Consider the following 115,343-nt stretch of genomic DNA (forward strand, 5'->3'; position numbering starts at 1 on the left):
CCAGGCCCAGCAACAGTTCACCGGCGCGAGATTCGGCGGTGTAGCCGTCCATCTCGGCGAATTCGGTTTCCAGTTCGGCCACGGCCATGCCGTCTTCTTCGCTCATTTCCGGCAGCGAGTAGATACGGTCGCGCTCGGCCTTGACCTTCCACAGCTCTTCGTGACCCATGATCACGGTGTCGATCACGGTGAATTCTTCGTAGGCGAACTGATCCTGACGCAACTTGCCCAGGCGCACGTTCGGCTCGAGCATGACCTGACCGCCGGACGGATCGAGATCGCCGCCGAGGATTTTCATGAAGGTCGACTTGCCGCAACCGTTGGCGCCGATCAGGCCATAGCGGTTGCCCGCGCCGAATTTGACCGAAACGTTTTCGAAGAGCGGCTTGGCGCCGAACTGCATCGTGATGTTAGCTGTAGAGATCAAGAGTTATTCCTGCGAAGCATTCTGAGTAGCGAGGGTGCGGCTGGAGCGCTTGGCCCGAGTCAAAGTGCGCTGAGGCGGGGGGTTCCCGTCATCAACCAAGGGGGGCGCGTAAAGTTTGGCGGCGATTGTACTGGTCTGGCTCTTTAAACGATAGGGCGAAGACGCCGCGGGCGCCGATTGGCGCAATCGCGGGACAGTTTTTCACAGATGAGTGTTCACTATCGGTTACAAAGTGTGGCTAAAATGCCATGCATATCACCCAGCGCCTTCAACCGCGCGGGCTCAAGGATGTGCCATTGGTATTCAGACCACTGCATAAGACGCTAGGCCACGAGCCGCCAGGCGCGCAGTTTGTTCACTTCTGACGTGTGACGATTTCCGTGAAACTCATCATTGCTGCTATTTATGTCATTTCCATTGCATACGTTCATCTTCGTGGACGAGTGCGCCACAAACTCGGTCGCCAACTGAGCGATCACTCGACGTTTCTGGCGCCGATCAACTGCTTTCTTTACCTGTTCTCGAAGAAACCGAACAAGCCTTACCTGGACCCGGCGGATTTTCCTGATCTCAGCGTGTTGCAGGCGCATTGGCAGGAGATCCGCGAAGAAGGTCAGAATTTGCTGCGTGCCGGCGAGATCAAACGCTCCAATCAGTATGACGATGTCGGTTTCAACTCGTTCTTCAAAAGCGGCTGGAAGCGCTTTTATCTGAAGTGGTACGGCGACAGCCATCCGTCGGCGATGAAACTCTGCCCTCGCACCACTGAACTGGTGCAGAGCATCGGCTCGATCAAGGCTGCAATGTTCGCGGAATTGCCGCCGGGGTCGAAACTCGTGCGCCATCGTGACCCGTATGCCGGTTCCTACCGTTATCACTTGGGCCTGGACACGCCGAACGATGCCGGTTGCTACATCAACGTTGATGGTGAGAACTACCACTGGCGCGATGGTGAGGCAGTGATGTTTGACGAGACATTCATTCATTACGCGGAAAACACCACTGACAAGAATCGGATCATCCTTTTCTGCGACATTGAGCGCCCGATGAAATATCGCTGGGCGGCGGCGTTCAACGCCTGGTTCAGCAAAACCGTGATGTCGGCGGCGGGTGCGCCGAACGATGCGGGTGACCGGACTGGCGGGATCAACCGTTTGTTCACCAAAATCTACAAAATTCGCCTGCGTGGCAAAGAACTGAAAAAGCGCAATCGCAAGCTGTATTACATGGAGAAATGGGCGATCTTCGGCGGTCTGCTGGCGATCTTCATCCTGATCTGATTCATATCCACCCGCCGCAATACCTACCTGGAGCAACCCTGTGGGAGCTATGTAGGAGCTGTCGAGTAAAACGAGGCTGCGATCTTTTGATTCTGTTTCCAAGATCAAGATCAAGATCAAGATCAAGATCAACAGATCGCAGCGTGCCGCAGCTCCTACATGGAGTGTCAGTGACGCTTGCTTTTAGAGACTCTCTCAAAAGCTACCTGTCAGTTGCCTGACGATTCTTCAGTTGTCATTCCCCCGACGCTTTTTTGGTCTTCTTCGCTGGAGCAGCCTTGGCCTTCGGCTTGGCCGCCGCTTTGCCGCCCAGGCTGCGTTTCAGCAGCTCGGTCAAATCAATCACATCAGCGGTTTTGCGCTCTTCCTCGCCACCCACCGTCTCGACATCCTCGATCTGGCCTTCATGGGCCTTTTTCTCGACCAGCGCCATGATCTTGTCTTCGAACTCGTCGTTGTAATCCTCAGGTTTCCAGTCCGCGCTCATGTCCTGCACCAAGCGTTTGGCCATGTCGAGCTCACCCTTGGCCAGTTGCGGCTTGGTCACTTCGCTGCCCAGCGCTAACTCATCCAGGCTGCGCACCTCTTGTGGCCAACGCAATTTGACCAGAACCAGCGCCGACTCCAGCGGCATCAACGCGGCCAGGTACTGGCGAGTATGTAAAACCACGCGGGCGAGGGCGACTTTATTGGTTTTGCTCAATGTTTCACGCAGCAGCGCGTAGACCTTGCCGCCACGTTTGTCCGGCGCCAGATAGTAGGGCGTGTCGATGTTCTGCAAGGGAATCTGCTCGGCATCGACAAAGGAAAAAATATCGATGGTTTGCGTGGAAACCGGGTGAGCCGAGCGAATTTCCTCCTCGCTGAGCACCACATAGCGACCTTTTTCGTACGCCACGCCTTTGACGATGTTCTCTTTGCTGACTTCTTTGCCAGTGACTTTGTTGACCCGTTTGTAACCCACCGGATCCATGCTGCGGCTGTCGAGCCAATCGAAGTCCACGCCTTGTGACGATGTCGCGGAAACCAGCGCGACGGGGATGTGTACCAGTCCGAAACTGATCGCGCCTTTCCAGATTGCCCGAGCCATGGTGGTGTTCTCCGAGTGATGATCGGATGACCTGTAGCGGCGGACGAAAGTTTCCTGCGATTGAGCTGGTTTGCGGGCGCTTGGTCAACTCGTGTTACATGTTGTTTAACGCCCATGGGTTAACAAATCCGAACCCAGCGCGTAGCGTGGACTCGAAGGCTCTATCCCCTGCGCATCGAGAGGCCGCTCCATGAACCGAATCTTGCTTGGCATTGCTGTCCTCGCCGTGAGTGGCGGTCTGGTTCACGCGGACGTTGTGCCGCCAGCGTCTACGTTACTCCTCGCGCAAAGTCCGACCGGCAACAGCAACAACCCCTACAACAGCCCGATTCGTCGGGCCAATCCCAACAGCATGCAAGGCACTCAGCCCAGCACACCGCCGGTACGTGGGCCCAATACCGTGCCAACGCCGCGACAGCCTACCGTGGAGAACCGTGGTATCGGTAATGGCCAGCCAATTCGCAGCGTGCCCAGCAAGCCACCGACCTTCATTCCCAATCCGCCCTCACGGGGTACCGACAGCAACCGTTGAACGGCAGGACTGAAGTTCTGTCAGCCTTTCAAGTGAACAAAAGGAATCGTACATGTTGCGTAAAACCCTTCTAGCCAGCCTGTGTGCCGGCGCTCTGATCAGCGCACCGGCGTTCGCCGCAGCGCCCCAGGAGCTGCAAAGCGAGCAGGGCACCCTCGAAGTCACGACGATAACCCAGGGGCTTGAACATCCATGGGCGCTGGCTTTTCTGCCCGATCGCCAAGGCATGCTGGTGACCGAGCGGCCAGGCAATCTGCGGGTGGTTACCAGTGATGGCAAGCTGTCGGCGCCGATCGGCGGGGTACCGAAAGTGTGGGCCAAGGGGCAGGGCGGTTTGCTGGATGTAGTGCTGTCGCCAGACTTTAAACAGGATCGTCTGGTTTACCTCTCATATGCCGAAGGTGGTGGTGCCGGAGACAAGGCCGGGACCGCGGTCGGTCGTGGGCGACTGTCGAACGACCTGAAGACGATTGAGGATTTCAAAGTGATCTTCCGTCAGGAGCCGAAACTTTCGGTCGGCAATCACTTCGGTTCACGGCTGGTATTTGATCGAGACGGTTATCTGTTCATCACCTTGGGTGAAAACAACGATCGGCCGACCGCACAGGATCTCGACAAGCTGCAAGGCAAAATCGTGCGGATCTACCCGGACGGCAAGGTGCCTGACGACAATCCCTTTGTCGGCCAGTCCGGCGTGCGCCCGGAAATCTGGGCCTACGGCATTCGCAACCCGCAGGGCGCAGCGCTCAACCCGTGGACGGGTACGCTATGGGAGAACGAGCACGGCCCGCGCGGAGGTGATGAAGTGAATATCGTCGAGCGCGGCATGAACTACGGCTGGCCTTTGGCGACTCACGGTATCAACTATTCGATGCAGCCGATCCCGGAAGCGCAGGGCAAGACCGTCGAAGGCACCGTCACTCCGCACCACGTCTGGGAAAAATCACCGGGTGTTACAGGCATGGCCTTTTACGATGGTGATCGTTTTAAACCGTGGCAACACAACGCGTTTATCGGTGCTTTGGTAACGCAGGAGTTGATTCGCTTGCAGTTCGATGGCGACAAGGTAGTGCATGAGGAGCGTTTGCTCGGTGAACTCAAACAGCGGATTCGCGATGTTCGGCAAGGGCCGGATGGGTATTTGTATGTGCTGACGGATGAGTCGAATGGTTCGTTGTACAAGCTTGGGTTGAAGTAGGGCGCTGACAGCGCTCTATACCTGTGGTGAGGAGATTTATCCCCGATGGATTGTGCAGCTTCTCTAGGAAGAGCGGGGCTGCTTCGCTGCCCATCGGGGATAAATCCCCTCGCCACAGGGGTTGTGGTGGCTAAAGAATTTGGGGGAATAGCACCACTGCAGCGCGTAGTTTTCCTCGGCCGAATCGGCACATTTTTTCAAACTCGCCATGACTGACGGGTACGTGCTGGCAGTCCATCGGCTGTCGGTGTTGGCTGTGGTCAACATCGGGATCATGCAGGTAGACGAAGTCCTCATCGCAATCGGTCACCACAACCCAGTGCGGTGATTTTGAGCGGGTCAGGCGATAGCTGCTGATCAGCACCAAAGGCTGGCCACCGGCGTCGAGCAATCGCGGCAAATCCACTGATGCGCCGATTACACATTCCACATCGGTCTCTGCGAGTTGCGCAGTGAACTCTTCATGCACTAAACGCATGACGTCTTTTTTATGCGTATCGCGTACACCTTCAAGGAACAGCGGCCCCTCCAGGCTAAGCTCCAAACGGACGCGAAAACCCCTGCGCCACGCCGCCAATGCCAGGCCTTGCGGACTGCATCCGCCATGGCCCGAGGTCATGAACACGGTCGTTGCCTCGCGCCAAAGCTGCAATTCTTCCCGGCGCTCCAGTAAACGCTTTGATTGCAACGCGCCCATGGCCATCAACAAACACGCCGGGCCGCAGGTGAAATCAGTGGTTTGCGCGTAATAAGGCACCTTGACGCTGCGCGAGTCACGGTGCTGGAGAATGCGTTTCTCCAGGCGCAAGGCGTCGGCATGGTCTTCGTAGTAATCGTGAATCAGGGCAAAACGCCGGTAACCGTTACGCTCGTACAGCGCAATTGCAGTGGGATTGTCGGTGCGGACTTCCAGGCGCAGATACGCACAATCGTGTTCCAGCGCACAGGCCTCGATCCGTTGCAGCAATTGCATGCCAAGACCCGTGCCGCGAGCCTCACTGGCAATAGCGATGGAGTACAGGCGCGCCAGCGATGTGCCACGATGAAACAGCACCAGGGCGTAGCCAAGCAGTTGGCCTGCGCGCTCGACCACCAGCAACTGGCCGTGCGCGCGGGTGATCATCCACTGGAAGCTGCGGCTGGTCAGCCGATCCGTGGTGAAACATTGCCTTTCCAATGCCAGCAGCGCCGGCAAATCTTCAACTACCGCCAGACGAAAAACAGCACTCATATGACCACCGTAAAAGTTGCGTAACGAAACGGGACTTTCGTAAAACTTCGTGCTTAATAGAAAAGGTCTTGTTCTCCAACGGATCAATCTCTATGTCAGCGGTACAGGGTCATTGGCGCGAAGTATCCGAGCAAAGTTTGCCGGCGGCAACTTATTTAAATTCAGCGGTCAGAGCCTCGAGTCGAGTGCTGATCATTGTCGAGCGCAAGGAAGATTGGGCATCTTATTTTCCCAGTGAAGACATCATCACCGCTCAGGAATATCTCGAACAAACCCGTGAAAGCGAGACGGGCAAGCGTGTCCAGGTGATCAATCTGTGTCGTAGCTACAAGTATCTGGGGCACGGTTATTACTGCTCTCTGCTCGCCGAAGCCCGCGGTCACAAGGTAATTCCGTCCGTGCGCACGATCAGTGAACTGACTAAGAAATCACTGTACGGTCTGGCGCTGGATGACCTCGATAAAACCCTCGAAAAAGCCCTTAGTCATCATCTTTACAGCGATACCGAAGGTTTTACCTTGACACTTTATTTCGGTCGTACGCACATCGAACCGCTGCAGGATCTGGCGCGTCAATTGTTTGAAGTATTTCCCTGTCCGATTCTGTTAGTTGAGTTTCGTCGAACTAACGGTTGGCACATAGAAGGGATAAAGTCCGGCGCCTTGCACAAGTTGCGTGACGACCAGGAGGATCAGTTTGCCAACGCACTGGACGGTTTCAGCCGTAAAGTCTGGCGCACGCCGCGCTCACCACAAGTGGCTCGATACGATCTGGCGATCTTGCACGATCCACAAGAGGCTTTGCCGCCGTCGAATAGCAAGGCATTGGAAAATTTCGTGCGGGTCGGCAAGACCATGGGCATCGATGTCGAGTTGATCGAACGCAAGGACTACGCACGACTTGCCGAGTATGACGGCCTGCTGATCCGCGAAACCACCAGCGTCGACAACCATACCTATCGCTTCGCCAAGAAAGCCGAAAGCGAAGGACTGGTGGTGATGGATGATCCGGCGTCGATTTTGCGCTGCACCAACAAGGTCTATCTGACCGACCTGCTCAACAGTCATCAGTTGGGCATGCCCGCCACGGAAATCCTTTACAAGGAACGACCCGAAGACTTTGAACGCGTTGGCGAGCGCCTCGGTTTTCCCCTGGTACTGAAGATTCCCGACGGTTGTTTCTCTCGCGGTGTCATCAAGGTCGAAAGCCAGCAAGCGTTGCTCGAAGCGACCGCCGAACTGTTTGAACATTCTGTGTTGTTGTTGGCTCAGGAATTTTTCTACACCGAGTACGACTGGCGCATCGGCGTGCTCAACCGCAAACCGATCTTCGCTTGCCAGTACTTCATGTCCAAAGGCCACTGGCAGATCTACAACCACAAAGCCAAGGGCCAGGACGTCAACGGCGAATGCCGGACGCTGGCGATCCACGAAGCACCACGCGCCGTAGTGGAATTGGCGGTGAAGACAGCCAACCTGATCGGCGACGGCCTTTACGGGGTTGACCTGAAGCAGGCGGGCGACAAAGTGGTGGTGATCGAGGTGAACGACAACCCCAATCTTGACGCCGGCATCGAAGACGCCTACTTGCAGGACGATCTGTATTCGCTAGTGCTCGAGGAGTTTGTGCGGCGTCTGGAGCTCAAACGGCGCGGCCAGGCCTGGTGATCACTGATGATCAACAGCTTTGCATTACGCCATGGCGCTTTGCAGCGGATCGAGCGACTGGATGCCGAGGTCATGTTGTTCAGCAACCCCGACGCTGCCGAGCGCGAGCTGTTGCACAGTCATTTCAAAGTCGATGAACATGCGCTGGCCTCGGCACTTGATCCCGATGAGGTGTCTCGGATCGAATTTCACCCGGATCACTTGTTCCTTATCTGGAAACGCCCGGAAACTATTCCGGTGGCGGCAGTCTGGCATTCGAAGTGTCGTCCTGCGGGCTGCTGTTCTCGCCGGGGCAATTACTCGTGATCGCAACCGATGACACGCCTCTGCACGGTCTCGGTACCCGTCAGCCATTGAACACACCGCTGGATGTGCTGCTGGATCTGCTGTTCAACAATATCCATCACTATCTCGGGCATCTTAAGGTCATCAAACTGGTTGCCCGCGAGTTGCAGCAGAAATTCAACGCCTCGATGCAGAACCAGCACCTGGTGCAGATGTTTAACCTCAGCGAGAGCCTGATCTATTACATCAATGCCCTGCACAGCAACGGTGCGGTGCTGACACGGCTGCGCAATCATGCCGAAAAACAGCATTTCAGCAGCGAAGCGATCGGTTTGATCGATGACCTGATCATCGAAAACAACCAGTGTTACAAGCAGGCGGAGATCTATTCCACGGTGTTTTCCGGGCTGATCGACGCGCGTGGCAATCTGATGAACAACAGCATGAACAATTTGCTGCGCAAACTGACGTTGATCAACGTGGTGTTTTTGCCGCTGAACCTGATTGCGAGCATTGGTGGGATGTCGGAGTTCAGCATGATGACCGCCGGGACGCCTTGGTGGGTGTCGTATCCGGCGTTCCTGGCGGTGATGTTGTTGGGGGCAGGGGGGATGTTGTTTGGGCTCAGGCGGTTGGCCAGGTGATGGGTGTTGCCTGATCTGGCGCCGTCGCGAGCAGGCTCAAGGCATCGGGCATTTCAGATCAGCCCGTTGAGGTCGACGCCGCCATTTTCCGATGCTGTTGAATCCCACGCACCACCAGATACAACAACGGCCCAATCGATACAAAAACTGCCGTCAGCAAGAGATACGGCAGCACCGACCAGACAGTCTGGCCACGCGACCTGGCGTCTTTGACCATCCAGATACCGGCCAGTGTCGCCAGCAGGTACAAATCAATCACCACCTGCGCTGTATCCGGGCGCGACATCAGGCTGATGCCGAAGTCGATCAAAGACTGCTCAGCCTGGAGCATTACCGAAACGGTATAACCGGTAAAAGCGAGCAAAGCCGTGAGGGGCAGGGCGACAGACATCATGCTTTCGTTCCTTGAAGTGATGAGCGGAGTCGCCAGACTACAGTCGCGCTATCAAATTGGCCATTGACTTGCCCGCAGCGCCCGAGCTAATTTCGCTTCATGACCACCGTATTGCGCTGCCAGCCAAGCATTATTACCGCCATTCCTCATTTGGCGGGCTAGCTCACGACTGCAGCACCCAACCCGCCCTAGAGGCGGGTTTTCATTTTCTGTCTCCTGGGTTGCCTACACCGTCCATGTAGGAGCTGCCGCAGGCTGCGATCTTTTGATCTTGATCGTAAAAAGCAACATCAAAAGATCGCAGCCTGCGACAGCTCCTACTGACAGCGTGTGAATCCGCTATCAAGGAGATGACTATGAAGTACAGCCTCGACCAGCAAGCTTTGCTTGAGCATTACGTGAAAAAGATTCTGGCTGCGCCGGTGTACGACATTGCGGTACGCACGCCTTTGCAAGCAGCGCCGGCGCTGTCTGAAGCGCTGGGCAACTGCATCCTGCTCAAGCGTGAAGACCTGCAGCCGACGTTTTCCTTCAAGATCCGCGGCGCCTATAACAAACTGGTGCAGTTGAGCGACGAAGAGAAAGCGCGCGGAGTCATCACCGCGTCGGCGGGCAATCATGCGCAAGGCGTGGCGCTGGCGGCGCGGGAATTAGGGATCGCCGCGACCATCGTCATGCCGTCCACGACACCTGAGCTGAAAGTATTGGGTGTGCGAAGTCGGGGCGCCGAAGCGTTGTTGCACGGCGAGAGCTTTCCGTTCGCGTTGGCTCATGCGTTACAACTGGCCGGGCAAACCGGGCGCACCTTCGTATCACCCTTCGATGACCCGGACGTGATCGCCGGGCAAGGCACGGTGGCGATGGAAATCCTCCGTCAGCACCAAGGCGCGCTGGACGCGATCTTCGTCCCGGTGGGTGGCGGCGGATTGATTGCCGGCATTGCGGCGTACATCAAATACCTGCGGCCGGAAGTGCGGATCATCGGCGTTGAATCCGAACATTCGGCGTGCCTGCAAGCCGCCTTGCAAGCAGGCGAGAGGGTCGTACTGCCCAGCGTCGGGGCCTTTGCCGATGGCGTCGCCGTTGCGCAGATCGGCGAATTCGGCTTTGAGGTTTGCCGCTTCTGTGTCGACGAGGTCATCACGGTCAGCAATGATGACCTTTGCGCAGCCATCAAGAATATCTACGACGACACTCGCTCGATCACCGAACCCTCGGGCGCGTTGGCTGTGGCAGGCATCAAGCAATACGTGGCCCGAACCGGCGCCAGAGAGCAAACTTTCGTTGCCATTGATTCCGGCGCGAATATCAATTTCGACAGTTTGCGTCACGTCGCCGAGCGCGCTGCGGCCTGCACCGTCCCGGCGTGATGTCGATCAAGGCAACAACGGGCGCAGAAAACTGCGCTCGTAGCTGAGGATGAACGTCTTCTCGACCAGCGAGGCCACCAGTGCCGTGCTTTCCGAATCGGTCATGGCGATATGCCGATAGCTTTCGTAATCGGCCAGCGAAGGAAAACTGAACAGGCAGTAAGCGATGTTGCTCGCGCCTTCTGACGGCAGGAAGTAGCCGTGGTGGGTGCCGCCCAAGCGTTCGACGATACCGAGCCAGGCCTTGGCGTAGGCTTCGAACTCGGACAACTGATAAGGATCGATGACGTATCTGACGTGGCAAGTAATCACGTAGGGCTTTCCTTGTTCAGGTTATTCCTGAAGGGCGGTTCCGACTTTGTCCGAGGCCGACCAGATGCGGTAGCGGACTTCGACGTCCTTGGGCGCATAAATCACCAACGGCAGCTTGCTGTTGTAACGCAACATGAAGCCATCACCGACAACCGGTACGAAGGCGCGCTTCTTCTGAGTACCAGGTGGGCAGGCCATCAGTGTGCTCATCGGGCCGATGACTTTTTCCAGTCGATAGAACGGGTAGCCCCAGCCTTCAAGGTTTTTCTCGTCCAGCACACCACCCAGCCGCTGGCGGTTGCAGTCCACTTCAAGGGTTTTACCTGCGAGGATTTCGACCTGGAAGTTTTCTTCCTGAGCCTGCTTGGGCAAATGAATGACCTGGCGGCTGAAGCCGGTTTCAGCTTTCGGGTACGGCGCGACATCTTCGAGCTTGGCCGCGTGGGCGAGGGTGGACAGGCTGGCGATGATCAGCCCGGTGGTCGCACAAATGCGTAAAGAACCCATGGAAGCCTCCTTGCAGGTGTAGGGTGGTTGACAGGCATTCTTACTGTCATGGGCGCTGAATGCAAACCCGCAACAGATTGCAAAATGCAACGCGCCGAGGGACGGTTCCGGCATTTTGCAACTGGCCTTATGCTGGCTTTCTCGCTAAGCCCTTGATTTATCAGAGGGTCGAAATGACCCGATGAAAGGCATGCTTTATGCGTCTATTTGGTGCGGCGCACCGGGTCCGGGCGCCTACACTCCAAGAGGCATTTCGCCGTACAACCGTTTGACGCACCCAGGGAATCAGCGGGGACACACCCGTGCAGGGGCGACAAAAGCGGTCAACGTGAAGAGTTGATTGGCAGTTTCATCATTAAGGAGAGGTTCACCATGTTTCTGTCTGCCTTGGAACTACGCAATATCATTGAAAGCAGTTTTCTGCCTAAACGCTGCCAGTGCACGCTGTCGCCGGATCTGTCGATGACCGTCAAGGTATTCGGCGATCACCGGACCGACCAGGTCGATCTGCACGTCAGCGGCATTGATGCCAGCCACCTCAATGGCTGTCGCGAGATCAACGAACTGATCGCTGGCTTGCGCTCGGATCTGGCGCAGCAAGCGACGCCGCATCACTACAGTCCACGATCCAGAGCCGTTTAACCAAGCGTTTCACCCAGTTCGACCGTCACGCGCCGGGCCTGCACAAAACCAAGGCCCAGCGCGAACTCGACCAGCACCGCGAGCAAAATCCCGGGGCCGGCATTGCCGTTGAGCCACTCGCCGAATCCCAGCACCGCCAAACCAAAACAGCCGACGATAAACCCATTGCTCAGCGCGTTACGCGCGACCGATACCGGTGCTTTGCGCACCCAATAAAACATGCAGCCCAAGGCTGCAAACAGTACTGCGCTGCGCCGCGCGACAACCCCGGCACCTTCTGAATACTCGATACTCCAGATGGCCAGCAACATATCTGGTACGAAGCCCCAGACCAGCGCCAGGAAAAAACACAAAGACGAAGTGATGCTCGACAACGAGCGAAACGACAACTGCATGGCTGATCCTTGCTGCAGTGAGGGAGGCCCCGAGCATACCTGCCGAAGCATCCCCACGCCTACCGCAAAACGGCAAATCAGAGCTTTCTGTCAGTTCTGGAAGTTGCACGCGTCAGACAATTTCCGATAGCTGATTTCCTCTGGTTTACCGGTGTTGTCGATGAACTTCATATCGGCGGTAATAACCTTGCACTGTTGAGTGGGCGGCTCGGTCATTGAAACCACCTTCGCCACATTCAGTGGCATGCCGTACTCATAAGGCACGGCTTTGGCGTTGGCGGAGGTGTCATTGGCCTGGGCCAGTCCGGCGAATACAGTGCAGGCGAGGGCGGTTGTAAGCAGGAACGGACGAATGTTCATGGTGGGACTCCCGTACGACGTGAAGAAAGTTCGGCGCGATATCGCCCGAACCTGCCGCACTGGGCGTCAGCAAAGCGCTGAAGGCGTGCGGTTCAGTAGAGTCTTTGACCGCGGCGTTAAGCGATGGTTAACCAAGCTGAACGCCGGCTGTCAGGGAGAGGGCAATTTACCGAGGGAGCGTGGGGAGCAGAACAAGCGAATCAGGCGTCAGGGCTTTAGTTTTGAACGCGTCGGTGTCAGAAATGAGATGACCGCGAAGTAGCGATAGGGTCCTGGATGGCGGTGGAGTTGCAAAAACCGGAGAGCTGATCGCAGCAACTATCAAACCGAGCAGTGATTTTCTCATGTGCAAACGCTCGGAGTCGCTTGATAGCAGGCAGGCACGTCAACTGGCCAAGACCGGCACTCGGCGCAAAAACAGCTGCAAACCCTGCTCATACGAATCCGCATCCATTAAGTCGCTGTGTCTGGGGATATGATAGGCCTTGCCCTGACTGTCCAGTTTGGCGCAGGCAACCGAGTAAAAGTCTGGCGTTACCTTGAGCCGCACAATCTGCCCCCAGGCCAGTGCGCCTGTCGCGCCTTTGCCCTTTGTATTGATCAAAGTAAAACCCTGATCGTCGAACTGCAGGCGATAAATACCCTCAGTCGTCTTGAGTTGGGTTCTTAGCTTGATTTCGATCAAGCGCCGGTTTGCACTGCGAAAAGGCACGCGCGGCTTCGCACGGATATCTGCAATGCGCGCGCGCAAACCACTCAGCAGGCGAGCGGAACAGCACCACCAGCCGACCACAAAAATAAGGGCGAACAGAGCCATGGAGACGACGGTCTGGGGGTTGAATTCGCGCGCGGGGTAATAGATTGCCAACATGCCGCCAACCAGTCCAAGGCAACACAACAGCGGCGCGAGGAGACGATCCTGAAAGCCATTTACATGGTCCAACAACCGTGCCCGCAGTTGATCATCCTTGAGCATCTCTTGCGATAGCAGTGCGCCGATTCTGAGCTGCGTGTGCTCGGCGGTGATGGAGAACCGCAATTCCACGGTATCGAGCCCGACATTATTGAGAGAGGTTTATCTGTGTGAGTTTTGAGTCCCCCTGCAAGCCGGCGCGATCAGACGCCGGCTATGCAGTGCTTTCATCGAGGATCTGTCAGCTCACTTTGGGATTGACCGGCGCGTTTTGCGGCACTTTGCCCGCCTTGTCAGTTGCGGCCAACTTCGGAACCAACGGCGCAAGAATCCCGATGCCGGTACCTACCCCAGGCGCACCACCGGTATTCGCCTTGACCTCAGCGCCGCTGATGGTCACGCCACCGGCATCGACCTTCACAAAACTGCCGCCAGCCTTGGCCGTCAGCTCCATGCCGCCCTCAACCACAACCTTCGCACCCGCGTGGTAGTGAATCTCGGTCCCGGCCTCGACAAACTGCGCCGTACCGACTTTCACATGCTGGGTCACGCCCACGGTCAGGTGATCATCCGCGCGCATTTCACTGACGCGATCCAGATGGGTGATCCGGTGTTCTTCAACCTTGAATTCGCTCAGCGTATTGGCTTCGACGGTGTCGTGCCGTTCGTTGCCGACGCGGATCTTCTGGTCGTGCTCGATGTTCTCGTCCCAATCGCGCTGGGCGTGGATGTAGATCTGCTCGATGCCTTTCTTGTCTTCGATGCGGAACTCGTTATAGCCCTTGCCACCCGGCGAACTGAGGGTTTTGAAGGTGCTGCGGGTCTTGTTCGCTGGCAGGTCGTAAGGGACGACGTTTTCCTTGTGGTACAGGCAGCCGGTGACCAGTGGTTGGTCGGGATCGCCTTCAAGGAAGGTAACCAGCACTTCCATGCCGATACGCGGGATGGCGAGGCCGCCGTAAGCGCTGCCGGCCCAGCCGCTGGCGACGCGCATCCAGCAGGTGGTTTTGTCGTCGGCCTGGCCGTCGCGGTCCCAGTGAAACTGCACCTTGATGCGGCCGTATTGATCGCAGTGGATTTCTTCACCCTGCGGGCCGGTGACGATGGCGGTCTGGCTGCCGAGGACTTTCGGTTTCGGGTGTTCGAGGGCAGGGCGGTAGTGCGCGTCCCATGGGGTGGCGAGGAAGCTGTTGCGGTAGCCCTGGTGGAAATCGCTTTTGTTGTCGGTGACGTCGCTGGTGACGTTCTCACCAAGCACTTGCGGCTGTTTGCCTTCGTGGAGGACTTCGAGCAACAGCCACATGTCGTTCCACTCGGCGCGCGGGTGTTCGGCGAGTGAGAGGAAATGGCCGCTGGTGAGCGTCGGTTCATCGCCTTTGCCTTCGGCGAGTTTGAAGTCGCTGCGATGGCGTTCCAGCGCACGGGTGGAGAGGAATTTACCGCGCTCGCGGGTGGTGAAGCGGCCGGGATAATCGTAATCCTCCAGATCCGGGATGAATTCGGATTTTGCAGCGCCTTCGGGCCGGATCTGTGGTTTTTCGAAGTCATAATCGCGGCGGCTGACGCGGGTGGTGCGGGTTTCCAGGCGCAGGTTGAAGCGTTTGATCACCGGTTTGTCGGCGGCCATGCCGGAGTCTTGCTGGTAGCTCACGGCTTTGAGTTTGCGGAACACGGTCTGGTCGTCGCCGAACACCAGTTTGTGGCCGCTGCTGCTGTGCTGGAAGTGGAAGTGAATGCCTTCTTCCTCGCACAGACGCTGGATGAAATGCAGGTCTGATTCGTCGTACTGCACGCAGTAATCGCGTTCCGGGTATTCGGCACTGAGCTGGAAGCTGTAGGCGTCGGCGAGAATGCCGCGATCTTCGAGCACCTGGGCGATGATCTTCGGCACCGTCAGTTGCTGAAAGATTTGCTGATCGTGGTTGTGGCGCAGGTACGCCAGTTGCGGCACCAGGCTGATGCTGTAACGGGTCAGGGTCTTGCCGGAATCGCCTTGCTCGATGCGGTACACCAGACCATGGATCTTGCCTTCGCCAGTGGCGCCGAAGGTCAGCACACCGGGCTTGTGCAGCAGTTCTTCGAGCTTCAGGTCGGGGCGGGCGCTGACCAGTTCGAGGTCGAAACGGAACGGTTCATTGAGGGCTTCGCGACCAGTGAAGCTGAGGACTTGCAGGTCGGCGTTGGCGCCTTCGAGCGTGAGGGTGATGTGGGTTGCGTTGGCGTCCAGCATGCCTTGAATTCCGTCCGTTGAATAAGCAGGGGGTGGATGGTGCAGGATTAAATCGCCTCATTCAAGGCGCAAATGCCGTAGACGCCGGCTGTCGACGGTATAGGGAAAACCCTTAGGCGGAGGTTTTCGCCCAATGAAACCGGGAAGATTCATGGTCAGGGTCGGTGCTGATGACGCGATAACGTTCGAGCTGAGGTCGAAGAATCGTCAGTCAGTTTCAGACTAAAGTCGCCTGTAGCACGTCAAAGCCATCTGCCATCATTGCCACTCACCCCTGCGTATCCACTTCCTCCCGGCTCAACACTGACCCGGGACGGGAGCTATTTTTCTGGCTTATTGCGCCTCGCGCAAACGCTGTATTGTTGGAGTTTTTCATGCGTTCCCCATTCCCCCTCATCAACCCGCGCCAGTCGTTTGGCTGCGGAGCCTTAGTGTTGTGCGCCGGTTTTACTGCGCAGGCGCAGGCGCAGGCCAGCGGTTTCCTGGAGGACACCACGGCGAAAATCGAATCGCGCACGGTGTATTTCAACCGCGATTTCCGTGATGGGCACACCTCGAACGATCAGGGCGCCTCCAAGCGTGAAGAGTCGGCTCAGGGCTTTGTTCTCAACCTGCAATCGGGTTACACCGAGGGCACGGTCGGTTTCGGTATCGATGCACTGGGCATGCTCGGCTTGCAACTGGATTCCAGTCCCGACCGCAGCAACAGCGGCTTGCTGCCGTCCAGCGGGCAGGATCCGCGCGGCTCAAAGGGTCAGTACGCGAAAATGGGCCTGACCGCCAAGGTGCGTATTTCGGACACAGTATTGAAGTACGGCGCGCTGCTGCCGGATCTGCCACTGCTGAAATACAACGACGGTCGTCTGCTGCCGACGATGTTCAACGGCGCGATACTGACATCGAAAGAAGTCAATGACCTGACCTTCATGGCGGCGCGTCTGGACAAGTACACCGCTCGCGATTCCACGGATTCGCAAGACATCCGCGTGCACTGCAAGAACAAGCGCTATGCGTGCAACACCGCCGCCGATCATTTCGACATGTATGGCTTCGACTACAAGATCAATGAGCGCCTGAGTGCTCAGTATCACTACGCCGAGCTGGAAGACATCTATCGTCAGCATTTCGTGGGTTTGCTGGCCAATCAGCCGTTGGCTGGCGGTCTGTTGAAGGCTGATCTGCGCGTGCTGAAAAGTGCCGACAGCGGTGATGCCAAGGCAGGTTCCATCGATAACCGTGCGTTGAGCGGCATGCTGTCCTATGCCATCAGCGGCCACACGTTCAGTGCCGGTTGGCAGCGCATGAACGGCGATAACTCGATGCCGTACCTCGATGGCAGCAATCCTTATCTGGTCAACTACGTGCAGGTCAACGACTTCGCCGCCGCGCAAGAGCGCTCGTGGCAGTTGCGGTATGACTATGACTTCAAGGCGATCGGCATCAATGGTCTGAGTTTCCTGACCCGTTATGTCAACGGTGATCACATCAAGGTGTTGGGCAGCAATCAAGAGGGCAAAGAGTGGGAGCGTGACAGCGAGTTGAAGTACGTGATTCAGACCGGCACGTTCAAGGATGTGAGTTTGCGTTTGCGCAATTCGACGTATCGCACCAACTACGAGAAGTTTGCTCGAGATGTCGATGAGACGCGGTTGATCGTCAGTTATAACTTTTCGGTGTTGTAAGGCATCGAGTTGTAGCGCCTGATCGATTGCTTTCGCGAGCAGGCTCGCTCCCACAGGGGATCTTCACTAAAAACCAATCCCCTGTAGGAGCTGCCGCAGGCTGCGATCTTTTGACTTTGTTTTTAAAAGCAAGATCAAAAGATCGCAGCCTGCGGCAGCTCCTGCATGGGGGCGTTTATAACCAGTGCCAGAACCGGCTCCAGAACCCCCGATTCAAATCCTCTTTGCAGCCGGCATATTGCTGGGCGTACATGTCCGAGCGATTTTGCACCTTGCGCGCTGTCGGCATCAGCCAGGCTTTGCTGGCGTAAGTCTTGTTGCGAAAGCCACCCCAGCCTTCGTGGTAATTGAGGTACTGGTTGTACGCGTCGTATTTGTACACGCCGTTGATGGTCGTGGTTTTGTCCATGTACCAGCCGACAAAGTCGATGGCGTCATCGAAGTCTTCACGGTCGGCGCCGTGCCTGCCGGTGCTTTTCTGGTAGTCGGACCAGACTTCGTCTTTGGCCTGCGCGTAACCCGAAGCCGTGGTCACCCGACCCCATGGAATGATCCACAACAGGTATTTACGCGGGGTCTTGGCATCGTAGCGATAGCCGGACTCCTGATACATGATTGCGAAGGGCACCTGAATCGGCACCCCCCAGCGCTTTTGCGTGACCTGTGCGGCGTCGTACCAATCGCTTTTTTCCCGGAAGATCTCGCAGATGTTTTCAGGCGAGCGGGGCGGCGAGGTGCCGCAACCGCTCAACAACGTTGCAAGTGTCAGTAGTCCCAGCGTCTGCCCGTATTTCAAAAGCCGTTATCCCGTCGTGCGCAAAAAAGGCGACAGTCTACGCGCTCAGGACAATTGGTGACGATAGGGCAGATCCGGCCCGGTCTTGCTGCAGGTCAGCGCAGCGGCTTGTACGGCGAACTTGAGCATCGCGTCGATCTGCTCGCGAGTGAGTTGCTGCACACCTTCCACCGAATCCAGGCCTTGTTCGGTGAGCCAGGTGATCAGTGCAGCCTGAAAGGTATCGCCAGCGCCGACGGTATCGGCGATTTTTACCGTACACGCCGGTACCGACCAGGAACCATGAGCACGGCTGAACACCGTCGCGCCCTCGCCGCCGCGCGTGAGAAAAACGATCTGGCAGCGATGTTCCAGCCAAGCCTCGATCACCCGCTGCGGATCCTGCTCGGGGTATAGCAGGTTGAGGTCTTCGTCGCTGACTTTGATCAGGTCGGCCAATTGCACCAGCGTGGCAATTCGCTCGCGCCACAGATCGATGTTCGGCTCGGGGTTAAGGCGCACATTGGGGTCGAGGCTGATCAGGCGTGTGCCGCTTTCGCGCTGCACCAGTGTCAACAGGGTGTCGGCAATCGGCTGCACCACCAGCGAAAACGAGCCGATGTGCAACCCGCGTACCTCTGGTCCAAGGACGGGCAGATGCGCCGCGCTCAACTGCCGATCAGCGCAGCCCTCGCCACGAAAGCTGTAATGCGGCGAGCCATTGGCGCCCACCGCGACCATTGCCAGCGTGGTCGGCGCGGCGAAATCCACCAGATAGTCCGGCCGCACACCTTCCTCCTGCAGTACTTGCTGCAAGCGGCGGCCGAGGTAGTCGGTCGACAGGCCGGCGAACAGCGCCGAATCCACGCCCAGCCGACGCAGTCCCACGGCGACGTTAAAGGGCGAGCCGCCGGCAATCGCCTTGAAATTCACTTTCGAGGCCAGACCGCTGGCATCGTCTTCGCTGAAGAAATCAAACAGGGCTTCGCCACACACCAGGTACATAGTTGTTTGCTCTTTATAGGGTTGCGACATGCTGTTGATAGCGTTCATAAGCCTGCTGAAACGCCGCGACATCGGCGGCAACCGGCAGGGTTTCACTGTTCAGATCAAGCTTTACACAGCGCTGACAAAGCTCGGCGAGGGTTTCTTCGTGGCCGTTCGACCAGGATTTGCACCACGCTGCCTGAATCGCAGCACCGAGGGCTGCGGCTTCGCTCTGCTCGGTGCAGATGACCGGGGTGTTCATGATGTCGGCAACGATCTGTCGCCACACCGGGCTTTTCGAGCCACCGCCGATCAGGCAAATGCTGCGGCTTTGTAAACCATTCTGGCGCAGTAAATCCAGCCCATAACGCAAACCGAATGTGGTGCCTTCAACGGCGGCACGGCACAGGTTGGCTTGGGTCAGATTATCCAGCGTCAATCCGTGCAGGCTGCCGGTGGCGTGGGGCAGGGCGGGAACACGTTCGCCGTTGAAGAACGGCAGCATGCTCACGCCTTCCGCACCGATGGGTGCTTGGGCGACGAGTTCGTTGAACCGGTCGAGATCCAGCTCGAACAATTCGCGAATCGCGCCGGTGGCATTGGTCAGGTTCATGGTGCAGATCAGCGGCAACCAGCCGCCGCTGGAGGAGCAGAACGTGGCGACGCTGGCATCCGGGCTGACTTTCGGGGTTTCGGCGTAGGCGTACACCGTGCCGGAGGAGCCGAGGCTCATGGTGATCGCGCCGGGCTGAATATTGCCGGTGCCGATAGCGCCCATCATGTTGTCGCCGCCACCGCTTGCGACCAACGCGTTGGGGTTGATGCCGAGATGTTCGGCGATGGCCGGCAGGATTGCGCCGACGGCCTCGTGCGCATCGATAAGTTCAGGCAGCGCCGCTTGCAGACGTCCACTGGCGTCGATGTCACGCAGCAGCTGCAAATCCCACTGGCGTGTGCGCACGTTGAAATAGCCAGTGCCGGAGGCGTCGCCGTATTCGCTGCAGGCACGACCAGTGAGCCAGAAGTTGAGGTAGTCGTGGGGCAGCAAAATGCGTGCGATGCGTGCGAACACGACCGGGTGTTGCTCCTTGGTCCAAAGCAGTTTCGACACCGTGTAACCGGGCGCGATGACCACACCGAGGCGTTCGAGCGAGCCTTTTTTACCACCCAGATGCGTGAGCAAACGATCGTTCTCGGCACTGGTTTCGGTGTCGCACCAGAGCTTGGCCGGGCGCAGGACTTCGCCTTGATCATCGAGCAGCACCAGACCATGTTGCTGGCCGGAAACGCCGATGCCGAGGATCGACTGGCCATCGACATTCGCCGCCAACAACGCGCGGCGGGTGGCGAGGGCGAAGGCTTCCAGCCACTGGCGGGTGTCTTGCTCGCGACGACCGTTGGCAGCACTGATCATCGAGTGAGCGGCGGCCCCGTGGCCAAGTGCCTCGCCGCTGGCGGCATCGAGGATGATCGCTTTTGTGCCTTGGGTGCCGCAGTCGATGCCGAGGAAGAGTTGTCGGGTTGTCACAGTGAATCCTCAGGGTGTCAGGTGTTACTGGGTATGGCGCCTATTCGCGAGCAGGCTCGCTCCCACAAGGAACGCATTTCAAAATGTGGGAGCGAGCCTGCTCGCGAAGGCGTCAGTTGCACCGCATCACTCAGCCAAGAATCCGTTCCAGAGTCCGGGTCACACCCACGTCTCGCAAGCTGTCGCAGCACCATTCAAACGCCGCGACAAACTCTGCCGATTGTGGAATGGCCGTACCGAAAATCTCCTCGACTGCCAACAACCGCTCAGTGATCAACGCATCATCGGCCACCAATGCCTGACAAAACGTTGCCCGCGGATCCGGTATTGAATAGGTATCACCATTCTCGTCGACACCCTTCAAGTACAGCGCCCAGGCCGCCACGACCAACGCCGCACGCTTCGTCTCGCGCCCATCGGCAATCAGCCGATTGATCGTCGGAATGGTGAACTTGGGAAACTTCGACGACCCGTCCGAGCACACGCGCTCAAGCTGATCGGCAATCGCCTGGTTGGAGAACCGCGCCACCAGCGTGTCTTTGTAATCGCTCAGATCGATCCCCGGCACCGGCGCGAGTTGTGGGGTGACGTCGAGATCCATAAAGGCGCGCATGTAACGCACGAACAACGGATCGTTCATGGTTTGGTGAACGAAGCGATAGCCCTTGAGGAAGCCGAGGTACGTCAGCGCCAAGTGACTGCCGTTGAGCAATTTGATCTTCATCTCTTCGTAAGGCGAGACGTCGTTGGTGAACTGCACACCGACCTTTTCCCACGCTGGCCGTCCGTTGACGAACTTGTCTTCCAGCACCCATTGCACAAACGGCTCGCAGACCACCGGCCAGGCGTCGTCCACCGCATGTTTGTCGGCCAGTTGCAGGCGATGCGCGGTGCTGGTCATTGGTGTGATGCGGTCGACCATGGCGTTGGGAAAACTGACGTTGGCGTCGATCCAGTCGCGCAGTTCAGCGTCGAGTAGCGATGCGAAGGCCAGCAGTGCCTTGCGAGTCACCGCGCCGTTGTGCGGGAGGTTATCGCAGGACATAACGGTGAACGCCGCCGTGCCGGTCGCGCGGCGTTTGGCCAGTGCCGCACAGAGAAATCCGAACACGGTTTTCGGCGCTTGCGGGTGCGCCAGATCATGTTGCACCTGCGGCAGGTGCGCCATGAACTCGCCGTTGCTGTCATCGATGCAATAGCCGCCCTCGGTGATGGTCAGCGAGACAATACGGATGTGCGGGTCGGCGAGTTTATCGATCAGTGCTTGAGCGCCGTCCTCGGCCAGCAGCATGTCGCGGATCGCGCCGATCACACGGACTTCGGTGTCATCGCTGTCGCCGAGTTCGAACAGGGTGAACAGGTAATCCTGCTCTTTGAGGTCGTCGCGGGCGCGGCGGTCTTCGGCGCGCAGGCCGACGCCGCAAATCGCCCAGTCCAGTGCTTCGCCGGTGTTCATCAGTGCGTCGGTGTAATACGCCTGATGTGCGCGATGGAAGCCGCCGACGCCGATGTGGGCGATGCCCTGGCGGGTGTCATTGAGGTTATAGGCCGGCAATTTGACTTCGCTCGCCAGGCTATGGAGATTCTGTTTATTGAGTTTCATCGGGCAAGTCTCTTGAGTATCAGGCTGCCGCGCGCAGCGGACGGGTGAGCGCCACGCCGTCTGCGTCGAACAGGTGGCAGTGGGCGGCGTCCAGGTGCAGGCTCAATTGTTCGCCATAACGACTGGCCAGATCACCGCGCACGCGCATGGTCAGGGCTTCTCCAGCGCTAGTAGTGACATGGCAGAAGGTGTCGCTGCCCAGGCGTTCGCTGACGTCGGCGGTGACTTGCAGAGCGCAGTCGCCCGGTTGCGCCAGCTCCAGATGTTCCGGGCGAATGCCCAAAGTCACGGCGCTGCCGACGCTGAGGTGGGCGACGTTGAATGGCAGGGTGATGCGCGTGCCGGCGTCCAGCGAAACCTCACAGCTCTGGCCATCAATGCGGGCAATCTTGCCTTTGAGGAAACCCATTTTCGGCGTGCCAAGGAACCCGGCGACGAACAGGTTGGCCGGGTTGTGATAGAGATCCAGCGGCGAGCCGACCTGTTCGATCTTGCCGCCATTGAGCACCACGACTTTGTCGGCCATGGTCATCGCTTCCACCTGGTCGTGGGTCACGTAGATCATCGTTGCTTGCAGGTCTTTGTGCAGACGCAGCAGTTCCAGACGCATCTGCACTCGCAGCGCAGCGTCGAGGTTGGACAGCGGTTCATCAAACAGGAAGATTTTCGGGTTGCGCACAATGGCGCGCCCGATGGCGACGCGTTGTCGCTGGCCGCCGGAGAGCTGTTTGGGTTTGCGTTCGAGCATCGGCCCGAGTTCGAGAATGCGCGCGGCTTCGCCGACTTTTTTCTCGACTTCGGCTTTCGGTACACCGGCCAGGTCGAGGGCGAACGACATGTTCTTTTTCACGGTCATGTGCGGGTACAGCGCGTAGGTCTGGAACACCATCGCCAGATCGCGCTTGGCCGGGCTGACCTCGGTGATGTCGCGACCATCCAGCTCGATGGTGCCGCCGCTGACTTCTTCGAGGCCGGCGATCAGGCGCAGCAGGGTGGATTTGCCGCAGCCCGAGGGGCCGACGAAGACCACGAATTCCTTGTCGTTCACTTCAAGGTCGATGCCTTTGATGATGGAGAAGCCTTCGAAGCCTTTTTGCAGATTCTTGATTTTCAGGTTGGCCATGATGATGGGCCTCCGCGTTGTTTTTTTTAAGATCAAAAGATCGCAGCCTGCGGCAGCTCCTACAGGGGGACGGCATGCTTTATGTAGGAGCTGCCGAAGGCTGCGATCTTTCGCTTTTCAAATTTCATTTCACGGCGCCGAAGGAGAGGCCGCGCACCAGCTGCTTCTGGCTGATCCAGCCGAAGATCAGGATCGGCGCACAGGCCAGGGTCGAGACCGCCGACAACTTGGCCCAGAACAGTCCCTCGGGGCTTGAGTAAGAGGCGATCAGCGCGGTCAGCGGCGCAGCTTTTGACGAGGTCAGGTTCAGTGACCAGAAGGCTTCGTTCCAGCACAGGATCAGCGACAGCAGCACGGTCGAGGCGAGGCCACCCTTGGCAATCGGCAGCAACACGCGGACCATTTCCTGCCACAGCGTGGCGCCATCGAGACGTGCCGCTTCGAGGATGTCTTTGGGGATGTCCTTGAAGTAGGTGTAAATCATCCAGACCACGATCGGCAGGTTGATCAGCGTGTAGATCACGATCAGCGCGATGCGCGTGTCGAGCAGGCCGAAACTCTTGGCCAGCAGGTAGATCGGCATCAGCACGCCCACCGGCGGCAGCATCTTGGTCGAGAGCATCCACAGCAGCGTGCCCTTGGTGCGCTGGGTTTCGTAGAACGCCATCGAGTACGCCGCCGGCACCGCGATCAGCAGGCACAGCGCGGTAGCGCTGAACGAAATCACCACCGAGTTCCAGGCGAAACTGAAGTAGTCGCTGCGCTCGTTGATGTGCAGATAGTTCTCCAGCGTCGGCGTGAAGATGAACTGCGGCGGCGTGGCGAAGGCGTCGATTTCGGTTTTGAAACTGGTCAGCACCATCCAGAAGATCGGGAAGAAAATCACGATCGCGATAGCCCAGGCGAGGGTGCCGAGCAGCAGGCTTTGCAGCCGGCGGGATTGTTGAAGAGTCATGGCGGGCCTCAGGCTTTGTCAGTCAGGTTTTTGCCGATCATCCGCACCAGAATGATCGCCGCGATGTTGGCAATGACCACGGCAATCAAGCCGCCCGCCGAAGCCATGCCGACGTCGAACTGCACCAGCGCCTGGTTGTAGATCAGGTAGGCGAGGTTGGTCGAGGCGTAGCCGGGGCCGCCGTTGGTGGTGGTGAAAATCTCGGCGAATACCGACAGCAGGAAGATCGTTTCGATCATCACCACCACGGCAATCGGGCGCGCCAGATGCGGCAGGGTCAAGTGCCAGAAAATAGCGACAGGCCCGGCGCCGTCGAGACGCGCGGCTTCTTTCTGTTCCTGGTCGAGGGACTGCATGGCGGTCATCAGAATCAGGATCGCGAAGGGCAGCCACTGCCAAGAGACAATGATGATGATCGACAGCAGCGGGTAGTGCGCCAGCCAATCCACCGGTTGCGCGCCGAACAGCTTCCAGACGTAGGCGAGGATCCCGGAAACCGGATGGAAAATCAGGTTCTTCCAGATCAGCGCGCCGACCGTGGGCATGATGAAGAACGGCGAAATCAGCATGACCCGCACGATGCCGCGACCGAGAAATTCGCTCGCTTCCAGCAAGGCACTGATGAGCACCCCAAACACCACGCTGATCAGCAACACGCTACCGACCAGCAGCAGGGTGTTGGTGGCACCGGGCAGAAACCCGGAGTCGGTCAGGAAGTAGCTGAAGTTCTCCAGCCCGACGAACTCGTTCTCGCCGGGGTTGAGCAGGTTGTAGCGGATCATCGAAAAGTAAATGGTCATGCCCAGCGGCACGATCATCCACAGCAGCAACAGGGCCACCGAAGGGCTGACCAGAAACCAGCCGGGATTGCGTACGCGAACCTTGCGCTGGGGTTGCGACAGGTTGAGGTGGGCTTTGGTAGTTGAAGTATTCATGGCGATCACAACCGAGTCATACAGACCTATGAAGATCCCTTGTGGGAGCGAGCCTGCTCGCGAAAGCGCTGGATCAGTGCCATGTGTATTGGCTGGCACGATGCTTCGCGAGCAGGCTCGCTCCCATAGGAGGCAGGAGCAAGTCGTTCAGCGTTTACTTGGGGTAACCGGCGCGCTTCATTTCGCGCTCGGTGGTTTGCTGCGCCGCCGTCAAGGCTTGATCGACCGTGGTCTGGCCGATCAGCGCTGCCGAGAACGACTTGCCGACCTGGGTACCAATGCCCTGGAATTCAGGAATGGTCACCAGTTGAATGCCGATGTAAGGCACCGGTTTCAGTGTCGGTTTGCTCGGGTCAGCAGCCTTCAGCGACTCCAGCGTTACCTTGGCGAACGGCGCGGCGCTCATGTAGGCATCGCTGTAGGTCGAGGCGCGGGTGCCAGGCGGCACATTGGCGATGCCGTCGGTCTTGGCCACCAGTTCGCCGTACTCCTTGGATGTCGCCCAGGCACTGAACTCTTTGGCGGCGTCTTTGGCCTTGGAACTGGTCGGAATCGCCAGCGCCCATGAATACAGCCACGCCGAACCTTTGTCGGTGACCTGATGCGGGGCAAACGTGAAGCCGACATGGTCAGCGACTTTGCTCTGGGTCTTGTCAGTGACAAACGACCCGGCAACGCTGGCATCGACCCAGATTGCGCATTTGCCGCTGTTGAACAGGGCAAGGTTTTCATTGAAACCGTTGCTGGAGGCACCCGGTGGGCCGGATTTCTTCATGGTGTCGACGTAGAAGTTCAGCGCGTTTTTCCACTCGGGGCCGGTGAATTCCGGCTGCCACTTCTCATCGAACCAGCGTGCGCCGTAAGCATTGGCAACGGTGGTGATCAGCGCCATGTTCTCGCCCCAGCCAGCCTTGCCGCGCAAGCAGATGCCGTACTGCTCTTTGTCTTTGTTGGTGAGTTTTTCAGCGAAGTCGGCGATCTGTTCCCAGGTTGGACGCTCCGGCATGGTCAGCCCGGCATCCTTGAACAGATCGGTGCGGTAATAGGTGATCGAGCTTTCCGCGTAGAACGGCAAGGCATACAGCGAACCCTTGACCGACAACCCTTCACGCACTGACGGGAATACATCGTCGAGGGCATAGTTGGCCGGCAGGTCCTTCATCGGTTCAAGCCAGCCCTTGGCTCCCCACAGTGCCGCTTCGTACATGCCGATGGTCAACACGTCGAACTGACCACCCTGGGTGGCGATGTCGGTAGTCAGGCGTTGGCGCAGAACGTTTTCTTCCAGTACCACCCAATTGAGCTTGATGTCCGGATGCTCGGTCTCGAAGGTTTTCGAGAGCTTTTGCATGCGGATCATGTCGCTGTTGTTGACGGTGGCGATGGTCAGGGTCTGGGCGCCAAGGCTGACGCTGCTGAGGGTCATGCAGGTGAGGGCAAGCAGAGCTTTTGCAGTGGGTTGCATCGTGCACTCCTTTTCTGCACCCAGCGGGTGGCAGAAGGACAGTTATTGTTTTTGTGTCTTCCGAAGGCAGGAAGAATGTGCACTGATTACAGCCTTCAATTGCCGGACTGACAAATCATCCGTAGCACTTGAACCGATACTTTTTTGCACTGGCCCAAAATCAAAAAATCGCAGCCGTCGGCAGCTCCTGCCGCAACCAGTGCAGGAGGTGCCAACGGCTGCGATCTTTTGATCTTGATTTAAGCGTGGTTCTGCTCGGTAAGCCGCTGTACCGCGAGCCGCCGATAATGCGAAGGCGTCATGCCCTTCAACTGCTGAAAACGCCGATTGAAGTTGGAAATGTTGTTGAACCCCGACTCGAAACACACCTCGGTCACCGGTTTGTCACCGTCGGCCAGCAACTCGCAGGATTTGCTGATGCGCAGTCGGTTGACGAATTCGATGAAATTGCGCCCGGTTGCCTGTTTGAACACGCGGCTGAAATACGTGGGTTTCATGCCCAGATGGTCGGCGACCTCTTCCAGCGTTATTTCCCGAGCGTAATGGCTGAAAATGTAATCGACCGCGCGGTTGGTGCGATCGATGTTGTGTTCATCGGCCAGTTGCGGCGTGGTGGCGCCGGACAGCAACTGAAAGTCATCGCTCGCCGCGAGCAACTCCATCAGGATAAAAAAGTGCCCGAGTCGGGTGACGCCCTTGGAGTCGGCAATCCGCTGCATCAGCGTCATGGCCTGGCGGATGGTGCGTTTGCAGCGAAACTCGATGCCGTATTGCGCGCGTTCCAGCAAGGGCACCAGGGTTTTCAGCTCGGCGAACACCTGATGGCCGGTTTCAAACAAGTCGTCGGTGAAATTGACCAGCATGTCGCGTTTTTCCACGACTTCATCTTCGGCCACCTGGCTGATCCAGTTGTGCGGCAAATTCGGGCCGGTGAGAAACAGCGTCTCCGGGTAGAAGTTGCCGATGTAGTCGCCGATGAACACCTTGCCTGAGCTGGCGACAATCAAGTGCAGTTCGTACTCCTTGTGAAAATGCCAGCGAACCAGCGGGCAAGGAAAACCGTGCTGGCGATAGATGATGGATAACCCGTTGTGGTCATCCATCAACTCGTAGGAAGGATCGGTCACGCGAGCTGTACGGGTCATGTCTGGGCGCTTTTTTTGTTATCGCCGGCCAATCATGCCCCTTTCTCGCTGGCTTCTACCACCCGCATCTTGCGACTCAGCCCCTTGTCAGCAGCGCATCACCGTAAACGGCCTTCATGCTCGTAGCGCTCCAGCACAAGCGGACGATGTCCGATTCCTCGAAAAAGTCGATATTGATGATGCTGCAGCGGGTCACCCAATCGCGCGTGGTATGAAACCAGTCATTGATTTGGTTTTTGATATGTTGCGGGCCTCCCACGAGCGAGTAGCTGGTGGCCGAAAGTGACCACAGAGCCCGTGGATAGGGGGCTCTTTCGAGGATTGTCTTGATGTACGAGTACACGCCGCTGGTATCGTTTAGCCGTTTGCCGCTCCACTTGTGCCAAATGAAAGGCCAGAAGTAATCCTCGTCCAGTTCGCGTTTGGCAGCAGCGGTCGCCACCACCCGACGCTGGGTGCTCAAACGCTTAAGTTCCCCTACGGTCAAGTGCGCCTCCGCTGAGGGTATGAGATACGGGCCCAAACGTTCGATCAGCAAGTCGTTGAAACGTTGATAATCAAACGGCTTCGCGGCATCGCCCAGCTCATGGAAGTCGAGCACGATGAATTCGTCCCGGTTCTGTCCGAGGAAGGCAATGACCGCCGTGATCAGTTCATCAAGCGTGCGCCCGGACTGATAGCCATTGTGGTGAAAATAGAACGACGGATTTTGCGCTGAAGCTGTGTAGCCCAGGCGTATATCGAAGGCTCTGGCGCCATTGGCGAGTTGCCAGGCAAACGAGTCGTTCTGACAGGTTGTCCAATTGCCGCGCAAGGTATCGTAGTCGGGGGCTTTTTTGTCCATGCCACAGTTATGCGTGCCGGGCCAGATGACATCGGTCAGTTTCAGCCGACTGATGTCCAATACGTTACTCATCCAGGTCCGTTTATCCAGTTCGCCTGTAACGATGCTATTCATGACCAGTCCTTTGGTAATCTTCGCGCCCATCCGTGGTGCGAAGTGATTTCATCGAAACGGATATCGCAAGACGCAACACCCGTTGTTCGCCGTTGATCATCGGCTTTCATGTAATAGCGTAGAACTCAATTGCAGGTTCGCCAGTGTTTGACACATCCGCACAAATATAGCGATTTAATAGCATGGTTGTTTGCGGTTTGATCAGCGTGCTTTTAACAGGTTGATGACTCGACAAAAGTCAACAAGCCTTGACTCTTCGATAAAGTCGACATTGATGATGTTGCATTTGCGCGCCCAATCGCTTTTCTGTGGATCGAACATGACGTCGAGTTCGTCGTGTATGTCAGTGGGGCCACCCACACTGCTATAACACGTTGCGGATAAGGTCCAGGTGTTCCATTTGCTGGGCGGGGTTTTCAATACGGTGGTGATAAACGCTTTCAGTTCGTCGATGTTGGTGGTTGAGATGCCGGACCATTTACTCTGTACTTCTTCGTTGAACAGATCAGCGTCCAGGTCGCGGTGCCCAGGGGCGCAAACGAGCACTCTTTGTAGTGGGCTCGACTGTTTGATTTCATTCAGTGTGAAGTATTTTTTATGAGAGGGAATAATGCGGTGGCGCAGAGAACGCAGCATCAATTCCTGGAATAGTTTGAAGTCAAATGGGCCCTGGTTGCTCTTCAGGTTTTTGAAATCGAGAATGATGAACTCATCAGGGTTTTCATAAAGAAATCGATTGAGGTCGGTGAGTAGATTTCCCAGCGTGCGCGAAGAGAGAAATTCGTTATGGTGAAAGCGAAACCGGTCATGCTCCTCTTTAACACTGGCATCGTATAACAAGCGTACGTCCAGCGCCCGCGAGCCATTATTCAGCTGGCTATAGAATGATTGATGCTGACAGGCAAGCCAGTGCTTTCCCGGAACAAGTGCATAGGAAGCCTGCCAGTCACAGCCTGAATTGTGTGTGCCTGGTAACGTTAGTTCATTCAGGGTCAGACGGCCTATGCCCATGGTTTTGGCCATCCAGTTGCTGTTTATATTATCCAGGTTGTTGTTGCTCATTGAAGCGTCCTTGCATCAGCTTTGCAGTTATATAGAGTGGTGTGGTTGAGGGGTGTTGCGTAATAACTGGTTTATAACGCTTGGCGCGTTGCACGCCAAGCGAGGGCTTAATGCAAGTTGTGTAGGTTATTGCTGTTTCAGGTTCTTCGCTTCAATCCATTGCGACATATACTTAGTGCTTTTGTGCTGGTGGTGCCGCAACATGCTGCCAGTGAAGTTATTTGTTCGCAGTGTTGTCAGGTTCTTTCGGCAGTGTTGCAGTTTGGCAATCAGTGCCAAGCCATGTTCGGATTGTTTATATCGATCCATCAACAATGTTTGTCCCTTCGACTGCGCCTGTTGCCAATGCAGTTTGTCGCAGTACAGCCGAACGGCTTCGTCGGCCAGTGCCTGCGCCGAAACGCAGACTGCGCCAGGCCATGGATGGTCACCCTGCATCGCCTCTGCGCCAATCGGCGTAGTAACGCTTGGCGTACCGCATAACATGGCATCGATCAATTTGCCTTTGATCCCGGCGCCGAAACGCAACGGCGCCAGACACACTTTGGCAGCAGACATCACTTGCAGAGCATCTTCAGCCCAGTTCATGACATGAAAACCTTGCGCGGGATTGTGCAGTGCCGTGGCTTTCGGTGGGGTGTAAGCGCCATAAAGGTGAAGCTGTGCCTTTGGCAGTTGTTGGCGGATCAGCGGCCAGACTGTCGACTTCATCCAGAGCACTGCATCCCAGTTAGGCGCGTGGCGGAAGTTGCCAATACTCAGAAAATGTTCACGATCATCGAATGCGCGTGGGGCCGCGGTCGGCGGGTCAATCATTAGCGGGCACCAGTGCAGCAAGTCTGCCGGCAAGCCGAACTGCTCACGCAGCAGTTCGATCTCTACCTCGGAGATCATAAGGTTCAGATCACACCGATAAAGCGCAGCAATTTCACGTTTGGCCAGATCGGTATCCGCCATCAACTCGAACTCTTCGCGCAACGCTCGGGTAAACAATTCGCTGAAGTCGTCCTCATTGGCGTCGGCCTTCAGGCGGTCCTTGAGGCGTTGATGACGTGCATGTCGCAGGCTTTGCAGGTCTGAAGTTTCCAGCACGCGCAGCGCGGTTGGACAATGTTCTTCGACGCGCCAGCCGAACTGTTCTTCCATCATGAACTGGTCGAACAAGACAATGTCCGGCGCCAGCTCGCGAATGAATGTGTCGAAACTGCTGCTGTTGAGTTCGATCGGCACTTCGCGGATGCCCAGTTCCGCCAGATCCGCCTTGTGTTCGCCTGGGCCGGCCGGGCTGCTGAAGGTAATGTCCCAGCCTTGTTGCAGGAATGTTTCGAGGATTTGCATGACGTGCCCGCTCGCCGCTGAGGAGCGCGGCTCTGGCCAGACGTATCCGATGACCAGGACTTTGGTAGCAGCGGGTTGAATCATGGACAACATTCCTTCACGGCGACGAGGGGAAAAAAAGGGCGCAATTAAACCACAGGGGTAAGGTATGCGCCCGATTGTCAGAAATATCCCTCAATACCGCCGCCCGGCATCGTGCATAAAGGGGCGTGCAGTGCTGCCCCTTCTTTATTGTTTGAAGGGGCGCAATAACAGGTTGTATTACTTGATAAGGCTTTTTACTTTGTCGCGTAACTGATCAATCGAAAACGGCTTGCCAATGACGTGCATGTCAGCAGGGACGTCGATGTTTTCGGCATAACCACTGGCAAAAAGAATTGGCAGGGTGGGGCGCAGTTTTCGCGCTTCATTCGCCAGTTCACGACCGTCCATGCCCGGCAGGCCGACATCGGTCATCATCAGATCGATTTGCTGATCCGGATCTTCAAGCTCTTCCAATGCCTGTTCGCTGCCGTCAGCTTCAAGCACCTTGAACTCCAACTCCTCCAGCACATCGACAATCAGCATGCGCACGATGTCGTCGTCTTCTACGACCAGGATGGTGGATGGGTTGGCGGACATATTCAGGCTCTCAAAAGTCAGTTCAGGGTCGCCGGTCGATCAAAAATGCCGGGCTCTTTCATCAGTAAGTGGCGCAGTGCCACAAGTTCCCCGCTCGCAACAAAAAAAGCATAGCTGCAGACGGGGCGGCAAGGATAACTGTTCGGGGCCGCGAACACGCCGGTGAGCGTAGGAATTTGCGGCCAAATGTGTGAGAAAAATGGATCCGCGTCACTGTTTTGGGGCAAACTCTCGGGTTTTCAACAGTTCGACAAGGCTACCTCATGTCCTCTCCGTCTTCGGTTGATGAGCAACGGTTTCGCAAAATTCTCAGTCGCAACATCAGCCTGCCGCTGGGTGTTGGTGTACTCAGTGCCGTCTTCTTCGTATCGCTGATCACGTATCTGCTATCGGTTATCCAATGGGTCGAGCACACCGATCGGGTGATCAATAACGCCAACGAAGCGGTAAAACTGACCGTTGACCTGGAAACCGGCATGCGCGGTTTTCTGCTCAGCGGTGACGAGCATTTCCTTGATCCGTACGAAACGGCCAAGCCGCGGATCAATGTGGCGCTCAATACCTTGCTCGAACTGACGGCCGACAACCCGGTGCAGACCGATCGCCTGCGCCGTCTTCAGGCGTTGCAGACCGAGTGGGCGACATACGCGCAGTCGATGATCGACTTGCAGCGCAGCAGCGGTGACTACCGTGGCGCGGTGAAGGCCGGGCGTGGCAAGCGCCTGACCGACGAAATTCGCAAGCAGTTCGAAGACGTGATCGATATGGAGCAGCAGTTGCGCACCACGCGCAACGAAGAAGTGCGCCGCACCACGATCTGGAGCATTACCCTGTATTTGCTGTTCGTGGCGGGCATCAGCGGTCTGCTGGCGTATATCGGGCGACGCGATCTGGTCAATCTTTCCGCCAGCTATGGCGCCACGCTGGCGGCACAACAGGCCAGCGCGGTGCGTCTCGAACAGCAGGCGTGGCTACGTAACGGCCAGACCGAACTCGCCGAGCAGGTGCTGGGGCAACTCACCCTTAATCTGTTGGGCCGCAATATTCTGCAGTTCTGCGCACAGTACCTCGGCACTGCCGTGGCGGCGATCTATGTGCGTGAAGAGCACGGCGGTCTCAAACGTGTGGCGACCTACGGCTTCTCCCGCGAACAGGAAGAACAGGATCAATCTATCTATAGCGGTGAAGGCATTGTCGGCCAAGTCGCCCAGCAGGCACGGTTGATTCGCCTGGACTCGGTGCCCTCCGATTACTTCAAAGTCAGCTCCGGCCTCGGCGAAGGGCTGCCGCACAGTGTGCTGGTAGTGCCGACGAGTGATGACGAGCGGGTCAACGGTGTGATCGAACTGGGCTTCCTGCGTCCACTCAATGATCGCGATATTGAGTTGCTGGAGCTGATCGCCGGCAACATCGGCACGTCCATCGAAGCGGCGCGCTATCGTCAGCGCTTGCAGGAAGTGCTCGCCGAAACCCAGCAGCTCAACGAAGAGTTGCAGGTGCAGCAGGAAGAACTGAAAACCGCCAACGAAGAGCTGGAAGAACAGTCGCGGATTCTCAAAGAGTCCCAGGCGCATCTGGAAACCCAGCAAGTCGAACTGGAGCAGACCAACGAGCAACTGGCCGAACAGGCACAAACCCTGGCCGAACAGCGCGACGCGATGGACCTGAAAAACACCGAACTCAATCAGGCGCAAGTGCAACTGGAAGAGCGCGCCGAAGAGCTGCAGCGTTCCAGTAAGTACAAGTCCGAGTTCCTCGCCAACATGTCCCACGAACTGCGCACGCCGCTGAACAGTTCGCTGATACTGGCCAAGTTGCTCGCAGAAAACCCGCAGGACAACCTCAGTGCCGAACAGGTCAAGTTTGCCGAGTCGATCTACTCGGCCGGCAACGATCTGCTGAACCTGATCAACGACATTCTCGACATCTCCAAAGTCGAGGCGGGCAAACTTGAAGTGATTCCGGAGAACACCAGCGTCGCCCGTCTTGCCGATGGCCTGCGCGGTGTGTTCGAGCCACTGGCGGCTGATAAAAAGCTGACCTTCAACGTCGACTTGCAGCCGGGTACGCCGGCCACGCTGTTCACCGACCGTCAGCGTCTGGAACAGGTAATCAAAAACCTGCTGTCCAACGCCGTCAAATTCACCGAGAAAGGCACCGTCAGCCTGACCATCGCCGGTCAGCCAAACGAGCAGATTGCATTCATCGTGCGTGACTCGGGCATCGGCATCGCAGCCGATCAGCAGGAAAGCATTTTCGAAGCCTTCCGCCAGGCCGACGGTACGACCAACCGCAAATACGGCGGCACCGGACTCGGTCTGTCGATTTCCCGCGATCTGGCGACTTTGCTCGGCGGCTCGATCAGCGTCAGCAGTACGCCGGGGCAGGGCAGCGTGTTCACCTTGTTGCTGCCGCAGCAATACAGTGAAGATGGCGAAGTCGTGAGCGCACCGTTGACCTTCACGCCGCCAGCGCCAAGCGCTCCGGCACCCGTGGTGCCTGCTGTTTCGCCGATGGCGCCGGTGCACATTCCGCGCTTTGCCGATGACCGCGACAAGGCTCCGTTCGTCACACGCTGCATTCTGGTGGTGGAAGACGAGCCGAATTTCGCCCATATCCTGTATGACCTGGCCCACGAACTGGGTTACCAATGCCTGGTGGCCCACGGTGCCGACGAAGGTTATGACCTCGCTCGCGAATTCCTGCCGGACGCGATCCTGCTGGACATGCGCCTGCCGGATCACTCCGGCCTCACCGTGCTGCAACGTCTGAAGGAGCACGCGGAAACTCGCCACATACCGGTACACGTGATTTCGGTCGAGGACCGGGTCGAAGCGGCGATGCACATGGGTGCCATTGGCTATGCCGTCAAACCGACCACCCGCGAAGAGCTCAAGGATGTATTCGCTCGCCTGGAAGCCAAACTGACGCAGAAGGTCAAACGTGTCCTGCTGGTTGAAGATGACGATCTGCAACGCGAAAGTATCGCGCGCCTGATTGGCGACGAAGACATTGAGATCACCGCTGTTGGCCTCGCCCAGGACGCTTTGGAGCTGCTACGCACGACAATCTACGATTGCATGGTCATCGACCTCAAGTTGCCGGACATGCTCGGCAACGATCTGCTCAAGCGCATGTCCACCGAAGACATCTGCTCGTTCCCGCCGGTCATCGTCTATACCGGGCGTAACCTGACCCGCGATGAGGAAGCCGATCTGCGTAAATATTCGCGCTCGATCATCATCAAAGGTGCACGCTCGCCGGAGCGCTTGCTGGACGAGGTCACACTCTTTCTGCACAAAGTCGAATCGCAGTTGTCCCATGAACGGCAGAAGATGCTCAAGACTGCGCGCAGCCGCGACAAAGTCTTCGAGGGTCGCAAGGTGTTGCTGGTCGACGATGATGTGCGCAACATTTTCGCGCTGACCAGTGCGCTGGAACACAAAGGCGCAGTCGTGGTGATCGGCCGTAATGGTCGTGAGGCGATTGAAAAGTTGAATGAAGTCGAGGACATCGATCTGGTGCTGATGGACGTGATGATGCCGGAAATGGATGGTTTCGAAGCCACCATTGAAATCCGCAAGGATCCGCGCTGGCGCAAATTGCCGATCATCGCGGTGACGGCCAAGGCCATGAAGGACGATCAGGAGCGCTGTCTGCAGGCTGGCGCCAACGATTACCTGGCCAAGCCCATTGACCTGGATCGCCTGTTCTCGCTGATTCGCGTGTGGTTACCGAAGATGGAACGTATTTAGTGGAACGCAGCACTCCAGCGGAACGAAACAGCGAAATCGAATTACGGCTGTTGATCGAGGCTATTTACCTCAAGTACAGCTACGATTTTCGCGACTACTCCGGCGCTTCGATCAAGCGCCGCGTGCAGCACGCGTTGAATCAGTTCGAATGCGCGACTATTTCGGCCCTGCAGGAAAAAGTCCTGCACGACCCGACCGCGTTCATGCAGCTCCTGCAATTGCTGACGATCCCGGTCAGTGAGATGTTTCGCGATCCCTCGCACTTTCTGGCGATACGCAAGGAAGTGGTGCCGTTGTTGCGCACGTACCCGTCGATCAAAATCTGGATCGCCGGTTGCAGCACGGGCGAGGAGGTGTATTCGATGGCCATCCTGCTGCGCGAGGAGGGCCTGCTTGATCGCACGATCATTTACGCGACCGACATCAATCCGCGGTCGCTGGACAAGGCCAAGCAGGGCATTTTCTCGATGGAGAACGTCCGTGCCTACACTGCAAATTACCAGCAGGCGGGTGGCCAGTGTTCCTTTGCCGACTACTACACGGCAGCGTATGGCTATGCGATCTTCGACAAGAGCCTGTGCGACAACGTGACGTTCGCCGATCACAGCCTGGCGACCGATAGCGTGTTCTCCGAAACGCAATTGATTTCCTGCCGCAACGTGTTGATCTATTTCAACAAGAAACTGCAGGATCGGGCGTTCGGGCTGTTCCATGAATCGCTGTGCCATCGCGGTTTCCTGGTACTTGGCAGTAAGGAGACGCTGGACTTTTCCAACTACGCCGGTCAGTTCGAACCCTTGGTTAAACAAGAACGGATCTACCGTAAAAAATGAACGAGGATTTCGATTTGCCTCGCGTCGAGGCGATTGTGGTCGGCGCTTCCGCCGGTGGCGTGGAAGCGTTGCTGACGCTGCTCGCGCCGCTGCGCGCGGGCTTCGTTCTGCCGATCATTGTCGTCCTGCACCTGCCCGAAGAGCGCCGCAGCCAATTGGCTGAAGTGTTCTCCCGGCGTCTGGATATGCCGGTGCATGAGGCCGTCGACAAACAGGACATTGTCGGCGGCACGGTGTATTTCGCCACACCGGGTTATCACCTGTCAGTGGAACACGACCGCAGCCTGTCTTTGAGTCTTGAAGACCGTGTGCATTATTCCCGGCCCTCGATCGATTACTTGTTCGAGTCGGCCGCTGACGCCTACGGCCCGGCGCTGGCTGCTGTGCTGCTGACTGGCGCCAATCATGACGGTGCGCGCGGCCTGGCTGAAGTCAAACGCCGGGGCGGACTGACCATCGTCCAGGACCCGCAAGAGGCGCAAGTCGCCACCATGCCTCAGGCTGCATTGAACATTCAGCAGCCGGATCATGTCCTACCCATTCACGGCATCGGCCGTCTGCTTGTCGAGCTGGAACGAATCGCATGTTGAGTAATATCCAAGCCAAACTGCTGATCGTCGACGATCTGCCGGAAAACCTGCTGGCGCTTGAAGCGCTGATCAAACGCGAAGACCGCACCGTCTACAAGGCGCTGTCGGCGGACGAAGCGTTGTCGCTGCTGCTCCAGCATGAGTTCGCCATGGCCATCCTCGACGTACAGATGCCAGGCATGAACGGCTTTGAACTCGCCGAGTTGATGCGCGGCACCGAGAAAACCAAGAACATCCCGATCATTTTCGTCAGCGCCGCCGGCCGTGAACTGAACTACGCGTTCAAGGGCTACGAGAGCGGGGCGGTGGACTTCCTGCACAAACCGCTGGATATCCACGCGGTGAAGAGCAAGGTCAATGTCTTCGTCGACCTGTACCGCCAGAGCAAGGCCATGAAGCAACAGGTCGAAGCGCTGGAGCAGGCTCGCCGTGAGCAGGAGGCGTTGCTGCAGCAGTTGCAAAGCACGCAACTGGAGTTGGAGCAGGCTGTGCGGATGCGTGACGACTTCATGTCAATCGTCGCTCACGAAGTGCGAACGCCGCTCAATGGCCTGATACTCGAGACCCAGTTGCGCAAGATGCACCTGGCGCGAGACAACGCCGCAGCGTTCACCCTCGACAAGATGCATGCGATGGTCGATCGTGATGAGCGGCAGATCAAAAGCCTGATCCGTCTGATCGAAGACATGCTCGACGTGTCGCGCATTCGCACCGGCAAGCTGTCGATCCGGCCGAACCGTTTCGATCTGGTGCAATTGGTCAGCAATCTGCTGCAGAACTTCGCGCAGCAGATCGAGGCGGCGGAGACTGAAGTGACGTTTACCGCGAGTGATCCGGTAGAAGGCCATTGGGATGAGTTCCGCATCGAACAGGTCGTCTCGAATCTGATTACCAACGCCCTGCGTTATGGCGGTCGCAGCCCGGTCCAGGTGCGTGTCTATCGCCAAGGCAATGAAGCTCGGGTCGAAGTGCAGGATCGAGGCATCGGTATCAGCCCCGAGAACCAGAAGCGTATTTTCCAACAGTTCGAACGGGTTTCCGCCAAGACGGTAGTGGCCGGGCTCGGGCTGGGTCTGTTCATTTCCGAGCAGATCGTCGCCGCCCATGGCGGCTCAATCGTCGTCGAGAGTGAAATCAACGAGGGCGCCCTGTTTCGCGTTTGTCTGCCAATTCAGGAAAACGGCAGATCCGACGCAACCTCTGAGTGACCGCACGGTCGTATCAGCAGCTATTGACCGAACAAAGGCTTCCCATGAGCGTAGATGCACAAGATGTAGTACTCGTCGTCGAGGACGAACCGGTTATCTTGATGATCCTGACCGATTACTTGTCAGGGCAGGGGTATCGCGTGCTGCAGGCCGAAAACGGCGAGCAGGCGTTCGAGATCCTCGCGAGTAAACCGCATCTGGACATGTTGATTACCGACTTTCGCCTGCCTGGCGGCATTTCCGGCGTGCAGATCGCCGAGCCTGCCGTGAAGCTGCGACCAGACCTCAAGGTGATCTTCATCAGCGGTTACCCGCAGGAGATCCGCGAGACCGGTAGCCCGATCACGCGCCGGGCACCGATTCTGGAAAAGCCATTCGACCTGGACGTTCTGCAGGAAAAGATCCAGGAGCTACTAGCCTGAAGGTCTCCTTTGTCTGACGCTTTCACGGCCTCCGCGGTTCTTTCGCAGTTATTTGCCTTGATTTGCGGCGTTAAAGGTAAAGGTCATCTCCGCCGACATGCTGGCTGACAGGGTCACGCGTCGGCTTTCTGTCGGACAGTACGGGTGTCCCTCGCACGCTGATACGTCAGCGTCGCTGACTCCAGCAGTCGATGGGGCAACTGCACTACATGCCGGGGTTGTCGAAAATTGGGTAGAAGATCTGTCCGCTGTTCTGCCCGGACAACATCGACTTCTTATAAGGACCAAGTGTTCTTCAGCGGAGAGTCGAACCTTGATCAGAGCGACTGTATAGCTGTCAAAGTTGACAGCTATCGCACCTAAAAAATCTGCATATGGTTGCGGGCCAAGCGCTTTACATGCAAGCCGCCCGGAATGAGCGGCGGTGTGGCATGTCAACCACGAATCATCTCCCGCACCTTGGCGGTCAACAGGTCAAAGGTGAACGGCTTGGTGATCATCTGCATCCCGGAGTCCAGAAAACCGCCACGCACGGCGGCATGTTCGGCATAACCGGTAATGAACAGCACTTTCAGGCCGGGTCGATACTGGCGTCCGACCTCTGCCAATTGCCGGCCATTCATGCCCGGCAAGCCGACATCGCTGATCAGCAGATCGATACGTTGTGCCGAGTTCAGAATCGGCACGGCACCATCGGCGTCACTGGCCTCCACATACGCGTAACCCAACTCACTGAGCACTGCGCTGACCAGCACACGCACCGCCGGGTCGTCTTCGACGATCAGCACGGTTTCGCCGTCCAGTGCGTCCGGGGCTTGCTGGACATCGGTGTCAGGGCGCTCAAGCTCCTCGCCGCGAAAGCGTGGAAGATACAGTTTGACCGTGGTGCCCTGGTCGATTTCGCTGTCGATCGACACGTGCCCGTGTGATTGCTTGCTGAACCCGTAAATCATCGACAGGCCGAGCCCGGTGCCCTGGCCGATCGGTTTGGTGGTGAAAAACGGATCAAACGCGCGGTTGATCACACTTTCTGGCATGCCGCTGCCGTTGTCCGTGACGCTCAACATCACGTATTCGCCGGGTTTCAGATTGCTGTAGGCCTCGGTGAAATCGTGCTGCAACACCTGATTGCTGGTTTCCACCACCAGTTTGCCGCCGTCAGGCATCGCGTCGCGGGCATTCAGGACGAGGTTGAGCAGGGCACTTTCCAACTGATTGGGATCCGCTTCGGCGACCCAAAGCTTGTCGTCCAAGCGCATGTCCAACTGAATGCTTTCGTTGAGACTGCGTTGCAGCAGTTCGCCCATCGACAGCACCAGGGTGTTCATCTGCACGGCTTTGGAATCGAGTGACTGGCGTCGGGAAAACGCCAACAGACGGTGCGTCAGGCCGGCGGCGCGGTTGGCCGAGGTCACGCCCAGATCGATCAGGCTGTCCAGATCTTCCGTGCGCCCGCGCGCCAGGCGCCGGCGCAACAGCTCAAGACTGCCAATGATGCCGGTGAGCATATTGTTGAAGTCATGGGCGATGCCGCCGGTGAGCTGGCCGACCGCTTCCATTTTCTGCGACTGTCGCAAGGCCTCTTCATTATGTCGCAGCTGCGCGGTGCGCTCCTCGACCTGTTGCTCGAGGGTTTCCAGCGTTGACTGCAGGCGCCGTTCACTTTCACTCAGGTCGATCAGCCGATCGCGGGCGTCGTACTGTCGTCGTCGTCCGCGCAGGGCAGCGGAGACCAGGCTGACCAGCGTCGTTGGGTGAAATGGCCGCTCAAGGAACGTCACGTTACCCAGCAGTTTACTCAGTTGAGAGGAGGGGCCTTGTTCCTGACCGCCATGATGTGTCAACAGCACTATCGGCATATCTGACCATGCGGGCTGTTGCTCCAGATACTGGAGCAGTGCTTCCAGCTCCGGGCCACCCAACGCTTCAGCGGCGATCAGCAGCAAGCCTGCCCCGCGTTCAAGCTCTGAGCACAACGCGCCAAGTCCGGCGGTGACGAGGCCGTTGTAGCCGGCCTCGTTGAGGATCATCAACGCAATCTGACTGTCGCGGCCCAGGGGCGCGAGAATCAGCGCCCTCTCGGCCAGTGGCACGGAAACCGTCACGGTCTGCCTTCCTGAAGCAACGGATTACTTGCCCCCATATAAGTTGGAACACCGCGCAGTACGCCCTGGAAAGCCTCCAGCGGTTCACCGATGGTCATGCCTTGAGCCGAAATACGATATTCACGAATCGTCGACTCGTGGCTGCCGGTGCGTTTTTTGATGATGGAAATCGCCCGGCGGACTTTGCCGAGGGCTTCGAAGTAGCGCAACAGGATCACCGTGTCGGCCAGATAAGTGATGTCCACGGGAGCCTGCATATCGCCGACCAGACCATGTTGGGCAACGGTCATGAACGTCGCTGCGCCTTTGCGGTTGAGGTACAGCAACAATTCGTGCATGTGCAGTACCAGCGCGTTTTCCTCGGGCATCGCTGCCTGATAACCGTTGATGCTGTCGATGACGACGGTTTTGATGTCGCCCTCATCGACGCAGCGGCGCACGCGGTGGGAGAACTCGCCGGGCGACAACTCTGCAGCGTCTACTTGCTCGATCAGCAGGTTGCCGGTGGCCTGCAAGGCCTTGAGGTCGATACCGATGTTTTTCATGCGTTCGAACAGCAGGCCCAATTCCTCATCGAAGATGAACAGCGCGGCTTTTTCACCACGGGCAACCGCTGAAGCCGCGAAAATCATCGAAATCAACGATTTGCCGGTGCCTGCAGGGCCGAGAATCAGCGTGCTCGAACCGGTTTCGATGCCGCCACCGAGCAGTGCATCCATTTCTTTGATGCCACTGGTCAATTGCAGACGTGAATAATCGCCGCGATGCTCTGCGGCCACCAGCCTCGGGAACACGTGCACGCCGTCGCCCATGATGGTGAAGTCATGGAAACCACCGCGGTATTTCTGCCCACGATATTTGACCACCCGCACACGACGTCGCTCGGCACCGTAGTTGGGCGTCAACTCCTCAAGGCGAATGACCCCGTGCGCTACGCTGTGCACGGTTTTATCGAGGGATTCGGTGGTGAGGTCATCGAGTAGCAGTACCGTGGCGTCATAGCGCACAAAGTAGTGCTTGATCGCCAGGATCTGTCGGCGATAACGCAGAGAACTTTGCGCCAGCAGGCGGATTTCGGAGAGGCTATCGAGGACCACGCGTGTGGGTTTGAAACGTTCGACCACTTCGAAGATCTGTTTGGTCGCTTCGCCCAGTTCCAGGTCGGATGAATACAAAAGACTCTGCTGATGCTCGGCGTTGAGCAGGCTCTCTGGTGGGGTCAACTCGAAGATTTCGATGTTGTCACCCAGCTCCCAGCCATGGGAAAGCGCGCCTTGGCGCAATTCACGTTCGGTTTCCGACAGCGTGATGTACAACGAGCGTTCGCCGGCTCGCGCGCCGGCCATCAGAAAATGCAAAGCGACCGTGGTTTTGCCGGTTCCGGGCTCACCCTCCAGCAGAAAAACATGACCGCGAGACAAGCCACCGGCAAGGATGTCGTCCAGACCGACAACACCGGTAGCGGCTTTCGCACTGATCAACTCGTTAGATGTAGACAAAAAATGCCCTCTCATGACTAGGGGAATCGAGGCGGCTGACTGAAACAGACGGCCTGATTACTTGACCTGCGGGCGTGATGGCAGTTCCACATTTTCTTGCGGGATGTGTCGAAGGGACGCACAAAATCAATGTGAGCAGGGTTTCTTGGGGGGGGGATTCGGCGAAACATGCTCCGGCCTCTTATGGGGCCTGCTACGCAGGCCGACGGGGATAAATCCCCTCGCCACAGGTCAGAGGCCTTGTTGCAGGGCCGGGTCGTCTGGATTCATTTGCTCAAGTTGCGCCAACAGGATCTGCACATTCTGCAACTGCCCGCTTTCTTTCCAGTAATTGATCAGCAGCACCCGTGCCTTGCGGTCAGCGGGGTGGCGCTGGACGATTTCCTGTAGTTGTTTCTGCGCTGCTTCCAGTTCTTCGGCGCCATGCAGTGTGGTGGCGAGGTCGTAGCGATAATCCTTGTTGTCCGGCTCCAGTTCGACCGCTTTCGACAATCCGAGCAGCGCGTATTCGCGTTGACCGTGGTGCAACAGCCAAAGGCCCAGGGCGTGTTGCAGATAGGCCGAATCGGGTTGCGCCTTCAGCTGTTGGGCGAGTAATTGGCGGGCGGCATCGCTCTGGCCCAGACGATCGAGCACATCGATCTGCATGACCAGCGCCGACAAGTTACCCGGCGCCAATCGCAGGGTGTTTTCCAGTGCGTCCTGGGCCTGTTTCAGTTCGGCATTGTGCAAATGCAGGCGCGCCAGTTGCGCGTAGGTTTCAGCGCTTGGTGGCTGGCCTTTGAGCACCTGTTCCCAGGCATCGATGCCTTGCTGCAATGGGCCGAAATACAAACCTAACTCATCCGGCGTCAGGCCAAGCAGGGCGTTAATGGCGGCGAAACGTACGGCTTGATCCTCATCATCGAGCAACGGCCCGAGCAACAGACTGCGTTGGCCGCCGGGCACGAGGCCAACCACACTCTTGATCGCCGCCAGACGCACTTCCGGGGCCTCGTTCTGCAGGTCGGCGTCAGCCAGCTTCAGCGCCTGCGGGCTCGGGTAGTTGGGCAACTCGGCATGCAGCCAGACGCGGCGCTTGACCGACAGATCCGGACGCCCCAATTGTTGATACAACTGACGCGCCGCGCCAGGCTGGCCGGCACGAGCGGCAGCCAACGCCTCGCTGTAACCATGCTTGATCGCTTCGGGCACCACAGGAGCGCTGGTGCGCAGCGACAGCCAGGCGACGAGGATGACGAGTATCAGGCCAAGGCTGATAAGCAAGTAGCGGCGGGACTGATGCATGCAGGGTTCCGAAAGCAGGCGTACTTGAGCAGAACGGCAAGCTTCGGTCAGCTCGCGCCTTGAGTCAAACCCATTGCCTGCGAATCGCCCTACAAGTCGCGTCGACTTCGTAACCCGTCAGGCTTGCGATGCAGTGTCTACGCTTGCAGGAGTTGCTTTGACGAGTATGCCCATGCAAGCCCTGTTCATTTATTTCAAAGCGGTGATCCATCCCGGTCAGGCGGTGTTGCTGTTTGCCTTGCGCACCATCGTCGCTGGGTTGTTGACCCTGTATCTGGCGTTTCTGTTTGATCTCGACCAGCCCAAGTGGTCGATCATGGCGGTGGTCATCGTCAGCCAACCGTTGGCCGGCATGGCCCTGGCGCGCAGTTTTGGTCAGGTGATCGGTACCACCCTCGGTGCTGCGGTGGCAGTAGTGATCATGGCGATTTTCCCGCAGGCGCCGTTGCCATTCATCACCACCCTGGCGTTGTGGCTGGCGCTGTGCACGGCGGGCGGGACGTTGCTGCGCTATACCAGCTCACAGGCGTTCGTGCTCAGTGGTTACACCGCTGTGGTGGTAGCGTTGCTGGCGATTCCGGATCAGGACGGCACCTTTCTGCTGGCCGTCACGCGTGTGACCGAAACGTTGCTGGCAGTGGCTTGCGTCTGTGTGGTCAGCCTGCTGACGGCGCGGCCCGAAGCGGTGGCCAAGGGTTACTTTGCCAAGGTCGATCAGGTGATCAAACTGGTCGCCCGTCATGCCGCAGCAGTAATCCGCACGGAAGAGAGCGAGGCCGATTTCCAGCGTCGACAAATGCAATTGCTTGGCGAGATCAGAGCGCTCGAGGGGCTGCGCCGTCATCTGTATTTCGATGCGCCGCGCTTGCGCAGTGCCAATAATCTGGTGCTGCTGTTGGGTAATCAGTTGATGTTACTGACCTCGAGGTTGACCGCATTGCGTCACCAGCGGCAGCTGCTCACCGAGCGTTGGGAGGGCGACTTGCCATTGGAGGTCCAGCAACTGCGCGCTGAAGAGCTGGCATTTCTCGACCAATTGGCAGAGCAGGGCCGTTCTTTGTCTGCCGACACCCGCCACGGCTTTGTCACTCTGCAGCATGAGTTCGAGGCGCTGGCCTACAAGGCCGAACAACTGACTGAAGACATGAGTGCCACGTTGCGCTCCCTGGCCTGGGCGTTGCGTTGGGAACAGGCGAGGTTGTTACAACAACTGGAGCAGATCCTTGAACTGAGCGATGCCATTCAGGAAGGGCGCGAGGCCAGTTGCCTCTACCGTGGTCAGGCCAGTCCTTTGCATCTGGACTTCACTTTGGCATCGATGAACGCGATCCGCGCCTTTACCGCGCTGTTGGTGGCGGGGCTGATCTGGATAGAAACTGCCTGGGACGGCGCGCGCGGCGGGATGATTCTGGTGGGTATCCTCTGTTCGTTGATGGCGACGTTTCCGCGACCGTTAATGGCCGCGCAGAGTTACGCTCGCGGGCTGGGGTTGGCACTGCTGGTGTCGGCGGTTTATCAATTCATGCTGGTACCGGCCGTCAATGATTTCGAATGGCTGGCCTTGCTGCTCGCCCCCTTGCTTTATGTGATTGCAGTCGGTCTGGCGAGCCCGGCGACGGCAGGGATCGGCATGGGCCTTGGTTTGTCGAGCTTTCTGATGCTCGGCCCGCAGAATATCGGTACCGGGCAGAACACTGCGATTCAATGGTTCGAGTTCGCCGGTGCCTATGTCAGCGCAGCGATGCTTGCCCTGATCGTTTATGCGTGGATCTTTCCGTTTCGTCCGGCGTGGCGAATTCGGCGTTTATATAAAGAGGCTCGCGAACAGGTGTATGAGCTGACCAAAACGCCTGCAACCGATGAGCAACAGTTTGCCTTTGAAAGCCGCATGGTGGATCGCCTGACCAGCATGCTGGGCCTGCTGCCCGCAGTGAATGATCGGGCGATGCAGCAACTGTATGAAATCAGTCTCGCCTGTGTCGCGCTGGGTGTGGCGATGCATCAATTGCGGCAGCAGGCACACAACAATCAGTTGCTCACGGATGCGTTCAGTCAACGGTTGTCCAAGGCACTGCGCAAGACCGGACGCTTTGTTGCGGGGCGCCCGGAGGTGCAACTGGCGCCGTTGCTGGACGCCTTGCATGCATTGGGCGATGAACTGGACGCGCTGCATGTCGCCACTCACGAGCATTTATGGTCGGTGTTTCGTATGCGCGTAGCCTTGCTGATTGTCGTGTCATTCCTGGAACGCCACGGCGACGATCTACAACGCGCAACACCACAGGGAGAGCCAGCCCTTGCCCATTGATTTCGAGGTGGGTGGCGTTTATCTGCCGCCGATTGCCCAGGCCTTGTTGCTGGCGATACCGATATTTCTTGTGCTCGACTGGTTGTTGCGGCGGCTGGGTGTGCTGCGGCTGGTCTGGCATGAAGCCCTGTTCGAAGGTGCCTTGTATGCCTGCGTCTGTGCCGCACTGATTTTGCTGATGGGAGCCTGATGCCTTGAAAGTGTTATTCGCTCGATTGATGACGCTGGCGGTGGTGATTCTCGCCATTGTGCTCGGCTGGTTTGCCTGGGAGCACTACACCCGCGCGCCGTGGACCCGCGATGCCCGGGTGAGGGCGGATGTGGTGACGCTGTCGGCCGATGTGTCTGGACGCATCATCAGCCTCGCGGTGCAAGACAACCAGCATGTCGACAAAGGCCAATTGTTGATGGAGATCGACCCGGCGCGCTACACGTTGGCCGTCGAGCATGCGCGGCGTTCGGTTGAAGTGGCCAAGGCAACCTTGGGGCAGTCGCAAGCTGCCATCGTGGCCAGCGAAGCGTTGCTCAAACAACGCCAAAGCGAAGAGCGTCGTCGCCGTACGCTCAAACAGGGCTTTGCGATTTCAGGCGAAGAATGGGAGAAATCCAGCACCGATGTGGCGGTGGCGCAGGCCGATTTGCTGCGCAATCAGGCGAATCTGGGGCTGGCCGAAGCCAACGTGCAATTGGCGATTGCCGCGCAGACCCAGGCCGAGCTGGATTTGCAGCGTACCCGAGTCGAATCACCGGTCAGCGGCTACGTGACCAACCTGCTGACACGCGAGGGCGATTACGCCGTGAGCGGCGGAGCCTTATTGGCGCTGGTCGACAGCGATTCGTTCTACATCAGCGGTTATTTTGAAGAAACCAAACTGCCGCGCATCGAGGAGGGGGATCGGGTGCGGATTCAATTGATGAGCGGAGAAACCTTCGGCGGGACGGTGCAGAGCATTGCTTTCGCCATCGCCGACCGCGAAAACGCGCCGGGCAGTCGGCTACTGGCCAATATCAACCCGAGTTACACCTGGGTAAAACTGGCGCAGCGGGTGCCGGTGCGCATTGATATCGATACTGACTATGCTGGCAAAAACCGCTTGCGCGCCGGGACGACAGCGACCGTTACCGTGTTGGAAGACAAGAAATCCGGGGATCAACACTGATCCTATGTGGGCGCGAGCCAGCTCGCGCCCACATAGGGTCTCATTCAATTTCGCCAAACCAAGGTGCTTGGCCATCCTGCGCTCAACCTTTGCGATTACCGGATAAAGGCCTGCAGGTCGCTGGTCAGCTTGCCGATCGCAGCCTTGAAGTCATTGGCGGTAATTTTCTGGCTGGCATTCTCCAGAGTGCCGCCGAAGACTTTGCGCACCACTTTGGCCACGGTCTGGTTGTATTGGGTGTCGATCAACTCGGCCTCGATGAACAGCGTTGTATCTTGATCGCGATGTCCGGTTGCGGCGGAAACGCCGCCCACCACCGCCGCGACCGGGATCACTTCATACCACTTCATGCCCTCGTTTTCGGCATTCACCCCGGTGATCGCTGCCCGCAGGATCAGGGTTCTTGAGCCTTTTGGGACGAACTGCGTATTCGTCACCACCCGATATTTCTGGTTGAGGACGCCCACGGCTTGTTGGGTCATGTAGACCTGAAGTTCGCTGAGCGTCTGGCGGTTGACCCGTTCGTTTGGCTGCGGCGCCGGGTACAACTGCAGTTTGTCGAACACCACGGTGTCGTAGGCATTCGGATTCCAGGACGGGCTGACCCAGCGCATGGCTTTTTCGCCACTGGTGGTGGTCACTTCCTGCAGGTTGTTGTAGTTGGGCAGGAAGCCCGAGTACTGCGCGCGCTCGGTGACTTTGGACGTACAACCACACAACAGCAGGCTGGCAAGCGCGGTGCTGACGAACAATTTCCGGGACAGGCTCATAGTGCTGTGTACTCCTTGGGGGGGTGATTGGCCTTTCAGTAGCGTTCAGAAACGCCAGGTCATGTTGCCGGTCAGCGCTTGAATCCAGGCGTTGTCGAACTGACCGGAAGTTCGGGTGCCCGACGTCGATTTGCTTTGATCCACCGGCATGTCGCCCAGCCAGACCAAAGCCCAGCTGACGTTAATGTCGGTGTCTTTGTTCAACGCGTAAGTAGCCCCGGTCGCCAGGCGCCAGGACTCGCCCATGGGGGCGGTGAACGTGCGGTTGCTGTCGGAGACTGCACTGCTGTCGTAAGCGACGCCGACGTTCCATAACAGGACCGGCGTGGCCTGATACTGCGCGCCGAGGGCCAGTTGCCAGGTGTCCTTGTAATGCGCATTGACCGTAGTCGATTGCGCACCCGCCGCCGTGGTATCGACCTGCACTGCCACGTCGCCGAACTCGGACCAGTCCTGCCAGTTGGCCGATGCCAGCAATGCCCACTGCGGATCGAGTTGCTGAAACAGGCTCAATGTCACGGTTTGCGGTACTTGCATGTCGAGTTGGGTGTTGAGGCCGTCAAGCCGTCGCAACGCCGGGCCATTGCCATGAACATTCAGGTGATCTTCAAAATCCAGATCGACCTTGCTGGTGTAGGCCAGACCGATTCGCGTGCCGACTTGTGGGGCGTAGATCACGCCGAGGTTTGCCCCGTAGCCCCAGGTGGTGTCCTCGTATTTGAAATAGCCGTCGCTACGATCGGTCAGGCCCAGCGGAGAGCGATCAATGGCGGCCTGATCTTGCAGCATCCCGTACATGGCTTTGACGCCCAGGCCCACCGACCATTGCTCGTTGAACCGATAGGCCACGCTGGGCACCAGCGAGAGCCCGGCAAGGCTGACGTTCTGCGCGAAGTAACGCCCGGACCAATCGTTGTTGTAATTGGCTGCCAATCCGAAATCGCCATAGGAGCCGAAACCGACACTCCAGTGATCATCCAATTGATGGCTGATAAAAAAACTGCCGCCCGGGATCGGGTCGAGGGCGTTGCCGCTGCCTCTGCCTGTTCCGTTGGTTTCGGCGTCGCGGTCAAACGTCAGGTTGCCGTAAAGCACCTGCAAACCGCCGGTGATCTGCGTGCCCGGCAGATAACTGAGGCCGGCCGGGTTGCTCGCTATTGTCGACGGCCCTTGGGCGCGGGCGGCAGCGCCGGCGTTGGCCAGCCCGGCATTGTCGCTGCCAACTTCATAGAGAATGATGCCGCCCGCCCAAACGGGCTGGCAGCAAAGGGTGGCCAGGGTAAAAGCGGGCAGGGTGCGCATGTTGACAGGCATATGAATTCCCCTTTACCTCAAAAAACCTGCAGCGAAAGGGCGGGTCGGCTGACTTCAACCACCCCCGCCCATGCTGCGGTTACTTGGCCATGGCTGCCCGAGCGGCTTCGATCTTGGCCTTGACCGCATCGAGGTTGAAGCTCGCGCCTTTTTGCATCGGCGGGTATTCAATTGCCGTCTGCGCCAGTTTCACCACCTGATCCTGAACAAACACGAAGCGCCAGAACTGGAACTTGAACCACTGGAAGTATTCCAGTGAGCCACTGGCCGACTGATTCTCCGGCCAACCCATACGCTCGAACGGGTCCAGGCGCAGGTTGGTCAGTATCGGCATGTCCAGCGCAACCTTGGCACCCAGCCAACCGCCAGGTTGATCGATGAAGCGATACTTGAAGTCGTCGATACGTATTGCGCCCAGGGTGCTCTCACCGAAGTAGAAGATTTCATGGCGGTTCGACGGGCCTTTGCCGGTGATCATCGGCGTCTGGTCATAGCCGTCGAGATGCACCTTGTAGGTGGTATCACCCAGTTGTTTACCTTTGAGCAGCTCGGCGCCAATGTTTGGATTACCGGCCGCGGCAACAAACGTCGGGAACCAGTCCATGCCCGACATGATGCCGTTCGACACACTGTTCGGCGGCACTTGCCCCGGCCAGCGAATGATCGCCGGCACCCGGAAACCACCCTCCATCACCGTGCCTTTACCCATGGCGAATGGAGTGGTGCCGCCGTCCGGCCAAGTGAAGTTTTCCGCACCGTTGTCGGTGGTGAACACCACGATGGTGTTGTCATCCATGCCGTCTTTCTTCAGCTTGGCCAGCACGTCGCCGACGATGTCGTCGAGTTGTGCCATGCCGGCTTCCTGTTCCGACCAGCCATTCTGCGAATTGCGCATGGCTTCGTACTTGTCGGACAGGTGCGTGACGATGTGCATGCGTGTTGGATTGAGCCAGAGAAAAAACGGTTTGTTGTCCTGTTTGGCCTTGTCGATAAAGGTGAAGGCCTTGTCACGAATCTCGTCGTCGACGGTTTTCATCCGCTCTGGATAAAGCGTGCCGGCGTCTTCGATTTTCTGTTTGCCGACCTTGCCCCAACGCGGCATGACCGTTGGATCATCGGTCGCGGTGGCCCAGCTGTGCACCATGTTGCGCGGCCCGACTGTATCCAGAAGCTCTTTGGGGTAATTGGGATGCGCCGGATCTTCCATGGCATCGAGGTGGTAGAGATAGCCGAAAAACTCATCGAAGCCGTGCACCGTGGGCAGGAACTCGTTCAAGTCGCCGAGGTGGTTCTTGCCGAATTGGCCGGTGGCGTAACCCATGGCTTTCAATGTGGTGGCGATGGTCACGGCCTCGGCGGGAATACCAATGGGCGAGCCGGCCTGGCCGACGGTGGTCATGCCCGTGCGGATGGGCAACTCTCCGGTAATGAAATTGGCTCGGCCGGCGGTGCAACTGGCCTCGGCGTAGTAATCAGTGAAGCGCATGCCTTGCGCGGCCAATTGGTCGAGGTTGGGTGTGCGACCAGCCATCATGCCTTGGTTATAGACGCCGATATTGGACCAACCAACGTCGTCGCCCATGATGACCACGATGTTGGGAGCCGCTTTGTCGGCGGCTTGCGCCATGCCGGGAGATACCATTGCAGACAACAGCATTGAAGCTGCAAATAGAGGAAATAGTCGTGTCCGGTTCATGTCGAGATCCAGTGAACTTGCGTTAACACCCGATGATGATCTCCCCGATCACCTCTTATTTGGATCCCCCGCGATGAGCGTAGGCAGTAATTTTGAAATGACCAGTAATAAATTTTCAGTCGAGAGCGGTTGTATTACTGGCGCTACAACACGTTCTGACGCTTCAGATGCCAACTGGCACGCCACGCACTGGCGGGCTGGACTAGTTGTCAAGTTGAAGTAGTCTCAAACGACGCTGATTAATCAAGAACGAGGCTTAGTATGGTTGTCAGAACTATTTCCTTATTGGCCTTATCGCTATTGATTCTTTGCGGTTGTGGTAATCCCTACGAAGTCAATGCGGAAAACTGTGCGCCAGATAACTTTCTTAAGTTGCCGGACAACCAGAAACGCACAGACTTCATCGAAGCCTGCCTTAAGCGTCAAACGCCTTAGGCCGGCTCGGTAAGGCCTTCAACTTATTTGTCGGGAAGACCCTTGCCACTAAGCCCGGAGTGGCTCTACCAACTGAGGACAAACGGCGCAACGCCGCTGGATCGTCGGGGCGATGGGCGGAAGAAAAAACTGCACCGAAGCTGGTAATGACCGCAGCCACGGCGTTCCGGCGTTGTCGCACTTTCTCCTGCGCAAGGTGCGGTAGTCGCGCAGCACAGCGAAAAAAATCTCAGTCTCGCGCCCATAAAAAAGCCCCGCGACCGAATGATACGCGGGGCAAAAAATTGGTTGGTTGCGGCCAACCAAAGGAGCTCTTTAACAATCGATTACTGGCTGGCGACGGTCTCCGGTTGCCAGCCACCGCCAAGGGCTTTGTAGATCGCGACAATGCCGCGATACAGATCAACTTCGGCCTGGGCCTGGCTGTCTTCGGCATTCAGACGTTCACGCTGTGCGTCGAGCAGCACGAGGAAGTCGGTAGTGCCTTCGCGGTAGCGAATCTCGGCCAGATCAGCAGCCTTGCGGCTCGATTCGCTCTGACGGATCAGCGAGATCAGACGCTGCTGACGTTTACCGTAATCACTGAAAGCGTTTTCCGACTCTTCCAGGGCCAGCAGCACTTGCTGCTCATAGGTCGCCAGCGCGCCTTCGGCGTCAGCATCGGCGCCGCGCAAACGTGCGCGCACGCTGCCCAGGTCGAACGCTGCCCACGTTATGCTCGGGCCCAGCGCCCAGGCGTTGGCCGCCGAAGAACCGATTTGCGAGCCACGCCCAGCCGTCCAGCCGAGGAAACCGCTGAGGCTGACCCGCGGGAACAGATCGGCTTTGGCTACGCCGATGCGCGCCGTGGCCGAAGCCAGTTTGCGTTCAGCACTGAGGATGTCCGGACGACGTTGCAGCAGTTCGCCCGGATCACCGATTGGCAAGGCCTTGGCAATCGCCGGCAAGTCTTTTGGACTCAGGTCGACGGTCAGTTTGTCCGGACGCTGACCCAGCAGGGTAGCGATGCGGTTTTTCTGCCGAACCTGCTCGGCCTGCAATTGCGGCACGCTGGCTTCGACCGAGGCCAGGCGTGCATCGGCACGTTCGACGTCGAGCTGATCACCGACGCCGGCGTCACGCAGGCTGATGGTGATCTTGCGTGACTCGACCTGATTGTTCAGGTTGGCCACGGCGATCTTTTCGCGCAGTTGCGCACCACGCAGTTGACCGTAAGCGTCCACCAGTTCGGCAATCATGGTGACTTGCAGTTGGTACAGATCAGCTTCGACCGCTTGCTGCTCGGCGTCGGCCGACTCCAGATTGCGCTGGATACGCCCGAACAAGTCCAGTTCCCAGGCCATGTCCAAGCCCAGGTCATAGCGTTCGCTGTTGACCCGTTTGGTGGTCTGGCCAGGGATTTGCCCCTTGGCCAGATCACTGCTGGCGCGGCTGGTGATGGTCGGCATCGCGTCGTTGCTGACGTCGTCACGAATCGCCCGGGCGGCTTTCCAGCGAGCGAACGCTACGCGCAGTTCACGGTTGCCTTGCAGCGATTGCGTGACCAACTGGTTGAGGGTCGGGTCATCGAACTGCTGCCACCAGATGCCTTCGAATTTCGAACGGTCGAAGTTCTTTTGCCCGGCGGCGCCGTCGGTGGCGGTGGTGATATTGGCCGCCTCCGTGGCTGGGGTCTTGTAGTCGGGGCCGACGGCGCAGGCGCTGAGGGCCAGTACCAGCAGACTCGGCAGGAAGACTTTCAGACTCATTGTTGCGCCTCCAATTTCAGGGCCTTGGCCGCTTTGCGCTGCTCGCCGCGTTCAACAAAGTTACGGATCAGTACGTAGAACACTGGCGTCAGCAACAGACCGAAGAAGGTCACCCCGAGCATCCCGGAGAACACCGCCACACCCATGGCGTGACGCATCTCGGCACCGGCACCGCTGGAGAACACCAGTGGCACCACACCCATGATGAACGCGAAGGAGGTCATCAGGATCGGCCGCAGACGCAGACGGCAGGCTTCCAGTACCGCAGCGAGCGGGTTGAGACCTTCTTCCTGTTTGTCCTTGGCAAACTCGACGATCAGAATCGCGTTCTTACAGGCAAGTCCCACCAGTACGATCAAACCAATCTGGGTGAAGATGTTGTTGTCACCGCCCGAGACGATCACACCGGTGATGGCCGACAGCAGGGTCATCGGTACGATCAGGATCACCGCCAGTGGCAGGCTCCAGCTTTCGTATTGAGCGGCGAGCACCAGGAACGCCAGCAGTACGCAGAGCGGGAACACGAACAGCGCGGTGTTGCCGGACAGAATCTGCTGGTAGGTCAGGTCGGTCCATTCGTAGGTCATGCCGTTCGGAAGTTCTTCCTTGAGCAGTTTCTCGATGGCTTTTTCCGCTTGGCCAGAGCTGTAGCCCGGAGCTGCGGCACCGTTGATTTCAGCAGTGATGAAGCCGTTGTAGTGCATCACGCGATCCGGCCCCGAGGTGTCGCTGACCTTGATGAAGGTCGCCAGCGGGATCATTTCGCCTTTGTTGTTACGCACTTTCAGCTGACCGATCTGATCGGATTCGAGGCGGAACTGTTGCTCGGCCTGAACGTTGACCTGATAGGTGCGGCCAAATCGGTTGAAGTCGTTGGCATACAGCGAACCCAGGTAGATCTGCAGGGTGTCGAAGATGTCGCTGACGGCGACGCCGTGGGTCTTGGCTTTTTCACGGTCGATGGCGGCATCGACCTGCGGCACGTTCACGGTGTAACTGGTGAACAGGCCAGCCAGTTCCGGGACGCTGTGACTCTTGTTGATGATGTTCATGGTTTCTTTGTACAGCTCGTCGTAGCCCAGGTTGCCCCGGTCTTCGATTTGCAGACGGAAACCACCAATGGTGCCCAGACCTTGTACCGGCGGTGGCGGGAAGATCGCCATGTACGCTTCCTGAATATTCGCGAACTGGCCGTTCAAGGCACCGGCAATCGCACCGGCGGACATGCTCGGGTCTTTACGCTCGTCGAAGGGTTTCAGGGTCACGAACACGATGCCAGCGTTCGGGCTATTGGTGAAACCGTTGATCGACAGGCCCGGGAACGCTACGGCACTTTCCACGCCTGGCTGTTTCAGGGCCAGGTCGGACATGCGCTTGATCACGTCTTCGGTGCGATCCAGGCTGGACGCGTCCGGCAATTGGGCGAAAGCCACCAGGTACTGCTTGTCCTGGCCAGGCACGAAACCGGTCGGGGTGTTGGCGAAGCCGAAGAAAGTCAGCACCATCAGGCCTGCGTACAGCAACAAAGCGATGCCGCTGCTGCGGATAACCCGGCCAACCGTGCCGACGTAGCCATGACTGGCGCGGTCGAAGAAGCGGTTGAACGGACGGAACAACCAGCCACCGAAGATCTTGTCGAGTACTTTGGAGAACCGATCTTTCGGTGCATCGTGGCTTTTCAGCAACACAGCGGCCAGTGCTGGCGACAGGGTCAGCGAGTTGAACGCCGAGATTACGGTCGAGATCGCGATGGTCAGTGCGAACTGCTTGTAGAACTGACCCGTGAGGCCGGAGATGAAGGCCGCCGGGATAAACACCGCACACAGCACCAGTGCCGTGGCAATGATCGGGCCGGTCACTTCACGCATCGCCCGTTTGGTCGCTTCGACCGGTGTCAGTCCGAGTTCGATGTTCCGTTCGACGTTCTCCACCACCACGATCGCGTCGTCGACCACGATACCGATCGCCAGTACCAGACCGAACAGCGACAGTGCGTTGAGCGAGAAGCCGAACAGGTGCATCACCGCAAACGTACCGATCAACGATACCGGCACCGCCACCAATGGAATGATCGAGGCGCGCCAGGTTTGCAGGAACAGAATCACCACCAGCACCACGAGGATCAGTGCTTCGAAGAGGGTATGAACCACCGCTTCAATCGAGCCGCGCACGAAGATCGTCGGGTCATAGACGATGCTGTAGTCCATGCCTTGCGGGAAGCCTTTTTTCAGCTCGTCCATCTTCGCCCGAACTTCGTTCGAGATATCGATGGCGTTGGAACCTGGGCGCTGAAAGATCGGGATCGCCACGGCGGGCTGGTTGTTCAACAACGACCGCAGGGCGTATTGGCTGGAACCCAGTTCGACGCGAGCGATGTCTTTGAGCCGAGTGATTTCACCGTTGTCGCCTGCGCGAATGATGATGTTCTCGAACTCTTCTTCAGTCACCAGACGGCCCTGAGTGTTGACCGACAGCTGGAAGCTCTGGGCATTCGGGGCAGGGGGGGAGCCCAATTGACCGGCCGCCACCTGACGGTTCTGCTCACGAATCGCGGTGACCACATCGGTCGCGGTCAGATTGCGCGAAGCGGTCTTGTTCGGGTCGAGCCACACGCGCAGCGAGTAGTCACCCATACCGAATAACTGCACATCACCCACACCACCCAGACGAGCCAGCTCATCCTTGATGTTGAGGATCGCGTAGTTGGACAGGTAGAGCATGTCGTAGCGCTTGTCCGGGGAGGTCAAGTGCACAACCATGGTCAGGTCGGGCGAAGCCTTGTCGACAGTGATACCGATGCGCGTCACTTCCTCGGGAAGTTTCGGCTCGGTGCGCGTCACCCGGTTTTGCACCTGCACCTGCGCATTGTCCAGGTCAGTGCCCAGGGCGAAAGTGATGGTCAGGGTGATCTTGCCGTCAGCGGTCGACTGCGAGGACATGTACAGCATGTTCTCGACGCCGGTGATGGCTTGCTCCAGGGGAGCGGCCACGGTTTCACCGATGACTTTAGGGTTGGCGCCCGGGAAGTTGGCACGTACCACCACGGTTGGCGGCACGACTTCCGGGTATTCACTGATCGGTAACTGGAACAGCGAGATCGCACCGGCGATCAGGATCAACAGCGACAGCACCGCTGCGAAGATCGGCCGTGAAATGAAGAATTGGGAAAAATTCATCGGAGTTGTCGTCCCTTAACCGCGTGGGGTCGTAGCAGCCAGCTTCACAACCGCACCGGACGCACCTTTGGCAGGGGCGATTTTGGGCAGGTTGCTGGCTTCCAGCGCTTGACGTTGTTGAGCGAGTGCCGCGATGGTTTGCTCGCTGGCCATCGGGATCACTTCAGGAGTGACCGGTGAGCCAGGACGTACCCGTTGCAGGCCCTTGACGATGATCGTGTCGTCCTTGTTCAGGCCGGTACGGACGATGCGCAGGCCTTCGATTTTCGGACCGAGTTCGACGGCGCGGTAGGTGGTTTTATTATCGCCATCCATTACCAGCACAAATTTCTTGCCGAGGTCGGTGCCGACGGCTTCGTCGTTGATCAGCATGGCGTTGTAGGTGCCGCTGCCGACCAGTTTCAGCCGTGCGTACAGACCCGGGGTGTAGGTGCCGTCGCTGTTGTCGAACACCGCGCGACCACGAATGGTGCCGGTTTTCGGATTGACCTGGTTGTCGACGAAGTTCATTTGGCCGAGGTGCGGGTTGCCGTCTTCATTGGACAGGCCCATGTACACCGGCGTCGTTGCCCCGCGCTGACCGTTGCGGGCGAGTTGGGTGTATTTGAGGAACACACGCTCGTCGGCGTCGAAGTAGGCGTAAACCTTGTCGGTGGAAACCACGCTGGTCAGGGCCGTGGTGTCGGCGGTCACCAGGTTGCCGGCGGTGATCTCGGCACGGCTGACGCGACCGCTGATTGGCGAAGTGACGCGGGTGAAGCTCAGGTTAAGTTTGGCCAGATCCAGTTGCGCTTGCAGGGCACCGACGGCGGCGCGGGCTTCTTGAGCGGCGCTGGTGCGCGAGTCGGCGAGTTCGGCGGAGATGGCGTTGCTGGCACGCAGACGCTCACCGCGTCCTGCTTCGTTTTCACTGCGAGTGGCATTGGCGCGAGATTGCGCGACCAGGGCTTCGAGGCGGCGAACCTCGGCCTGGAACGGACGCGGGTCGATCTGGAACAGCAGGTCACCTTTCTTGACCAATGCGCCTTCAGTGAAGGCGACGTCGTCGATCTGGCCGGAGACCCGTGGACGGATTTCAACGGTTTCCGGCGCTTCGAGGCGGCCGGTGAATTCGTCCCATTCGTTGACCGGTTGTTCCAGCACCTTGGCCACGCTGACTTTGGCAGCTGGTTGGGTGGCGGCAGTCTCCGGAGTCTTGCCGCAAGCGCTCATCACCAGTACGGCCAACAGGGCCAACGGGAAGCGCAAATGTTTAAGTGACTGTTCCATGGATGCATCCGCCAATGTATTGAAGATGGGCGGATGATGCTCGGCGGGGTGTGATGGCACGAATCGAATGAAGCAAAGGTAACTATCATTCGGAATGATATAAGACCAAACCGAGCCCTCTAGCATGCACCTTTCGTTAGGGTGCTATCAATATCCGTGATGAAAGTTTCATGATGTGTTGCGTGGCAAGTACCGGTGCAAATCCGGATGCCAGAAACAAAGAGACGGCCATGAAGGCCGTCTCGATCAGCTAGATGCCGATGTCTATCAGTTGATGCCTTTGCGGTTCGGACCGAAGCGGTTCGGGCCCGGCTGGCTGTCTTGCGCCAGGAACACCAGGTTGACGATTGGCAGCAACAACCACCAGCCGCTGCGATCAGTGTCGTGCATACGGCGTACGCCAACGGCCAGGCTCGGCAGGAACAGCGCCAGGCTGTACACGTTGTACAGGATGCCGCCGGTTTTCAGCAGTGCATCGAGAACACCGATAACAATGGAGATGCCCAGGTTGATCAGAAAGAACATCCAGTATTCACGGCGAGTGGCACGGCCCTGAAACACGACATAGTTCTTCAACGCTTCCACGTAAGGGTTACCCGTCGAAATAGCGGGGCCCTGTACATTGGACTGTTGGGTTGCTTGAGGCGCGCCGCATTGTGGGCAAGCCACGGCCAACGTGCTTATTTCCTTGGCGCAACCGCGGCAGAAAACCATGCTCATATTTTTTCCCTAAAATTTAATCAATCGACAGCCCTAGAAACACCAACGCAGCCATGCCCGACAAGATAACGCCGGCGATTGCGAGATTGTTTCCAGAGTTTCTTTTGTTGATGCTGATGATGCCGCAGATGAGACCGGCAACAGCGAAAACGCTCAAACCGGCGAGCGTATCCCTGTCCCATTCGGAATCATCAAACAGGCTGAGTACGCAGAGAATGCCTAAAACCAACGAAACGATGGCCAGCCACGGCGAACCGGCTACTTGAGGCGGCACGACGGCCTGTTGGCTCGCCCCGCATTGGGGGCAGGTGGGCGCCGTTTCGTGAAGTTCCTTGGCGCAAGCACGACAATAGACCATTGCCATCGTTTTCCTTAACTGAGTGCGAAATCCTCGACCATCCATCGGTCGAAGCGGCGCTAAATTAAACTTTATTACCAGATTTGTCATCCGGCACTTCGCCATTATCGTGTTTTAGGTGTAAACGCCTGTACGAATAACCGCAAAACATGGCGCATCCCTTATTGGGTGCGCCTGTTTGCACGGCGTCGGAAGTTGTATTTGAAACGGGTCATGACATTACGTGGTGCGCCATAAACGCCGTACAGACCGGATTGGGCGACTGCTGAATTCACTTCTTCGGGACTGTGGAACGCTTGACCGGTCCCTTGCTGCTCAACATGCGTCGTGCCGCGTGCACCGCGCGCTCGGAAAGTGCCTCCATGCGCGGTGACTGCAAAGCCCAGGCATGCCAATAAAGCTCAACATCGGTGAAATGCTCCGGTGCCAGATCGACCAGTTCGCGATTTTTCAACAAATCGCTGACTTGCATGTGCGGCACCATTCCATAACCGAGACCACGGCGTATGGCTTTCAGTCGCGCCTCTGGAAGGGACAGGTAGTGAGTAGGGTAGGCGTCCGCGTGCAGGCCGAAGCGCGACTGCATGAAATCGGATTGCAGGGTGTCCTTGCGTGAATAGGCAAATACCGGTGCCTTGCGCGCTGCCGTTCGGTTCAGACCCTTGGCAAACCAGCGCTGCTCAAAAGCAGGCGAGGCGACCAATTGGTAGCGCATCGACCCCAACAGTTCGGCGAAACAGCCGCGCATCGGCTCTGAGCGCGTACCGATGCAGCCGATGACCTGACCACTTTCGAGCAACGCGTAGGTGTGATCCTGATCGTCGACCACAACGTCGAGCAAAATACTCTCGTTGACGAATATGTCGGCCAGTGCAGGAAAGAACCATGTCGCCAAGGTATCGCCGTTGACCGCGATGACCACACGCAGGTGATCTTTTTCATCGGTCAGATCGTTGAGCAGTTCTTCTTCGAGCACCGTCGCGCGGCGCAGATAGAGCAGCAGTTTTCTTCCCGTCTGAGTCGGTTCGCACGGTCGTCCGCGTACAACCACTGAGCTGCCCAGACGAACTTCAAGGGCGTGGATCCGTTGCGACACCGCTGACGGCGTGACGTTAAGGCGCTCCGCTGCCTGTTCGAAACTGCCGCTGTCGACCACGGCGAGGAATGCCTGCATCTGTTTCGCATCGAGTTGCATGGCCGTGGCTCTCGTTAAGTTTTTCTAATCGAGACTGAAAGATACTTCGTTTTTCTTCACCTTGACACTGAACTCCTCAATCATTCCGTCACGGCGACAGCGCAACACGCCGCCCAGTGTCATCGAAACGGCGGATGACAGCATTGATGCGTTACTGAACCCCAAGGGTGAGCGTTATGAGGAATCAAATGTCCAGCGTCCGATACTTGCCATGAAACTCAATATGATTATTGCCGTGAGCGCTGTCGCATTGGTCGGCAACTATCTTTGGCAATCCCACGACTTGAGGCTTGGGCCTTATGAATATCAAGCGTCTACGCCTGCACCATTGTCGAACCACGCGCACTCAGGGGCTCGGCAGTTGGCCTTGAATGGCGCCAACAAGAAGTGTGCATCGTTCGGCAAGCAAATCGGTGAGTTTGATGTGCAATCGCGCCAGCCGGGCGATCCGGCGAGTGAAACGGCCAGCGTGACGTTCGTTTGCAAGTGATCGCCCTCAATGCCATCCGAGTCAGTCCAAACCTATTGCTACCTTTGATTAATCGGCGGTGAAACCATGAAGATCCTGATTGTTGTTTTATTCGCGGCACTCTTGAGTGCCTGTGTAACGTCTGTTCGTGACTGGTCCCGGCCAGGCGCAACGGCTGCTGAACTCCAGCACGATCAAGCGCAGTGCCAGTACCAGGCGAAAGCGGCGACCGCGAGTTACCACTCGACACCGGCGGCCAACGATAAAACCCACGGCATGGGCAGTGCCGTCGGTGATGGCATCGTCATTGCGGAAAAACAGGTCGACCTGACCAACGATTGCATGCGCCTCAAAGGCTACGACGGTCAGTAAGTAGCGCACGACTCTGGGCTGGATGAGTACTCCCATGCGCTCATCCAGAGTGTCGTTGCTGCGGGACAAGTGAGGATTTTTTTACGGTACAGTCGACCTCGAACCACCTGTCGTGTGATGCTTTTCGGCAATGGGTGAATCTTAAACCGACAGTTGGGCACCGATCGCCTGGGCACAAATGCAGACGATCATCGAGAGTAATACGACTTTTCAATGAGCAATCCTTCAGCAACAAGTAACGGAAATTGGTACGCGGTGATTGCCTTGGCACTCGCCGCGTTTGTGTTCAATACCACCGAGTTCGTGCCGGTAGGGCTATTAAGTGCGATCGGCAGCAGCTTCGACATGTCGACGGCACAAGTCGGCCTGATGTTGACCATCTATGCGTGGGTGGTGTCGCTGACGTCGCTGCCGATCATGCTGCTGACGCGCAACATCGAGCGACGCAAGCTGTTGATCGTGCTGTTCGGGATGTTCATCGTCAGCCACATTCTGTCGAGTCTGGCGACAAGCTTCGCCATGCTGTTGGTCAGCCGGATCGGCGTGGCGTTGTCGCATGCGCTGTTCTGGTCGATCACCGCTTCGCTGGCGGTGCGACTGGCACCACCGGGCAAGCAGGTGCAGGCCTTGGGCTTGCTGGCAACCGGTACGTCGCTGGCGATGGTGCTGGGGATTCCTCTCGGCCGACTGCTGGGCGAGGCCATGGGTTGGCGCACGACCTTCATGGTCATTGCCGGACTGGCCGCCGCGCTGGTGCTTTGCCTGACCAGGGTTCTGCCGTTGTTACCCAGCCAGAACTCGGGCTCGCTGAGGAGCCTGCCGATACTGTTCAAACGTCCCGCGCTGGTGGCGGTGTACGTCCTCACGGCGATGGTGGTGACTGCTCATTTCACCGCCTACAGCTACATCGAACCCTTCGTTGAAGTAGTGGCCGGCATGAGCGGCGATTCGGTCACCCTTATTCTGCTGTTGTTCGGCGGTGCCGGTATCGTCGGATCGCTGCTGTTCAGCGGGTTGCACCGGTTTAGCCCGCAGCGTTTTCTGATCGTCTGCGTGGTGTTGATTGCGGTGTGCCTGATGTTGCTCCTGCCACTGAATGGCAAGGTCTCGTACTTGGGCGCGCTGAGCCTGTTCTGGGGGATGGCGATCATGGGGTTCGGGTTGGCGTTGCAGTCGAAAGTGCTGGTGCTGGCGCCGGATGCTACGGATGTGGCGATGGCGATGTTTTCCGGGATCTACAACATAGGTATTGGCGGCGGCGCATTGCTTGGCAGTTGGGTCGGCGGCCAGTTCGGTTTCGCATACATCGGGATCGTTGGCGGCATGCTGGCGGCATTGGCGCTGTCGTTCTACTGCCTGTCGATCTATCGATTGAAGAGCGGCGGGGCTGCGGTTTAAGCCGCCGTTGCTCGACGGCAAATCGATTTTCAGAGACGGCTCATAGACCTGCTCATCACGTTATTGCGCATGTTGTTTTTGTCGAAGATTGAAGGCCTCAAGGTGAACCAGAGGCTGATTACCGCTCGGTAGATCGATGCTATTGTTCTTCAATAATGAGATGAATAGCGGAATCATGAGTCGCATGAACACAAATCGTGATCAATTTCCCTTGCCCGAAGACCTCAAGGTCTTTCTGACCGTCATACAAAAAAATGGCTTTGCGAGTGCGGCCCAAGCGTTGGGATTTTCCCCTGCCTACATCAGCAAGCGTATTTCCATCCTGGAGTCGACGCTGTCTACCAAGTTGCTGCACCGCACAACACGCCGTATCGCACTGACCGATGACGGCGAGCGGGTGCGGCGCTGGGCAGAAAAGTTGCTCGGGGACCTCGACGACTTTCTTGGCGAAATATCCCAGGCGCGGCATCAGCCCACGGGCGCTCTGCATATTTGCAGCAGCTTCGGTTTTGGCCGCAATCACGTTGCCCCGGCGCTGTGCAAACTGTCGCAGACCTACCCCAGACTCGACATTCGTCTCGACGTGTTCGACCGGGTCGTCGATATCGTCGGTGAAGGCTTTGATCTGGAGATACGCGTGGGCGATGACCTGCCGGGTCAGCACCTGGGGCGCAAACTGGTGAGCAATCGGCGGGTGTTGTGTGCGACGCCGGATTATCTGAAGCGCAGGGGCATGCCGCGCTCACTCGATGACCTGAAAGAGCATGATTGCCTGGTACTGAAAGAGCGCGATAACGCTTTCGGCGTGTGGACTCTGGCAAAGGATGATCAGGAAGAATCGGTGCGTGTCAGCGGCCCTTTGTCCTCTAACAATGGCGAGATCGTCCTCGAATGGGCATTGAGCGGCGGCGGGATCCTGTTGAGGTCGATGTGGGACGTCAAACCGATGCTGGAACAAGGCCGGCTGGTGCAGGTGCTTCACGAATATTCGCAGAGTGCCAACGTGTGGGCGGTCTACCCGACGCGACTCAGCCAGTCGGCAAAACTGCGGGTCTGCGTCGAGTTTCTTGAAGAGTATTTTCGCGATCTTTCTGTGGACTGAGACGGGGGCGGCAGATCGAACAACTGATCCACCGCCAATACCCTGCGTGCAGTTACAGCCAGGGATTTTCCGCCAGGTGTCGAGCTTCAAAATGGCGAATTTGTTCTGCACGTTGCAGCGTGGTGCCGATGGCATCGAGGCCGAGCAGCAGCGACTGCTTGCGCAACTGCTCGATCTCGAACGCAATCACTGAGCCGTCGGCCAGGTGGATGGTCTGCTCGGGCAAGTTGACGCTGATCGTTGCCGTTGCGGCGACGCTGACAAGCCGGGCAATCTGGCTGAACTGGGCCTCAGACAGTTGAATGGCCAGTACGCCATTGCGCTGGCAGTTGTCGTAAAAAATGCCGGCGAAACGGGTGCCGATCAGCGCCCGGATACCCACCTGCTTCAAACCCCAAACGGCGTGCTCGCGACTCGAACCGCAACCAAAATTAGGCCCGACCACCAAGAACGCCGCGTCGCTCCAGGCCGATTGGTTGAGGATGAAGGCCGGATTCGGCGCCCCTGATTCGAGGAACCTCAAATCAAAAAACAGGCCTTTGTCCAATCCCAGGCGATCAATGCCTTTGAGAAATTGTTTGGGCATGATCACATCGGTGTCGATGTTGGCCGCCAGAAATGGCGCAGCGCTGCCACTGACAGTGTCGAAAGGTTGCATGGTTCAAGCCTCCAAAACGAAAGAGCGAACGTCGGTCAAATGCCCGCTTATTGCCGCCGCGGCAACCATGGCCGGACTCATCAGGTGGGTGCGTGCCCCCGCGCCCTGACGTCCTTCGAAGTTACGATTGGTGCTGGAGGCGCAGCGATCACCCGGTGCGAGCACGTCGTCATTCATGGCCAGGCACATCGAGCAGCCGGATTGGCGCCACTCAAAACCGGCGTCGAGGAAAATCTGCGCAAGGCCTTCATCTTCCGCTTGATTGCGCACCAGGGTTGAGCCGGGCACGATCATGGCGCGAACATGCGCGGCAACACGCTTGCCACGAACCACGCGAGCGACGTCGCGCAAATCTTCAATTCGAGCGTTGGTGCATGAGCCGATGAAGGCGTGGCTGATCACCACGTCGCTCAGCGGCATGCCTGGCGTCAGCCCCATGTAGTCCAGCGCGCGCTGCATGCCTTGGCGAAGAATAAGGTCGGGCTGAGTCGCCGGGTCTGGCACATGACCGCCCACTGGCGCTGCCTGATCGGGGCTGGTGCCCCAAGTGACCATCGGCTCCAGCGCCTGAACGTCGAGTGTCACTTCGCGATCAAAAATCGCCGCGTCGTCACTGCGCAGCTCTCGCCATTTGGCCACGGCTTTTTCCCACAACTCGCCTTGCGGCGCGCGTGGCCTGTGTTGCAGGTAAGCGAAGACTTTGTCATCGGGCGCCATAAATGCGCCGCGTGCGCCGGCTTCCACCGCCATGTTGCAAATGGTCATTCGGGCTTCGACGCTGAGGGCTGCGATCGTTGGGCCAGCGAACTCTATCGCGTAGCCCGTGGCACCTGATGCGCCGATTTTTTCGATCAGCGCCATGATGATGTCCTTGGATGTCAGGCCGGCGCCGAGTATCCCGTCGACCGTCACCCGCATCGTTTTCAGGCGCTTGTATACGAGGGTCTGCGATGCCAGCAGATGCTCGATTTCAGAAGTGCCGATGCCGAAACCGAATGCGCCCAACGCACCGTACGTCGTGGTGTGACTGTCACCGGCGGCGACCACCATCCCCGGCAATATAAAACCTTGTTCGGGTGCAACCACGTGCTCGATGCCCTGGCGCTTGTCTAGCACGTCGAATAATTCGATCCCGAAGTCACGGCAGTTCTTTTCGAAATACGCAACCTGCTGTGCGCCACCGGCGTCCGGCATCGTCTTGGTTCGCACCGCAGCCGTCGGGTTGACGTGGTCGACGACCGCCAGCGTTGCACTCGGGCGCCAGACGTTGCGACCTGCTTCACGCAAACCACTGAACGCCTGCGGGCTGGTGTATTCGTTGGCGACCTGACGGTCGATGTACAGAAGCACATGGCCCTGATCATCGAGCGGGCAGACAGTGTGGCTATCGATGTGCTTCTGGTAGAGCGTTCTGGGGCTGTTCATGAAGTGGGCTCTTTCAGGGTCTTGTGCGAGATGTCTTGTGCGAGATCAGGGGTCACTGATGAACAGCATATTCATCTCGAATGCTTCATCAAGAGCAGTAAAGCGAAGGCGTTGCGCACGTATCGTGAACAATTAGATGCACTGAGCAGGTGAGCAGGGCGCAGAGCTCGAAATTCAGGGCGCCGCGCTCAAAAATACGAATGCGAATACATATCAAATGCTAGCGAGTTGCTATACCATGCGCCGCGATTTGTTGGCTCGTATGCCATCCCTTTTGGCTCTTTTCACAAGGTTTCCTAGATGCGTCGTACTCTGGTCTCTATGTGTGTGCTTCAGGCGTTTTCCGCTTCCTCTTGGGCTGAACAAGCCAGCCCTGACCAAGCCAGCCTGGAATTGCAGGCAACCGACATTGTCGGCATTGCAGACTATGAGACCGCGCTAGGGCCGGTGACCGGGTATCGAGCGACCCGTTCGGCCAGCGCAACACGCACCGACACCTCCATTCACGAAACCCCTCAGTCCATCAGCGTAGTGACCAAAGACGCCGTCGAGGACATCAGCGCAACCCGTTTGCAGGACGCCCTCGATTACGCCGGCGGGGTCGGGCGTGCCAACAACTTCGGGGGGCAGGGCCTGACCACCTTCACGGTGCGCGGCTTCACCACCGGCGAGTTTTATCGCAACGGTTTCCCGATCAATCGCGGTTACCCGAACATGCCTGACGCCAACACCATCGAACGCCTTGAAGTGCTGCGCGGTCCGGCGACCATGCTCTATGGCCGCGGAGATCCGGGCGGCACGTTCAACGTGGTTTCCAAACAGCCTCTGGCCGTACCGACTGTGACACTGGGTAGCCAACTCGATGATCAGGGGATGCAGCGCGCAACGCTGGACGCCTCCGGCCCGCTGGATGAAGAAGGGCGTCTGGCCTATCGCCTGAATGTAGTGGGAGAGGGCGGCGACACCTTCCGTGATCACGTCGAAACCGAGCGCTACGGCGTGACGCCGGTGCTGAGCTGGCAGGCCACCGACGACACCAGGATAACGTTCGAAGGTGATTTCATGCGCAACAATCACCCGCTGGACCGCGGTGTGACGCGCTATGCCAAACAAATCGGCACGGCGTCCCGTGACACCTTCTTCGGTGAAAAAGACGTCGGCAAGTTGCACAACGACAACAACATGGCGCAGTTGCGTTTTGAGCACCTGCTCAATGACAACTGGACGTTGGGTGGCGGATTCCAATGGCTGGACGGGTCGTTGCAAGGCAATGCCATCGAAGCCAATGGTATCGCCGCCGACGGACGCACCCTGGGCCGCAACTTCAACTATCGCAAGCTGGAGTGGACCGACAAGGATACCCAGCTCAACCTCACTGGCCACTTCACCCTCGGCGGTTTCGATCACACGTTGCTCACTGGCGTCGAATACGAGGATTACGACTACAAGTCGATCATCCAGCGCTCCAGCGGCGCGGTCAGTGCGTATCCGATCGATATCTTCAACCCGGTGTATGGCCAGCCGCGTCCAGCCTTGACCCGAACCCCGACCCACGACAAAGAAAACCTCAAGACCTACGCGGCGTTCGTCCAGGATCAAGTGGCCCTGACCGAGCGTTTGAAAGTCCTGGCGGGCGCACGTTTCGAGCGCTTTGAGCATGACTACGAAACGTATGTGCCAGGCAGCAAAAACTGGCAGGCCAGCGACAATGCGGTGACGCCACGCATCGGGCTGACCTACGACCTGACAGACACCGTAGCGATTTACGCCGACACCGCACGCTCGTTCAAACCCAATACCGGTGCCAGCCGCGAGGGCGGTGGGTTTGAGCCGGAAAAAGGCAAATCCTATGAACTGGGCGTCAAGTGGCAAGCGCTGGACAACCAACTGAGCGTCGATGCCGCGATCTATCAGATTGAAAAGCGCAATGTGCTCACTACCGATCCTGTCGATTCGACCTTCAGTGTCGCTGCCGGTGAAGTGCGCAGCCGTGGTTTCGACCTCAACGTTGCTGGCAACCTGACGCCGCAATGGCGCGTGATCGGCGGCTACGCCTACGTCGATGCCGAAGTGACCAAGGACAATGCCATCAAGTCCGGCACCCGTCTGATGAACATTCCGCAAAACAGCTTCAGCCTGCTCAACGTTTACGAGTTTCAGGATGGCGCACTCAGAGGATTAGGGCTTGGCACGGGGCTGAAATACGTCGATGAGCGTGCCGGACAAACGGCGAACACTGCGTTCTCGATGGGCAGCTACACCGTTGTCGACCTGCTCAGCTACTACAAGGTCAACGACAAGGTCAGGCTCAACCTTGATGTGAAAAACGTTGGCAACGCGGACTATGAGGAGGGCGCTTTCGGCAACGTCTACGCCTATCCGGGGGCGCCGCGTACGGTGCAGGTCGGTATTTCCTACACCCTGTAAAGTTGCCTGGGGTTATGGCGCGGAACAGCCATGTTCTGCGCCATATCTCCTGACGCTGCCATTTGTTCAAGCAGCGATGGGTATTGTTACGCGCTACCGTTCTGCACCTTTCTGGCGCTCGCAATGAGCAATCAAGTAGCAATTGTCGCGTGGCTGCCAGAGAATCCGATGCATCATCCCCAGCAATATTTCCCCGATCTCATTTCAAATCAGTCGCTTGAGCTGTTCCGACGCAATCTGGCACGCATTCTGCTTTTTCGTATCCGTGGATAATTGGATACAAAAAATCAAAAGGTGCCACTCATGCAAATCGCTCCTGCCTACGCCGACCGCCAACCAGTGACCGCTGAGGAGGAGGCTTACAACTTTTTGCTGGAAGGCATCTGCGGTGGCCGTTACCGCAACGGCGACCGGTTGATCGCTGAGGACATTGCCAGCGAAATCGGCATGAGCCGTATGCCGGTGCGTGAAGCCTTTCGCCGCCTCGATGCGCAGGGACTGGTGACGCTAAGGCCCAATCGCGGGGCAATTGTCAGTGGTCTGGACATCGACGAAATGCACGAAGTCTTCGAGATGCGCAGCGCCCTCGAAGGCTTGGCGATTCGTATTGCGGTGCCGAAGATCGGCGATCGCCAGTTGGCGGCGCTGGAGCGATTGCTCGATGAAATGGACGACTACCGCGACGAAAGCGCGGCGTGGGTCAGCCGTCATCGCAAGTTCCATGAGTACCTGTGCAGCCTCAGTGGCCGCCCGCGATTACTCAAGCAGATCAGTGCGCTTTATTCGCTGATTGAGGCGCCGATGCGCCTTTGGTTGCAACACGTGGAAAAACCGCTGAGTGCGCGTCAGGAACACGCGGTGATCCTCGACGCCATTCGCGCGGGCGATGCCGCCAAAGCAGAAGTGGTGGTGCGTGAGCACATCGAAGGCACGGTTCCCGAGTTGATCAAGTTTCTGCAAACAGAAAAATAATTGTAGAGCGGGCCATGAGCCTGCCGGTGTTTTGACTTTGAGTACTGCCCCGTTACTAACCGAACTGGAGTGTCTGGTCATGCATAAGTCTCGCCTGTTAATGGCGGCAATCTCTCTCGGGCTCTGCACGCAGTGGGCGGTCGCCGCGCCGACCGTGCCGGAGCGCCTGCTCAAGGTCGACAAACTCACGTACTGCTCGGGCATGGATTCACCGCCGCTGGTGTCTTTCGATGAAGCGCAGAAACCCAAGGGCCTGACGGTCGACCTCGGCCTGGAAATCGCCAAGCGCCTGGGTGACAAGAAAGTCGAATGGCGGGTCATTCCCTTTTCCGGATTGCTGCCGGCGCTGCTCGCCAAACAGTGCGACATGATCGTCGATCAGCTGTTCGACAAGCCTGAGCGTCGTGAGGTGATCGACATCGTCAACTACATGTATTCCAGTCAGGCGGTGGTGGTGCCCAAGGGCAATCCGAAAGGCCTGAAGACCCTGGCGAACCTGTCCGGCCAGAAGATTGCGGTGCTCAACGGTTCGACCATCAAGACTCTGCTCGATGCCGAAAATGAAACGCTCGGCAAGGCCGGCCAGCCACCGATGAAACTGGTGGTCTACAACACCGACACCGATGCCTTCCAAGCGCTGCGTATCAATCAGGTCGACGCCTACGGCACCACCGTCGAGACCGCCGGTTATTACGCTGCGATGGCTCCGGACCTGTTCGAGGAAGGCGTGCCGGCCTTCAGTCGGATCCTCACCGGGCTGGGTATTCGCAAGGACGATGCACAACTGAGCGCTGCGGTGCAGCAGGTGATCAGTGACATGCGCAGTGACGGCAGCTACACCCAGTTACTGAGCAAATGGCACGTCTCCAGCGATACTCTCGATTGAGGTAAGCGTTGATGAACTTCAATTGGGATGTGTTCTGGCAGTACCTGTTGCAGCCCAGCGGGGTGTACCTCACCGGATTATGGCTGACCTGTGTGATCAGCGTGTTGGCGATGTTGCTCGGTTGTGCTCTGGGGCTGGCGGCGGCATTGCTGCGGTTGTCGAAGAACCCCTTGTTGCATCTTCCCGTGCGTTTTTATGTGTGGCTGATGCGCGGCACGCCGTTGCTGGTGCAGATTGTCTTCCTCTATACCGCACTGGCGGCCGGCGGGATTTTCCGCTTTGAAGACATCGAACTGTTCGGGCTGGTGATCCCCGGCAACATTCAGGCGGCAATCATTGCTCTGGGCCTCAACGAAGGCGCGTACATGGCCGAGATCATCCGTGCCGGCATTGGCGCCGTGGACAAGGGCCAATACGAGGCCGGACGCTCGCTCGGCATGACCTTCGCCAAATTGATGCGCCGTATCGTTCTGCCGCAGGCGTTCCGGGTCATCGTGCCGCCGCTGGGCAACGAGTTCAACGTGATGCTCAAGAACACCACGCTGGTCAGTGTCATTGGTGTGCAGGAGTTGCTGCTCAGTACGCAAATGGTCACCTCGGCGACCTTCCGTGTGTTCGAGTTGTACCTCGTCGTGGCCATCTATTTCCTCTTGCTCACCACACTGTGGGGCTTCTTCCAGCGCTGGCTGGAGAAGCGTTTCGGTCAGTCGGAACGACCATCGTCGCCACCGCCGGCCTCTAGTCGCATGTTCGGTCGCAGCACTTTGAAAATGCTCAGGGGACGATAACCATGGCGCACAAAAGTGACGAGTTGATCATCGAGGCGCTGGACATCCATAAGTCTTTCGGTGATCTACAGATTCTCAAAGGCATTTCCCTGCAAGTTAGACGCGGTGAAGTGGTGGTGCTGATCGGTGCCTCGGGCTCGGGTAAAACCACGTTCATCCGCTGCATCAATTTGCTCGAAGACATTCAGTCCGGACAGATCCGCGTCAGTGGTCAGCCGATGGGCTACCGCACCCGGGCCGACGGCAGTCTGGTGCGCGATTCGGAGCGCAATATCGCCCGTCAGCGGCGCGACATCGGCATGGTGTTCCAGCGCTTCAATCTGTTCCCGCACATGACTGCCCTGGAAAACATCATCGAAGCGCCGATTCAGGTGCTGGGCGTGCCGCGCAAGGCCGCCGTCGAGCAAGCGCAAGCGCTGCTCAAGCGTGTCGGGCTGGCGGAGAAGGCCGGGCATTATCCCTCGATGCTTTCCGGTGGCCAGCAACAGCGGGTGGCCATCGCCCGAGCGTTGGCCATGAAACCTCAGGCCATGCTGTTCGACGAACCCACCAGCGCCCTCGATCCGGAAACCGTCGGCGAAGTGCTGCAAGTGATGAAGGAGTTGGCCGAGGAGGGCATGACCATGGTCGTGGTCACCCACGAAATGGGTTTTGCCCGCGAAGTTGCCGACCGTGTGGTGGTGCTGGATCAGGGCGAACTGATCGAACAAGGGCCGCCGGAACAGATTTTCAGTCACCCCAGTCATCCCCGTACCCAAGCGTTCCTCAGCCGCGTGCTGTGACATTCACAAGGATATCGACGATGCGTTTATCGAGTTTGTTCGCGGCGTTGTGCTGCGCCGCCATTGTGCCCATGACCCAGGCTGCCGATGCGGTGGTGAAGGTGTACAACTGGTCCGACTACATCGGCCCCGACACGCTGAAGAACTTTGAAAAAGACAGTGCCATCAAGGTTCAGTACGACATCTTCGACACCAATGAAATGCTCGAAGCCAAGTTGCTTTCCGGGCACTCGGGCTATGACGTGGTGGTGCCGTCGAGCCAGTTTCTGTCCAAGCAGATTCGCGCGGGCGCCTACCAGCCTTTGCAGCGTGAGTTGCTGGGTAACTGGAAACATCTCGACCCACGCCTGATGCAGCGCCTGGAAGCCGCCGACCCCGGCAATCGCTACGCCGTGCCATACATGTGGGGCACCGTGGGCATCGGTTACAACGAAGAGAAAGTCCGCGCCGTGTTGGGCAAAGACGTGGCGCTGGATTCCTGGGCGATGGTCTTCGACCCGCAAAACCTGGCCAAACTGAAAAGTTGTGGCGTGGCTTTTCTCGATGCGCCGGTGAAGATCATTCCGCAGGCCATGCTTTATCTCGGCCTGGACCCGAACAGCGTCAAGCCCGATGACTACAAGCAAGCCGCGAAACTGCTGATGACCTTGCGGCCTTCGGTGACCTACTTCAACTCATCGAAATACACCGCCGACCTCGCCAACGGCGACATCTGCGTGGCTATCGGCTATTCGGGCGATGTCATGCAGGCCCAGAGCCGCGCGCGGGAAGCGGGGAAAAACATCGACATCCGCTACCTGATTCCCAAAGAAGGCGTGAACCTCTGGTTCGACATGCTGGCGATCCCCAAGGACGCCAGCAACGTTGGCAACGCCCACGCGCTGATCAACTACTTGCTGCGCCCTGAAGTGATTGCGCCAATCAGCGACTATGTCGGCTACGCCAATCCCAACAAAGACGCGACCGCGTTGATGGACCCCAAGGTCAGCAGCAATCCGGGAATTTACCCGAACGACGAGGTGATCAGTCACGCCTTCGTCTCCGCCGATCTGCCGGAAAACATCCAGCGCCTGATGACCCGAGAGTGGAACCGGGTCAAGTCCGGCCAATGAATCCTTGTTTTGAAGAGCCTTTGCCATGCTGAAATTTTCTGCTCATGAGTACCCGTATCCGTCACAGCGTCAAAGCGTGTTCGCCCGGCGCGGCATGGTCGCCGCGTCACAGCCCTTGGCGGCTGAGGCCGGCATCGAAATCATGCAAAAGGGCGGCAATGCGATAGACGCCGCTATCGCCACGGCGGCGGCACTGACCGTGGTCGAGCCCACAGGCTGCGGTCTGGGCGGCGATGCGTTTGCCTTGGTCTGGTGCAAGGGCCAGTTGCACGGCCTCAACGCCAACGGCCATGCGCCGGCAAGCTTGAGCATCGAGGCGGTCAAAGCCGCCGGCCATGAGCAGATGCCGCTCTATGGCTGGACGCCAGTGACGGTGCCCGGTTGCCCTTCGGCGTGGGCCGAGTTGTCGCAGCGTTTCGGGGTGCTGCCCTTCGCCGACTTGTTGCAACCGGCGATCAGCCTTGCGCGCGAGGGTTTCCCGCTGTCGCCGGTGGTCGCCCATCAATGGCAGATCGCTTTGGACGAGTTCAGCCCCCATCGTGATGCGGTGCTGGACGCCTGGTTCGAAACGTTTTTGATTGACGGCCGCGCGCCCAGGGCCGGGGAAATTTTCCGCAACCCGGCGCAGGCGCGGACGCTCGAAGAGCTGGCGCAAAGTCGCTGCGAGAGTCTCTATCGCGGCGCTTTGGCCCAACGATTGGACGCCCATTCCCGGGCCACGGGCGGTCACCTGCGCGCCACGGATCTGGAACATTACCGTGCCCAATGGGTGGAACCGATCCACGTCAATTATCGCGGCGTCGATGTCTGGGAAATCCCGCCGAGCGGGCAAGGATTGGTCGCCCTGATGGCACTGAAAATTCTCGAAGGTTTCAACTTCGATCACCGCGACAGTCAGCACACCTGGCATCGCCAATTGGAGGCCATGAAGCTCGCCTACAGCGATGGCCTCCACCACATCACCGATCCGCTGCACATGCGCGTGGCCGTGGCTGACCTTTTGAGCGATGACTACAGCGCCCGACGGCGCGGGCAGATCGGCGAACAGGCGCAACCACCCAAACACGGCGATCCCCATGCCAGCGGCACCGTGTATCTGGCGACCGCCGACGCCCAAGGCAACATGGTTTCATTCATCCAGAGCAATTACCACGGCTTCGGTTCTGGCGTGGTGTTGCCCGACAGCGGTATCGCGTTACAGAACCGCGGCCAGGAATTCAGCCTTGATCCCGCTCACGCCAACTGCCTGGCACCGGGCAAGAAAACCTTCCACACCATCATCCCCGGTTTCCTTACCAAGGACGGCGAGGCGCTCGGTCCCTTTGGCGTAATGGGTGGCTACATGCAGCCTCAAGGTCATGTGCAGATGGTCATGAACCTGGTGGACTTCGGCCTCAACCCGCAAGCGGCGCTGGACGCTCCGCGCTGGCAATGGCTTGGCGATATGAAGGTCGGCATCGAGCAGGGCGCCTCGCGAGACCTGGCCAATGCCTTGGCGCGACGCGGGCATGAAGTGCAAATAGCCAGCGACCTCACCGATTACGGTCGCGGACAGATCATCCTGCGCGATCCGGTCAGCGGGGTGCTGTGTGGCGGGACAGAGCCGCGAGCGGATTCGCATATTGCTGTTTGGTAGTGCTGCGACCTTGGGCGGTGGGGTCATCTTGCAGACTGCTGAGAAGCACAAGTTCTACATCGACGCGGAATATAGCAAAGGCGCAAGTATCGAACAGCCTTATGCGGTCAACGTGGGTTACCGGTACATGTGGTAAATCTGTACCGCGATATGACTTGAGCTGAAGCAATAAAGCCCGCATCCAGGAATGCGGGCTTTGTTGTTTGTGCAGGGTGGACACCGAGCATATGGAACTCTCCAGCTTCGATCGCTGAAAAACTCGTTTCAGCGAGCTTCGTTGTCGCAGGATGAGTGACTGCTTTTGCCTGATTTCGGTTTTACACTACCGTCAGTTTTGTTTGGCAAATTCTCCAGCAGCTCCTTAAACGCAGCGCGATCTGTATAATTTTCGCGGTGCGTAGACCGGTGGAGGATCTGCTCAGCCGTCATCAGCGGCCAGAGCTTGTCGATCACATCGACCGCTTTGATGTTCTTGTCTCAGAACCAATCTCAACGACGGCTATTTTCTCCTGCTCTCGCGATTGCTTGAATCGTGGAGTGTTGAAGGAAGAGATCTGTAAAAAATACTCGTCACTTACATATAAATTTCCGCAGCAAAGGACGCTTGATGAGAACCCCGCTACTTGCCCTTACCCTCGCAGCTCTATTGAGCGCATGCGCCATCCCTTACGAAACCCCGCAAGCCCGCGCCAATATTGAACGCGATCTGAAACTCAGCCCAGACGAAATCGTCGCTATCACGGAAACCAACTGGTGCTTGTTTCCCTACGGTGATTTGCAAGTATGCAGACCCAAGCAAGGCCTGGGTGTGCTGACGAAGAGCAAGCTAGTGCTGGCCCTCTATAAGGGCGGCATCTACCAGCAGGCTGAAGTCATCAACGCCAGCGATGTGCAGTGTGCCCATCTGCAAAGTGGCAGAGCCGCAGCCGATACCTTCTACCTATTCAGTGAACATTGGGCCGCCATGCTGGCGCCAATTACTGTGGGAGGTGCTTTGGCCCTCGACAAGAAAGCCCAGTTCCTGAGCGTGCTAGTGCCGCCAAACACTGAGAGCTTCACGGCTGCGCAAGGAAATTTTATTAAGGTCACCGATCGTAAGAATTACTCGGCTGTGGCGGTACCGGGTACTAAAACCTATGTAGGAACCAGCGAGAGTATTCACCAGATTTTTAATCCATGTACAAAGGGAAAGAATCGCTCAGATGCATCCTGAGTCCTGATCTTTCGAATGACACATTCGCAGCAGCAATTGAAACCCAAGTAGTTCAATGCAAGCCCGATGCGCCGGGCCTGTCGATAGTCGACAGGAAGCAAACAGTGGGTTTTTGGTGATGATGTTACCGGTCTACGTGAACCCCGTTACGAGCCTTCCCCAAAAAGCCTCTGAACCAGGCCCCTGATTGAGTAGTTTCCAATCTGTAATCTCCAGGTGAGCGCTCTAGGTAAAGGGGACACGCTCGCCAGGGCTTTTTACTGTGCGATAAACCCTCCGTCGACTACAAATTCAGCCCCTGTCGCAAACCGCGACTCTTCCGAAGCGAGAAACAGCGCCATATTGGCGATGTCGATCGCTTCGCCCAAAAAGCCGATGGGGTGCAACTTCGCAAGCCGTTCCAGTTCGGCCGTGTCATTCCCGATCATCGGCGTCACGATGTATCCAGGATGAATACTGTTGACCCGAATCCTGTAGCCACTTCGGCCCGCATGCAGAGCCGCTGATTTGGTGAGGTTGCGGATGGCTCCCTTGCCGGCGCAGTAAGCGGCATATTCCGGATGGCCGACGATGCCTTCTATCGAAGACAGATTGATGATCGAGCCTCCACTGTTTCTCAGGTACTTGAACCCGTGCTTTATGCCGAAGAAAGTGCCGTGCAGGTTTACCGAAAGTTCTTTGTTCCAATCTTCAAAGCTCATGGTTTCGACGCTACCCGGCAATGCTATGCCGGCACTGTTCATCACAACATCGACGAATCCGAAACGCGCCACGGTCGCTTCGAACGCGCTGACCCAATTGTCTTCAACGCGTACATCCAGTGGAATGAACAGCGCTTCGCCACCCATTTCTTGTATGGCCTCAAGTACGCCGCCAGCCCTCGCACCATCGATATCGCACAAGGCAATCCTGGCGCCTTCTTCTGCAAAACGGATAGCGCTCGCGGCGCCTATACCCGATGCTGCGCCGGAAATCAGCGCGACTTTGCCCTGAAGCCTGTTCATCGTGTTTGACCTGCGGCTAGAAGGTGGCTGGCGTAGGTGGCGGCTATCCCGAGATGGCCGCGGCCCTCAGCCACGGCCATTTCCATACAGTGAAGGTTGGCGGTGAAGAGGCTGGCGCGCTGCCCGCAATCGAGCATGGTCTGGCGCCAGGACTTCACTGCCGCCACATAGATTGAAAGGGTCGCCTGGTCTGTTCGATAGTCATTAGACTTGTGGTGTTTAATGACCGCGGTCAGTTCAGTCTTGAGCAGTTCAAGAAAGTAATCCAGGCAGTCTTCGAGTGGTTCGATACCGACGCCAGCCTTCCCGGCGAAGTCCAAGGCCTCCAGAAAAGCGCCGATACCGGTGTTGTAAAATGCACCGGCCATGGCAGCGTCCAACACATTGGCCGCGCAGGCTAACTCGCCTATCCAGCGCGAAGCAGCGCCGGGCAATTGCAACAGAGGTTTATGCCGCGACCAGATATCCTTGGGTCCCGAATAGTGGATCAACCTGCTATCCCGGCCAATATCGTCAGGGTAGGCCTCTATCGCCGCCTCAAGATAATGCCCTCCCTGAGAATTGATGTAGGCCTGTAGCTCGTTGGCGTCTTTCGCCGAACCGGTCATGAAATTGATAAAGTCGCGGCCTGCGATCAAATGTTCATGTCCCTCCATGACGCTTCTGAAAACGCTGTAATCCAGCAATACGACCAGCACCAGAGAGTTGGTCTCCAGCGCCGACACCAGGCTGGGCGCTGCTTGTGCTCCGTTTTTGACTAAGGCAGCGCACCTCTCAGGGGAGCGGTTCCATACCGTCACCGCCACGCCGCGATTCAGATAGCAACTCGCTAAAGCAGAACCCATCAGGCCTGTACCGAGCAGCGTGAGTTGTTGAGCCATGATATTCCCCTGAGGTAATCGCATTGATGTCGCCTGCACCGAAATGTACGCTTCAGCGCTAATACGGCTTATCCGAAATTGGCAACTCGACGGGTGCGGCTTACGCGCACCTGTAGTGAGCAATTCGGATGGGCGTAAGATGCGGTAACGCGATAAAGGAGCAGCCAGGGCGTGCTATCAGAACGCGGTGGAATCAAAGATGGGGACGCCAGCCCCTACAGTCGTGCCGGCAAGCGGCTCAAGAAGATTGAAGACATCAACGATGCCGCCGCGATGGTCTTCGTCCGCGACGGCTATGCCCAGTTCTCCGCCCGCAAGGTCGCCAAGGAGTTAGGGATCAGCCTGAACAACCTTCAGCACTACTGTGGCAATACCGAGAATCTTTGTCGCCAGATGATAGCGGCAAAGCTGGGCCACTATGTCGCGTCGGTGAACCAGTTGGTCGAACAAGCCCGCGCCGAGACGCCAATCGAAAAGTTGGCGGTGGCTATCCGCGAAAACTCCGCAGCCACGCTGGACTCCGTCACCGGCAAATTCTTTTTCCAGATGGGTGCGCTGGCCAGTCACGACGCGTCTATCAAGGCATTGATGATTGAACAGTACGATCAGTTTCTTATGGGCTTTTGCCGGTTGATCACTGAGATCAGCCCCCAATTGCCAAACGATCAGGTGCGTACTTACGCCGCACTGATCGCGACGCAAATCGATGGGATCTTCTTTTATCAGGACCAGCTAAACCCGACATCCGGCGTTCGCGAGCAAATGGTCGAAACGGCGATCGCTTTATGGACGACCATTCTAATGCCCGCGAAGGCCGAGCCCCTTTAACCACCCGGCGACTCAGATTTTGAAGTGGCCGACTTTCTGTTCAAGGGTTTTGGCCAGTTGGTCCAAGTGGACGCTGACGGTTTCCATTATTTCTGCATTCTCTGCCAGTGTCCGAGCAAAGTCCCTGATGTTGCTGACGTTGGTGCTGACTTCATCCGCCACATTGCTCTGCTCTTCAGTAGCCGTGGCAATCTGCAGCGTCAAATCGCTGATTTTCTCAACCCCGACGCTCATTTGCCCCAGTGCGTGGCCTACCTTGGCAAACTCTTCGACCGTGGTGCTGGTCAGTGCATGGCTCACACTCATCGCCGCAACGACATTGTCGGTATTGTGCTGGAGCGTTTCGATGACGAGTTGGCTCCGGGTGACAGATTCTTGGGTGCGTCGTGCCAGCGTGCGAACCTCGTCTGCAACGACCGCGAAACCACGGCCTGCCTGACCTGCTCGCGCAGCCTCGATGGCGGCATTCAAGGCGAGGAGGTTAGTTTGCTCGGCGATTCCCCGTATGACTTCCAGCACCGAACTGATTTCGGTGCTGCTGTCAGCGAGCGTTCTGACCTCCGACATGTTTTGCGCCATGCCAAGGGACAGCTTCTGGATGGTTTGGCTAGCGCTGACAATGATTTGGTCTGCGTGTGATCCAGCTCGGTGGCTGTCTTGTGCAGAATCGGCGGCGTAGCCTGTGTTTCGTGCCATTTCCTGGGCCGTTGCGGCCATTTCATTCGACGCTGTAGCGACCTGGTCAACCTCGTTGGCCTGTGCGCGCAACTGGCTGCGGGTGGCGTGCGCAATCGTTGCCGCATGCTGAGTGGCCTCACGCGTTTGCCCCGCAGCGGCATGGATCTCTTTGATCAAATGATGCAACTGGTCCAGAAAACGGTTGAAGCCGTTTGAAAGCTCACCCAGTTCGTTGGGCTGGTAATAGTTGATCCGCCGAGTCAGGTCGCCGTCGCCGCTGGCGATGTTCTTGATCATTTGCGTGATCAGCTGAAGCGGCCGCAGCGATTTATGAATGACCAGTGCGCACAGTGCCAGGCCTAAGGCCCCCAGCACGGAGGCCGAAACCAGCATGTGCCACGTACTCAGATGCTGTCTGGTATCGAGTTGGTCTGCCAGTTTCTCGGAGGGGGCCATCAGCGTATCCCAAGGCACATCGATCTTTACGGCCCAGGGGGCGGAATTTTCAATGGGCGAGAAGGGCAGTGACAGTTGGAAGTTGCCTTGTTCACGCGCCAGCACCACACCCGATTCGAAAGTTCCACGCTGAAATCGGGCACCATAATCAGGCCAGATTTCTGAAGCGGGCTTGCCCGTTGTTTTCGCTGAAGCGCTGTTGGCGGCGATGATCCCGGTATCGCTGACGATACTCACCGTCGAGTGTCCGTTGTAGATGCCCCGAGCCAGCGCCACACTTTGTTCCTGAAGGTCGTTCAGGCTCAAGTCCACCACCAGCACCCCAACGTATTTACCCTTTTCCACATAAGGCAAAGCCAGCGAAACCAGCCCTTCGGTGTGCCCATTCAACGTGTCGAAGTAAGGCGCGGTGATGCAAGGCTTGAGTGTGCTTTTCGAACAACTGTACCAATAGTTCATCGGTTGGCCACTGGCGTTGAGCTGGTCGCCATTGATGGCTTTTTCGTCCAGGGCAGTCAGTTCGAAGTCAATGCTGCCGTAACGCGAGTAGTAGGTTGAAAAGCGTCCGGTTTCGTTTGAACCGAACTCAGCCTTACCCTTGAAGTCCAGATCCTCTCCGCCCGCCTGGCCGGGTTCGAACGCAACGTACAACCCCAGGAAAGCGGGGTTGGAGACGATCGCTCGATGGATACTTTTAACCATGTCGCGGCGCAGGTTTTCAGCGTTGATCCTGCCCTCGGCATACTGGTCCCGCAGCGTGCTCATTTGCAGCGCCACAAGCTGCGCCAACTGGTTGGCATCGCTGAACTTGTTTTCGATACGTAATTGCTGGGCTTTGCCGGTACCGATCAATTGGTCGCGCGCGGCGATTTCCAAAAGTTCGGCGCTTTGCTTTCTGATCTCTTTGGAGGAGATTTTGCCTTGATAGAGGTTGATGGCTATGACACTTGCCAGCATGGTTAGCAGGCAAAGGCCCGTCAGGGTGAGCATCCTGAATTTTATTGAATAAATCGATGGCATGCGCAGCGCCTTTTTTGGCTATAGGTAACTATGTGCACCGCAAAAAAAAGGGCGCCAATAAGACGCCCCAAAAGGGAACCATATGCCGGGTCAGCGGAAGCTGGGCATCGGCTGGGTTGCAGCAGGGCGTTAGAGGCTGACCTTCATGGCGCCGGGCCCTGGAATAGGGTCAAGTGTGGGGCGGCTACTGAGCGCCGTTCCTTTTGTGTAGTGACCTTTGCCCAATGGCGCCACGATGAACCTTACCGCCAGGTAATACGCGGCGCCCGAAAGGGCGATGACCGGAATGGATGCACCGAGGTAGCGGAACGCCCCATTCATCGCCACCGTCACCGGATCGTACATCGCCAGATAACCCACCACGGCGACAACGCTGATGCCGACGGCAACCCAATTTACCCCGCCCCAATAGGCGTAGTGACTGTTACGCGTGGCAAACAGGCTGGGCGCGTCCAGTTGTTCGCGTCGCAGAATGAAGTAGTCCACCAATGTGATGCCTGAGATGCCGACGAACATTACGCCGTTGTACGACAGCCAGCTCATTACCTTGGACAGTAGCCATTCGGTCTCGAAGGCAAAATACACGCCGGGCAGCAGGAGCAGCGCGAGCAGCAGTTCCCATTTCAATCGCGCGAAAAACTTCACCTGCTGAATGGAAACCCCGGCCAGGTAAATCATCACCACCATGGTCGCAATGTTGGCCGTCAGGACAATGCTCATCACGATGGATCCGAACACCGGGCCGCCAACGGCAATCATCCAGATAGTCGGGTCGTAGGTCCCCGCGCTGATCGCAGCGAGAGCCGCGACAGTTGATACGACAGCTGCGCCGAGGATCCCCACGCCAATGATCGAGGGGCCCATGACATGGTGTTTGCTTTTGACCAGGCGCGTCAGGCCCCCCATGATCGGCCACCACGTCATTGAGTTGGAAACGCCAAACTCGACCGCGAGTGCCAAACCCTGTACGGGATCATGGGAGAGCATCTGGTCCTGCGGCACCTGGGTGTGCCACAGGCTGTCAAACCCGAACTTATGCACAAGAATGCCGAACATCACCAAGGTGATCAGCATGTGCAACGGGCCGATATAGCCATTGAGGCGCTCGAAGAATTTCGGTCCCTTGCAGGCGATAAGCCAGACAACGAAGAGCGCCAGCAACGCCACGCCGATGACCAGATGCTCATGTGAGTCTCCGGTGACCTGGGTGCCTGTGACTGTCGCTGCAACGTTTGCTGCACCCCTGGCAGTCAGCGCCTCGACCACATAAGACCAGCCGATCAAGGTGGACATAAGACCAAACAGCGGCACCACAATGCCGCGATAGCCAAAAGATGCCTTGGCGATATCAATCGGGTCGGTGCCGTATTTGTAGCTGGGTACTCCAGACGCGAGCGACACCAGCGCCATGCCGATAATCAGGCCAATCACGTAGCCCATGACACCAAGCCGCCAATCCCCGACATAGGGCAGGTAGCTGCCAATCAGGAATGCCCAGGTGGCTGCGCTGAATGCGCAGCAGGTCCACAGGAACGAACCATAGGATTTGTACACGCGGTTGCCCGACAGAACCGGCAACCGGCCCGCGAGGGCTTCTTGTTCGACGCTATTTGACGTGCTCATGCCGTTGCTCCTACAGCCAGCAAGGTGCCGATCCACAGAACGGCCCCCAAAAGGATCCAGAAGGAAGCCTCTCGAACGAGTGGGGCGGCACTGCTCCAGCATTCGGATTGCGTGTGTTCAGGCTGATTCATGGCTTCCAGTTGTTTCAACAGATCCGTGTTCAAGCTTTCGCTTGTAGTCATCATTCCTGTGCCGTGTCCAACGTCAGCTTTGCTCATGTCGTTGCTCTCTGGACGTGTGCTTGCGAGGCCGTCCGCTTTGGCTGTTTTAGAGAATTATTATGGCAGCGGTACTCAGTGTTGCCGGCCGCGGGGTGAGTGCGACCTGGATTCAGCCTACGCCGGGCGAGTGCGACCTCGTATCCGTTTTTGGCAATCCGTCCGCTTGCCGATATTGGCTACAGTCAGTGACCTGCTCGACGCTACGTTAGGCGCTCAGCCTCAAGAAAATGTGGAGCGTGCCCATGAACAATGAAGAGCATCTAGTAGTTATTTCCGGAGCGGGCTCCGGTATCGGCCAGGCAACGGCGATCCATTTTGCACAGCAGGGCTACAGCGTCATCGGTTGTGACCTGTCGGAGAGCGGGCTGCAGGAGACTGCCAACAAAGTAGAGATGGGAAGGTTCCTTTCACGGGTGGTGGATGTTTCTCAAGAACACGAAGTACACGCACTGTTCGAGCGGGTGAAATCCTTCAACCTGGCGCTGCATGCGGTAGTGCCCTGCGCAGGCATCGCACGTACGGGGTTGGTTCACGCGCTGTCGGGCCAGGACTGGGCGTTCATGCTAGGAGTGAACCTCACCGGGACTTGGTTGATGGCAAAGCATTCGATGCCGATTTTCATGGCGCAGCGGCGTGGGGCGTTTGTAGCTGTCGGGTCCGACGCATCGGTACGTGGCGCATCGGGTTACGCCGCTTACTGCGCGTCCAAGCACGGAGTATTGGGGCTGGTGCGGTGCCTGGCCCTGGACTACGGGCCTTGGGGTATCCGTAGCAATGTCGTATGCCCAGGCTTTGTGCAGACGCGGATGATGGACAGCCTGTTTGCCGAAGCCGATGACCCTGAGGCCGAAATGCAGGCCTATACCAAGGAGGTACCACTGGGGCGATTTGCCCGGCCTGATGAAGTCGCTAAGGTAATCTTTCACTTAGCTTCGGACGAGGCGAGCTATACCAACGGGATTGCCTACTCGTTAGACGGCGGTGCCACTTCCGGCCACTTTGGTTGATCCTTTGAAAGCCTCGACGTGAGTAGTTTCTTCCCGGTTAATCCGCAGCAAGTTGAGTAGATTTGCACCAATGTGGGTCGTCCGACCCAGTTTGTGGCGATTGCACCGTTTGATGGGTAAGACGGCTCCATTCCCGGGACGCCAAACGGTTTTCTTTTTCGGCTCGAAAGGTGCGCTCCAGACGCTTGCGTGTTTCATTCGCAGCTATTGGATAGCAGGTCATCGAAGATCGGCACGAAGCTTGCGAACGGTCCCGCACCACCCGAGAAACGGCGAGATCGCATGATGGTCCCTCTTAATCCTCAAAACGCTACCCAGTTTCGCTTTATGGAAAGCCATGATGCATTCGCGCACGCCGGGTGCCTGAGTGAATGGGAAGACAACCGTTACCATCAGTTGGAGAAAAAGGCGCCTTTTCATGGAGCCATCGCCAGCCACTCCATCGCCGGGAAGATGCTAATCACTCGTGAGACCATGAATAGCCCATGTGTGGAGCAGATCTGCCATGTCCCGTTGGATTCGATCGTCATCGTCAACGTACGCTCAGAAGAAGATGTTTTGCTTAACGGTAGATATGTCAACGCGAACACGTTTCATGTCTCGTCGGGACGCTCTTTCCATGCAGTCGCCAAAGCACCTATCGAAGCGTTGATGTTGACCGTCAGCAAGGCGGCCTTTTTTGAGCGCTTCAACACTGAAGCGTTCTTGAATAGCGACTCCAAGCCTTTCGAAAGATTTGTTCAACCCGCAAGGGGCACCCAAGTCGATTTCGAATTGAATCTCAAGTCTCACCTGAGTGATGTCCAGGCTGGAATCGAGCAAAACCCACTTAGCGTCAGCCTGGAAAAGGTGTTTGACTGTGTACAGGAAATCCTGGATTTCGAGCGGTCCAGCTGTCTGGTGATTCCACCCTCAACCCGGTCGTACATCGTGGAAAAGAGCTGTGAGTTCTTCGTCCAGCATGTCCAGGACGAGGGCATTGGCGTGCTGGACTTGTGTAATCATCTACGGATCAGCCGGCGGACGCTGCAATACAGTTTCGAGGACGTCTTGGGCATGACTCCCCTGAACTACTTGAGGTCGGTGCGCCTGAATATGGCCCGCAAGCTGCTGATGTCCTCACCCCGAGACACGATCCAAGGGGCTGCTTTGGATTCCGGCTTCAGCCATCTGGGGCGTTTTTCAAAGTACTATCAGGATTTTTACGGCGAGTTGCCTTCCGAGACGCTCAGCCGCCTAGGGGCGCATCGGCGTCATCATTGAACCCGCACCCATGAAAAAGCCGGCTCTGTAAGCCGGCTTTTCTTTGTCTTCGCCGAGATCTAAGCGCCGGCTACCAGGTATTGCGAGTTGAAGCCCAAGGCGCCATGGCCAGCGTCCTGGGCAATTTTCAGGTCGTCGGCGAGCGCCGAAATATGGCTGGCGCGCAGGCCGCTGGCCTTGAGAGCATCGCGCCATTGCAGAACTGCATCAAGGTAAACGTCGACAGTTGCCTGAATGGTACTGAAATCGTCGGCCTCGATTTCCTTGATGCTTTTTTGCACTTTATAGCGCAGCAGGTCGAGCATCTTGTCCGCAAACTCAGCCAGTTGGCCGGCACTCACGCCCTGGGTTTTGGCGTAAGCCGCAGCCTCCAGGAAGCCCGCAAGGCCGACCGCGTAGAAGCTGCCGGTCATGGCTGCATCGACAATCGGCGGGACCGAGAGGTCTTCACCCGTGTAAATAGTGCCCTGAGGCGCCATCGGAGTGACCGTTTGTGCAATCTCATCCCAAACTGACGGCGCACAGGCGTATTGGATCGCCGTGTAAGGCCCGCCAATCAAGTCAGGGTAGGAAGAAATGGCGGCATTGATAAAGGTACCCCCGCGACGTTCAACCGCGGCGCGATAGCGCGGGCCATCTTCTGGCATCGAAGTGCTGAGGCTGGCCACAAAGCGACCCTTCAAGTCCAGCGCCTCGCTGTGGCTTTCAATCAATGACGCCCCACCCGCTGCACTGCTGATAATCATGATGATCAGCTCACTGGCATGCACGGCGTCGACGAAAGAGGGCACCAGGGTGGCACCCTTTGCCACCAGCGGTTGGGCAGCTTGCGCACGACCGTCCCACACGGTGACCTTGCGGCCTGCCGCAAGCAGTGTACTGGCCAATCCAGAGCCCATAAGGCCGGTGCCTATAACCGATATTGTTTTAGTCATCTTCTTGTTCCTCGAAGTGGCGAAGCGCACTCGCCGGGTTATCTACACCCTGAAAGCTAAGGGCTGAAACCCTAAGTCGATAGCCATTTTCGGCAACTCCATTGTTGTCGGTTTCAGGCCATCGCCCTGCGTGTGTATTGCCGATTCTGGATAGGGGCAATCGAGCCCTGCCTGTAGCGTGTGCCCACCGATAGCCACAAACCGTGAGGCCTGAAATGAACCTTATCCAGAAACCACAGGACGCTTATGTACAGGTCGACCAAGTCGAATGGCAGGAGTTTCCCGAGCAATTTCATACCGGTGGTGTGAAATGGAAACTGCTACACGTGTCGCCTGAGTTCGGTATTTGGACTGTCATGTTTTACTGCCCCAACGGCTCGATTCTGTTGCCGCACATTCACCATGGGCCCGCGGAAGGCTATGTGTTTGAGGGCATTCTCGAGCTGCGGGGCGGCCCGGAAAAGGGTGGTGCGCTGTGTGTCCAGCATGGCTTCTTGTATGAGGCGACCGGCGCTGAACACGAAGAAACCAAAATGCTCGCCGACACCACATTCATTTTGCAAATGGTCGGCCCCATCACCTGGAGAACCGCCGAGGGGCAGGACGTGAATCAAACCTGGTCAAGCGCTCAGGCCCTCTGGGAACAGCAAACCGCTGCCTGATTTCCTGTCTTCAATGCATACGTTGTGGAGTGCGCTTGATGAGTATTTTGTTTGTTTTGACTTCGCATGATTCCTTTGGCGACACCGGCCGCGACACCGGGTTGTGGCTCGAGGAGTTTGTTGTGCCTTACTACACCTTTGTCGATGCGGGGTTCTCGGTCCGGCTGGCGTCACCCAAGGGAGGGCGTGCGCCAGTGGATCCGCTGTCGATTGATGCCTTCAAGGATCACCCTCTGTACAAACGCTATCGGGCGGATGGCGTGCTCAAGGAGCACCTGGGTTCGACCATCAAATTGTCGGCGATTGTCGATTCGCAGGTCAGCGCTGTGGTGTATCCCGGCGGGCACGGCCCGCTCTGGGATCTGCGAAACCAAGCCGACTCCATCACACTTATCGAGTCGCTACTTACCCAGGGTAAGCCTGTTGCAACCATCTGCCACGCAGGTTGCGCGTTGCTGGAAGCACGCAAGCGTGACGGCCGCCCCTTGGTCGAAGGCGTGCAGGTCACGGCGTTCAGTGACAGTGAGGAGGCCGCAGTAGGTTTGGAAAAAGTCGTTCCGTACCTTGTCGAAACCGACTTGAAAGCGCTTGGCGCAGTGTATTCCAAAACCCTTGATTGGGAGCGCCACGTGGTGGTCAGCGGTGCGTTGATCACCGGCCAGAACCCGGCTTCTTCGCAAGGAGTGGCCGAAGCGGTTATTCAACAATTGAAAGCCTCAATCGAGGGAGATTGATTGCCATGAGCTTTGTCAAAACCAAAGAAGAACTTCAAGAGATCCAACGCATTCTCTCCGACGGGCGCTGCACGATTGAGGCGCTGTCGATTGAGTTCGAAACCACATTCGAGTTCTTGCGCTCGGTGTTGCCACCCTGTTTCGAACTGCCGGAAACACCCACCGCGATTGCCAGTGTTTCCCGTTGGCAGAGCGAGCTGTGTGGCGAGTTTGACTGCGGCATCATTTCTCTCAAATGCCGATACAAGGAGCTTGAAGGCACGACCATGCTGGTGCTTATCGTGAGTGGCGACATGCCCGTCACGATCGGCCGGGAGATGTGGGGCGAGGCGAAGAAAACCGGGACTGCCCAGGTTTATCTCGATGGTCACGAAGCCTATGGCTTCTGTGAGCGTAATGGTGCACGGTTGATCGAAATCGAGGCCGAATTTGGCGAAAACATCGGACCTTCAAGCAGTGAAGGCTACGACTTTGAAATCAAGGCGGTACCTCACTCCTCGGGCTACGGCCTGCAGCACGACCCGATTTTGAATTGCATGAAGAACCAGGAAAACCTGCGAGTAAAACGTATCGGGGCAGGGGCCCTCAAACTCAGCGGTACGGCGCTGGACCCGCTTCACACTATTCCAGTGATTTCCGTGGGCACAGCCTATTACACCGAAGGTGAGTCGAGCTGGACGGTGCCACGGCTTGATGTACTCCCGGACGCGGAGGCTTACCTGCCGTTTATCTACGGGCAGAAATTCGACGATTTTCGACTGTTTCGCAAACCTGCGCGCTTCCAAAAAACAGTTGGGCCGGCGTACACGTAGGTTTTGCGCGCGAGCACGAAAGCACGAAGGTGCTTGGTACGTCATGAAGTTGAGCGGTAGGCCTTTGGCGCCTGAGAAGGCGCCTTTTTTACATGTGTTTTTGAAAGGCCTGCTGAGGGCTTCTTCAAAGACTGTCAGGGTCGCCGAAAAACATCTGAATCCGCGACCGTAACCAACGCTCCCCCGGATCATTATCCTGCGACCCACGCCAAGCCATGTGCAGCTCGAACGTGCGCGTCGGCAACGGCGGATCTTCCGCCCGCACACCGCCAGCGGCCGTCAGCGCATCCGCCGTGTAATCCGGCACGGTGGCAACAATGTCGGTTCCCGCCAGCAACGTACTCAAGCCATTGAACTGCGGCACCGCCAGCACCACGTGCCGCTTGCGCCCGAGTTTCTCCAGTTCTTCATCGATAAAACCACTGAGGTCGCCAGCGAACGACACCAGTGCATGGGGACGAGCGCAGTAGTCGTCCAGGCTCAGTGGCCCCGGCACGGTGTCGGCTCGCAGCAGCTTCGGCTGGCTGCGGCGCAAGACTTTGCGTTTGGCGTTGGCTGGCAGGTCGGTGGTGTAGCTGACGCCGATCGAAATCTCGCCGGAAGCCAACAGGCCCGGCATCAAGATGTAGTTGACGCGGCGAATCACCAGGACGATGCCGGGCGCCTCGGCGCGCAGGCGTTTGAGCAGCATCGGCAGCAGGGCGAATTCGACGTCGTCGGACAAGCCGATACGAAACACCGAGGTACTGGTGGCCGGGTCGAATTCGGCCGCGCGGCTGACAGCGGTCGAAATCGAGTCGAGGGCCGGCGAGAGCAGGGCGAAGATTTCCACCGCGCGGGCAGACGGTTCCATGCTGCGCCCGGTGCGCACGAATAACGGGTCATCGAACAGGCTGCGCAAGCGCGAAAGCGCCGCACTGATCGCCGGTTGACCGAGAAACAGCTTTTCCGCCGCCCGGGTCACGCTGCGTTCGTGCATCAGTGTTTCGAATACGATCAACAGGTTCAGGTCGACACGACGCAGGTCATTACGATTCATCTGGGGTCCTGGCAGAGTCATCAAGCTTGACGAGAGCGGCCATATGAGAACAATGGCCGGCATGAATATTACGGGGAAAGGCTGGTACTCTGCACCGCTAAATTCAGCTTTACTGAGACGGTGACAGCAGTTTTTCATGGATTTTGCCAATGCCGCCCATACTGCGGAATCAATGACAGGCATGTCGACTATTAATAGCCACTGATAGTCTTGGGTCAAAAGCCCAGATAGAGTTCAGGGCATTAGAGGTTACTTTGACGAGGTTTGCGATGTCCCGCACGATCCGTTTTCACAAGTTTGGTCCGGCCGAGGTGCTCAAATGCGAAGAGCATGCGGCCGCTCAGCCAGGTCCTGGCGAAGTGCAGGTGCGTGTCGAAGCGATCGGCATCAGCTGGTATGACACGCTCTGGCGTCAGAACCTGGCCTCGTCTCAGGCACGTTTGCCTGCAGGCCTTGGTCACGAGATGGCCGGTGTGGTCACCGCCGTCGGCGACGGTATAGATGATCTCTCGGTGGGCGACAAGGTTGCCAGTTTCCCGGCCGAGAGCGCGAACGATTACCCGGTTTACGGCGAGCAGATCTTGCTGCCACGTACCGCGCTGACCCGTTATCCAGACGTACTCAGCCCAATCGAAGCCAGCGTGCACTACACGCCGCTGCTGATTGCCTACTTTGCCTACGCTGATCTGGCACGGGTAAAACCGGGGCAGTTCGCCTTGGTGACTGACGCCAGCCATTGCGCCGGGCCGTCCTTTGTACAACTGGGCAAAGCCTTGGGTGTGCGGGTGATTGCGGCGACCAAAACGGCGGAGGAGCGTGAGTACCTGCTGTCGCTGGGCGCCGAGAAAGTCATCGTCACCGAGGAAGAAGATCTGCTGATGCGGATCAACAAGATCACCGACAATCGTGGCGTCGACGTAGTATTCGATGGTCTCGGTGGCCCGCAGATGTCGTTGTTGGGTGACGTCCTTGCACCGCGTGGCAGCCTGGTTTTGTACGGTCTGCAGGGCGGCAACCAGACGCCTTTCCCGGCCTGCGCAGCGTTCCAGAAGAACATCCAGTTCTTTGTGCACTGCATCGGTAACTTCACCGGTAAGCCAGAGCTGGGCATCACTCAGGATCACGTCGCGTTGCAACGGGCCTTGCGTGATATCAACCAGTTGACCGCCGATCGTGTACTGCTGCCGCTCAAGACTCGGGTTTTCCCGTTCAACGAGTTTGTCGAGGCTCATCGCTATATGGACGAATGCCCATGTCGCGAACGAGTCGCCTTGCAGGTCGAGTCGGCTTAATAGCTCAGATCAGAGTCCGTGGCCCCACGGACTCTTTGTTTTTCACTCCCCCCAACGAGACACCCAGCGCGACAAGCGCGCAGGGCCGTTCAGCAACTGAACTGGTTTTTGCTCTCGATCTGTATCTTCTAATCGCCATATAAGCCCTGATAATTGAATGATTACTTTCATCTCAAGGAATGAGCCATGTCTGTGCATTCAATTCGCCCTGTGCGATATCAAACGGCTACTTCTGCCCGTTATGTCAATTTCTGTTTAATTGTTGTAGGGCGTTTCCGAAATCGCGTCTTTTTTTCTTGTACTCAATTGTCGTGGGACCTTGTCGGAAGTTTCCTAGGCTATTTTTCAGGAAATAAAAAACCAGCAATAACAAGGTGTTGGCAGGCCAACGCAAAGAATCGCAGACCTTTAACGACTCAAGTGTTGCAAATAACTACGATTGCGTAAGTGTTAGCATTCGAGCGTCTATTACTTATTGATGAATTGTCATGCGGCCGCGTTTTCGGTCTGCGTGGCATGAAACTATTGATACCGGGTAAATACCGATGAGCACGATCCATGATCAGGCAATGAACTACGTCTATCAGCAAGTCTTGCAACGTTTGCTGAGCTTCTTTTCGCGTGCAGAGCGCACAGCCCTGCAATTGCTGATCCAGCGATTGGCAGTCGCGGCGGGCGGCATGGATAACATCGGTAATTTCAAGGTGATGGTGGTTCAGTCCGGCTCACGCGACAGCTGTTACACGCTGGCGTTATTGCGCGCGGCACAACTCACTATCGCCGGGCGAACGCCGGGCACCTTTCAGTTGCGTGTCGCCACGTTACGCTGGAACGGCACGGGGCAAACGGCCCTGCAAAACATGCATCGCAGCTTCAGTGCGCTGTTTCTCTACGATGATCCAAGGGTGGAACTGCTGATGGTGGATCATCGAGAGGTGCTGCCTTTCGATCACCAAGCGCTTATTAGCGAGGAGGGCCGCGACGCTCACCGCATCAATTTGCTGATGATCGGCCATCGCCGCACCTGGAATCAATCTCTCGATCTGTGGGACGACGCCTACCTGGCGACCGCCGAGTTCTACGGGCAGGTCGCCCGCTGGAATAACGGCGTGGACGCGCTGATTGGCAGTGAAACACCGCGCCGGCAAACATTGTTCCTTGATGGTCTCAATCGGGCCGCACAAAAAGCCGGAATAGGCAGCTTGCCGGAGAATCACGGCGGTTTTGAAGCGCTGTTCCCGCTGCTTGACCATCTGGGTGGCGACTATTACCGGTGTTTCTATCCCGATGATGAAAGGATGCCATGGCGTCCAGAGGGACAATTCGAGGCCTGTCGTCGCACCAGTTTCATCAAAATCAACGACATGATTGTCGGCAAACTGGAGGAACGCTGGCCTTTGCTCAGCGAGTTTCTCGGCGTTCAGGTTGACGATCTATCGATGTTTCAGGGCGATAACGAGTACGCCGACCCGTTACTGGCCGCGCACTTGCTGGGGTTACAGGCGAGCATTGTCGAGGGTCGAACGTACGAGGAGGGCGTGTGCGAATTCCTTCAGGACACGCTGCTGGACATGCGTCACAAGCAGGTGCCCGAGCCCGCGTGTGAACAATTGATCGCAGCGTTCGGTGATTTGTCCGATCTTGAGCAACTGCGTCAGCAGGCGGCAAAGCAACTTCAAGACGCTTTTGGCCTGAGTGACATCCAGGTGGCATGTCTGATGTTTGCACCCTTTATAGACAACGGCGCAGGGCTCGAGCGGTTTCTGCGTCATTGCCATCCCGGCATGCTGGTGGCATTGCCTGATCTGCACCGAGCGATGCAAGGCTTGCACGCGTCCGAGCAGGTGATGAAGTGGATGGTCGATGTCAGCGGACTGCCGATCAATCTGATCGGTCGTCTATACGCCATGGGGCCAGTCAGCATGGCCGAGTCGTCTGAAGCCTCGGCGCCTAATGCACAGCTGGACGACTGCACCGGTTTGACGGCAGTGGATCGGACTGCGGAAGGTTAAGCGTGACGGGTAGATCAGGAACATCACAGCCCAAGGATCTGGGGCCATGAGACCCTCAAGGGAGAAAGGTTTCGCTTATCAGTCGGTTTATCGTTATTTGAATTTGCTGATCAATGAGTCCGCCACTAATGGCAGCGTGCGCTTACCTTCTTTACGGCAACTGGCGGATCGCTTGAATGTATCGATCTCGACCATCCAGTATGCGTACTCGTTGCTGGAAAAGGAGGGGCGTGTCTACTCGGTGGCCAAATCGGGATATTACGCGCAATCATCGCCAACCCTGATGTCGCCTGGCAGCGCCAGTGATCTGCTTGAAGCCGTTTATGTCAACGCCAGACGCATCGGCATGTGCGTACTGAGCGCCGACGACCCGACTTCGCTGCAACCGCTGGACAGTCCATTGCTGATGCTGGAGCGCGAGCTATTGCGCCAATACCCGCGCCAACCGCCGCTTCAGGTACAACCCAGTGGTGAACTTGAGCTGCGTACCGCCCTTGCGGCGCGCTACACCACCTCGGCATTGAATAGCTGGCAGGCAGAGGACGTGTACATCGGGGCGGATCTGCGCGGCGTGCTGGAGATACTGATCTTCGCTCTTCAGTTACGAGGTGCAACGGTGCTGATCGAATCGCCCTGTGACTGGATGATTCTGCGTCTGTTTCAGGCGGCAGAGGTTCAGGTGATCGAATTGCCGTTGCAAGCCGATGGCGGGCTGGACCCGCAGCGTCTGGCGTCCTTGCTGGCGACCGAGCGTGTCGGGTTGATCATGTTGTCGTCGGTGCTGAACATGCCCCGTGGCAGCTTCGTCCCGCACGCCAATCGACAAGTCATTGCGCAATTGCTCCTCAGGTATGGCACTTGGGTGCTGGAGAATGACAGTTGCAGCGAGTTGGCGGACGCCCCGGATGCGCAACACTTTCGCGAATGGCTTGATCCCGATCGGCTGCTGATCTTTTCTGCCTTCGACAAAATCATCGGCGCTGAAGCCCCTTACGGTTTTGTCTTGTCCCGGCAATGGCGCAGCGAGCTGCAGCGCCACTTTCTGTTGCGATCGTTTCGATTGTCTTGTGCTCGTCAGAAAGCCATAGCCCGATTACTCGCAAACGGGCGCGTCGATCAGCACTTGCAGATATTGCGACGCCTGCTCAAAGAGCGCCGGACACAGTTGATCCAACTGCTGCGCGAGCGTTTGGGGGATACCGTGCAGATTGTCGAGCCGCAGGGCGGCGCAACGGTCTGGTTGAACTCGGTCAGACCTGTGGACATGAATGAAGTGTTCTACTGCCTGCTCAGGCAACAGGTGGTGATTGCTCCCGGCGAGCTGTTCAGCCTCAATGGTGACTACGCACACCATTTGCGGTTGAGCCCGATCTGTCACAGCGAACACGACCTGGCCGGGGTGGTCGGTCAGGTGGGCGATGCGCTGCGCCTTGCGCCCGACGGCTGATGTTAAAAAACTTCCGGGATGTCTCGGATACATCCCATCGCACTGCGGTCAAACTGCCAGTAAACTGCGCTGTATTTCCTGAACCACTCTATTTCAGAGGTTTTGCATGACACTCAGTCCTTTTGCGGGCAAACCGGCACCGGCAGAATTGTTGGTCGACATCCCGCGACTGGTAACGGCTTATTACACCGGCCAGCCTGATGCATCGGTTTCGACCCAGCGCGTAGCGTTTGGCACCTCCGGTCACCGGGGCAGTTCCTTCGACTTGAGTTTCAATGAGTGGCACGTTCTGGCCATCAGCCAGGCTATCTGCCTGTACCGCGAGGCTCAGGGCATTACCGGCCCGTTGTTCGTCGGTATCGATACCCATGCCTTGTCGACCCCGGCCGGGGCGAGCGCGCTGGAAGTGCTGGCGGCCAACGGCGTGACGGTAATGATCGCCGAGGGCGACGAGTACACCCCGACGCCGGCGATTTCCCACGCCATTCTTTGCTACAACCGTGGCCGCACCTCGGGCCTGGCCGACGGCATCGTCATCACGCCGTCGCATAATCCGCCACAAAGCGGGGGTTACAAATACAACCCAACCAACGGTGGCCCGGCCGACACACACATCACCAAGTGGATCGAAGCCAAGGCTAACGAACTACTGGCCAACAAACTGGCCGGCGTCAAGCGCATCAGCTACGAGCAGGCACTCAAGGCCAGCACCACCCATCGTCACGACTACGTGAACAGCTACGTTGCCGACCTGATCAACGTGATCGACTTCGACGCGATCCGTGACGCCAAACTGCGCCTTGGCGTTGATCCGTTGGGCGGAGCAGGGGTGCGCTACTGGTCGGCCATTGCCGAGCACTACCGCCTGGACCTGGATGTGGTGAACAAGCAAGTCGATGCGACTTTCCGCTTCATGACCGTTGACTGGGATGGCCAGATTCGCATGGACCCTTCGTCCAGCCACGCGATGCAAGGCTTGATCGGTCTGAAAGAGCGCTTCGACGTCGCGTTTGCCTGCGATCCGGATCACGACCGTCACGGCATCGTCACGCCGTCCGGCGGTTTGCTGGCACCGAACAACTATCTGGCCGTGTCCATCGATTACCTGTTCCAGAACCGTCCGCAATGGCGCGCCGATGCGGCCGTGGGCAAAACCGTGGTGAGCAGCGGTCTTATCGATCGTGTTGCCAAGCGCCTGGGCCGTCGCCTGTACGAAGTGCCGGTCGGTTTCAAATGGTTCGCCGAAGGTCTGTTCGACGGCTCGTTGGGTTTTGGTGGCGAAGAGAGCGCAGGGGCTTCGTTCCTGCGCAAGGACGGTGGTGTATGGAGCACCGACAAGGACGGTCTGATCCCGGCCTTGCTCGCTGCCGAAATGACCGCCCGCACTGGCCGCGATCCAAGTCAGGCCTATCGCGCCCTGACCGATGAACTGGGCGAGCCGTTCTCGGTACGTGTCGACGCCAAGGCCAACCCGGAGCAGAAAGCGTTGCTCAGCAAACTGTCACCGGCACAAGTCACCTCGACCGAACTCGCAGGCGAGAAAATCCAGAGCATCCTCAGCCATGCACCGGGTAACGATCAGGCGATTGGCGGTCTTAAAGTGATGACCGAAAACGGCTGGTTCGCGGCACGCCCATCGGGTACCGAGGACATCTACAAGATCTACGCCGAAAGCTTCATCAGCGACGAACACTTGAAGCAACTGGTGGTTGAAGCGCAAACCTTGGTGGATGGCGCCATCAGCACTAAATAATCCGTAAGAGGCAGTTGACTTGTGGCGAGGGAACTTGCTCCCTCGCCACAACGACACACATGTTGAATAAAAGGGGCAACCATTGCGGTTGCCCCTTTTTTTTGCCCGCCAGTCATGAAATCAGGCGAGATCAACCAGCACGATCTCACTGTCCTCGATTGCCGTAACCGTCAGCACCCGCTCATGCGCAACCGCTACACCGTCTCGAGCCTGCGCACGCAAGCCATTGACTTCAATCACGCCAGTCGCCGGCACCAGATAAGCACGACGCCCTTCATCCAGACGATACTCAGCGGTTTCCCCAGCCCTGATATTCGCCGCCACCAAACGCGCATCCGCACGAATGCGCAAGCTCTGGTCATCACCGTCCTTACCGCTGGCGAGCGTCACAAAACCTTCGCGCTGACCTTTTGGAAACGGTTTCGCTCCCCACGACGGTGGAGCCCCGGTTTCAGTTGGCAAAATCCAGATCTGGAAGATCTTGGTGTCTTTGGCTTCCAGGTTGTATTCGCTGTGCGCGATACCGGTGCCCGCGCTCATCACTTGCACGTCACCCACTTCAGTGCGGCCCTTGTTGCCGAGGTTGTCCTGGTGGGTAATCGCACCTTCACGCACATAGGTGATGATTTCCATGTCGCGATGAGGGTGCTGCGGGAACCCGGTGCCGGCGGCAATGATGTCGTCGTTCCACACCCGAAGGTTGCCCCAGTTCATGCGCTGCGGATCGTGATACTCGGCGAACGAAAAGTGGTGATGGGCATCCAACCAGCCGTGATGGGCGCCGCCCAGCGAGCTGAAAGGTCTGAGTTCAAGCATGATCGTCTCCTGAAACCTGTGGTTTATGGCACCGATCATCTATCAGTAAAACATCGATAAAAAGCGTAAAAAGTGCGGCATCAGGATCGAATTGATCGATGAGAATCAATTCGAAACGCTCTCATCCCACCTTCAGTTCATCGCCTAAGCCAATGACCCGCAAGCATTTCGCTAGAACTCAACGGCAAATGCAGACACCATAGCCATCAACAGCCTCACACACTGGAGCCCGTCAGCGTGGCGCAACACTCCCCCGATCTTCCTCCCGAACTTCGCCCACTTGCCGAAATGCCGTGGCTGAAACGCCTGGCCGCACGGTTCTTTGGCCATGGTCTGACGCGTTTGCGCGCGCAGCACCGCGCATCGTGGTTGCATGGCCAAGCCGATGGCTTTCGCAGCGGTCACACCGCTGGCGTCGAGTACGGCTTCAACGAGGGCAAACTCGAAGGCCTGGAAGAAGGGCGGCAAGTCCTGCTGATCCGCGACAGTCGCAGCACCGAACACCGACCGCCAAGTGTTGATAACCATCTGTTCGACGACTGGCGCCTTCCACTGACAGCCGAATTGAAGAAGCGCATCAAGGCCGACGTCGCGCGTTTACTGCCCGAGCACGCGCAGCCGAGCGCCGCGCAATGGAAGATGATTCTCAGTGATACGCCTTCGACTTCCGTAGTGGCTGGCGCCGGTGCGGGCAAGTCGACCACGCTGGTTCTGCGCATTCTGTTGCTCAGCCACTACTTGGGCTTTGAACTCGATTCGATGACGGTGGTGACCTTCACTCGCGAGTCGCGCAAGGATTTCATCAGCAAACTGCTCGAAATGTTTGCGCTGTGGGGGCAGATGCTGAGCCTTCAGCAGGCGCGGGAACTGGTGCGCACCTTTCACTCGCGCATTCTGCCGATGGTACGCAGCCTGCCGGGGTTTGAGCGTTTGCAGGCGTTCGAAAACCTCAGTCAGCGGACGCAGGGCGCTGATGACGACGTCGACAGCAATCCATTTGATTTGCGTATCAACGATGCTCAGCGTCAGCAACTCAATGCCTGCTACCACCGCTTGTTCAACGAGGACGAGCGCTTTCGCCAATTGATTCAGCCGTTGTCCCGAGCGGGGATGCAGCTCAAGGAGTTGGAACGCGAGCACCCCGACGTGCAAAAACGCATGGCAGTGACTGAGCTGGCGGCCAAGCGCGATGAAGAACTGTGCGATGCCATTGAAGACCTGTGGTTTCGCGCCGGCGCCTGGCCAATCAAAGGCATCGAGCCTAAGCGTCAGACCTTCGACATCAACGGCTCGACGTTCCACTGCCATGGCTACATTCCCAGCCTCGATGCGTGGGTTGTGCTTGGTTTTGATCCGCGCGAGAACGCACAAATCTGCCGCCCGAACGCCAAGCTTTCGCTACGTGCAGAGTGGGCAGTCAAGCGCACCCTGTTTCAAGCTTTTTGCCGTAAGCCGTTGATATGGCTCGATAGTTACGACTCTTCCAAGCGTGTTCTGGCAACGTTGGCGGGTGATGCGAGCGCTGGCCCAGGCTTTGATTACAAGGTCAAAGGCGAGCTCGCCTCCGCGCCGTTGCTCGACTGTTTTGTCGCCGCCGCAGGTTTTATTGAAAACCTGGGGCTCGACGTGCCGGATGCCGTTGGCCGCATGAGCTTCGCCAAGGATGACCCGGATCGCTTTTTCTTCGAGGCGTTGAGTCTGTTCTGGCGTGCGTTTGAAGATCATCTGCTCGATCAGAAACCGCCGGTGATGACCTACAACCGGATGTTTGCCCTGTTCAGTGAGCATTCGTCGGAGAATTTGAAACTGTTGAGTGATGAGCTGCTGCGACCCATGTCGCACCTGATGATCGACGAATTTCAGGATGTATCGCCGCAGATCGTCTCGTGGATCCGTGCCAGCCTTACAGAAGTCCGCAGCCGTGGCCCGTCCATGCATGTCGGGCGGGGCGCACAGCGCTCGTCCTTGTTGTGCGTCGGTGATGACTGGCAGTCGATTTACGGTTGGCGGGGCAGCTCGCCGAGCTATTTCATGGCGTTCAACAAGGAATTCCCTTCACCGAGCACCACACGGGTGATGCTCAGCGACAACTACCGCAGTCATCAGCACATCATCGATGCGGCCGAACACATCGTTCGCGCAGCGCCGGCAATTCCCGGCAAGAAAGCCAAGGCCAGCGGTGAGCCCAAGGCATTGCAGCCGGTCAATGTGATGGAGCGCGACGATCAAGCCTTGGGCGAGCGGCTCGCCGAGCACTACCGTCAGGGCCATTCAATCTTGATGCTCTATCGAAAAAGCAGCGATAAGTTATTGATTGAGCAGCATATTCAGCCTGTTGTTAATGTTGATTCGAGCTTGCCCCATGAAGCCCGGCGCTTAAAACAACTGACTTACCACAGCGCCAAAGGACTGCAAGCGGATGCTGTTTTTCTGCTCGGCGATTGCCAGCATCTAACCAGTTCGCCCTACAAAAACCAGGTCTATCGCATGGCCGGATTGGGTAAAAGTGGCGACAGCGAGCCATACGACAGCTCGCAAAAGGACGAAATCCTGCGGTTGGCCTACGTGGGCATTACTCGCGCCGTAAGCCATTGTTACTGGTACGTCGAGCCGCAAGAGAACCAGGCGGGGAACATGCCACGCGCCTCTGATCGGGTCGCCAAGGGCAAAGCGTTTTTTGCCGATCACCGCACACAAAAGGCAAAGGCATAAGCACAAAAAAGCCCGCAGCAATGCGGGCTTTTTCGTTTTAAATCAATTGATTATGCGTAACTCCTCAATAGCTCCGGAGGAACAAAAGCCTCCAGCTCATCCTCCACTGCCTCGATAATTCGCTCGACATCTGCTGCATTCATCACCGTGGCACAAGGAATGCCGGCGATGGCGATCATGGTTTCGCCACTGGCTCGATCAAACAGGCGAGCGATCATGCTACCCGGCGCATCCATTGTTGCCTCGAAACCCATAGGATGAAAATGCCAGCGCATCAACTGGCAGGCGTTGGGGAACGTGACTTTGCTTGACCCTTTATTCATGTGTTGCCCGCCTTCTTCATCGAGCGATTCCTTTTGCTCATGTTAGGTGGGAAGAGCCTTCATTGGCTCAACCGGTAACTGACATTAAAAGTAGCATCCGCGTGTGAATTTCCTGTGAGATTTTTCAGTTCATTTGGCGATTGCTTCGCATTTTTTGATGTAAGTCACGGCCTACACAATCATCGCCAAAGTGCCACTACGGATTAGTGATTGAAGCCTGTGCCGAACTTGGGCAAGCTCGATTCTTTTTCGCTGAGCCCTTTATGCAAGCCGACAACGACGGCCCAGAACAGACCCAGGCCACGTCCGCCACGGTCATGCGCTACCACCTGAGCTGGAAACACCGCGACCTGGACGCCGTGATGGCGCTGTATCACCCGGACATTCAATACAACGACTTCTTCCAGAATCGCGTACTCGGTCTCGACGAGTTGCGCGAGTACGTGCGCGTCAGCATGCCGCGAGAATCCGACGAGCTGCTTGAGCATTGCGACCGCATTCGCATCGATGGCGACACCGCGTTCATTCAATACGAAGTGACCTTGCGTGGCGGCGATGGCCTGGTGTCGTTCCGTTCCAGCGAGGCCATCACGGTCAGGGACGGACTGATCTGGCGCGTCAACGAATACGCTTCACTCGTGCGCGCCCAAACCCAAGGCGCCAGCGCATCGAGTCAGCGTCCGGCAGTCAGTCGCCTGGGTTTGTCGCCGCGTCAATTGAGCTTCATGGCCGACGATCTGCAGCAGTATTTCGACAAACAGCAGCCTTACCTCGATCCCGAACTCGACCTGCAACGCGTGGCGAAGGAGTGCGGGTACAGCCGCAATCAGATTTCCTACCTGCTGAACCAAGTGCTTGGGCAGAGCTTCTACCGCTACGTCAATCAGGCGCGGTTGCAGCATTTGCTGCGCGCACTGGACGACGCCAGACCTCCGGTACGTATCGATGAACTGGCCTTCGCCGCCGGATTCAATTCGCTGTCGGCGTTTTACAGTTGCTTCCGCCAGCACACCGGGCAGTCGCCGAAGGCTTACGCGAAACAAATTTCTTTGCGGACACGCGCGCAAGACTTGTCCTGAGCACTGCCACTAGGATCGACGCCATCGAAGGTTTTCAGTGGCGGAGTCTTGCATGCCGGCGTGGCGCACTATCAGTTTGTGGATGGATCAACTCGACGAGCCGCTGACCGCGCGGCCCGAGCTTGAGCGGGACCTGGACGTCGACGTGGCGATCATCGGCGCCGGCTACACCGGGCTGTGGACCGCGTACTACCTGAAGAAGCTCGCGCCGGGGCTGGAGATCGCCATCGTCGAGGCGCAAACCGCCGGGTTCGGTGCATCCGGGCGCAATGGCGGGTGGTTGATGGGCAATCTGCTGGGCGAAGATCGTCTGCTCGCAGGCCTGTCGCCCGAGCAGCGCCGCGCGTCTTTTGATCTGCTGCACAGCATTCCCGATGAGGTGGAAGTTGTCCTCGAACGCGAAGGCATCGACTGCGATTACCGCAAGGGCGGCGTGCTTTACTGCGCTGCGCGTTATCCCGAGCAAGAGGCCACACTGCGGGAATACCTCCGCACGCTGCACGCCCAAGGCCTGACCGACGACGATTATCGTTGGCTCAGCCCTGAGCAACTGGCGCAGCAGATTCGCATCGCCAAACCTTACGGCGGCATTTACGCGCCGCATGTGGCAACCATTCATCCGGCAAAACTGGTGCGCGGTCTTGCGCGGACCGTGCAGGCCATGGGTGTGAAGATTTACGAAAACAGCCCGGTCACCCATTGGCAATCTGGCAGTCTGCGCACCGCCAAGGCCAGCGTGCGCAGCCGCTGGATCGTGCCAGCCGTGGAAGGTTATTCGGTGACCTTGCCACCACTGGGCCGTTATCAGTTACCGGTGCAAAGCCTGATCGTCGCCACCGAGCCGTTGTCCGCGGCGACCTGGGATGAAATTGGCCTCAACCGCGGCCAAGCGTTCAGCGAGTTCAGCCGTCAGGTCACTTATGGCCAGCGCAGCGCTGACAACCGTCTGATTTTCGGCGCCCGTGGCGGCTATCAGTTCGCGGGCAAGCTCCGCCATAACTTCGACCTGACGCGCGACGAGGTCGAACTGCGCCGCTATCTGTTCGGCGAACTGTTTCCGCAACTGAAAAACGTACAGATCACTCACGCTTGGGGCGGCAACCTCGGCATGTCGCGGCACTTCAAACCGCACATGCTCTGCGATCGCGCCAACGGCATCGCGCTGTCCGGTGGTTATGGCGGGGAGGGCGTCGGCGCCAGCAATCTCGGTGGGCGTACGCTGGCGGATTTGATTCTGGAGCGCGACACCGAACTGGTTAAGCAGCCGTGGGTGCTGCCCGATGGCGCAATACACGCGTTGCGCGCCTGGGAGCCGGAGCCATGCCGATGGCTCGGTTACAACGCGATCATCAAAAGCTTTGTCCACGAAGACCAGACCCTGGCCAATCCGGCAACCGCGCCATGGCGGCGCAAACTCGCCAGCCAGGTCGCCGGTTTCATGGAAGGTTTCATGCACTAACGCCGTTCTCTTTAAAAGACAGGTCAGACCATGAGCATTACGCAGTTCAAGAACACCGCCACATTGCCGCTGGACGAATCCAACCCGGTCGCCGTGCCACTCGGCGAGCCGGTGGCGATTGCCTCGACCACCAGTGTCGAGCGCGATGACGGCGTCGAAACCGGCGTCTGGGAATGCACGCCGGGCCGCTGGCGTCGACAGATCACTGCTCAGGAGTTCTGTCATTTCATCTCCGGGCGCTGCACGTTCACCCCCGACGGCGGTGGTGAAACCCTGCACATACAAGGTGGCGACGCACTGATGTTGCCAGCCAACACGCTCGGCATCTGGGATATCCAGGAGACCGTGCGCAAGACTTACGTGCTGATTTTCTGATTTTTCGATCTTTGATTGCCTGCCAACAAAAAAACCTACACAGGAATCGATCCATGATCCGCAAAACCCTCGCTCTGGCACCGCTGATGCTCGCCGTTTCCCTCGCCCAGGCAGCGGAAACGGTGAAGGTCTACAACTGGTCCGATTACATCGCTCCCGACACCACCAAAAATTTCGAGAAGGACACCGGCGTCGGCGTTACCTATGACGTTTACGACAGTAACGAAACCCTCGACGGCAAGCTGATGACCGGCAAATCCGGTTACGACGTGGTGTTTCCGTCCAACCACTTCATGGCCCGCCAGATTCAGGGCGGGGCGCTGAAGAAACTCGACAAGAGCCAGTTGCCGAACTGGAAGAACCTCAACCCGGTGCTGCTCAAGGCGTTGCAGGTCAATGATCCGAACAACGAACATGGTTTCCCGTACCTGTGGGGCAGCACTGGCATCGGCTACAACATTGCCAAGGTCAAAGCCGTACTGGGCGATGACGCGCCCGTGGATTCCTGGGACTTGATCTTCAAGCCCGAGTACATGGAAAAGCTGCAAAAGTGCGGCGTGGCGATCCTCGACAACGGCCCGGAATTGCTCCCGGCGGCGCTCAACTACCTCGGCTTGCCGCACCACAGCAAGAATCCCGAGGACTACAAGAAAGCCGAAGCATTGCTGATGAAAGTACGGCCCTACGTCAGCTACTTCCACTCCTCGAAGTACACCAGTGACCTCGCCAATGGCGACATCTGCGTCGCTGTCGGTTTTTCCGGCGACATCCTGCAAGCGGAAAACCGCGCCAAAGAAGCCAAGAACGGTGTCGACATCGGTTACAACATTCCCAAGGAAGGCGCCGCCATCTGGTTCGACATGGTCGCCATGCCCGCCGATGCGCCGGACGAGAAGGCCGGTTACGCGTTCATGGACTACCTGCTGCGCCCGGAAGTGATGGCCGGCATCAGCAACTATGTGCACTACGCCAACGGTAACGAACAGGCCGACAGCCTCATCGACCCGGCGATCAAGAACGACACCAAGGTGTACCCGAGCCCGGAAATGATGGGCAAGTTATTCGCACTGGAAGCCATGCCTCTGAACATCGACCGCATCCGCACCCGCGTCTGGAACAAAATCCGCACTGGCAGTTGAGCATTCCCGGTAAACCCTGTTCCTGTAGGGATCCTGTAGGAACTGACGAGTAAAACGAGGCTGCGATCCTTTGATTTTTAAATTTCAAGATCAAAAGATCGCAGCCTCGTTTTACTCGTCAACTCCTACAGTTTGATAGTGTTTTTGAAGGCTGTAAGCGTTGATATCAATACACTGGCACTGCACCGATAAAGTGCAGGAAAGTGAGACGTAACCTGCAAAAAACAACTTACCGATATTTAATAATTAAATAGAAAATCGTCGGACAGTTAGACGCAAACCAGCAACTTCAAACAATATTCAGGCCCCGCACGCTTTGTTTACGGCAGTTTTACCAAACAGTTCAATTTGATCTCAAAAAAACGCTAGACGTCAGATTTCAAATTGTGTCAGGTTTCTGATGCCTTCATTGGGCGAGTGATAGGACGATCTCGCCAGAGAGAGTCCTATCGGACAAAAACTGTTCCATTGCTAAACAAGGAAGTGTGTTTATGTCGAAAGTTAAAGCGAACGCTATTGATACCGCCGAACAGGCTTTCCAGCTGTCCGCGGCGCCGCAACCTCTGGCCGCAGCCAGCTCGGCGTACAACCAGATCGATAGCTTCAGCCATCAATACGACCGTGGTGGCAACCTCACGGTCAATGGCAAACCCTCCTTCTCCGTGGACCAGGCCGCAACGCAGTTGCTGCGCGACGGCGCTGCCTATCAGGACAAGGACGGCAGCGGCAAGATTGAGCTCACTTACACGTTCCTGACGTCAGCATCGTCTAGCACGATGAACAAGCACGGGATCACCGGGTTCAGTCAGTTCAGCGCACAACAGCAGGCCCAGGCCAAGCTCGCCATGCAATCCTGGGCGGACGTGGCCAACGTCACCTTCACCGAGAAAGCCTCGGGCGGCGACGGCCACATGACCTTCGGTAACTACAGCGGTGGCCAGGATGGCGCGGCAGCGTTCGCCTATCTGCCGGGCACCGGTAACGGTTACGACGGCACGTCGTGGTACTTGATCAACAGTGGCTACACGCAGAACAAGACCCCGGATCTGAACAACTACGGTCGTCAGACCCTGACTCACGAAATCGGCCACAGCCTCGGTCTGGCCCATCCTGGCGACTACAACGCCGGCAATGGCAACCCGACTTACAACGACGCGTCCTACGGGCAAGACACCCGCGGCTACAGCGTCATGAGTTACTGGAGCGAGAGCAATACCAACCAGAACTTCAGCAAGGGCGGCGTCGAAGCGTATTCGTCCGGCCCACTGATGGACGATATCGCCGCCATCCAGAAGCTCTACGGCGCCAACATGAACACCCGTACCGGTGACACCACCTACGGCTTCAACTCCAATGCTGGCCGCGACTTCCTCAGCGCCTCGTCGTCGAGCGACAAGCTGGTGTTCTCGGTGTGGGATGCGGGCGGCAAGGACACCTTCGACTTCTCGGGTTTCACCCAGAACCAGAAGATCAACCTCAATGAAGCCTCGTTCTCCGATGTTGGTGGCCTGGTGGGTAACGTCTCGATCGCCAAAGGCGTGACCATCGAGAATGCCATCGGCGGTTCGGGCAACGATCTGCTGATCGGCAACAGCGCATCCAACGAGCTCAAAGGTGGTGCCGGCAACGACATCATCTACGGTGCTGGTGGTGCCGACAAACTGTGGGGCGGCGCAGGTTCGGATACTTTTGTGTTCGCAGCCAGCTCCGATTCCAAGCCGGGTGCCATCGATCAGATCCTCGATTTCGTCAGCGGTCTGGACAAAATCGACCTGACCGGCATCACCAAAGGTGCCGGCCTGCACTTCGTCAGCAGCTTCACCGGTGCAGCCGGCGATGCAATTCTGACCTCGTCGGGCGGTAACAGCCTGCTGTCGGTGGACTTCTCCGGGCACGGCGTGGCTGACTTTGCTGTCAGCACCGTGGGCCAGGCAGCAACCAGCGACATCGTGGCGTGATGTAAAAAGAAAGCGGCGTGCGAGCGCCGCTTTCTTCCCTTGCATCGCGTTACCCTGTAAGCAAGGCTACGCGCCGGAGCGAATAATCCTATGACGTACAGCGCTTTTGCCCGCAAGACTGTCGCGTGGCTGATGCCCGCACTGGTAATGATTTTTGGAGAAGCAACCATGGCAAGCAGCCTTAGACTCGAAGAACCCTCGGTATTTGCCGGTCACTGGCAGGCGACACTGAATGCTCGCAACGAAGTGGCGGACACTCAGGCGCATCAGGACAAACCGTCCAACATCTGCATCATCGATCTGCAAGTGAACAAGACCCTGGGCGAGGGCGCCGACTGCTTGGGCGCCTGGCTGGAAGAGACGCCGATCGGTTGGTTTCCCGACCCCGACGGAATTTCCATCACTGGCAAGGAAGGCTCAAGAATCCAGTTTTTCAGCCGACAACGTGATGGGCTTTACCTGACAACTTTGAAGTCGGGCCTGGAGATTACGCTTGAGCGCGCGGCGACATCATCGCAATGATCAAGTATGCGACAAGCTTTTGATATAAAGCGGTATCGCCTGGTTATAAGAAGACTGTTGGTGGCCACTGCACCGTAGTAAATAGCGTAAGTTGTTATGAAAGTGTAAGCGATCAACCACACAGCAAGTTCCGGCGTTAAGCCGATCATTAATTGAAGCCTCGCCAACAGTCGGCGGGATAACTTTCAGGAAGAATCAATGAAGATGGCGAAGGCCCCAGCCACCGCTCCCTTATTCAAGGCTTTGGGTGACTATAAAAGCATCCTGATCAGTGTCGGCTGTTTTACTGCACTGATTAACGTACTGATGCTGGTGCCCTCCATCTACATGCTCCAGGTCTATGACCGGGTGCTGTCGTCGCAAAATGAAACGACCTTGGCGATGCTGTCGCTGATGGTGGTCGGGTTCTTCGCCTTCATCGGGCTGCTTGAAGTGATCCGCAGCTTTATCGTGATCCGCATCGGCAGCCAGTTGGAGCGCCGTTTCAACCTGCGGGTCTATCAAGCGGCGTTCGAGCGAAACCTGTTCAAGGGCGAGGGCAACGCCGGGCAATCGTTGGGCGACCTGACGCACATTCGGCAATTCGTCACCGGGCCTGCGCTGTTCGCGTTTTTCGATGCGCCGTGGTTCCCGGTCTACCTGTTCGTCATTTATCTGTTCAACGTCTGGCTGGGCGTCCTCGCGACGGCAGGCGCATTGCTGCTGATCGCATTGGCGTGCCTCAACGAATACATGACCAAGAAGCCGTTGGGCGATGCTGCCGGTTTTTCGCAGAAGTCCAGCCAGTTGGCCACCAGTCATCTGCACAACGCCGAAACCATTCAGGCCATGGGCATGCTCGGTTCGCTGCGCAAGCGCTGGTTCCAGGTGCACTCGCGTTTTCTCGGCTTGCAGAATCAGGCCAGCGATACCGGCGCGGTGATCAGTTCGCTGAGTAAAACCCTGCGCCTGTGCCTGCAATCGTTGGTACTGGGCCTTGGCGCGCTGCTGGTGATCAAGGGGGATATGACCGCCGGCATGATGATCGCCGGTTCGATTTTGATGGGGCGTGTACTGAGCCCGATCGACCAGTTGATTGCCGTGTGGAAACAGTGGAGCGGGGCGAAGCTGGCTTACCGCCGTCTCGATGCGCTGTTGCAAGCTTTCCCGCCAAGCGACGAGGCCATGGCGCTGCCGGCGCCGAAAGGCCAGATCACGTTCGAACAAGTCAGCGCCGGCCCGCCGGGGCAACGCGCGGCGACGCTGCACATGGTCAATTTCAATCTGGGCGCGGGTGAAGTGCTGGGCGTGCTGGGGGCTTCGGGCTCCGGCAAGTCGACCCTGGCCCGTGTGCTGGTGGGCGTCTGGCCGACGCTGGGCGGCATCGTGCGTCTGGACGGCGCCGATATTCACCGTTGGAGCCGCGACCAGCTCGGTCCCTACATCGGCTATTTGCCACAAGACATCGAGCTGTTCAGTGGCAGCATCGCCGAGAACATCGCGCGTTTCAGCGAGGCCGATCCGCAAAAAGTCGTGGCCGCCGCGCAACAGGCCGGTGTGCACGAAATGATCCTGCGTTTGCCGCAAGGCTACGACACGCAATTGGGCGAGGACGGCAGCGGTTTGTCCGGTGGCCAGAAGCAGCGCGTCGCCCTGGCGCGCGCCATGTACGGCACGCCGAGCCTGGTGGTGCTGGATGAACCGAACTCCAACCTCGACACCGTTGGTGAAGCGGCATTGGCCAGCGCCATTGCCGCGCTCAAGGCCCAGGGCACCACCGTCGTGCTGGTCACGCACCGTTCTTCGGTGCTGGCCCAGGCCGACAAATTGCTGGTACTCAACGACGGTCGCTTGCAAGCCTTCGGCCCAAGCCAGGATGTGCTCAAGGCTCTTTCCGGCCAGCAAGAACAACAGCGTGAAAAACCTGCACAAGCACCGGGCGGGCTCAGCATGAGCCGGCAGTATCAGCCGACGACAAGGAATTCGGGTGTATGAGCAGCGCCAGCATGAACACTGAAAACGAAGCGAACATGGAACACGCCTACATCACCGAACGCCCGGAGCGCGATGCGAAGTTCTTCGCGCGCATGGGCTGGATTCTGGCCATCGTCGGCGCCGGCAGCTTCTTCACCTGGGCGGCATTGGCACCGCTCGATCAGGGCATTCCGGTGCAAGGCACTGTCGTCGTATCGGGCAAGCGCAAAGCTGTGCAGTCAATGAGCAGCGGCGTGGTCAGCCGGATTCTGGTGCGCGAAGGCGAGATCGTGAAGCAGGGGCAACCGCTGTTCCGTCTCGATCAGACGCAAGTCGCGGCCGACGTGCAATCGCTGCAAGCACAATACCGCATGGCCTGGGCCAGCCTCGCACGCTGGCAGGCCGAGCGCGACAACCTCAAACAAGTCACTTTCCCGGCCGAATTGAGCAACGATCCTGACCCGCGTCTGGCGATGGTGCTCGAAGGCCAGCGTCAATTGTTCAGCAGCCGTCGCGAAGCGTTCTACCGTGAACAGGCCGGATTGCGCGCCAGCATCGAAGGTGCCACCGCGCAACTGGCCGGCATGCGCCGTGCGCGCACCGACCTGAATGCGCAGGCCGATTCGCTGCAACAACAGTTGAGCAACCTGCAACCGTTGGCCGACAACGGTTACATCCCGCGCAACCGTTTGATGGAATACCAGCGCCAACTGTCGCAAGTGCAACAGCAACTGGCAGAAAACACCGGTGAAAGCGGGCGCGTGGAGCAGGGCATCCTCGAATCGCGCCTGAAGCTGCAACAGCACAGCGAGGAATACCAGAAGGAAGTGCGCACCCAACTGGCCGATGCCCAGCTGAAAAGCGTGACCCTGTCCGAGCAACTGACCTCCGCCGGTTTCGACCTGCAGCACAGCGAGATCATGGCCACCGCCGACGGTGTGGCGGTCAATCTCGGCGTGCACACTGAAGGCGCAGTGGTGCGTCAGGGCGAAACCCTGCTGGAAATTGTGCCGCAAGGCACCACGCTGGAAGTGGAAGGGCACTTGCCGATCAACCTGATCGACAAGGTGGGCACGCACCTGCCCGTGGACATTCTGTTTACCGCGTTCAACCAGAGCAAAACCCCGCGCGTACCGGGCGAAGTCAGCCTGATTTCCGCCGACCAGATGGTCGATGAGAAAACCGGCGTGCCGTACTACGTGTTGCGCAGCAGCGTCAGCGATCAGGCCATGGAGAAACTCAACGGTCTGGTGATCAAGCCTGGTATGCCGGCAGAAATGTTCGTGCGTACGGGTGAACGTTCACTCCTCAACTATCTGTTCAAACCGCTGCTCGACCGGGCCGGCTCCGCGTTGACCGAGGAATAAGGATGTTCGGCTGTATGAATAAGCTTTCGATGCTCGGTGCGGCAATGATGCTGCTCGCGAGTCACTCAGCAGTGGCGGCCCTGGGGCCGTTCGAGATTTACGAACAGGCGTTGCGCAATGACCCGGTGTTCCTCGGGGCAATCAAGGAACGCGATGCCGGTCTTGAGAATCGCGCCATTGGCCGCGCCGGGTTGCTGCCACGGCTGGGTTACACCTACAACAAGGGACGTAACTCGTCGAAAGCGACCTCTCTGGATGAGCGCGCGCGCAATCGTACCGATGACCGCAACTACAGCAGCTACGGCTCGGCGCTGACGCTGCAGCAACCTTTGCTCGACTACGAGGCCTACGCGGCGTATCGCAAGGGCGTGGCGCAATCACTGTTCGCCGATGAAAACTTTCGTGGCAAAAGCCAGGAGTTGTTGGTGCGCGTGCTCGACAACTACACCAAGGCGTTGTTTGCCCAGGATCAGATCGATATCGCGCAGGCGAAGAAAAAGGCTTACGAACAGCAGTTCCAGCAGAACGAGCACATGTTCAAACAGGGCGAAGGTACCCGCACCGACATTCTTGAAGCCGAGTCGCGCTACGAATTGGCGACAGCCGAGGAGATCGAGGCACGTAATGAACAAGACGCCGCGTTGCGCGAACTGGGTGCACTGGTCGGCGTTCCCGCCGTAGACATTACCGATCTGTTGCCGCTGGATCAGAACTTCCAGACGTTTACCTTACAACCCGCCAACTTCGACACGTGGCACGAGATGGCGATCAGCAATAACCCCAATCTCGCCTCGCAGCGCCAGGCCGTAGAAGTGGCGCGTTATGAAGTAGAACGCAATCGAGCCGGGCATCTGCCGAAAATCAACGCCTATGCGTCAATGCGGCAGAACGAGTCGGAAAGCGGCAACACTTACAACCAGCGCTACGAAACCAACACGATCGGCCTCGAAGTCAGCGTGCCGCTGTACGCGGGCGGCGGCGTGTCCGCATCGACGCGTCAAGCCAGCCGCACCATGGAGCAGGCCGAATACGAACTGGATGGCAAGACCCGTGAGACGCTGATCGAACTGCGCCGGCAGTTCAGCGCCTGTCTGTCGGGAGTGAATAAGTTGCGCGCTTATCAGAAAGCGCTGACGTCCGCCGAAGCACTGGTGGTGTCGACCAAGCAAAGCATTCTCGGCGGTGAACGAACCAACCTCGATGCGTTGAACGCCGAGCAGCAACTGTTCACCACCCGCCGCGATCTGGCGCAGGCGCGGTACGACTATTTGATGGCGTGGACCAAATTGCATTACTACGCCGGCACATTGAGCGAACAGGATCTGGCTCGGGTGGACGAGGCGTTCGGTCACCGCGCCAATTGATGGTTTGACGCAGACCTGTGGCGAGGGGATTCATCCCCGTTGGGACGCGAAGCGCCCCCCTAGCGGTCGTCCAGGAAAAACGCGTCGCATGGATTTGCGACTGCTTCGCAGCCGAACGGGGATGAATCCCCTCGCCACAGGGGGGCAGTATTCCTCTGGTAGAGCAACTCTAAAACATAAGAAAAGTGAGTGGTGAACATGGACGTACGCATCAAGCCGATTTCGGTCGGTACCCTGCTGCTTGTGATTTCAACAGCCCAGGCTCAGGCGCAATACCTGGAGTCCGGTAAACCCGGTGATCCCGCCAGTTGGCGCAGCGCCGAATACCTGCGTGACTGGGGCCTGAATCGCATGCAGGCCGATCAAGCCTATGCCGCCGGCATCACCGGCAAAGGGGTGAAAATCGGCGCGCTGGACTCCGGTTTCGACTCAGCCCATCCCGAGTTCGTCACCGAGCGTTATCACCCGGTGCTGGCCAACGGCAGTTACGTCGATGGCTCGCTGTTCAACGTCGATGGCACGCTCAACCCCAACAACGACTCCCACGGTACCCACGTGGTCGGCACCATGGGCGCCTCGCGTGATGGCAGCGGCATGCACGGCGTGGCGTACAACGCGCAGATCTACGTCGGCAACACCAACAACAACGACAGTTTTCTGTTCGGCCCCAATCCCGATCCGCGCTACTTCAAAGCGGTGTACGACGCGCTGGCCGATGCCGGCGTGCGCGCGATCAACAACAGTTGGGGCAGCCAGCCACCGGATGTCAGCTATCGAACACTCGCCGATCTCCAAGCTGCCTACGCGCAGCATTTCAACAAGGGCACCTGGCTCGACGCCGCTGCCGATGTTTCGCGTCGCGGGGTGATCAACGTCTTCAGTGCCGGCAACAGCGGTTACCCGAACGCTAGCGTGCGCTCGGCGCTGCCGTACTTTCAGCCGGATCTCGAAGGCCACTGGCTGGCCGTGTCGGGGCTCGATCAAAGCAACCAGCAGAAGTACAACCAATGCGGCATCGCCAAGTATTGGTGCATCACCACACCTGGCGCGAAGATCGACAGCACCATTCCCGGCGGTGGTTACGCGATCAAATCCGGTACCTCGATGTCGGCACCGCACGCGACCGGCGCACTGGCGCTGGTGATGGAACGCTACCCGTACATGAACAATCAGCAGGCGCTGGAAACCCTGTTGACCACCGCCACACAACTCGACGGTTCGGTGACGGATGCGCCGACGGAGCGAGTCGGCTGGGGCGTGGCCAATCTGAGCCGGGCGATGCGCGGGCCGGGGCAATTGCTCGGCGCGTTTGACGCCAATCTGGGCACAGGGCAGGCCGATGTCTGGAGCAATGACATCTCCGACAAGGCGCTGATCCAGCGCCGGAACGAAGACCTCGCCGAACACAGCGCCTGGCAGCAAACCCTACAGGACAAAGGCTGGCAGAACGGTGTTGCGGCTGGCGCCAGTCAGCAAGATCAAACCGATTACGCGGTCGGGATGGCCCGAGATGCAGCAGCGGCGGGGCGGATGTATCAAGGCAGCCTGATCAAATCCGGTGCCGGACACTTGATACTGACCGGAGAAAACACCTATCGCGGCCCGACCACCATCAACGGCGGCTTGCTCACGGTCAACGGTTCGCTGGCCTCACCAGTCACCGTCAACGATAGCGGTACCCTTGGCGGTTCCGGACACATTGCCGCGCTGACCGCCAACAGCGGCGGCCGCGTGGCACCGGGCAACTCCATCGGCACGTTGAATGTGGCCGGCGATGTCACTTTCGCGCCGGGCTCGACTTACGCCGTGGAATTGTCGCCCACCAGCAGCGACCGCATTGTCGCCGGCGGTAGCGCCACCATCAGCGGTGCAACCGTCAGTCTGTCGCTGGAAAACAGCCCGACCCTGCTCAGCGCGCCTCAAACGCAAAGTCTGCTCGGTCACCAATACGACATTCTGCAAGCGGCCGGAGGTATTCAAGGCCGGTTTGGCGCGGTGCTGCCGAGTTATCTGTTCATCGGCGGCAGCCTCGACTACGCCGCCAACGGCATTCAGCTCAACATCGAACGCAATGCGACAACGTTCGCCAGCGTCGGCCAAACGCCGAATCAACGCTCGGTGGCCGCAGCGGTTGAAGGCTTGGGCGCCGGCAATTCGGTTTACGAAAGTCTGTTGCTGTCGGCGAACGTGGCTTCTGCGCAACAAGCTTTTGAGCAACTGAGCGGTGAGATTTATCCGGCGCTGGGTTCGGTGCTGATCAACGACAGCCGCCAATTGCGCGATGCCGTGGGCGAGCGTTTGCACGATGCCTCCGCGGCGCAAAGCAACGGCTGGGTCAAAGCACTCGGCGCCTGGGGCACGACCGATTCGAGTCATGATACGGCCGGTTACAGCACCTCGATTGGTGGCCTGTTGGCCGGTGTTGACGGTGCGCTGGACGAGCAGACGCGCATCGGTCTGGTCACCGGTTACAGCGACAGTTCGCTGAGCATGGGCTCGGGCACGCATTCCTCGGCCAAGGTCGACAGCTATCACCTCGGCGCCTACGCCGGTCATGAAATCGGCGCTTGGCGCTTGAGCACCGGCGCGACTTACAGCTGGCACCGCGCCGATGTGAAACGCGATTTGCAGTACGGCGAGGTCAGTGCCAAGCAGAAAGCCAAGGTCGATGCGACCACAACTCAAGTGTTTGGTGAAGCGGCCTATCGACTGCATTTACAACCGCTCGCACTGGAACCGTTCGCCAATCTGGCCTACGTGCACCTCGACACTGAAGGTTTCACCGAGAAGGGCGATGCTGCCGCACTGAAAAGCTCAGGCGATCAGCGCGACGCCGTACTGAGCACTCTGGGTGTGCGGGCGATCAAGACTTTCAACCTGTCGACGCAACAATCACTGGATGTGAGCGGCCACCTCGGCTGGCAGCACAGCCTCAGCGACATTGACTCCGAACAGCACCTGCGTTTTGCCAGCGGCGGTACGCCATACAGCGTTGAGAGTTCGCCACTGGTGCGCGATGCCGCGTTGGTCGGTGTGCAGGCGAGCCTGGCGCTGAGCAAGGATGTACGGGTGAACCTCGATTACAACGGACAACTGGCCAATCGCGAGAAAAGCCATGGCGTCGGGCTGAGCCTGAACTGGCAGTTCTGAACCACGGATTCACGGCTGCTCACATACCTGTGGTGAGGGGATTTATCCCCGTCCGGCTGCGCAGCAGACGCAAACCCAGACGACTTGGTTTGTCTGAAAGATTACTGAGGCCGCTTCGCGACCCAACGGGGATAAATCCCCTCGCCACAGGTAAGCGTAACGGTTTGAGAGAGACGGATTTTTTCGCAACATCACTAAGGAAGGTCGCTGGATGAATAACAATAAAACCCCCGCGCAAACGGGTGGCCGTTTTGCCCTGAAAACCCTCACGCTCGCCGTGCTCTGTGCCATCGGCACAGTCCATGCCGCGCCCTACGTGGAGAGCGGTCGCACGGGCGATCCGTCGAGTTGGCGCAGTGCCGAGTTTCAGGCCGATTGGGGCCTGGGCGCCATCGGTGCCGATTACGCATACGCCGCCGGCTACACCGGTAAAGGCGTAAAACTCGGAATCTTCGACCAACCGGTCTACGCCGCGCATCCAGAGTTCTCGGGCAGCAATAAAGTCATCACCCTGGTCACCAGCGGCATTCGTGAATACACCGACCCGTATATCCCGGTGAAGGCCGGCGATGCGTTCCGTTATGACGGTTCGCCCTCGGTCGGCTCCGACGGCAAACTCGGCGCGCACGGCACCCACGTTGGCGGTATCGCAGCCGGCAGTCGTGACGGCGGGCCGATGCATGGCGTGGCTTTCGGCGCGCAGATCATCAGCGCCGACAACGGTGATCCGGGCCCGGAAGACGGTATCGTCCGCGGCAACGACGGCGCGGTGTACAAGGCCGGTTGGGATGCACTGATCGCCAGCGGCGCACGGATCATCAACAACAGCTGGGGCATCGGCATCACCGACCGTTTCGACCTCGGCGGCCGCAACCCGGCGTACCCGCACTTCACCGTCAACGACGCGCAATTGCAGTTTAACGAAATCCGCACACTGCTCGGCACCAAGCCAGGCGGCGCCTATGACGGCGCGATTGCCGCTGCGCGCAGTGGCATCGTGACGATTTTCGCTGCGGGCAACGACTACAACCTCAACAACCCGGACGCCATCGCCGGTCTCGGCTATTTCGTCCCGGACATCGCGCCGAACTGGATCACCGTTGCCGCACTGCAGCAGAACCCGGATCTGACCAGCGCCAATCCGTACATCATCAGCACTTTCTCGTCGCGTTGCGGCTACACCGCGAGTTTCTGCGTCTCGGCCCCCGGAACGAAAATCTACAGCTCGATCATCGAAGGCACCAACGCCGACAACCTGACCACGGGCTACAAAAATTACAACGGCACCTCAATGGCGGCGCCGCACGTGGCCGGCTCAATGGCCGTGCTGATGGAGCGCTTCCCATACATGACCGGCGATCAAGTCGCCACGGTCTTGCGTACGACCGCCACCGACCTCGGCGCGCCGGGCATCGACGCGTTGTACGGCTGGGGCATGATCAACCTGCGCAAAGGCATCGACGGGCCGGCGATGTTCGTCACCGAGAAGGACATACCTGAAGAGTTCCGCATCGACGGTGCCTACGGTTCCGGCCAGTTCGTCGCGGACTTGCCGGGCATCGGCGCGATCATCGATCAGGGCAAACCGACCGAACGCGTGTGCAACGACATCACCTGCGGCCTCGACACCTGGCGCAACGACATTTCCGGCCATGGCGGCTTGACCAAGCAGGGCATCGGTACCTTGGTGATGACCGGTAATAACTCCTACAGCGGTCCGACGCTGGTCAATCAGGGCCGTTTGGCCATCAACGGTTCGCTGGCGTCAGCGGTGACGGTCAATGACAGCGGCATCCTTGGCGGTAACGGCCGCATCGGCGCACTGTCGGTGAAAAACGGCGGTACCGTGGCGCCGGGCAATTCCATCGGCACCCTGAATGTCGCAGGCGACGTGACCTTCGAGCCGGGTTCGACCTACGCGGTCGAAGTCTCGCCGACGTCCAGCGACAAGATTGTTGCCGGTGGCAAGGCGGTGATCGACGGAGCCACGGTGAGCCTGTCGCTGGAAAACAGCCCAACGCTATTGACCACCACCGAGGTAAAAAGCCTGCTTGGCACGCAGTTCAACATCCTCCAGGCGGCGGGCGGCATTCAAGGGCAATTCGGTCAGGTACTGCCCGACTATGCGTTCCTCGGCGGCACCCTGGCGTATTCGGTGAGTGGTGTGCAACTAGATGTCGGGCGTAATGGCGCCTCGTTTGCCAGCGTTGGCCTGACGCCGAATCAGCGTGCCGTCGGTGCAGCCGCAGAGCGTCTGGGCGCAGGCAATGCGCTGTTCGAGACGCTGCTGCTGTCACCCAACGCCGCCTCCGCGCAACAGGCGTTCCAGCAACTGTCCGGCGAGATTCACCCGGCCATTGGCACGCTGTTGATCAACGACAGCCGTTACCTGCGCGAGGCCGTCGGCGAACGTCTGCGTGAGCGCGATCTGTTCAACGCCAATGCCCCGACTGACGATCGCAGCAACGCCTGGGTCAAGGTGCTTGGTTCGTGGGGCACCAGCGATGGCGGCAACAAAAATGCCGATTCCACCAGCTCCATCGGTGGATTGCTGGCCGGTGTCGATGGCTTGATTGCTGAAGATACGCGCCTCGGTTTCGTTACAGGTTATAGCGACAGTTCATTGAGCATGGGCAGTGGCACGCATTCGTCGGCGTCGGTCGACAGCTACCACTTGGGTGCGTACCTGGGTCATCAAATCGAAGCACTGCGTCTGA

General features: G+C 57.9%; 97 protein-coding genes and 2 pseudogenes (2 of these 99 running past the window's edge). 53 read left to right on the forward strand and 46 right to left on the reverse strand.

Translation table 11 applies throughout. From position 1 onward, the window contains the following. On the reverse strand, window positions 1-427 hold the start of the coding sequence (locus JFT81_RS00675) for an ABC-F family ATPase (protein WP_201225500.1). It extends 1,160 nt beyond the left edge of the window; the window shows 427 of its 1,587 coding nt (coding positions 1-427); its start codon is at window positions 425-427; its stop codon lies beyond the left edge, outside the window. A gap of 380 nt (window positions 428-807) precedes the next feature. Between JFT81_RS00675 and lpxO the strand changes: the two genes are divergently transcribed. After that, window positions 808-1,707 carry a lipid A hydroxylase LpxO gene (lpxO, locus tag JFT81_RS00680; protein ID WP_201146572.1) on the forward strand — a complete coding sequence of 300 codons (900 nt, stop codon included), beginning with the start codon at window positions 808-810 and terminating at the stop codon, window positions 1,705-1,707. A gap of 235 nt (window positions 1,708-1,942) precedes the next feature. On the opposite strand, the gene JFT81_RS00685 is transcribed toward lpxO, so the two are convergent. Further along, a complete protein-coding gene (locus tag JFT81_RS00685) occupies window positions 1,943-2,797 on the reverse strand; it encodes a Ku protein (RefSeq protein ID WP_201225502.1) in 855 nt (284 codons plus the stop codon). A 190-nt stretch (window positions 2,798-2,987) separates the two neighbouring features. On the opposite strand from JFT81_RS00685, the gene JFT81_RS00690 reads away from it, so the two are divergent. Both JFT81_RS00690 and JFT81_RS00695 read left to right on the forward strand, forming a co-directional pair. Next, on the forward strand, window positions 2,988-3,329 hold the full coding sequence (locus JFT81_RS00690) for a hypothetical protein (protein WP_201225504.1): 342 nt from the start codon (window positions 2,988-2,990) through the stop codon (window positions 3,327-3,329). A gap of 52 nt (window positions 3,330-3,381) precedes the next feature. Next, on the forward strand, window positions 3,382-4,527 hold the full coding sequence (locus JFT81_RS00695) for a PQQ-dependent sugar dehydrogenase (RefSeq protein ID WP_201225506.1): 1,146 nt from the start codon (window positions 3,382-3,384) through the stop codon (window positions 4,525-4,527). A gap of 130 nt (window positions 4,528-4,657) precedes the next feature. Here JFT81_RS00695 and JFT81_RS00700 read toward each other — a convergent pair whose 3' ends face one another. Then, on the reverse strand, window positions 4,658-5,758 hold the full coding sequence (locus tag JFT81_RS00700; protein WP_201225508.1) for a peptidase C39 family protein: 1,101 nt from the start codon (window positions 5,756-5,758) through the stop codon (window positions 4,658-4,660). A gap of 92 nt (window positions 5,759-5,850) precedes the next feature. Between JFT81_RS00700 and JFT81_RS00705 the strand changes: the two genes are divergently transcribed. Then, a complete protein-coding gene (locus tag JFT81_RS00705; protein WP_242485533.1) occupies window positions 5,851-7,425 on the forward strand; it encodes a RimK family protein in 1,575 nt (524 codons plus the stop codon). 6 nt (window positions 7,426-7,431) lie between these two features. Continuing rightward, window positions 7,432-8,354: pseudogene (locus JFT81_RS00710) on the forward strand (magnesium transporter CorA family protein). A gap of 58 nt (window positions 8,355-8,412) precedes the next feature. Here JFT81_RS00710 and JFT81_RS00715 read toward each other — a convergent pair. Further along, window positions 8,413-8,748, reverse strand: coding sequence for a DUF2834 domain-containing protein (locus JFT81_RS00715; RefSeq protein ID WP_201225510.1), 336 nt, complete (start codon window positions 8,746-8,748; stop codon window positions 8,413-8,415). 350 nt (window positions 8,749-9,098) lie between these two features. Between JFT81_RS00715 and ilvA the strand changes: the two are divergent. Beyond that, window positions 9,099-10,094 (forward strand): annotated as a pseudogene (ilvA, locus tag JFT81_RS00720) (threonine ammonia-lyase, biosynthetic); the annotation flags it as partial. Between the two features lie 30 nt (window positions 10,095-10,124). Here the strand turns inward: ilvA and JFT81_RS00725 are convergent. Both JFT81_RS00725 and eco read right to left on the reverse strand, forming a co-directional pair. Then, window positions 10,125-10,430, reverse strand: a complete 306-nt coding sequence (locus tag JFT81_RS00725) for an NIPSNAP family protein (RefSeq protein WP_201225514.1) — start codon at window positions 10,428-10,430, stop codon at window positions 10,125-10,127. A 21-nt stretch (window positions 10,431-10,451) separates the two neighbouring features. Next, the gene (gene eco / locus JFT81_RS00730; protein WP_201203362.1) at window positions 10,452-10,937 is read right to left on the reverse strand and encodes a serine protease inhibitor ecotin; all 486 of its coding nucleotides are present in this window, start codon (window positions 10,935-10,937) and stop codon (window positions 10,452-10,454) included. Between the two features lie 372 nt (window positions 10,938-11,309). On the opposite strand from eco, the gene JFT81_RS00735 reads away from it, so the two are divergent. Then, window positions 11,310-11,579, forward strand: coding sequence for a DUF1652 domain-containing protein (locus tag JFT81_RS00735; RefSeq protein WP_201203364.1), 270 nt, complete (start codon window positions 11,310-11,312; stop codon window positions 11,577-11,579). Here the strand turns inward: JFT81_RS00735 and JFT81_RS00740 are convergent. The 4 genes from JFT81_RS00740 to JFT81_RS00755 form a co-directional block, all read right to left on the reverse strand. After that, complete coding sequence (locus JFT81_RS00740) at window positions 11,576-11,974, reverse strand: hypothetical protein (RefSeq protein WP_201225516.1); 399 nt, start codon at window positions 11,972-11,974, stop codon at window positions 11,576-11,578. The two genes, JFT81_RS00735 and JFT81_RS00740, sit on opposite strands and share 4 nt — an antisense overlap. A gap of 90 nt (window positions 11,975-12,064) precedes the next feature. Then, the gene (locus JFT81_RS00745) at window positions 12,065-12,334 is read right to left on the reverse strand and encodes a DUF2790 domain-containing protein (RefSeq protein ID WP_201225518.1); all 270 of its coding nucleotides are present in this window, start codon (window positions 12,332-12,334) and stop codon (window positions 12,065-12,067) included. A 385-nt stretch (window positions 12,335-12,719) separates the two neighbouring features. Further along, the gene (locus tag JFT81_RS00750; protein WP_201225520.1) at window positions 12,720-13,379 is read right to left on the reverse strand and encodes a YcxB family protein; all 660 of its coding nucleotides are present in this window, start codon (window positions 13,377-13,379) and stop codon (window positions 12,720-12,722) included. Between the two features lie 109 nt (window positions 13,380-13,488). Continuing rightward, complete coding sequence (locus tag JFT81_RS00755; RefSeq protein ID WP_201225522.1) at window positions 13,489-15,477, reverse strand: type VI secretion system tip protein VgrG; 1,989 nt, start codon at window positions 15,475-15,477, stop codon at window positions 13,489-13,491. A gap of 374 nt (window positions 15,478-15,851) precedes the next feature. On the opposite strand from JFT81_RS00755, the gene JFT81_RS00760 reads away from it, so the two are divergent. Further along, entirely contained in the window at window positions 15,852-17,159 is a 1,308-nt protein-coding gene (locus tag JFT81_RS00760; protein ID WP_201225524.1) for an OprD family porin, read from the forward strand. A gap of 175 nt (window positions 17,160-17,334) precedes the next feature. Here JFT81_RS00760 and JFT81_RS00765 read toward each other — a convergent pair whose 3' ends face one another. The 13 genes from JFT81_RS00765 to JFT81_RS00825 all read right to left on the reverse strand — a co-directional run bounded on the left by JFT81_RS00765 (window position 17,335) and on the right by JFT81_RS00825 (window position 31,654). Next, entirely contained in the window at window positions 17,335-17,955 is a 621-nt protein-coding gene (locus JFT81_RS00765; RefSeq protein ID WP_201225526.1) for a hypothetical protein, read from the reverse strand. A 45-nt stretch (window positions 17,956-18,000) separates the two neighbouring features. Beyond that, a complete protein-coding gene (locus JFT81_RS00770; RefSeq protein WP_201226643.1) occupies window positions 18,001-18,939 on the reverse strand; it encodes a carbohydrate kinase in 939 nt (312 codons plus the stop codon). Window positions 18,940-18,952: 13 nt separating this feature from the next. Next, complete coding sequence (gene xylB, locus JFT81_RS00775; RefSeq protein WP_201225528.1) at window positions 18,953-20,449, reverse strand: xylulokinase; 1,497 nt, start codon at window positions 20,447-20,449, stop codon at window positions 18,953-18,955. Between the two features lie 130 nt (window positions 20,450-20,579). After that, window positions 20,580-22,052 carry a mannitol dehydrogenase family protein gene (locus tag JFT81_RS00780; RefSeq protein ID WP_201225530.1) on the reverse strand — a complete coding sequence of 491 codons (1,473 nt, stop codon included), beginning with the start codon at window positions 22,050-22,052 and terminating at the stop codon, window positions 20,580-20,582. 19 nt (window positions 22,053-22,071) lie between these two features. Then, entirely contained in the window at window positions 22,072-23,175 is a 1,104-nt protein-coding gene (gene ugpC / locus JFT81_RS00785) for a sn-glycerol-3-phosphate ABC transporter ATP-binding protein UgpC (protein ID WP_201225532.1), read from the reverse strand. Window positions 23,176-23,299: 124 nt separating this feature from the next. After that, window positions 23,300-24,130 carry a carbohydrate ABC transporter permease gene (locus JFT81_RS00790; RefSeq protein WP_201148111.1) on the reverse strand — a complete coding sequence of 277 codons (831 nt, stop codon included), beginning with the start codon at window positions 24,128-24,130 and terminating at the stop codon, window positions 23,300-23,302. 8 nt (window positions 24,131-24,138) lie between these two features. Continuing rightward, on the reverse strand, window positions 24,139-25,065 hold the full coding sequence (locus JFT81_RS00795) for a sugar ABC transporter permease (protein WP_201225534.1): 927 nt from the start codon (window positions 25,063-25,065) through the stop codon (window positions 24,139-24,141). Window positions 25,066-25,219: 154 nt separating this feature from the next. Beyond that, window positions 25,220-26,530: a sugar ABC transporter substrate-binding protein gene (locus JFT81_RS00800; protein ID WP_201225536.1), complete on the reverse strand. Its 1,311-nt coding sequence runs from the start codon at window positions 26,528-26,530 to the stop codon at window positions 25,220-25,222. A gap of 239 nt (window positions 26,531-26,769) precedes the next feature. Then, the gene (locus JFT81_RS00805; protein ID WP_201225538.1) at window positions 26,770-27,675 is read right to left on the reverse strand and encodes an AraC family transcriptional regulator; all 906 of its coding nucleotides are present in this window, start codon (window positions 27,673-27,675) and stop codon (window positions 26,770-26,772) included. Window positions 27,676-27,751: 76 nt separating this feature from the next. Beyond that, window positions 27,752-28,633, reverse strand: coding sequence for a phospholipase (locus tag JFT81_RS00810; RefSeq protein WP_201225540.1), 882 nt, complete (start codon window positions 28,631-28,633; stop codon window positions 27,752-27,754). A 201-nt stretch (window positions 28,634-28,834) separates the two neighbouring features. Then, window positions 28,835-29,695, reverse strand: coding sequence for a phospholipase (locus JFT81_RS00815; protein ID WP_201225542.1), 861 nt, complete (start codon window positions 29,693-29,695; stop codon window positions 28,835-28,837). 126 nt (window positions 29,696-29,821) lie between these two features. Further along, complete coding sequence (locus JFT81_RS00820; RefSeq protein ID WP_201225544.1) at window positions 29,822-31,117, reverse strand: glycosyltransferase; 1,296 nt, start codon at window positions 31,115-31,117, stop codon at window positions 29,822-29,824. A gap of 177 nt (window positions 31,118-31,294) precedes the next feature. Further along, a complete protein-coding gene (locus tag JFT81_RS00825; RefSeq protein ID WP_201225546.1) occupies window positions 31,295-31,654 on the reverse strand; it encodes a response regulator in 360 nt (119 codons plus the stop codon). A gap of 263 nt (window positions 31,655-31,917) precedes the next feature. On the opposite strand from JFT81_RS00825, the gene JFT81_RS00830 reads away from it, so the two are divergent. Genes JFT81_RS00830 through JFT81_RS00850 form a run of 5 tightly spaced genes read left to right on the forward strand, consistent with a single transcriptional unit; the run spans window position 31,918 to window position 38,462 of the window. After that, complete coding sequence (locus JFT81_RS00830) at window positions 31,918-35,409, forward strand: response regulator (protein ID WP_201225548.1); 3,492 nt, start codon at window positions 31,918-31,920, stop codon at window positions 35,407-35,409. Continuing rightward, window positions 35,409-36,242, forward strand: coding sequence for a protein-glutamate O-methyltransferase CheR (locus tag JFT81_RS00835; protein WP_201225550.1), 834 nt, complete (start codon window positions 35,409-35,411; stop codon window positions 36,240-36,242). Before JFT81_RS00830 ends, JFT81_RS00835 begins: the two co-directional genes overlap by 1 nt. Then, the gene (locus JFT81_RS00840) at window positions 36,239-36,832 is read left to right on the forward strand and encodes a chemotaxis protein CheB (protein ID WP_201225552.1); all 594 of its coding nucleotides are present in this window, start codon (window positions 36,239-36,241) and stop codon (window positions 36,830-36,832) included. The genes JFT81_RS00835 and JFT81_RS00840 overlap by 4 nt, the downstream gene beginning before the upstream one ends. Beyond that, window positions 36,826-38,040 (forward strand): hybrid sensor histidine kinase/response regulator, encoded by a 1,215-nt coding sequence (locus tag JFT81_RS00845; RefSeq protein ID WP_201225554.1) that lies wholly within the window; start codon window positions 36,826-36,828, stop codon window positions 38,038-38,040. Before JFT81_RS00840 ends, JFT81_RS00845 begins: the two co-directional genes overlap by 7 nt. A 44-nt stretch (window positions 38,041-38,084) precedes the next feature. Next, on the forward strand, window positions 38,085-38,462 hold the full coding sequence (locus JFT81_RS00850) for a response regulator (RefSeq protein ID WP_008079490.1): 378 nt from the start codon (window positions 38,085-38,087) through the stop codon (window positions 38,460-38,462). A 434-nt stretch (window positions 38,463-38,896) separates the two neighbouring features. Here JFT81_RS00850 and JFT81_RS00855 read toward each other — a convergent pair whose 3' ends face one another. The 3 genes from JFT81_RS00855 to JFT81_RS00865 form a co-directional block, all read right to left on the reverse strand. After that, a complete protein-coding gene (locus tag JFT81_RS00855; RefSeq protein ID WP_201225556.1) occupies window positions 38,897-40,567 on the reverse strand; it encodes an ATP-binding protein in 1,671 nt (556 codons plus the stop codon). After that, window positions 40,564-42,066 (reverse strand): ATPase domain-containing protein, encoded by a 1,503-nt coding sequence (locus tag JFT81_RS00860; RefSeq protein ID WP_201225558.1) that lies wholly within the window; start codon window positions 42,064-42,066, stop codon window positions 40,564-40,566. Before JFT81_RS00860 ends, JFT81_RS00855 begins: the two co-directional genes overlap by 4 nt. A 231-nt stretch (window positions 42,067-42,297) precedes the next feature. Beyond that, window positions 42,298-43,353, reverse strand: a complete 1,056-nt coding sequence (locus JFT81_RS00865; protein WP_201225560.1) for a tetratricopeptide repeat protein — start codon at window positions 43,351-43,353, stop codon at window positions 42,298-42,300. A gap of 172 nt (window positions 43,354-43,525) precedes the next feature. Between JFT81_RS00865 and JFT81_RS00870 the strand changes: the two genes are divergently transcribed. Genes JFT81_RS00870 through JFT81_RS00880 form a run of 3 tightly spaced genes read left to right on the forward strand, consistent with a single transcriptional unit; the run spans window position 43,526 to window position 46,821 of the window. Next, window positions 43,526-45,661 carry an FUSC family protein gene (locus JFT81_RS00870; RefSeq protein WP_201225562.1) on the forward strand — a complete coding sequence of 712 codons (2,136 nt, stop codon included), beginning with the start codon at window positions 43,526-43,528 and terminating at the stop codon, window positions 45,659-45,661. Then, window positions 45,651-45,851: a DUF1656 domain-containing protein gene (locus JFT81_RS00875; RefSeq protein ID WP_201203415.1), complete on the forward strand. Its 201-nt coding sequence runs from the start codon at window positions 45,651-45,653 to the stop codon at window positions 45,849-45,851. Before JFT81_RS00870 ends, JFT81_RS00875 begins: the two co-directional genes overlap by 11 nt. A gap of 4 nt (window positions 45,852-45,855) precedes the next feature. Beyond that, on the forward strand, window positions 45,856-46,821 hold the full coding sequence (locus tag JFT81_RS00880; protein ID WP_201203417.1) for an HlyD family secretion protein: 966 nt from the start codon (window positions 45,856-45,858) through the stop codon (window positions 46,819-46,821). Window positions 46,822-46,916: 95 nt separating this feature from the next. On the opposite strand, the gene JFT81_RS00885 is transcribed toward JFT81_RS00880, so the two are convergent. The 3 genes from JFT81_RS00885 to JFT81_RS00895 all read right to left on the reverse strand — a co-directional run bounded on the left by JFT81_RS00885 (window position 46,917) and on the right by JFT81_RS00895 (window position 50,601). Continuing rightward, window positions 46,917-47,591: a DUF3313 domain-containing protein gene (locus tag JFT81_RS00885; RefSeq protein ID WP_201225564.1), complete on the reverse strand. Its 675-nt coding sequence runs from the start codon at window positions 47,589-47,591 to the stop codon at window positions 46,917-46,919. A 45-nt stretch (window positions 47,592-47,636) separates the two neighbouring features. Next, on the reverse strand, window positions 47,637-48,905 hold the full coding sequence (locus JFT81_RS00890) for an outer membrane protein transport protein (protein WP_201225566.1): 1,269 nt from the start codon (window positions 48,903-48,905) through the stop codon (window positions 47,637-47,639). A 79-nt stretch (window positions 48,906-48,984) separates the two neighbouring features. After that, a complete protein-coding gene (locus tag JFT81_RS00895; RefSeq protein ID WP_201225568.1) occupies window positions 48,985-50,601 on the reverse strand; it encodes an arylsulfatase in 1,617 nt (538 codons plus the stop codon). Between the two features lie 261 nt (window positions 50,602-50,862). Between JFT81_RS00895 and trbK the strand changes: the two genes are divergently transcribed. Continuing rightward, entirely contained in the window at window positions 50,863-51,036 is a 174-nt protein-coding gene (gene trbK / locus JFT81_RS00900) for an entry exclusion lipoprotein TrbK (RefSeq protein ID WP_201225570.1), read from the forward strand. Window positions 51,037-51,362: 326 nt separating this feature from the next. Here the strand turns inward: trbK and JFT81_RS00905 are convergent, their stop codons facing one another. From JFT81_RS00905 to JFT81_RS00930, 6 genes are all read right to left on the reverse strand, one after another. Continuing rightward, window positions 51,363-52,784: an efflux transporter outer membrane subunit gene (locus JFT81_RS00905; protein ID WP_201225572.1), complete on the reverse strand. Its 1,422-nt coding sequence runs from the start codon at window positions 52,782-52,784 to the stop codon at window positions 51,363-51,365. Then, entirely contained in the window at window positions 52,781-55,960 is a 3,180-nt protein-coding gene (locus JFT81_RS00910; protein WP_201225574.1) for an efflux RND transporter permease subunit, read from the reverse strand. Before JFT81_RS00910 ends, JFT81_RS00905 begins: the two co-directional genes overlap by 4 nt. Before the next feature lie 15 nt (window positions 55,961-55,975). Further along, a complete protein-coding gene (mexE, locus tag JFT81_RS00915) occupies window positions 55,976-57,229 on the reverse strand; it encodes a multidrug efflux RND transporter periplasmic adaptor subunit MexE (RefSeq protein ID WP_201225576.1) in 1,254 nt (417 codons plus the stop codon). 267 nt (window positions 57,230-57,496) lie between these two features. Further along, window positions 57,497-57,949, reverse strand: a complete 453-nt coding sequence (locus tag JFT81_RS00920) for a DUF805 domain-containing protein (RefSeq protein ID WP_201225578.1) — start codon at window positions 57,947-57,949, stop codon at window positions 57,497-57,499. 16 nt (window positions 57,950-57,965) lie between these two features. Next, window positions 57,966-58,313: a DUF4190 domain-containing protein gene (locus JFT81_RS00925; RefSeq protein WP_201225580.1), complete on the reverse strand. Its 348-nt coding sequence runs from the start codon at window positions 58,311-58,313 to the stop codon at window positions 57,966-57,968. A gap of 265 nt (window positions 58,314-58,578) precedes the next feature. Continuing rightward, entirely contained in the window at window positions 58,579-59,502 is a 924-nt protein-coding gene (locus JFT81_RS00930; protein ID WP_201225582.1) for an HTH-type transcriptional regulator ArgP, read from the reverse strand. 61 nt (window positions 59,503-59,563) lie between these two features. Between JFT81_RS00930 and JFT81_RS00935 the strand changes: the two genes are divergently transcribed. The 4 genes from JFT81_RS00935 to JFT81_RS00950 all read left to right on the forward strand — a co-directional run bounded on the left by JFT81_RS00935 (window position 59,564) and on the right by JFT81_RS00950 (window position 62,843). Next, window positions 59,564-59,992, forward strand: a complete 429-nt coding sequence (locus tag JFT81_RS00935) for a hypothetical protein (RefSeq protein ID WP_201203441.1) — start codon at window positions 59,564-59,566, stop codon at window positions 59,990-59,992. Between the two features lie 66 nt (window positions 59,993-60,058). Further along, complete coding sequence (locus tag JFT81_RS00940; protein WP_201203446.1) at window positions 60,059-60,343, forward strand: hypothetical protein; 285 nt, start codon at window positions 60,059-60,061, stop codon at window positions 60,341-60,343. Between the two features lie 213 nt (window positions 60,344-60,556). Next, window positions 60,557-61,741, forward strand: a complete 1,185-nt coding sequence (locus JFT81_RS00945; protein WP_201225583.1) for a sugar transporter — start codon at window positions 60,557-60,559, stop codon at window positions 61,739-61,741. Between the two features lie 184 nt (window positions 61,742-61,925). After that, entirely contained in the window at window positions 61,926-62,843 is a 918-nt protein-coding gene (locus JFT81_RS00950; RefSeq protein ID WP_201225585.1) for a LysR substrate-binding domain-containing protein, read from the forward strand. Between the two features lie 52 nt (window positions 62,844-62,895). Here JFT81_RS00950 and leuD read toward each other — a convergent pair whose 3' ends face one another. Beyond that, a complete protein-coding gene (gene leuD, locus JFT81_RS00955) occupies window positions 62,896-63,501 on the reverse strand; it encodes a 3-isopropylmalate dehydratase small subunit (protein ID WP_201225587.1) in 606 nt (201 codons plus the stop codon). A gap of 3 nt (window positions 63,502-63,504) precedes the next feature. After that, window positions 63,505-64,926, reverse strand: a complete 1,422-nt coding sequence (gene leuC / locus JFT81_RS00960) for a 3-isopropylmalate dehydratase large subunit (protein ID WP_201225589.1) — start codon at window positions 64,924-64,926, stop codon at window positions 63,505-63,507. A 300-nt stretch (window positions 64,927-65,226) separates the two neighbouring features. Here leuC and JFT81_RS00965 point away from each other — a divergent pair, with 300 nt between their 5' ends. The 10 genes from JFT81_RS00965 to JFT81_RS01010 all read left to right on the forward strand — a co-directional run bounded on the left by JFT81_RS00965 (window position 65,227) and on the right by JFT81_RS01010 (window position 74,742). Then, window positions 65,227-67,353 carry a TonB-dependent siderophore receptor gene (locus JFT81_RS00965; protein ID WP_201225591.1) on the forward strand — a complete coding sequence of 709 codons (2,127 nt, stop codon included), beginning with the start codon at window positions 65,227-65,229 and terminating at the stop codon, window positions 67,351-67,353. A 123-nt stretch (window positions 67,354-67,476) separates the two neighbouring features. Continuing rightward, window positions 67,477-67,626, forward strand: coding sequence for a hypothetical protein (locus JFT81_RS00970; protein ID WP_201225593.1), 150 nt, complete (start codon window positions 67,477-67,479; stop codon window positions 67,624-67,626). Window positions 67,627-67,656: 30 nt separating this feature from the next. Then, on the forward strand, window positions 67,657-68,325 hold the full coding sequence (locus tag JFT81_RS00975) for a GntR family transcriptional regulator (RefSeq protein WP_201225595.1): 669 nt from the start codon (window positions 67,657-67,659) through the stop codon (window positions 68,323-68,325). A gap of 79 nt (window positions 68,326-68,404) precedes the next feature. Then, a complete protein-coding gene (locus JFT81_RS00980; RefSeq protein WP_201225597.1) occupies window positions 68,405-69,211 on the forward strand; it encodes an ABC transporter substrate-binding protein in 807 nt (268 codons plus the stop codon). A gap of 11 nt (window positions 69,212-69,222) precedes the next feature. Then, complete coding sequence (locus JFT81_RS00985) at window positions 69,223-69,999, forward strand: amino acid ABC transporter permease (RefSeq protein ID WP_201225599.1); 777 nt, start codon at window positions 69,223-69,225, stop codon at window positions 69,997-69,999. 2 nt (window positions 70,000-70,001) lie between these two features. After that, window positions 70,002-70,781, forward strand: coding sequence for an amino acid ABC transporter ATP-binding protein (locus JFT81_RS00990; protein WP_201225601.1), 780 nt, complete (start codon window positions 70,002-70,004; stop codon window positions 70,779-70,781). A gap of 20 nt (window positions 70,782-70,801) precedes the next feature. Continuing rightward, window positions 70,802-71,893 carry a polyamine ABC transporter substrate-binding protein gene (locus JFT81_RS00995; protein WP_201225603.1) on the forward strand — a complete coding sequence of 364 codons (1,092 nt, stop codon included), beginning with the start codon at window positions 70,802-70,804 and terminating at the stop codon, window positions 71,891-71,893. A gap of 25 nt (window positions 71,894-71,918) precedes the next feature. Further along, window positions 71,919-73,529, forward strand: a complete 1,611-nt coding sequence (locus JFT81_RS01000) for a gamma-glutamyltransferase family protein (protein ID WP_201225605.1) — start codon at window positions 71,919-71,921, stop codon at window positions 73,527-73,529. Then, window positions 73,483-73,665: an autotransporter outer membrane beta-barrel domain-containing protein gene (locus JFT81_RS29560; RefSeq protein WP_347340470.1), complete on the forward strand. Its 183-nt coding sequence runs from the start codon at window positions 73,483-73,485 to the stop codon at window positions 73,663-73,665. Before JFT81_RS01000 ends, JFT81_RS29560 begins: the two co-directional genes overlap by 47 nt. A gap of 471 nt (window positions 73,666-74,136) precedes the next feature. Beyond that, entirely contained in the window at window positions 74,137-74,742 is a 606-nt protein-coding gene (locus tag JFT81_RS01010; RefSeq protein ID WP_201225607.1) for a hypothetical protein, read from the forward strand. 257 nt (window positions 74,743-74,999) lie between these two features. Here the strand turns inward: JFT81_RS01010 and JFT81_RS01015 are convergent, their stop codons facing one another. Together JFT81_RS01015 and JFT81_RS01020 are read right to left on the reverse strand one after the other, a co-directional pair. Beyond that, complete coding sequence (locus tag JFT81_RS01015; protein ID WP_201225609.1) at window positions 75,000-75,746, reverse strand: SDR family oxidoreductase; 747 nt, start codon at window positions 75,744-75,746, stop codon at window positions 75,000-75,002. Beyond that, window positions 75,743-76,627, reverse strand: a complete 885-nt coding sequence (locus JFT81_RS01020) for an NAD(P)-binding domain-containing protein (protein WP_201225611.1) — start codon at window positions 76,625-76,627, stop codon at window positions 75,743-75,745. The genes JFT81_RS01015 and JFT81_RS01020 overlap by 4 nt, the downstream gene beginning before the upstream one ends. 171 nt (window positions 76,628-76,798) lie before the next feature. On the opposite strand from JFT81_RS01020, the gene JFT81_RS01025 reads away from it, so the two are divergent. Then, window positions 76,799-77,455 (forward strand): TetR/AcrR family transcriptional regulator, encoded by a 657-nt coding sequence (locus JFT81_RS01025; protein ID WP_201203467.1) that lies wholly within the window; start codon window positions 76,799-76,801, stop codon window positions 77,453-77,455. Between the two features lie 12 nt (window positions 77,456-77,467). Here JFT81_RS01025 and JFT81_RS01030 read toward each other — a convergent pair whose 3' ends face one another. From JFT81_RS01030 to JFT81_RS01040, 3 genes are all read right to left on the reverse strand, one after another. Next, a complete protein-coding gene (locus tag JFT81_RS01030; protein WP_201225613.1) occupies window positions 77,468-79,609 on the reverse strand; it encodes a methyl-accepting chemotaxis protein in 2,142 nt (713 codons plus the stop codon). 129 nt (window positions 79,610-79,738) lie between these two features. Continuing rightward, complete coding sequence (locus tag JFT81_RS01035) at window positions 79,739-81,232, reverse strand: cytosine permease (protein ID WP_242485535.1); 1,494 nt, start codon at window positions 81,230-81,232, stop codon at window positions 79,739-79,741. Further along, window positions 81,229-81,450: a hypothetical protein gene (locus JFT81_RS01040; protein ID WP_201203470.1), complete on the reverse strand. Its 222-nt coding sequence runs from the start codon at window positions 81,448-81,450 to the stop codon at window positions 81,229-81,231. Before JFT81_RS01040 ends, JFT81_RS01035 begins: the two co-directional genes overlap by 4 nt. 245 nt (window positions 81,451-81,695) lie before the next feature. Between JFT81_RS01040 and JFT81_RS01045 the strand changes: the two genes are divergently transcribed. Both JFT81_RS01045 and JFT81_RS01050 read left to right on the forward strand, forming a co-directional pair. Next, window positions 81,696-82,460, forward strand: coding sequence for an SDR family oxidoreductase (locus tag JFT81_RS01045; RefSeq protein WP_201225615.1), 765 nt, complete (start codon window positions 81,696-81,698; stop codon window positions 82,458-82,460). Window positions 82,461-82,742: 282 nt separating this feature from the next. After that, window positions 82,743-83,723: a helix-turn-helix domain-containing protein gene (locus JFT81_RS01050; RefSeq protein WP_201225617.1), complete on the forward strand. Its 981-nt coding sequence runs from the start codon at window positions 82,743-82,745 to the stop codon at window positions 83,721-83,723. Window positions 83,724-83,782: 59 nt separating this feature from the next. Here the strand turns inward: JFT81_RS01050 and JFT81_RS01055 are convergent, their stop codons facing one another. Beyond that, entirely contained in the window at window positions 83,783-84,658 is an 876-nt protein-coding gene (locus tag JFT81_RS01055) for an NAD(P)-binding domain-containing protein (protein WP_201225619.1), read from the reverse strand. A gap of 215 nt (window positions 84,659-84,873) precedes the next feature. Between JFT81_RS01055 and JFT81_RS01060 the strand changes: the two genes are divergently transcribed. The 3 genes from JFT81_RS01060 to JFT81_RS01070 are packed head-to-tail and all read left to right on the forward strand — an operon-like array spanning window position 84,874 to window position 86,866. After that, window positions 84,874-85,320, forward strand: a complete 447-nt coding sequence (locus JFT81_RS01060) for an acetylacetone-cleaving protein (RefSeq protein ID WP_201225622.1) — start codon at window positions 84,874-84,876, stop codon at window positions 85,318-85,320. A 38-nt stretch (window positions 85,321-85,358) separates the two neighbouring features. Next, window positions 85,359-86,054: a type 1 glutamine amidotransferase domain-containing protein gene (locus tag JFT81_RS01065; RefSeq protein ID WP_201225624.1), complete on the forward strand. Its 696-nt coding sequence runs from the start codon at window positions 85,359-85,361 to the stop codon at window positions 86,052-86,054. Between the two features lie 5 nt (window positions 86,055-86,059). Next, window positions 86,060-86,866 (forward strand): acetoacetate decarboxylase family protein, encoded by an 807-nt coding sequence (locus tag JFT81_RS01070; RefSeq protein ID WP_201203482.1) that lies wholly within the window; start codon window positions 86,060-86,062, stop codon window positions 86,864-86,866. A 124-nt stretch (window positions 86,867-86,990) separates the two neighbouring features. On the opposite strand, the gene JFT81_RS01075 is transcribed toward JFT81_RS01070, so the two are convergent. Further along, window positions 86,991-87,905 carry a LysR family transcriptional regulator gene (locus tag JFT81_RS01075; protein WP_242485536.1) on the reverse strand — a complete coding sequence of 305 codons (915 nt, stop codon included), beginning with the start codon at window positions 87,903-87,905 and terminating at the stop codon, window positions 86,991-86,993. Window positions 87,906-88,174: 269 nt separating this feature from the next. On the opposite strand from JFT81_RS01075, the gene JFT81_RS01080 reads away from it, so the two are divergent. The 4 genes from JFT81_RS01080 (at window position 88,175) to pgm (ending at window position 94,409) form a co-directional block, all read left to right on the forward strand. Further along, window positions 88,175-89,197, forward strand: coding sequence for a zinc-dependent alcohol dehydrogenase family protein (locus tag JFT81_RS01080; protein ID WP_201225626.1), 1,023 nt, complete (start codon window positions 88,175-88,177; stop codon window positions 89,195-89,197). Window positions 89,198-89,742: 545 nt separating this feature from the next. After that, entirely contained in the window at window positions 89,743-91,209 is a 1,467-nt protein-coding gene (locus tag JFT81_RS01085) for a hypothetical protein (RefSeq protein WP_201225628.1), read from the forward strand. Window positions 91,210-91,255: 46 nt separating this feature from the next. Further along, the gene (locus JFT81_RS01090) at window positions 91,256-92,656 is read left to right on the forward strand and encodes a PLP-dependent aminotransferase family protein (RefSeq protein WP_201225630.1); all 1,401 of its coding nucleotides are present in this window, start codon (window positions 91,256-91,258) and stop codon (window positions 92,654-92,656) included. Between the two features lie 106 nt (window positions 92,657-92,762). Next, a complete protein-coding gene (pgm, locus tag JFT81_RS01095) occupies window positions 92,763-94,409 on the forward strand; it encodes a phosphoglucomutase (alpha-D-glucose-1,6-bisphosphate-dependent) (RefSeq protein ID WP_201225632.1) in 1,647 nt (548 codons plus the stop codon). A gap of 120 nt (window positions 94,410-94,529) precedes the next feature. Here pgm and JFT81_RS01100 read toward each other — a convergent pair whose 3' ends face one another. After that, window positions 94,530-95,225, reverse strand: coding sequence for a pirin family protein (locus JFT81_RS01100; RefSeq protein ID WP_201225634.1), 696 nt, complete (start codon window positions 95,223-95,225; stop codon window positions 94,530-94,532). Window positions 95,226-95,462: 237 nt separating this feature from the next. Between JFT81_RS01100 and JFT81_RS01105 the strand changes: the two genes are divergently transcribed. Next, window positions 95,463-97,937: a UvrD-helicase domain-containing protein gene (locus tag JFT81_RS01105; protein WP_201225636.1), complete on the forward strand. Its 2,475-nt coding sequence runs from the start codon at window positions 95,463-95,465 to the stop codon at window positions 97,935-97,937. A 50-nt stretch (window positions 97,938-97,987) separates the two neighbouring features. Here JFT81_RS01105 and JFT81_RS01110 read toward each other — a convergent pair whose 3' ends face one another. Next, entirely contained in the window at window positions 97,988-98,260 is a 273-nt protein-coding gene (locus tag JFT81_RS01110; RefSeq protein WP_008086496.1) for a DUF1652 domain-containing protein, read from the reverse strand. A gap of 263 nt (window positions 98,261-98,523) precedes the next feature. Between JFT81_RS01110 and JFT81_RS01115 the strand changes: the two genes are divergently transcribed. From JFT81_RS01115 to JFT81_RS01165, 11 genes are all read left to right on the forward strand, one after another. After that, window positions 98,524-99,339 (forward strand): helix-turn-helix domain-containing protein, encoded by an 816-nt coding sequence (locus JFT81_RS01115; protein ID WP_201225638.1) that lies wholly within the window; start codon window positions 98,524-98,526, stop codon window positions 99,337-99,339. 52 nt (window positions 99,340-99,391) lie between these two features. Further along, window positions 99,392-100,798, forward strand: a complete 1,407-nt coding sequence (locus tag JFT81_RS01120; RefSeq protein WP_201225640.1) for an FAD-dependent oxidoreductase — start codon at window positions 99,392-99,394, stop codon at window positions 100,796-100,798. A gap of 30 nt (window positions 100,799-100,828) precedes the next feature. Continuing rightward, entirely contained in the window at window positions 100,829-101,173 is a 345-nt protein-coding gene (locus JFT81_RS01125; protein ID WP_201225642.1) for a cupin domain-containing protein, read from the forward strand. A gap of 53 nt (window positions 101,174-101,226) precedes the next feature. Continuing rightward, the gene (locus tag JFT81_RS01130) at window positions 101,227-102,312 is read left to right on the forward strand and encodes a polyamine ABC transporter substrate-binding protein (RefSeq protein ID WP_201225644.1); all 1,086 of its coding nucleotides are present in this window, start codon (window positions 101,227-101,229) and stop codon (window positions 102,310-102,312) included. Window positions 102,313-102,803: 491 nt separating this feature from the next. Next, window positions 102,804-104,270: a serralysin family metalloprotease gene (locus JFT81_RS01135; protein ID WP_201225646.1), complete on the forward strand. Its 1,467-nt coding sequence runs from the start codon at window positions 102,804-102,806 to the stop codon at window positions 104,268-104,270. Window positions 104,271-104,360: 90 nt separating this feature from the next. Further along, window positions 104,361-104,792, forward strand: a complete 432-nt coding sequence (locus JFT81_RS01140) for an AprI/Inh family metalloprotease inhibitor (protein WP_201225648.1) — start codon at window positions 104,361-104,363, stop codon at window positions 104,790-104,792. A 198-nt stretch (window positions 104,793-104,990) separates the two neighbouring features. Continuing rightward, a complete protein-coding gene (locus JFT81_RS01145) occupies window positions 104,991-106,766 on the forward strand; it encodes a type I secretion system permease/ATPase (RefSeq protein ID WP_201225650.1) in 1,776 nt (591 codons plus the stop codon). Then, on the forward strand, window positions 106,763-108,112 hold the full coding sequence (locus JFT81_RS01150) for an HlyD family type I secretion periplasmic adaptor subunit (protein ID WP_201225652.1): 1,350 nt from the start codon (window positions 106,763-106,765) through the stop codon (window positions 108,110-108,112). The genes JFT81_RS01145 and JFT81_RS01150 overlap by 4 nt, the downstream gene beginning before the upstream one ends. 2 nt (window positions 108,113-108,114) lie before the next feature. Next, a complete protein-coding gene (locus JFT81_RS01155; protein WP_201225654.1) occupies window positions 108,115-109,476 on the forward strand; it encodes a TolC family outer membrane protein in 1,362 nt (453 codons plus the stop codon). A gap of 198 nt (window positions 109,477-109,674) precedes the next feature. Further along, window positions 109,675-112,626 (forward strand): autotransporter serine protease, encoded by a 2,952-nt coding sequence (locus JFT81_RS01160; RefSeq protein WP_201225661.1) that lies wholly within the window; start codon window positions 109,675-109,677, stop codon window positions 112,624-112,626. 211 nt (window positions 112,627-112,837) lie between these two features. After that, window positions 112,838-115,343, forward strand: the 5' portion of a protein-coding gene (locus tag JFT81_RS01165) for an autotransporter serine protease (protein WP_201225670.1). 572 nt of this gene lie beyond the right edge of the window; the window shows 2,506 of its 3,078 coding nt (coding positions 1-2,506); its start codon is at window positions 112,838-112,840; the stop codon falls past the right edge of the window.

The organism is Pseudomonas sp. TH43, from assembly GCF_016650635.1.
Taxonomy (GTDB): Bacteria; Pseudomonadota; Gammaproteobacteria; order Pseudomonadales; family Pseudomonadaceae; genus Aquipseudomonas.

Coding starts and splice junctions, on each gene's coding strand:
- JFT81_RS00685 (WP_201225502.1), bottom strand. CDS start 2,797: ATGGCTCGGGCAATCTGGAAAGGCGCGATCAGTTTCGGACTGGTACAC.
- JFT81_RS00690 (WP_201225504.1), top strand. CDS start 2,988: ATGAACCGAATCTTGCTTGGCATTGCTGTCCTCGCCGTGAGTGGCGGT.
- JFT81_RS00695 (WP_201225506.1), top strand. CDS start 3,382: ATGTTGCGTAAAACCCTTCTAGCCAGCCTGTGTGCCGGCGCTCTGATC.
- JFT81_RS00700 (WP_201225508.1), bottom strand. CDS start 5,758: ATGAGTGCTGTTTTTCGTCTGGCGGTAGTTGAAGATTTGCCGGCGCTG.
- JFT81_RS00705 (WP_242485533.1), top strand. CDS start 5,851: ATGTCAGCGGTACAGGGTCATTGGCGCGAAGTATCCGAGCAAAGTTTG.
- JFT81_RS00715 (WP_201225510.1), bottom strand. CDS start 8,748: ATGATGTCTGTCGCCCTGCCCCTCACGGCTTTGCTCGCTTTTACCGGT.
- eco (WP_201203362.1), bottom strand. CDS start 10,937: ATGGGTTCTTTACGCATTTGTGCGACCACCGGGCTGATCATCGCCAGC.
- JFT81_RS00735 (WP_201203364.1), top strand. CDS start 11,310: ATGTTTCTGTCTGCCTTGGAACTACGCAATATCATTGAAAGCAGTTTT.
- JFT81_RS00740 (WP_201225516.1), bottom strand. CDS start 11,974: ATGCAGTTGTCGTTTCGCTCGTTGTCGAGCATCACTTCGTCTTTGTGT.
- JFT81_RS00745 (WP_201225518.1), bottom strand. CDS start 12,334: ATGAACATTCGTCCGTTCCTGCTTACAACCGCCCTCGCCTGCACTGTA.
- JFT81_RS00755 (WP_201225522.1), bottom strand. CDS start 15,477: ATGCTGGACGCCAACGCAACCCACATCACCCTCACGCTCGAAGGCGCC.
- JFT81_RS00760 (WP_201225524.1), top strand. CDS start 15,852: ATGCGTTCCCCATTCCCCCTCATCAACCCGCGCCAGTCGTTTGGCTGC.
- JFT81_RS00770 (WP_201226643.1), bottom strand. CDS start 18,939: ATGTACCTGGTGTGTGGCGAAGCCCTGTTTGATTTCTTCAGCGAAGAC.
- JFT81_RS00780 (WP_201225530.1), bottom strand. CDS start 22,052: ATGAAACTCAATAAACAGAATCTCCATAGCCTGGCGAGCGAAGTCAAA.
- ugpC (WP_201225532.1), bottom strand. CDS start 23,175: ATGGCCAACCTGAAAATCAAGAATCTGCAAAAAGGCTTCGAAGGCTTC.
- JFT81_RS00790 (WP_201148111.1), bottom strand. CDS start 24,130: ATGACTCTTCAACAATCCCGCCGGCTGCAAAGCCTGCTGCTCGGCACC.
- JFT81_RS00795 (WP_201225534.1), bottom strand. CDS start 25,065: ATGAATACTTCAACTACCAAAGCCCACCTCAACCTGTCGCAACCCCAG.
- JFT81_RS00800 (WP_201225536.1), bottom strand. CDS start 26,530: ATGCAACCCACTGCAAAAGCTCTGCTTGCCCTCACCTGCATGACCCTC.
- JFT81_RS00805 (WP_201225538.1), bottom strand. CDS start 27,675: ATGACCCGTACAGCTCGCGTGACCGATCCTTCCTACGAGTTGATGGAT.
- JFT81_RS00810 (WP_201225540.1), bottom strand. CDS start 28,633: ATGAATAGCATCGTTACAGGCGAACTGGATAAACGGACCTGGATGAGT.
- JFT81_RS00815 (WP_201225542.1), bottom strand. CDS start 29,695: ATGAGCAACAACAACCTGGATAATATAAACAGCAACTGGATGGCCAAA.
- JFT81_RS00820 (WP_201225544.1), bottom strand. CDS start 31,117: ATGATTCAACCCGCTGCTACCAAAGTCCTGGTCATCGGATACGTCTGG.
- JFT81_RS00825 (WP_201225546.1), bottom strand. CDS start 31,654: ATGTCCGCCAACCCATCCACCATCCTGGTCGTAGAAGACGACGACATC.
- JFT81_RS00830 (WP_201225548.1), top strand. CDS start 31,918: ATGTCCTCTCCGTCTTCGGTTGATGAGCAACGGTTTCGCAAAATTCTC.
- JFT81_RS00840 (WP_201225552.1), top strand. CDS start 36,239: ATGAACGAGGATTTCGATTTGCCTCGCGTCGAGGCGATTGTGGTCGGC.
- JFT81_RS00845 (WP_201225554.1), top strand. CDS start 36,826: ATGTTGAGTAATATCCAAGCCAAACTGCTGATCGTCGACGATCTGCCG.
- JFT81_RS00850 (WP_008079490.1), top strand. CDS start 38,085: ATGAGCGTAGATGCACAAGATGTAGTACTCGTCGTCGAGGACGAACCG.
- JFT81_RS00865 (WP_201225560.1), bottom strand. CDS start 43,353: ATGCATCAGTCCCGCCGCTACTTGCTTATCAGCCTTGGCCTGATACTC.
- JFT81_RS00870 (WP_201225562.1), top strand. CDS start 43,526: ATGCAAGCCCTGTTCATTTATTTCAAAGCGGTGATCCATCCCGGTCAG.
- JFT81_RS00885 (WP_201225564.1), bottom strand. CDS start 47,591: ATGAGCCTGTCCCGGAAATTGTTCGTCAGCACCGCGCTTGCCAGCCTG.
- JFT81_RS00890 (WP_201225566.1), bottom strand. CDS start 48,905: ATGCCTGTCAACATGCGCACCCTGCCCGCTTTTACCCTGGCCACCCTT.
- JFT81_RS00895 (WP_201225568.1), bottom strand. CDS start 50,601: ATGAACCGGACACGACTATTTCCTCTATTTGCAGCTTCAATGCTGTTG.
- trbK (WP_201225570.1), top strand. CDS start 50,863: ATGGTTGTCAGAACTATTTCCTTATTGGCCTTATCGCTATTGATTCTT.
- JFT81_RS00905 (WP_201225572.1), bottom strand. CDS start 52,784: ATGAGTCTGAAAGTCTTCCTGCCGAGTCTGCTGGTACTGGCCCTCAGC.
- JFT81_RS00910 (WP_201225574.1), bottom strand. CDS start 55,960: ATGAATTTTTCCCAATTCTTCATTTCACGGCCGATCTTCGCAGCGGTG.
- mexE (WP_201225576.1), bottom strand. CDS start 57,229: ATGGAACAGTCACTTAAACATTTGCGCTTCCCGTTGGCCCTGTTGGCC.
- JFT81_RS00920 (WP_201225578.1), bottom strand. CDS start 57,949: ATGAGCATGGTTTTCTGCCGCGGTTGCGCCAAGGAAATAAGCACGTTG.
- JFT81_RS00925 (WP_201225580.1), bottom strand. CDS start 58,313: ATGGCAATGGTCTATTGTCGTGCTTGCGCCAAGGAACTTCACGAAACG.
- JFT81_RS00930 (WP_201225582.1), bottom strand. CDS start 59,502: ATGCAACTCGATGCGAAACAGATGCAGGCATTCCTCGCCGTGGTCGAC.
- JFT81_RS00940 (WP_201203446.1), top strand. CDS start 60,059: ATGAAGATCCTGATTGTTGTTTTATTCGCGGCACTCTTGAGTGCCTGT.
- JFT81_RS00945 (WP_201225583.1), top strand. CDS start 60,557: ATGAGCAATCCTTCAGCAACAAGTAACGGAAATTGGTACGCGGTGATT.
- JFT81_RS00950 (WP_201225585.1), top strand. CDS start 61,926: ATGAACACAAATCGTGATCAATTTCCCTTGCCCGAAGACCTCAAGGTC.
- leuD (WP_201225587.1), bottom strand. CDS start 63,501: ATGCAACCTTTCGACACTGTCAGTGGCAGCGCTGCGCCATTTCTGGCG.
- leuC (WP_201225589.1), bottom strand. CDS start 64,926: ATGAACAGCCCCAGAACGCTCTACCAGAAGCACATCGATAGCCACACT.
- JFT81_RS00965 (WP_201225591.1), top strand. CDS start 65,227: ATGCGTCGTACTCTGGTCTCTATGTGTGTGCTTCAGGCGTTTTCCGCT.
- JFT81_RS00970 (WP_201225593.1), top strand. CDS start 67,477: ATGAGCAATCAAGTAGCAATTGTCGCGTGGCTGCCAGAGAATCCGATG.
- JFT81_RS00975 (WP_201225595.1), top strand. CDS start 67,657: ATGCAAATCGCTCCTGCCTACGCCGACCGCCAACCAGTGACCGCTGAG.
- JFT81_RS00980 (WP_201225597.1), top strand. CDS start 68,405: ATGCATAAGTCTCGCCTGTTAATGGCGGCAATCTCTCTCGGGCTCTGC.
- JFT81_RS00985 (WP_201225599.1), top strand. CDS start 69,223: ATGAACTTCAATTGGGATGTGTTCTGGCAGTACCTGTTGCAGCCCAGC.
- JFT81_RS00990 (WP_201225601.1), top strand. CDS start 70,002: ATGGCGCACAAAAGTGACGAGTTGATCATCGAGGCGCTGGACATCCAT.
- JFT81_RS00995 (WP_201225603.1), top strand. CDS start 70,802: ATGCGTTTATCGAGTTTGTTCGCGGCGTTGTGCTGCGCCGCCATTGTG.
- JFT81_RS01000 (WP_201225605.1), top strand. CDS start 71,919: ATGCTGAAATTTTCTGCTCATGAGTACCCGTATCCGTCACAGCGTCAA.
- JFT81_RS01010 (WP_201225607.1), top strand. CDS start 74,137: ATGAGAACCCCGCTACTTGCCCTTACCCTCGCAGCTCTATTGAGCGCA.
- JFT81_RS01015 (WP_201225609.1), bottom strand. CDS start 75,746: ATGAACAGGCTTCAGGGCAAAGTCGCGCTGATTTCCGGCGCAGCATCG.
- JFT81_RS01020 (WP_201225611.1), bottom strand. CDS start 76,627: ATGGCTCAACAACTCACGCTGCTCGGTACAGGCCTGATGGGTTCTGCT.
- JFT81_RS01030 (WP_201225613.1), bottom strand. CDS start 79,609: ATGCCATCGATTTATTCAATAAAATTCAGGATGCTCACCCTGACGGGC.
- JFT81_RS01035 (WP_242485535.1), bottom strand. CDS start 81,232: ATGAGCACGTCAAATAGCGTCGAACAAGAAGCCCTCGCGGGCCGGTTG.
- JFT81_RS01040 (WP_201203470.1), bottom strand. CDS start 81,450: ATGAGCAAAGCTGACGTTGGACACGGCACAGGAATGATGACTACAAGC.
- JFT81_RS01045 (WP_201225615.1), top strand. CDS start 81,696: ATGAACAATGAAGAGCATCTAGTAGTTATTTCCGGAGCGGGCTCCGGT.
- JFT81_RS01050 (WP_201225617.1), top strand. CDS start 82,743: ATGATGGTCCCTCTTAATCCTCAAAACGCTACCCAGTTTCGCTTTATG.
- JFT81_RS01055 (WP_201225619.1), bottom strand. CDS start 84,658: ATGACTAAAACAATATCGGTTATAGGCACCGGCCTTATGGGCTCTGGA.
- JFT81_RS01060 (WP_201225622.1), top strand. CDS start 84,874: ATGAACCTTATCCAGAAACCACAGGACGCTTATGTACAGGTCGACCAA.
- JFT81_RS01065 (WP_201225624.1), top strand. CDS start 85,359: ATGAGTATTTTGTTTGTTTTGACTTCGCATGATTCCTTTGGCGACACC.
- JFT81_RS01070 (WP_201203482.1), top strand. CDS start 86,060: ATGAGCTTTGTCAAAACCAAAGAAGAACTTCAAGAGATCCAACGCATT.
- JFT81_RS01075 (WP_242485536.1), bottom strand. CDS start 87,905: ATGAATCGTAATGACCTGCGTCGTGTCGACCTGAACCTGTTGATCGTA.
- JFT81_RS01080 (WP_201225626.1), top strand. CDS start 88,175: ATGTCCCGCACGATCCGTTTTCACAAGTTTGGTCCGGCCGAGGTGCTC.
- JFT81_RS01085 (WP_201225628.1), top strand. CDS start 89,743: ATGAGCACGATCCATGATCAGGCAATGAACTACGTCTATCAGCAAGTC.
- JFT81_RS01090 (WP_201225630.1), top strand. CDS start 91,256: ATGAGACCCTCAAGGGAGAAAGGTTTCGCTTATCAGTCGGTTTATCGT.
- pgm (WP_201225632.1), top strand. CDS start 92,763: ATGACACTCAGTCCTTTTGCGGGCAAACCGGCACCGGCAGAATTGTTG.
- JFT81_RS01100 (WP_201225634.1), bottom strand. CDS start 95,225: ATGCTTGAACTCAGACCTTTCAGCTCGCTGGGCGGCGCCCATCACGGC.
- JFT81_RS01110 (WP_008086496.1), bottom strand. CDS start 98,260: ATGAATAAAGGGTCAAGCAAAGTCACGTTCCCCAACGCCTGCCAGTTG.
- JFT81_RS01115 (WP_201225638.1), top strand. CDS start 98,524: ATGCAAGCCGACAACGACGGCCCAGAACAGACCCAGGCCACGTCCGCC.
- JFT81_RS01120 (WP_201225640.1), top strand. CDS start 99,392: ATGCCGGCGTGGCGCACTATCAGTTTGTGGATGGATCAACTCGACGAG.
- JFT81_RS01125 (WP_201225642.1), top strand. CDS start 100,829: ATGAGCATTACGCAGTTCAAGAACACCGCCACATTGCCGCTGGACGAA.
- JFT81_RS01130 (WP_201225644.1), top strand. CDS start 101,227: ATGATCCGCAAAACCCTCGCTCTGGCACCGCTGATGCTCGCCGTTTCC.
- JFT81_RS01135 (WP_201225646.1), top strand. CDS start 102,804: ATGTCGAAAGTTAAAGCGAACGCTATTGATACCGCCGAACAGGCTTTC.
- JFT81_RS01140 (WP_201225648.1), top strand. CDS start 104,361: ATGACGTACAGCGCTTTTGCCCGCAAGACTGTCGCGTGGCTGATGCCC.
- JFT81_RS01145 (WP_201225650.1), top strand. CDS start 104,991: ATGAAGATGGCGAAGGCCCCAGCCACCGCTCCCTTATTCAAGGCTTTG.
- JFT81_RS01150 (WP_201225652.1), top strand. CDS start 106,763: ATGAGCAGCGCCAGCATGAACACTGAAAACGAAGCGAACATGGAACAC.
- JFT81_RS01155 (WP_201225654.1), top strand. CDS start 108,115: ATGTTCGGCTGTATGAATAAGCTTTCGATGCTCGGTGCGGCAATGATG.
- JFT81_RS01160 (WP_201225661.1), top strand. CDS start 109,675: ATGGACGTACGCATCAAGCCGATTTCGGTCGGTACCCTGCTGCTTGTG.